Here is a 93,491-nt window from a genome sequence, read left to right on the forward strand (position 1 = left end):
CCGCGCGTGATGGGCATCGGCCCCGCGCCCGCCACCCAGAAGGTGCTGGCGCAGACCGGCATCACGCTGGAGCAGCTGGACGTGATCGAGCTGAACGAAGCCTTCGCCGCGCAGGGCCTGGCCGTGCTGCGCCTGCTGGGCCTCGCGGACGACGATGCGCGCGTGAACGCCTGGGGCGGCGCGATCGCCCTGGGCCACCCGCTGGGCGCCAGCGGCGCGCGCCTGGCCACGACGGCCGTGAACCGGCTGCACGCCACGGGCGGGCGCTACGCGCTGTGCACGATGTGCATCGGCGTGGGGCAGGGCATCGCGGTGATCCTGGAGCGCGTGTGAGCGGGGGCGCCATGACCGACGATCTGCTCCAGACCACCGCGGGACGTTTCCGCGTGCGTGTCGAAGGGCCCGCGGAAGCGCCGGCCCTGGTGTTTTCCAATTCGCTGGGCACCCCGCTGGAGATGTGGGATGCGCAGGCCGAACGGTTCGCGCGCACGCACCGCGTGGTGCGCTACGACACGCGCGGCCATGGCGGCAGCGTGGTGTCGCCGGGCCCGTACACGGCAGGCCGGCTCGGCGGCGACGTGGTCGCGCTGCTGGATGCCCTGGGCATCGACCGGGCGAGCTTCTGCGGCATCTCGATGGGCGGCCTCACGGGCCTCTGGCTGGGCGTGAACGCGCCGCAGCGCCTGGAGCGCCTGGTGGTGGCCAACAGCGCCGCGAAAATCGGCACGGCCGACGGCTGGGCCACCCGCGCCGCGCTGGTGCGCGAGAAGGGCGCTTCGGGCATGGCCGAACTCGCGGCCTCGGCGCCCGGCCGCTGGTTCACCGATGCCTTCGCCGCTGCGCAGCCCGAGGTGGTGCGGCGCGCCCAGGGCTGGCTCGCCGGTATCGCGCCGGAAGGCTATGCCGCCTGCTGCGAAGCACTGGCGCAGGCCGACCTGCGGGGCGCGATCGGCGCCATCACCGTGCCGACCCTGCTCATCGCGGGCCAGGCCGATCCGGTCACCACGGTGGCGGATGCGCAGGCGATGCAGGCCGCCATCGCGGGCGCGCGGCTGGCCGAGCTGCCGGCATCGCATCTCTCGAACATCGAGGCCCCGCAGGCCTTCGATGCCGCGCTCGCGGATTTCCTGCAGAGGAACTAGGACCGCATCCATGGAACAGCCACAGCCGTCCAACCCCCGCTGGAAGCACCGTCCGCCCGGCTCCACCTGGGGCGATTTCGGACCCGACGACCAGCGGGGCCGCCTGAACCTGCTCACGCCCGAGAAGGTGCGCCAGGGCGTGGCCGAGGTGCGCGAGGGCCTGGCCTTCGCGCTCAGCCTGCCGCTGGACTATCCGGGCGGCAGCGCGCTCAACCCGAACCGCCACCCGCCGGTGCTCCGCCCCACGCTGCGCAAGGGGCTGGTCAACTTCAACTGCCTGATGGCCGAGCTGGAGCCGGGCCGCACCGACGTGATGTCGGACGACCTGGCCATCCTCTACCTGCAGTATTCGACGCAGTGGGACAGCCTGGCGCACGCCGGCTCGATGTTCGATGCCAACGGCGACGGCCTGCCCGAAGCGCTCTACTACAACGGCTTCGCCGCCGGGCGGCACATCGTCGGCCCGCAGGACGTGGGCGACACCGGCGTTCCGGCCACGCCGGGCACGGCCGGCGCCAGCACGTCGGCCGCGCACGCCCTGGGCATCGAGAACATGGCCCGCACGGGCGTGCAGGGCCGCGGCGTGATGATCGACCTGCGCGCCCACCTGGGCGACGCGCGCACGCTGGTCGGCTACGACACGCTGATGCGCGTGCTGGACGCCGACGGCGTGGCGGTGGAGGCGGGCGACATCGTCTGCCTGCACACCGGCTTCGCCGACGTGGTGCTGGGCATGCGCCGCCACCCCGATCCGGCGGTGCTGCAGGGCGCCTGTGCGGTGCTGGACGGCCGCGACGAGAAGCTGCTGCAGTGGATCACCGACAGCCAGCTCGCCGCCATCGCTGCCGACAACTACGCCGTCGAGGGCCTGCCGGCGCGCCCCGGCCCCGCGTGCTGCGCGGCGCTGCCGCTGCACGAGCACTGCCTCTTCAAGCTGGGCGTGCACCTGGGCGAGCTGTGGCACCTCACGCCGCTGGCCGAATGGCTGCGCGCCCGTGGCCGCCACCGCTTCCTGCTGACGGCCCCGCCGCTGAACCTGCCCGGCGCCGTGGGATCGCCCGTGACGCCCGTCGCCACGGTCTGACGCCTGCCTGCCGCTCGCGGGGCCGCGGCCCCGCAGCGCGGTTCCCTTCCCCATGCATCCAGGCTGCCGCCGCAAGGCCGGCGGCCGCCATGTGCCGGCCCGCCGCGCACGGAAAGAACACACCATGCCTTTCATCATCGAAACCTTCGACAAGCCCGGCCACCAGCACGTGCGCCAGGCCACGCGCGCCGCGCACCTGGAATTCCTCGACCGCCACAAGGCCCTGCTGCTGGCCTGCGGCGCCAAGCTGGACGACGACGGCCGTGACCTGGGCGGCGGCCTCTACGTAGTGGCGCTGGATTCGCGCGAGGAGGCGCAGCGCTTCATCGAATCCGACCCGTTCCACGCCGCCGGCCTGTTCGAGCGCGTGGTGCTCACCCGATGGCGCAAGGCGTACGTCGACGGGCAGTGCCACCTGTGAGCCGGCCGCTGCCGCGCGGCACCCCTTATTCCCCTGAAGGATTTCCCATGACGACGACTTCCCCTGTCTCCTCCACGCGCGAGCGCGTCCTCATCACCGGCGGTGGCGCCGGCATCGGCGCGGCCACGGCCGAGCGCTGCCGCGCCGACGGCTACGAGCCGGTCGTCATCGACCGCGTGGTCGACCATGTGCCCGGCGGCATCCAGGCGGACCTGTCCAACCCCGCCGAGACCGCGAGCGCACTGCAGCAGGCGCTCGCCGGCGGCCCGATCACGCGGCTGGTCAACAACGTCGGCATCGTGGTGCCGGCCGAGGCGGCCGATCAGACGCTGGAGCAGTTCGACCTCGCCGTCGCGCTGAACCTGCGCTGCAGCCTGCAGTGCATGCAGGCGCTGCTGCCGGGCATGCAGGCGGCCGGCTTCGGGCGCATCGTGAACATGTCCTCGCGCGCCGCGCTGGGCAAGGAACTGCGCACCGCGTACTCGGCCACCAAGGCCGGCCTGATCGGCATGACGCGGGTGTGGGCGCTGGAGCTGGGGCGCCACGGCATCACGGCCAACGCGATCGGCCCCGGCCCCATCCGCACCGAGCTGTTCGACCGCGCCAACCCGCCCGGCGCGCCGCGCACGCAGGCCATCATCGACGCGGTGCCCGTGAAGCGCGTAGGCACGCCTCAGGATGTGGCGCATGCCGTTTCCTATCTGCTCGACGAGCGCAGCGGCTTCGTCACGGGGCAAGTGCTCTATGTCTGCGGCGGCATGACGGTGGGCGTGGCCGGGGTCTGACGGTCGCCATTTCCCGCTCTCTCTTTCTCAGAACTCACAACACCAAAGAGACAACTCCATGTCGAAAATCACTGCCTTCTTCACCGAGCTGATGCGGCGCTACCTGCCCGATCCGTTCGTCTTCGCGATCCTGCTCACGCTGCTCACCATGGCGCTCGCCTTCGGCGTGGAGAGCCGCCCGATCGATGCCGTGGTGCAGGACTGGGGCAAGGGCTTCTGGAGCCTGCTGGCGTTCACGACGCAGATGGCCGTCATCCTGGTGATGGGCTACGTGCTCGCGGCCGCGCCCATCGTGGACCGGTTCCTCGACCGCATCGCCGCGCGCGTGAGCACGCCGCGCCAGGCCATCATCGTCGCGACCATCGTGGGCGGCGTGGGCAGCTACCTGAACTGGGGCTTCGGCCTGGTGATCGGCGGCATCATGGCGCGCAAGCTGGCGCTGAAGGTGAAGGGCGTGCACTACCCGCTGATCATCGCGGCGGCCTACTCCGGCTTCACGATGTACAGCCTGGGCTTCTCGGCGACCATCCCGGTGCTCATCTCCACCAAGGGCCACGCCTTCGAGGGCACGATGGGCCTGATCCCGCTCACGCAGACGATCTTCTCCGCGCCCATCCTGCTCACCAGCCTGGCCGTGCTGATCGCGCTGCCGCTGCTCAATGCCGCCATGCACCCGAAGCAGGGCGAGAAGGTGGTCGAGCTGGACCCTGCCACCGTGGCCGATGCCAAGCCCGCCGCCAGCGCCGAAGGGCTGCTGGGCGACGAGAAGACGCTGGCCTGGCGCCTCAACAACAGCCGGATCTTGAGCCTGCTGATCGGCCTGTGCGGCATGGCGTACGTGGCCATGCATTTCATCAAGGGCGGCAACCTCGACCTGAACATGATCAACTTCTTCATCCTGTTCCTCGGGGTGCTGCTGCTGGGCACGCCGATGAAGTACGTGGAGAAGGTCAACGAAGGCGTGAAGACGATCGGCGGGATCATCCTGCAGTTCCCGTTCTACGCCGGGATCATGGCGATCATGCACGGCTCGGGGCTGGTGGAATCGATCGCTCATGTCTTCGTGAACATCTCCACCGCCGCCACGCTGCCGCTCTGGGGCCTCGTCAGTTCCTTCGTGATCAACTTCTTCGCGCCTTCGGGCGGCGGCCACTGGGTGCTGCAGGGCCCGTTCATGATCAACGCGGCCACCACGCTGGGGGCCTCGCAGGCGCAGACGGCCATGTCGGTGATGCTGGGCAACGGCTGGAACGACCTGGTGCAGCCGTTCTGGATCCTGCCGGCGCTGGCGCTGTCCAAGCTCAAGCTCAAGGACATCATGGGCTACACGGTGGTCTCCATGCTGCTCGTGGGCGCCATCTACGCCGTGACCATGCTGGTCTGGCCGCATCTCTGACCGCCCTTCGTTTTTCGCTTTCGCTTTCGCCTCTTCCCTTTTTCTCAAGGAGCAACCCATGCTGTTCATGGCCGAAATGACCGTCCGCATCCCGTCCACGCTGGCCCCCGAAGTGGCCGACGAGATCAAGCGCAAGGAGAAGGAATATTCGCAGCAGCTGCAGCGTGACGGCAAGTGGCGCCACCTCTGGCGCGTCGTCGGCGAATACGCCAACGTGAGCATCTTCGACGTGTCCGGCAACGACGAGCTGCACGCGATCCTGAGCGGGCTGCCGCTGTTCCCGTACATGGAGATCAAGGTGACGCCGCTGGCCAACCACCCGTCGTCCATCGTGCAGGAGTGAGCACCGCATCCCCATCCTTACAACGAAGAGATCCGAGGAAACAAACCATGACCATCGCCCACTCCACCTTCCGCCGCCGCCTGCTCGCCGCCGCGGCCGCCTGCGCCCTGCTGCCCGGCCTCGCCGCCGCCCAGGCGTTCCCGGGCAAGCCCATCACCATCATCGTGCCCTTCGCGGCCGGCGGCACCACCGACATCCTGGCGCGCATCATCGCCCAGGGCATGGGCGGCGAGCTGGGCCAGTCCGTGGTGGTGGACAACCGCGCCGGCGCGGGCGGCAACATCGGCGGCCAGGTGGCGGCGCGCGCGCCGGCCGACGGCTACACGCTCTTCATGGGAACGGTGGGCACCCACGCCATCAACGCAGCGCTCTACAGGAAGATGCCCTTCGATCCCGTGAAGGACTTCGCGCCCCTGACCCGCGTGGCCAACGTGCCCAACCTGCTGGTCGCCAACCCCGCGCAGCCCTTCAAGACGGTGCAGGAGCTGATCGCCTATGCCAAGGCCAACCCGGGCAAGATCAACTTCGGCTCCTCGGGCAGCGGCAGCTCCATCCACCTGTCGGGGGAGCTGTTCAAGAGCATGGCCAAGGTGGACATGCAGCACGTGCCCTACAAGGGCAGCGCACCGGCCGTGACCGACCTGCTGGGCAACCAGATCGCGATCATGTTCGACAACATGCCCTCGGCCATCCAGCACGTTCGCTCGGGCAAGCTGCGAGCCATCGCCGTCACCACCGCCAGGCGTTCGTCCGAGCTGCCCGACGTGCCGACGATCGCCGAAGCCGGCGTGCCCGGCTACGAGGCCACGTCGTGGTTCGGCATGTTCGCGCCGGCCGGCACGCCCGCGCCCGTGGTCGCGCAGCTCAACGCCGCCATCGTGAAGGTGCTCGCGCAGCCCGACATCCGGAAGAAACTGGCGGAGCAGGGCGCCGAGGCCGCCGGTGAAACGCCCGCGCAGTTCGCCGACTTCATCCAGAAGGAGAGCGTGAAGTGGGGCAAGGTGGTGAGGGAGTCCGGCGCCAGCGTGGATTGATGCGCTCTAGGGCTGCCAGACCGGCCGATAGGCCGGATCCAGGCGGCGGTCGAGGAAGTAGGCGGCGCTGATGAACGCGAGGTGGCTGAGGGCCTGGGGAAAGTTGCCGAGCGGCAGGCCGCGAACGTCGACTTCCTCGGCGAACAGCCCCAGATGGTTGGCGTAGGCCAGGCCCTTGGCCATGTGGACACGTGCCTCATCGAGGCGCCCGGCGCGGGCCAGGCACTCCGTGTACCAGAACGTGCAGGTGGTGAACGCGCCCTCGTCGCCGCCCAGGCCGTCATCGACGCGGTAGCGGTAGACCAGTCCGTCGTCGCACAGCTGCTCGCCGATGGCGTCCAGCGTCTGGAGCCAGACGGGGTCGGTCGAAGAGACGAAGCGCACGAGCGGCATCATCAGCAGTGCCGCGTCGAGTTCCGTGCCGCCGCGCTCCTGAACGAAGTAGCCATGCTCGGGGTGGCGGAAGTTCGTCCATATGTCGGCGACGATTTCGTCACGGGCCTGCGCCCAGGCGACCAGCGGGGCGGGAAGGGAGCGCTTCTTGGCCAGGCGGATGGCGCGGTCGAGCGCAACCCAGCACATCACCCTGGAATGCAGGAAGTGGCGCGGCGCCGAACGCATTTCCCAGATGCCTGCATCCGGTTCGTTCCAGTGCTTGATCACGTAGTCGACGATGGTGCAGACATGCTGCCAGCCCTGGTAATGGATGGGATCCCCGTACTTGTTGGAGAGGTAGGCGCTGTCGAGCAGTTCGCCGTAGATGTCGAGCTGGATCTGCTGCTGCGCCGCGTTGCCGATGCGCACGGGCCGGCTGTCCGCATAGCCTGCCAGATGCGGCAGTTCCTGCTCCTGCGCCGTGGCGGATCCATCGAGCGCATACATGATCCGCAGCGGATGGTCGCGCTCCGCCGCCACGACCCGTGCGCCCACCCAATGGTTGAAACGATTGGCCTCGTCGGTGAAGCCGAGCCGGAGGAAGGCGTACACGGTGAACGAGGCGTCGCGTATCCAGGTGGCGCGGTAGTCCCAGTTGCGTTCCCAGCCCTCGGCTTCCGGCAGGGAGAACGTCGCCGCTGCCGCGATGGAGCCATGGCGGGCCGAAGTCAGCAACTTGAGGGTGAGGGCCGAGCGCAGCACCTGTTCGCGCCACCGCCCCGTGTAGGTGGACAGGGCGTGCCAGGAACGCCATGCGTGCGTGGTGGCTTCGATCTGCGCCAGGATCGCTGCCTCGTCCGGACAGGGCATTCCGGAGGCGCCGAGGAAGAACCATGCACTCTCGCCCTTGGACAGGGTGAAGCGGGCGAGTGCACAGCCCTCCTTCGTTTCGAGCGCGGCGGACGAGAAAAAGTCGAGGGCCGTGTCGTGGCCGCCAAAGCGCACACCGCCTTCGATGGCTGCCACCTGCGGAATCTCGCGCGCGTAATCGAAGCGCGGCGCGCAACGCACCGTGAACGCCATCGTCCCGCTCGTGACCGTCAGCCGCCGGATGAGACCACGCGTGCCGTGGCCCGTGCGCTGGCGGGCTTCGGGTTGCGGCATCAGGTCGACCACCTCCGCGCTCCCGTTCTTGCCCATCCAGCGCGTCACCAGGACGTTGGTGTCCGGCACGTAGAGCTGGAGGTGGCGGGGCTCTGCCAGGTCGGGCTGGATCTCGAAGGCGCCGCCCCGGCCCGGATCGAGCAGATCCGCGAAGACGGTAGGACTGTCGAGCGTCGGCCAGCACAGGTAGTCGATCGTGCCGTCGCGTGCCACCAGGGCCACGGTCTCGAGATCGCCGACGATGCCGTGCTCCCCAATGGTCCGGAGCGCTTCAACCATCGAGCTCCGCCTTGGTATGAACAGTCATGCTGCTGCCGTTGGAAAGATTACGAGCCGTGCCGGGCAAACGCATCGCGGTGATCGCGAACGAAATCGTCGAAGCGGTGCGCAGGCTGGCCGGTGAGGCGCTCGATTTCGAAGGTGGGATCGATGTCGTGGTGGCCGGCCACCACGTCCGCGAACTGCACGACCAGGCCCTGGGCCATCCATGCGGAGTTCCCGGTCAGCCGCAGCATCGCACGGAACACGAACGTCGGCAGGTTCAGGTAGCGCACCTGGTGTCCGACCACGTGCGACAGCCGCTTGGCCGCCTCGGTCATGTCCAGCGTTTCCGGCCCGGTCAGGAAGTAGGTGGCGCCGGCGTGGCCCTCCTGGGTGAGAACGGCGGCAGCGACCCGGGCCACGTCACGGGTGTCGACCCAGGACACCGACCCGTCGCCCGTCACCTGGGGCAAGAAGCCCTTGGCGATCGGCTTCTTGAACCACAGGAAATTCTGCATGAAGGCCGTGGGTTTCAGGAGAGTCCAGCCCACACCGGAGGCGCGCAGGTGGTGGTCGATGAGCGCATGGTGGCGCGCCCAGGGAACCGGCGTGCGCACATTGCCGTCGGAGGCGGAAATCTTCACGATCCGGCCCACGCCGGCGCGCTTTGCGGCGTCGATGGCGCCCGTTTCCTGGGTGAATTGGTCGGGGTTGGGCGGTGTGATGAGGAACATCGTGTCGCACCCCTGCATCGCGGTGGCGAGCGTCTCGGGCCTGTCGAAGTCGCCGAGGACGGCATCCATGCCCCGTTGCCTGAATTTGTCCACCTGCTCCTGCCTGCGTGCCATGGCGCGAAACGGCGTTCCTGCGGCCTTCAGCAGCTTGCACACTTCACCGCCGATGCCGCCGGTGGCTCCACAAATCAGGATCATCTCGAAGGTTCCTTTTCAGTTGGAAAGCGTGTGCGGCGGCGGCGGGTCGAGGCGCTCGGAGATCACCTCCACCATCGTGTGGAGGGTGGCGATGGCGCTGCGGATCCGGGCCGCGCCGATCCGCTCGGCGATGGCCTGATCGATCGGCGCCACAGCGCGCTCGGCACGGTTCACGGCATTCAGGCCCGCGCGCGTCAGCACGACGAGCTTGGCGCGGCGGTGATGGGGATTGGGTTGGAATTCGACCAGGCCTTGCCCAGCCAGCAGATCGACGATGCGCTGCACCGCCTGGCGGGTCAGTCCCATGTTGCGGGCGATGGATGCGACGGCCAGGGGGGCCCCCGAATACCGCAAGGCGGCCAGTACCTGCCACCACGCGCTGGTCAGGCCCAGGTGGGCCACGAGTTCATTGCCTGCGTTCAGCAGGCGCCCGTTGGCCGCGAAGATCGCCAGCGCCAGTTCACGAACATCCATGTGGGGATCGGCCATGCGCTGCATATTTTCATTTTGACAATATGTTGTCAATAAAGGCGGGCAGGCGCCGATGTAGGCCGGTGCCGCGATCCACTGCGGGGGATCAGCAAGGTGGAGTCACCACCGAGAAGGCGATTTCGGCCGGCGCCCGGCGGCCGGCTGACGATGAAGGGGCCTGCCAGGCCGTGCAGGCGCCGCGGAGCGGTGTCCTGTCAGCCGGCGAGCGCGGATCGCACGACGTCCGGGGTGAACGGGGCCTGGTAGAAGCGCCGCCCCGTGGCGTCGAACAGGGCATTGGCCAGCGCGGCCGGGCCCGGCACCGAGGCGGATTCGCCAGCGCCCATGGGCGGCTCGTCCTGGCGCGGCATCAGCACCACCTCGATCGGCGGCACGTCGCGGAAGCCGATGATGGGGTAGCCGCCCCATTCGCGGCTGGCCACGCCGCGGTCATCGAAGGCGACGCGCTCCAGCAGGCTGCGGCTCAGGGTCTGGATGACGTTGCCGTGGATCTGGTGGCGCACGCCGTCGGGGTTGACCATCATGCCCGTGTCCTGGCCGACGACCACGCGCCGCACGGCGATGCGGCCGCTCGCCGGATCGACTTCGATGTCGACGACCCAGGCGGCCCAGGCCGCGCCGAAGCCGGGAAAGCGGCTGTGCACGTAGCGCGCATAGGCCACGCCGCGCCCGCGCAGCAGACCCTGGGCACCGGGCCGGCCCCGGCTGCCCGGCTGTCCGCGCTGCCAGCCGGCATGGCGGGCCGTGGCGTCGATCAGGTCGATGGCGCGCGGGTCGTCCAGGTGGCGGATGCGGTAGTCCACCGGATCGGCGCCGGCCGCCTGGGCCAGCTCGTCGATCATGCAGTCGTGGGCGAAGGAATTGGGCAAGGCCGACACGCCGCGCAGCCACGAGGAGCGCACCAGCGGCGCCATGTCGTGGCAGGCGATGCGGCGGCTCGCGTAGCGGTAGGGCGGCACGGCGGTGCGGTCGCCCATCTCCAGCGTGCGCGGCTGGCCCGGCACGCGGCCCGTGAGCAGCAGGGCCAGCAGGGGCGCGTCGTTGGAGGGATAGCGCACGGCGAAATCGCAGGCCAGCAGCTCGCCGCCCTGGCCGATGGCCGCGCGCACGTCCATCAGCTGGCCGGTGCCCTTGGGTTCCCACTGGTGCTCCTGCTCGCGCGTGAGCTGCACGCGCACCGGCGCGCCCACGGCCATGGAGAGCAGGGCCGCGTCGGCGCACACGTCGTCGGCGCAGTTGCGCCCATAGCAGCCCGCGGCCTCCAGGCGCACGATGTCGATGCGGTCTTCGCCCAGCTGCAGCAGCCGGTCCAGGTCGGTGCGCAGCATGTGCGGGTTCTGCGTGCCGGACCACACGGTGAGCCGGCCGCCCTGGAAGTCGGCGACCGCGCAGGAGGGGCCGATGGAGGCGTGCATCTGGTAGGGCCAGACGTAGCTGCGCTCCAGCACCGCGGCGGTGCCTGGGTCCGCGAAGGCGGCGTCCACGTCGCCCTCGTCCACCAGCGCGCGGCGCTGCGCGGGGTTCGCGCGGATCGCGCCGGCCACGTCGCGCAGATCGGGCGCGGGCGGCGCGGGCCGCCATTGCACGCGCAGCGCGCGCAGGGCGGCGATGGCCTGTTCTTCGCGGTCGGCCACCACGCCGACGAAGTCGCCCTCGGCGACCACCTGCACGTTGCCGGGCAGGTGGGCAACGGAGGCATGGTCCACGGCGACGAGGCAGTGGCCGATGAAATCGCCGCCGTCGCGGCCGGGGTGCGGCGGGCGCACGACGCGGCCATGGCGCATGCCGGGCACGCGCACGTCGTGCACGAAGCTCAGCTCGCCGGTGGCCTTGGCGGGAATGTCCACGCGCGCGGCGCCGCGGCCCACCAGCCGGTACTCGCTCGCGGGCTTGAGCTTCACCGGCTGCTCGGGCGGCGCCAGCGGCAGGTGCAGGCGCCGGCCCTGCAGGCCCTGCAATAGCTGCCCGTAGTGGAGCGTGCGCGCATCGCCGCCATCGGCGAAGCGCACGAGGCCGTCGCGTGCCTGCAGTTGTCCGGCATCCACGCGCCAGTGCGCGGCGGCGAGCGACAGCAACTGCCCGCGCGCCTGGGCGGCGGCACGGCGCAGCGGCACCGCGGAAATCTGGATGCTCGCGCTGGCGATGGTCGGCCCCTGGTTGGGCGATGCGGCCGTGTGGCCCAGCACCATCTCCAGCCGGTGCAGGGGCACTTCGAGTTCTTCCGCCACGATCTGCGCGAGCGCGGTGCGGATGCCCGTGCCCAGGTCCACGTGGCCGTTGAAGGCCAGGGCGCGCCAGCCCGCTTCCGGACCGGGGTCGGCCAGCACCGCCACGAAGATCTCGGGCGTGGCCTGCACGTAGTCGGTGCCAGAACCGGGCTGACCCGGCGCGGGCTTCGGAGGCGCCACGGGCTGGCGCACGACGAGCAGGGTGTCGGCGCGGTCCAGCAGCGGGGCGTGCAGGTCGTGGGGCTGGGGCAGGGTCATGGAGCGGCGTTCCTCACTGGCACGCGATCATGCATGCCCGGCACGGCGGAGAGTGTCAGCGCGCGAGCGCACCGGTGGCGGCCAGGGCCTGGTCGAGGGGCATCACGGCTGCGTACTTCTGCGCCATGTCGAACAGGTTGGCCTCGTGCGGGCCCAGGGCGCGGTCGCCGCAGCAGTCGGCCACCACCAGCGGGCGGAAGCCCGACTGCATGGCATCGACCACGCTGGCGCGCACGCAGCCGCTGGTCACGCAGCCGGCCACCAGCAGCGTCTGCACGCCGCGCTGGGCCAGCCACGGCGCGAGCATGGTGCCGAAGAAGGCCGAGGGCGTGCTCTTGCGCACCACGTATTCGCCGGGGGCGGGGGCCAGCTCGGGCACGATGGCGCTGGCCGGGCTGTCCTCCTTCAGCGTCAGCATGCCGGGCACCTTCAGGCAGAAGATGTTGCTGTCCGCGTCGTCGTCCGAGAACACGATGCGGCTGTGCGCCACGGGCCAGCCGCGCTCGCGCGCATGGGCGAGCAGGCCGCGCGTGCGGGCGATCGCCTCGGGAATGTTGCCGCCGCCGAACACGGCCGGGTCGGCGAAGCCGTTCACGAAGTCGATGATGAGCAGGCCGAAGGGCGCCTTGAGCGGCAGCGGCGTGCCGAAGCCCTGGCGGGCGTAGGCGGAGATGTCGCCCTGCACGCCCGCGGTGGGAATGTCCTGGGCGCCGGTGCTGGGGGTGGTGGCGGGATTCATCATGCGGTGTCCTTGCCTTGCGGCGATCTTCTGGCGGCGCGCGCCAGTCCTGGTTCGTCCTGCACCACGCCCTCGATCACCACGGGCGTGCCGTCCAGCGCCACCGTGCAGTGGCGCATCGGGATGTCGATGTGGCAGGCGGTGGTGCGGCTGCCGCCGGCCTCGTTGTTGGGGCCCATGGACCAGAGGAAGTTGCCCTCGAAGGCGCGGGCGTCCATGCCGATGTGGGTTTCCTTGTTGTAGTGCGCCAGCATCGACCAGTGGGCGCGCGGCTGCAGGCCCCAGCCCACGTGCGAGACGGCGTAGGCTTCCGGGTCTTCGTAGGAGGCCATGTACTCGCTCAGGATCTCGGCCTGCAGGCCGCCGCTGATGCGCGTGACGTACCCCCGCTCGATCGTGAGCTCGATCGGTTCGGTCACGTAGTCCTTCATGGGCAGCAGGATGTCGCCGCGGTCCAGCACCACGCGGCCGTAACTTCCACTTTCGTCGGGCCAGGTCAGCACGAAGCCGCTGGGCCAGTGGTCCCACCGGCCGGGCTCGTCCACGAAGCCGTATTCGCAGATGGCGGGGAACTCGCCCAGGGCGCAGCGCAGGTCGGTTCCGGCCGCGGAGGTGATGTGCATCTGCCGGGCCGCTTCGATGCGCTTCGATGCGGCCTGCACGCGCGCGCGGTCGGCCTCGTTGGGCACCAGGCGGCACAGCACCTCGGGCGGCTCCACGGCCAGCAGGATCTTGGTGCCGGTCTGCAGGATCTCGTGCTGCTCGGGCGAGAACAGCAGGGTCATGAGATCCAGCACCAGGTCGCTGGCCTTGAGCGCGGCGATGGCGGCGGGGTTGCCGGTCAAAGGCGTCGTGCCCAGGTAGGCCAGCGAGTCGCGGCTGAGCGATTTCTCGGCGTTGACGGGCGGCAGGTCCAGCCGGTTGACGCGCGCGCCCAGGTCGCTGGAGGCCGCGATCGCGCAGCGCAGCGTCTGCGGATGCGTGTCGGCGCCCGTGAGCACGGTGACTGTCTGGCCGGGCTCGAGCCGGGACAGCGTGAGCACCTGCTTCCAGGCGTGGATCAGATCGTTGTCGCTGACGGACATGCGGGGCTCCTTGGCGGTGTGGTGGCGGAGAGGGGTCGGCAGGCGGGCATTCAGTCCACCCGGGCCCCGAGGAAATCACCCAGGGCCGCATAGAACCCGGCCTCGTTGTCCCACGGGATCATGTGCCCGGCGCCGGGCACGCGCACGTGCTGCGTCTGGGGCGCGAGGCCCTGCCATTCGGCCACGTCCGCGTCGCGCACCACGTCGCCGCGCTCGGCGGTGACGAGCAGCAGCGGCTGCGCGATGCGGGGCAGGTCGGCATGGATGTCGTCGCGGCCGAAGTCCTCGAAGCTCTGCACGATGGCGGGCTCGTGGCAGGTGTGCAGCCACTGCGCGCGCAACTGTCTCTGCTCCTCCGTCCAGGTGGGGCAGAAGGCGCGCATGGCCTCGGCATCCATGCCCTGCGTGGCCTGGCGGATCGAATCCACGTACCAGGGCAGGGCGGCGGGGTAGGCGCGGCGGCCGGGGCCGGAAACGGGCGGATCGACGATGACCAGGCGCGTGAGCCCTGCCGGCTGGCCGCGGGCCGCGCGCACGGCGATGCGCCCGCCCATGGAGTGGCCGACCAGGGCCCAGCGCTGCAGCCCCAGGGCCTGCGCCAGCGCGGTCACGTCGGCGGCCTGGGCATCGAGGCCGTAATCCAGCCCGGGGCCGGACGACGACAGCCCGCGGCCCCGCACGTCCAGCACGTAGGTGTCGAACTGGCGGCCCAGGTGCTCGGCGACGAAGCCCCAGGTCACCGCGGGGCTGGTGATGCCGGGGATCAGGATGACGGCATCGCGCGCCGCGCGCTCGCCATCCGCGCCGCCGTAGCGCAGGTAGTGCTGGCGGATGCCGTTGGCATGGACGTGGCCGCCGTAGCGGAAGGTGCTGGCGTGGTCGCTCATGGATCGCTCCTCAGGCCTTGGCGGCCGTGTCGTACGGATAGGCGCCCGACAGCAGCGCGCCCGCGCCCGGCACCACCGGGTCCAGGCCCAGTTCCTTGAGGATGGCGTAGGTGGTGGCGATCGAGGCCGTGAGCACGGGCTTGCCCGTGGCCGCTTCCACCTGGGCCACCGCCGGCAGCGAGGGCATCTGCACGCAGGCCGACAGCACGATCACGTCGGCATCGGCGTAGTCCATGCCGGCGACGATGCCGGGCAGCTTCGCGGGATCGTGGCGGCCCACCTCGAGGTTGTCGGGAATTTCCAGCGCGCGCCAATCGACGATCTCGAAGCCCTCGGCGGCGATGTAGTCCATGACCAGCTGGGTGAGCGGAACCATGTAGGGCGCCACCAGGGCGATCTTCTTCGCACCCATCACCTTGAGCGCCTCGACCAGCGCGCCCGCGCTGGTGATCACCGGGGCCGTGGCGCCGTTGCTGGCCGTGCGTTCCGTCAGGCGCTGCTGCGATACGCGGTGGTAGCCCTTGCCCATCGCCATGATGGCCACGAGGCAGGCATAGCCCAGAACGTCGACCCGCGCGTCGCTCAGCTCCAGCGCGCAGCGGTCGCTCTCGGCATCCATGGCGGCGAGTTCTTCCTTCTGCACTTTCTTCATGCGCATGCGGCTGGAGTGGAAGGTGAAGCGGTCTTGCGGGCGCAGCGTGGAGTGGGCCTGCAGCATGGCCGGCACCTCGGTCTCCATCGTGGTGTTGGAGCTGGGGACGATCTGGCCGATGCGGTATGTCTGGGTCATGGCGTGCCTTGTTCGCGCAATGCGCGTTTGATAAAGATCAGATGGGTGTGTACGCTTCATTTTTGCAAAACCCGTGCCTTCTGGCAAACGCCAATTTCATCGGGGTTTGCACCTATGTTGTGCATGAAACGCACCAAAAAATGCAATGGCAGGCTTATCCTCGCGCACTGTGGTGCATTTGATGTGGCTCAAGCAATAGAGTGCATACACCTGAATTGGCTGGTTTTCTTGCATGGCATGGATAGTGCTTTTCACCCTGGCAAGAGCCTGCCGCAGCGACGGCCGCCCGTCCCGACCCACCCCATTCCCGCAAGGAGAGAAACCATGTCCCGATCCCCCCGTATCGCCGTCGTCGGCGCCGGCCTGGGCGGCGCCGCCGCCGCCAAGCTGCTGCTGCAGGAGGGCTTCGATGTCCGCGTCTACGAGCAGGCGCCCAGCTTCTCGCGCCTGGGGGCCGGCATCCACGTCGGGCCCAACGTGATGAAGATCCTGCGCCGCATCGGCATCGAGGATGCGCTCAACGCCCAGGGCTCGCACCCCGACTACTGGTACAGCCGCCACTGGCAGACCGGCGACGTGCTGGCGCAGATCCCGCTGGGCGACTACGCCGTCAAGGAATACGGCGCGAGCTACCTGACCGTGCACCGCGGCGATTTCCACGCGCTGCTGATCGACGCGCTGCCGGACAGCGTCATGGCCTACGGCAAGTTCCTGACGAAGGTCGAGGACCGTGGCGACGCCGTGGTCATGCACTTCGCCGACGGCACGACGGAAGAGGCCGACATCGTGATCGGCGCCGACGGCGTAAACTCCCGCATCCGCGAGGAACTGCTCGGCCCCGAGCTGCCGAAGTACGCCGGCTACCTGGCCCACCGCGCCGTGTTCCCCACGCCCGAGGTCAAGGCGGGCATGCTGCCCTTCGACGCCTGCGTGAAGTGGTGGAGCGACGATCGCCACATGATGACCTACTTCGTCACGGGCAAGCAGGACGAGCTCTACTACGTGACCGGCGTTCCCGTCGAGCAGTGGGACCTCAACGACCGCTGGCTGCCGAGCAGCAAGGACGAGATGCGCGAGGCCTTCTCGGGCTGGCACCCCACGGTGCAGGCGCTGATCGACGCGACGGTGGAGGTGACGAAGTGGTCGCTGCTGGAGCGCGATCCGCTGCCGCTCTGGAGCCGCGGCCGCCTGGTGCTGCTGGGCGATGCCTGCCACCCGATGAAGCCCCACATGGCGCAGGGCGCGGCGATGGCGATCGAGGACGGCGCCATGCTGGCGCGCTGCCTGAAGGAGGTTGGCGCGCACAACCACGAACTCGCCTTCGCGCTCTACGAGGCCAACCGCGCCGAGCGCGCGAGCAAGGTGCAGCGCATCTCGCACGACAACACCTGGCTGCGCACGAACGAGGACCCGTCGTGGTGCTTCGGCTACGACGTGTTCAATATCCCCCTGGTGGAACCGAAGGTCGCCGCCGCGGCCTGATACTCCCCTGCCGCCGCCGAAACGCATTCCATGGGAAATCCCCTCCAATCCAGCAGCCCGGCCCCCGGCCTCCGGCTGCGGGTCAATGGCCGCGCCTGCGACGTGCCCGCCGCGCCCGGCACGGCGCTGCTGCACGTGCTGCGCAACGACCTGGAGCTGAATGGGCCGAAGTACGGCTGCGGCCTGGGCGAGTGCGGTACCTGCACGGTGCTGATCGACGGCGTGGCCGCGCGCTCCTGTGTGATTCCCGTGCAGGCCGCGGCGGGCCGCGAGGTGACCACGCTCGAAGGGCTCGGTTCGCGCGCATGCCCGGGCCCCACCCAGCAGGCCTTCATCGACTGCCAGGCGGCCCAGTGCGGCTATTGCCTCAACGGCATGGTCATGACCGTCGAGGCCCTGCTGCGCCGCAATCCCCATCCCTCGGAGCAGGAGGTGCGCAGCGAGCTGCACCACAACCTCTGCCGCTGCGGCACGCACGTCGAGATCCTGCAGGCCGCGCTGCGCGCCGCGCGGTTGCGCGTGGGCGGCACGGGGGCGGATGGCGAACCGGCGGCACCGGAGGCGCGGCCATGAACCTGCCGGCCCGTTCCATGGCGGCGCCCGCGCTGGCCTCTGCATCCTCGGCCCCCGGCGTGCCCGCGGACCTGCTGCACGGCCTGGCCGTCCGCCCGCCGCGCATGGGCTGGGACGGATTGCGCTACCAGGGCGACGCACTGGCCGATGCCCGGCTGGACGCTGCGCGCGCCATGGCCGGCGTGGTGTCCGTGGTGCGCCAGGGCCACTTCCTGGGCGTGGTCGCCATGGCGCCGGTCCATGCGCAGCAGGCGGCCGTGGCCCTGGCGCCGGTCTGGCGCGGGATGGATGCCGGTGCCCGGTCCGATGCCGATGCTGGTGCTGGTGCTGGTGCTGGTGCTGGCGATCTGCGGCCCGATGCCCAGGCAGGCGATGCGTTCGTCTGGCATGCGCCCGGAGCCGATGCGCCTGCGGGCGTGCGCGCCATCGCCTGGTGCCTGGACGGCCACGCGAGCCTCTGGCTGCCCGCCTGCGCGCCCGAGGTGCAGGCCCTGATCGTCGGCGAAATCGCCGCGCTGCTGCAGTTGCCGGTGCAGGCCGTGCGCCTGTTCCTGATCGACGGGCCCGTGCCGCATGCGCTGGCGCTGATGGATGCGGCGGCCGATGCGGCGCTGCTGTCCCGGGCCGTGGGCCGGCCCGTGGGCGTGCCCTGCCGCATGGCCGCTGAAACCCGTGCGCTGGTGCTGCACCCCCTGCAGGAGCAGCCCGCTGCGCCCGGCGCTGCGCTGCGGCCGGTGGATGGCTCGGGAGACGGTGCTCCCCAGCCTCCTGCTGCGTCTTTTGGCTTTTCCTCGCCGCTGCCCTGGGCCGTGCGGCCCAGCTGCGCGCGCCTGCTCGGCCAGTCGGGCGCGGCGCGCGCGGCTGCCCTGCCCGGCGTGCGCGGCGCCGGCACCGTGCAGGCCGGGCCGCATGCCTCCGGTCTCGCGCAGGCCGGGGTGGACGACTTCAACGCCGCCCAGGTGTTCGCCAGCGAAAGCCTGTGGCACGAACGGGCCCTGGAGCAGGGCCACGATCCGCTCGACTGGCGCCTGCGGCACCTGCCCGAGGGTCCGGCGCGCGACCTGGCCACCCGCGTGGCGCAGAGCGCGCCGTGGCGCGGCGAGGCGCAGCACGCCGACGGGCGCCTGCACGGCCGGGGCTTCGCGACCGCCTGCGTGCAGAGCCTCGATCCCGAAGGCCGGGACTGCACGGTCTGGAGCGCCTGGGTCGCCGAGGTGGCCGTGCATCCGCGGACCGGCGAGATCGAGGTCACCCGCGTGGTCGCGGGCCACGACAGCCAGCACCTGCAGGCAGTGCAGGGCGCCAGCGTGCATGCGCAGACCGTGGAGCAGGACGCCCACTGGCTGGCCGGCGCGCGCCGCCTCCTGGGTGCGCCACCCGCCTTCGATGACTGGCGCAGTCCTGCAGGCGCTGCCGCCACCGATGCGCCGGCCGCAGGCGGTGCGCTCATGGCTTCTGCTCCGGGCGATGGCCCCCTCATCCGCCATGGCCAGCTGGGCCTGGACGGCGTGGCCACGCTGCCCGCCGCCGCCGCGATCGCCAACGCCATCCGCCACGCCACGGGGGTGCGGCTGCGCGAAGTGCCCTTCCAGACCGAGCCGCTGCGCCGCGCGCTGGCCGGCGAGGAGGGCCCGGATGTCCCGCGCACGCGCTCCCCGCTGCGGCGGGGCCTGGGCTGGCTCGCGGCCGGTGCCGCCGGCGTCGCGGGCCTGGCCGCCATGGCATGGCCGATGAAACCGGCGCTGCCGCTCACCGACGGGCCCGATGCATCGCTCTATTCCCCGCAGGCGATCGAGCGCGGCCGCCTGGTCGCTGCGGCCGGCGACTGCGTCGTCTGCCACACCGCGCCGGGCGGCGCCCCGAACGCGGGCGGCCTGGGCCTGGAGACGCCGTTCGGCACCATCTATTCGACCAACATCACGCCCGACACGGAGACCGGCATCGGCCGCTGGTCGTATGCGGCGTTCGAGCGTGCCATGCGCCAGGGCATCCACCAGGATGGCCGCCAGCTCTACCCGGCGTTTCCGTACACGGCCTTCGCCAAGCTCAGCGACGGCGATCTGCAGGCGCTCTACGGCTACCTGATGTCCCGGCCCGCCGTGCAGGCCCGGGCACCCGAGACGCAACTGGCCTTCCCCTACAGCCTGCGCCCGGCCATGGCCGGCTGGAACCTGCTGTTCCACGACGCCACGCCCTTCCAGGCCGACCCGGTCCGCAGCGCCGACTGGAACCGCGGCGCCTACCTGGTGCAGGGCGCGGGCCATTGCACCGCCTGCCATTCGCCGCGCAATGCGCTGGGCGCCGAAAAGGGCGGCATCCACTACCTGGGAGGCGGCGAGGCCGAGGGTTGGAGCGCACCCGCGCTCAACCGCCTGGCCGACGGCCCCCGGCCCTGGAGCCGCGAATCGCTCTACCAGTACCTGCGCACGGGCTTCTCCGCGCGCCACGGCGTGGCCGCCGGCCCCATGGCGCCCGTGATCCATGGCCTGGCCGAGCTGCCCGATGCCGACGTGCGCGCCATGGCGACCTACCTGATGGAGCTGCCCGGCCAGGCGCCGCAGGCCGCGCCGGCCCAAGTTCCCGCGCCCGCCCCGGCAGCGGACGCCACGGTGGCCACCGCGTCCACCGCGTCCACCGCGTCCACCGCGGTGCCGATGCCGGCCCCGGCGCGCACCCTGGACCGCCATGCCGACGGCGAGCGCATCTACCAGAACGCCTGCGCCGTCTGCCACGAGGCCGGCAGCGGTCCGACGCTGTTCGGCGCGAAGCCGCAGCTGGGCCTCAACACCAACCTGCACGCCGCCACGCCGGACAACCTGGTCCAGGTGATCCTGCACGGCATCCAGGAGCCGGCCGACGGCGCCCTGGGGTACATGCCGGGCTTCCGCGACAGCCTGAACGACCGGCAGATCGCCGACCTGCTGGGTTATCTGCGCGCCCGGTTCGCACCGGAGGAGAAGGCGTGGCCGCAGGAGACGGAAACGGTCCGCCGGCTGCGGGCCACGGCGCATGCGGGCGCGCCATGACCCGTTGGGCCGGTGACGGCCCGGCGGCAGCAAGCGGTGCCGCGAAGAACAAAAAGGGAAAGGCCGGGAGGAAGGTTTTTTGCGATCGGCCCCTTCGGGTGGCGCCGGAGGGCTCGATCGCGCCAGGGGTTTTCCAGCAGGGCGCGTGCCGGCACGGCGGCGCGCCCTGGCGGAAGGGGCACATCAACAGCTAGCGGTGACGACCACAGGAGTTCCCATGTCATCTTCATTCGTTTCGGTGGAAAAAGGCATCCAGACAGCGGGTGTCGGCCGGTTCCAGTACCGGCTCTTCGTGATCTTCGGCCTGGTCTGGCTGGCCGACGCCATGCAGGTGCTGTCCATCGGCTTCAGCGCGCCGTCCATCGCCAAGACCTTCGGCAAGACGGTGCCCGAGGCGCTGCAGACCGGCACCTTCTTCTTCATCGGCATGCTGATCGGCGCCTTCTTGTTCGGCCGCCTGGCCGACCGCATCGGGCGCCGCCCGGTGCTGATGATGGCTGTGGTGATCGATGCCTGCGCGGGCGTGGCCTCGGCCTTCGCGCCCGAGTTCGCCTGGCTGCTGGTGCTGCGCTTCATCACCGGCATCGGCGTGGGCGGCACGCTGCCCGTGGACTACACCATGATGGCCGAGTTCCTGCCCAGCGACCGCCGCGGCCGCTGGCTGGTGCTGCTGGAATCGTTCTGGGCCGTGGGCACCATCTTCCTGGCCATCCTGGCGCTGGTGGCCGTCTCCTGGGACAACGACGCCTGGCGCGTGATCTTCTTCGTGACCGGCATTCCGGCGCTGATCGGCGTGGTGCTGCGGTTCTACATCCCCGAGTCGCCGATGTTCCTGAACCGCAACGGCAAGTCCGACCAGGCGCGCCAGGTGCTGGAGCGCGTGGCCAAGGTCAACGGCAACACCGCGCCCATCCCGCCGCTGCAACCCGAAAAGCAGGAGCGCAAGTCGCTGTTCTCGCTGTTCTCGGCCGAACTGCGCCGCCGCAGCCTGGCGCTGTTCCTGGCCTGGGCGCTGATCTCCATCGCCTACTACGGCGTCTTCGTCTACCTGCCCGTCAAGCTGAGCAGCGAGGGCTTCGCCTTCATGCGCGGCCAGGTCTTCCTGGTGGTGCTGGCCCTGGTGCAGCTGCCCGGCTTCGCGCTCTCGGCCTACGGCGTGGAACGCTGGGGCCGCAAGCCCACGCTGATCGGCTTCCTGCTGCTGAGCGCCGTGGGCTGCATGCTCTACAGCCTCGGCTCGTCGCCGGTCGTGGTGATCGGCTCGACCCTCCTCATGAGCTTCTCGCTGCTGGGCACCTGGGGCGCGCTCTACGCCTTCACCCCCGAGGTCTATCCCACCGACCTGCGCGCCAGCGGCATGGGCATGGCGGGCGCCGTCGCGCGCTTCGGCGGCCTGTTCGCCCCGGCCATCATCGCTCCGATCATGGCGACGCATTTCACGCTGGCCCTGGCCGTGCTGTCCGCCATGCTGGTGGGTGGCGCGCTGTCGATCTGGGCGGTGGACGTGGAGTCGCGCAACCGCGCGCTCGACTGATCCGGGCCACGCCGCAGCGCTCCCTACAATCCCGGCATGCACGACAAGACCGCGACCGAGGGTGCCGACGAGGGGTATGTGTTCTCCGAACAGGTGGGGCATCTGCTGCGCCGCGTGTACCAGCGGCACACTGCGCTGTTCCAGCAGTACATCCCCGACTCGCAGCTGACGGCCGCCCAGTTCGTGGTGCTGTGCTCGCTGCACGACCAGGGCAGCAGTTCGCTGGCCGAGGTGGTGAAGGCCACCGTGATCGACCAGGCCACGATCCGCGGCGTGGTCGACCGGCTGAAGCAGCGCGGCCTGATCAGCGTGGACCATGACCGCGTGGACCGCCGCAAGGTGGTGATCGAGCTGACGGACGAAGGCCGCGACCTCGTGCGCACGATGCAGCCGTTCGCGCGCAGCATCACCCAGAGCACCTACGGCAAGCTCAACCCCGCGGAACGGCTGGCGCTGGATTTCCTGCTGCGCAAGATGTTGGAGAGCGGCGAGGACGAGTGAGGCCGGCAGGGCGGATCAGACCATCCGCCGGAGCGCGTTGTCGCGGCGCACCAAGGCGTGCCAGAGCGCGGCGGCGACGTGCAGGCCGATCACCCAGTAGAAGGCGGTGCCGAGCCATTCGTGCGCGGCTTCCAGGCTGCCGGCCAGTTCCTTGTCGACCCAGGCGGCAGGCCAGGGGATGGCGGCGGACGTGAACGGCAGGCCGATGCCGCGGCCACCCACGAGGCGGCAGGCCATGCCCAGCAGCGGCTGCACGACGAGAAACGCGTAGAGCAGCGCATGCCCCAGGTGCGCGCCAATGCGCAGGTGCGCCGACAGCGGCGGCTCCATCGGCGGATGCGGAGACCGCCAGCGTGCGACGAGCCGCGGCACCACAAGCAGCAGCACCAGCATGCCGAGCAGAAAGTGCGATTCGACCATCAGCAGCCGTGCGTCGCTGCCGCGCTCGAACGCCTGGCGCAGATTGATCGTGGCGTATGCGAGCGCGACGAGCAGGAACATCACCCAGTGCAGCGTGCGCAGGGTCGCCGAATACTTTGGGGCTGGCGTCATCAGGGCCTCTCCAGGGCGTTCCCGCCGGGCCGGTCCCGCGGGTGGCAGAGTGTGCCATGGCGCGGAATCCGCGGGAATGGCGGCACGGCGCGCGTGCGCTCAGACCTGCAGCACTTTTGCGGCGACACCCAGGATGCAGCCCGCAATCCCCGCCATGCCGAGCCGGCCTGCCCAGCGCCGGCTGCCGTGCGGCCACTGGTTCATGGCCAGTGTGAAGCCCCAGCCCATCACCATCCACGATGCCGGTACGAAGGCCGTAGCGCCGGCGGGCCCGAGCGTCGCTCCACTGGCCGCGCCCTGCAGTGCCAGCGTGAGCACCACGGCCGCCATGGCACGGCGCCGTGCCGCGGCGTTCGCGGCCCCGTCGCCCCAGGCGCGCGTGGGCACGGCATGCGCCCAGGCCCGCAGCCCTGCCAGCGCAGCGAGGACGGCGCAACCGGCCAGCCATGCGTTCATCCGGCATTCTCCGGCGCGTGGCCGTCGGGCTGGCGGCGTTGCCCTGCGGCGCACAGCGCATGCACGGCAGCCAGTGCGCACAGTGCCGCGGCCAGCCACCAGTGCGCCAGCCCGGCCCGCGCCGCGAGGCCGGCGTAGCACAGCGCCGCCAGCATCCACAGTGCCGCGCCGGTGCGCGGCAGCCAGGCGCGCACGGTGGCTGCCGGCACTGCGACGAGGCAGGCCAGCAGAAGCCCCAGCATGCCTGCGGGCCGCGCGGGGCCTGCCGCCGCCAGATGGGCGACGCGGAAGCACTCCAGCGCGAGCGCCCCCGCCAGCCAGAAGGGCCAGTGGGTCGCCACGGCGCGCAGGCGGCGCCGCCGCGAGCGTGCCCCCGGGTGCGGGTGGTTCGCGGATCGGGCGTGCGCCGTGGCCCGCACGGGCCGCGCGGCCTGCACCCGCCCGGGCCCGATGGCCATCGCCACACCCGCGCAGCTCAGGCCCAGCGCGAGCAGGCCGGCGAACACCGCGGGGCCCATCGGTGCACCGAGCGCCCAGCCCGTGGCCCCCGCGATCGCGAGCAGCAGCCCCGCCGCCGCGAGCGCCGTGCGCCACAGCCGGGCCGCGCCGCGCACCAGTGCGGCCAGCAGCGCCGAGGCCAGCAGCCACCCGCCGACCAGCGACCAGTCCGCCCAGGGCGGCCGGTGCGCGAGCGGCTCCAGGCCCGCGGGCGGCAGCAGGTGCAGCAGCAGCGCCGCCGCCAGGATGGCAGGCACGGTGGCATGCAGGGCGAGGTAGAACCGCAGCATCATGGAGAGGACAGGGTGGATGCGCGCTGGCGCCGGCCGTCCAGCCAGATCAGCGTGCCCGTGATCGACAGGAACGCGGGCGTGAGGCCCAGCAGGAAGTAGAGGCATTTCAGCGGCAGCCCGCCGAAATCGCCGAAGTGCAGCGGCTCCATGAGCGCGTTCACCATCGACCAGAACCCCGCGGTGCGCGGATCGTGCACCTGCCGGATGCGGCCACCGGCCCCCTCGAAATCCACGTGCGCGGTGCTGGCCAGGTGGCCCTGCAGGTCGCCGGTGAAGCGGACCTGTCCCTCCGGTGTGCCCCATTGCCGCAGCGACAGCGTGGTGGCCTCGAAGCCCGGCAGCGCCTGCCGGGCGGCGGCATGCAGCGCGTCCAGCGACGGCGCTGTCGGCGCTGCTGGAAACAGGGCCGCGCGGACCGGCGCCGGCGCCATGGCCGCGCGTGCCGGGGCAGGGCCGGTGGCGAGGTAGCGCCAGCCCTGCTCGAACAGCGGCGCCACCCCCAGCCAGGCACCCGTGCCCGCGATCAGGATATGGAAGCCCAGGCCCCAGATGCCCGCGGACTTGTGCAGGTCCGACGTCACCACGCGCAGGCTGCGGCCCCAGCGCTGGGTGAACAGCTCCGCGAGGATCTTGCGGTGGATGACGATGCCGGTCGCGATCAGCACCAGCATCGCCACACCGAGGAAGCCGACGATCCAGCGCGGCCCGAAGAACAGGAATACGTGCAGCATGCGCAGGGTCTGGCCCAGCTGGCTGTCCACCGGGCCCACCACCGCGCCGGTGTCGGCGCGCAGTGCCACCTTGGTGCGCTGGGCGCCCGGCGCGCCGGGCGTGCGCAGAAACGCGAAGTACGCCGGGCGGTCTGCGTCAGGCAGTTGGATCGTCTCGACCGTGGCCTCCGGGTAGCGGGTCCGCAGGTGCGAGAGCACCGTGTCGAGCGGTGCCGGCTGCGCCGCGCGCGGCAACTGCACAAGCGACGGATTGGCCCAGAGGTCGATCTCGTTCTTGAACACCACCACCGCGCCCGAGAAGCACACGACGAACAGCAGCAGGCCCGTGACGATGCCCGCCCACGAATGGAGCGTGAGCAGGCGTTGCAGCGTGCGCTGGCTGGTCATGGGCATGCGGGCTGGCCGCGCGGCGGGAGGTTGCCGCGCAGGGCGGGGGCGGTCGGCGTCAGAAGAAGTACGTCAGGCCCACGCTGAAGTTGCGCGGCAGCGAGGGCGAGACCACGTTGGCGTTGATCGCGCCGTCGTAGTACGCCCGGTCGAACACGTTCTTCACGCCGGCCGTGATGCGGTAGTTGGGCCCGGTGTAGCCGACGGACAGGTCCACCACCGTGTAGGCGGGCAGGGAGAACGGATAGGAGCCGACCTGCCGGGTCACGTGGCGGGCGCCCGCGCCCAGCGTGAGCTGCGGCATTTGCGGCAGCTGGTAGGTGGCCCATAGCGCGAATGTGCTGCGGGGCGTCAGGTTGAGCGGCTTGCCGACGATGGCCGCGTTGCTGTCGCGCGTGACCTCCGAGTCGGTGTAGGTGTAGGCGCCGGTGAGCTTCCAGTGGCGCTGCAGCTCGGCGCCCACTTCCAGCTCCAGCCCGCGCGCACGCTGCGCGCCGGTCTGCACCTGGAAGGTGGCGTTCACCGGGTCGGCGGTGGTGACGTTGCTGCGCTTCAGGTCGAAGAGGGCCAGCGAGCCGGTGACGCTGCGGTCGGGGGCTTCGTACTTCAGGCCGGTTTCCCACTGCTTGCCGGTTTCGGGAACGAACGGCGCGCCCGAGAAGCTGGTGCCCGGCACGGGCAGGAACGATTCGCCGTAGCTGGCATAGGCGGCCCAGCCGGGCACGAACTCGTACACCACGCCGGCGGACAGCGTGGTGGCGGAGTCCTTCTGCCGTGTCTTCTGCCGGGCGATGCGGTCGTCGATGGTGTTGGTGGACCAGTCGCGGCGCAGGCCGGCCAGGACGGTCCACTGCGGCGTGAGCTTGATCTGGTCCTGCGCATAGAGGCCGGCCACGGTGAGCCGCTCCGGCGCGTCGATCGTCAGCCCCGCGGGGCAGCGCGCCGCCACGCCGTACACCGGGTTGAACAGGTCCATCGGCGCGATGGTGCAGGTGCGGCGGCCCAGCCAGTTCTTGCCGGTGCGCGCGTCCAGCCCGGCCACCAGCTGGTGCTGCACGCCGAGGGCTGCGAACTTCGCCAGCACCGAGGTGTCGGTGGCCAGCATGTCGTCGTCCATGTACTGGCGCGTGGCGGTGCGGTTCTGCAGGCGCTGGTTCGATTGCAGCGTGGAATTGGCGACCAGGTTGCCGGTGCCGCCCTCGGTTTCGTAGCGCACGTTCTGGCGCAGCGTGAGTGCGGGCGAGAACCGGTGCTCCAGCGCATAGCCCAGCGACTTGGTCTCGATGTCGTAGCCGCCGAAGCCGGGGTCGCCCGTGTAGAGCGTGCGCCGCACCGGGCCGTTGCGGTTGGGCAGCACCGTGCCGTAGGGCGTGACGCCCTGCTGGCGCATCCACTGGCTCTGGTTGTAGGTGGCGAAGACCACCAGGTCGGTCTGCGGCCCCAGGTCCAGCGACAGGGAGGGTGCGATCCAGCGGTCGCGGCGGTAGATGAAATCGGTCGGGTCGTCGCTGTTGGCGACCTGCGCGTTGATGCGGAAGGCGGCCTTGCCGGATTCGTTCAGCGGCCGGTTCAGGTCCGCCTGCAGGGTGCGCTGGCCGAAGCTGCCCACCTCCACGCCCACCTCGGTGAGCGCCTCGCGCTTCGGCCGCTTGCTCACCGCGTTGACGATGCCGCCGGGCTGCACCTGGCCGTAGAGCACCGATGCCGCGCCCTTGAGCACCTCGAAGCGCTCGTAGCCGTAGGGGTTCAGGCGCGTCCACATGCCGGCGCTCTGCACCAGCCCGTCGATCAGCACGGATTCGGTGGAGCGGAAGCCCCGGATGTTGAGGTCGTCGACGCCGCGGCGCCCGAAGTTCACGGGGCTCACGCCCGCCACGGTCTGCAGCGCCTGCTGCAGGTTGGTGATCTGGCGTGACTCCATCTGCTCGCGCGTCACCACGCCGACCGACTGCGGCGTCTCCAGCCGGCGCATCGGCATCTTGCCGGCCGTCTGGGCTTCGGTCGGAGCGAAGCCCACGTCCTTCTCGGTGCTGGCGTTGATGCGCACTTCCTGCAGTTGCGCGGGGGACTGCGCGGTGCCGTCCGCGGCGGCGCCGGCCTGGGCGAACGCGGCCTGCGACAGGCACAGTGCCAGCGGGGGGAGGGCGCAGCGGCCCAGGCGGAATGCGGAAGAAGAGGAACGGGCGGCAAGGCCTGGCAAAGCCATGCCAGCGGCGCGCGGAAACGCTGCGCCGGGACGGAGGTGGATCATGGAACGGCAGAAAAGAGGATGCCGCACCGGCGCGGGAAGCATCCCGGGGTCCAGCGAAGCATCGGAGCTATGAATTCTTTTGAGAATAATTCGTATTTAAATTTATGTAAAGACGGTCGAGCACGGTTTTCCGCAGCCGGCGGGCTGGACCATGGAAATCCGTGGCTTCGGCGCCCACAGGCGCAGGGGCGTCAGCGGCCCTGTTCCTGCAGCAGCAGCGCCAGCGTGGAGACCGCATCCAGCAGGGGCCCGCGGTCGGGCGAACGCCATTGCGCCGGCAGGCCATCGACCAGAGCCGCGCTGCGCTCCAGGCCCGCCTGCCGCAGCTTCCGCGCCTGCGCATGCGCCCACGCGTCCATCCCGCCCGGCTGGTGGCGCAGCCCGCGGCGCAGGGCGTGGGCCAGCCATTCGCGCGTTGCGCCGATGAGGGCCTGCAGCGCGCCCCGCGTCTGCGCAGCCGTGCGCAAAGGCAGCGGCTGCGCGGCGGGCGCCTCGGTCTGCGGCACCACGGCGCGCTGGTCGGTCAGCAGGGCGAGCGGTTGCATCACCGCCTCGCCGTGGCGCAATGACACCGGGCCCGCGACGGCGCGCAGGGCGCCCCACTCCCCGGCGAGCGCACGCGCCAGCGCATCCACAGCGCCGGGGGCCGCCGCACGGTGCGGCAGGGCCAGGTGCAGCGCGGCCGCCGAGGCGCCGCATCCGTCACCCCCGGCGGGCGCCGCTTGCACGATGCGCGCATGCAGCACCTGCGCGGCCGCGTCCCATTCGCAGTCCTCCACCTGCATGCCGCCGCCGGCCAGCACGTGCAGCGATCCGCCCGCCCCCCCGGCGGCGCCCGTGGCCGCAAGACGCGGGCGCACGAAATCCGGCAAAGCGGTGCGCAGCCGGTCCACCAGCGATTCCACGCTGCTCTGGCGCAGGGGAGCGCCCAGCTCGTCCCACGCGGTGGGCGACAGCGGCATCACGCCGGTCTGGCGCGCGCCGGAGCCGATATCGATGGCGCCATTGGCGCGGCGCGTCGCGGTCTTGGTGATGACTTGGCCCGCCGCGATCTGCCGCAGCGGGAACCCCGCCACCCGGCGCGCTGAAAGCGCCTGCGCGGGCCCGCCTTCGCCGCGCGGCCAGTGGCGCTCCAGCACCGTCACGGTCTGCGTGTCCGGATCGGCGAACAGCACGCTGGCGCCTTCTGACGTGTCGTCGGCCCACAGCGCCGCCCCCAGCGACACGAGCTTGAGGTGGTCCAGCGCCACTTCGCCCTGTACGCCGATGCCCAGGATCTGGCTCGCATGCAGCGGCGGTCGGGCCGCATCCAGGGGCAGGTCGGCGGCCTCTTCGGCATGCACCGCGGCGCGGGGCCGGGCCCACAGTTCTGCCGCCACCTGCAGCGTGTGCGTGGGATCGTCGCGGCTGCTGCGCGCCTGTTGCGACTGCAGCAGCCGCCACAGCTCGGCCAGGCCGTCGTCCACCCAGCGCCAGCCCAGCGCCTGCGCCCGCACGCGCACCGCCGCGAAACGGGCCTCCAGCGCCATCGGGGGCTGCGAGGTGCCTTCGAGCCACAGCGCCAGCAGCAGGCCGTCCAGGGCCTCGCGCAGCGGCGCCGCCTCTGCGGAGCGCAGCCGGCCAGGGGGCGCCGCCGGCTCCGTGGCCGCCGGTCCCTTCCCGGTCCCCGTGCCCGTGCCCGTCTCCGCTTCCGCCGCGGTGCCATCGGCTTTCGGGGCCGCCGGCGAGGCCTGGCCGCGCGGCAGCACCTCCACCATGGTGTCGTCGCTCCCCGCCGCCAGTTCGCCCGCCGCCCGGAAGGCCCACACGGCGACCACGACGTGGGCGCAGCCGCTGCCCTGCCGGCAATCGCAGCGTGCGTGTGCCAGCGAGCTGCGCGAGAAAAAGCGCACGGTGCACATCGGCAACCGCGCCGCGGGCGGCACTGAAGGGCCGTGCCAGGGCTGCACCGCCACCACCGGCCGCGATGCCGCCAGGCGCGCGGCCTGCTCCATCACCGTGGGCGTGACGCTGGCCGCCACCGTCGCATCGTCGAAATGGGCGGGGCTCCAGGGGCCTACGGCGGCGGCAGCCACCGGAGCCACCGACGCGGCGACCGCGGCGCCGGCCTCGCCATCGGCATCGGCATCGGCATCGCCGGCTTCTGCTTCAGCGGTGGCGGTGGCGGTGGCTCCGGCTGCGGCCTCTGCGGCACGGGCCTGCTGCTGGTAGGCCAGCACCAGCATCACGCGGTGCCGGCACATGCCGCTGGCCGCGCAGGTGCAGGTGGCATCGCGCAGCGTGCGGCCGGGCGGCAGGCGCGTGCATGCGCCGTCGGCGAACTCCGCCACCACCGTGCCGTCGGCTTGCGTCGCCAGCCGGGGCAGCAGGCCCGCGGCCACGTCCTTCTGCGCGCGCTTCACGAAGCCCGCGTTGGCCAGGGCGGTGAGCGCCTCGGGCGTGAGTTCGAGCAGATCGGCCCGGTCCGCCGCGCCAGTCATGCCTGCACCTTCTCGGCCAGCCAGGCTGCGAGCTGCCCCGGCGTCATCGCGCCCACCTGCGCGCCCTCGCGCACGAGCCGCGCGGCCATCTCCCGGTCGTAGGCGGGTTCGGCCTGCGCATCGAGCGCGGCCAGGCCCAGCACCCTGGCGCCCGCACCGGTCAGGGCCTTCACGCGGCGCACCAGCTCGCCCGGGTCGCCGCCTTCGTAGAAATCGCTCACCAGCACGACGATCGTGCGCGCCGGGCTGGCCACCAGCGACTGCGCGTAACCGACGGCCTTGGCGATGTCGGTGCCGCCGCCCAGCTGCACCTTCATGAGCAGCTCCACCGGGTCGGACACATCGGCCGTGAGGTCCACCACCTGCGTGTCGAAGGCCACCAGCCGCGTGCGCATGCCCGGCAACTGCCACAGGCAGGCGGCCATCACCGCGCTGTGGATGACGGAGTCGACCATCGAGCCGCTCTGGTCGATGAGCAGGATGATGTCCCACGGCTCGGCATGCCGGCGCGTGCGGCTCACGAACACGGGCCGCTCCAGGTAGAGCCTGCCGCGTGCCGGGTCCCAGCGGCGCAGGTTGGCCGCGAGCGTCCGCTGGAAGTCGAAGTTGCGCGCCACCTTCAGGCGCGAGCGCCGGCGCCGGTCGCGGCTGCCGCCGAAGGCCTGCCGCACCTCGGTCGCGAGCTTTTCCATGATGCGACGCACGACCTCGGCGACCAGCCGGCGCGCGGCGGCGAGCACGTCGGGGTTCATCAGGTGCTTGGTGTGCAGCACCGCGCGCAGCAGCGATTCCGACGGCTCGATGCGTTCCAGCACGTCGAGGTTCGTGACGACCTCGTCGATGCCGTAGCGCTCCACCGCATCGCGCTCCAGGCGTTCGATCACTTCCTTGGGAAAGAGCGTGTGGATGGCGTTGATCCAGTCCGGCGTGCTCAGCGCCGAGGGGCCCAGGCCGGCGCTGCGCTCGCCGCGTTCGGCCCGGTCGCCATCGCGGCCGTAGAGCCATTCGAGGGCTGCGTCGGCCGCCTGCGCCGCCTCGCCGAGCGCACCGCAGGACGGCTCGGCCGGCTCGCCGAGCAGCAGGCGCCAGCGTTGCAGGGGATCGGGGATCGAGAGGGTCATGCGGAGGCTCCGGTACCGGCGTGGATGCCCCACGCCGCCAGCCGCGCGGCCGCGGCCGCTTCGGCGGCACGGGCGCGTGCGATGTCTTCGGCGGCGAAGCCGCCTGCCTGCGCGGCGGTGAGCGCGCGGCGCGACAGGTGCTGCGCGCCGTGCAATGCGAGCACCTGTCCGGCCAGATCACCGCGCTCGCGTGGCGGCAGCCAGGCGAAGGCCGCGCGCAGGGCGGGCAGCGCCTGCACGAAGTCGTTGTCGTCCAACGCGCGCACGCGGCGGTCCATGGCGGCGGCGAACGCCGGTTCGGTGGCCAGCACCTCGCGAGCGAGCGCCAGCAGACCGGCGAGCGCGTCGCCCAGGGTGGCTGCGGTCATGGCGCCGAGCAGGTCCATGGCGTCATGGACGCCATTGCCGGGATGCGCGCCGCCGTCGGCATCGCCACTGCCATCGCTCGCGCCAGCGTCGCCCACGCCTGGGACTGCAGCGGCACGCCCCGCGAGCGCCAGGACCGCGCCGAGCGCCGCCCCCCGGCTGATCGGCGCGGCCTGCGGATCGGCCGCCTTGCGCCGCCACACGGCCAGGGCGCGTGCGGGTTCCAGCGAGAGCGGCGCCGGGGCGCCGTCGTGCAGGTCCGCCAGCGTGTCCGCCACGATCCGGTGCAGGGCCCGGTGGCCGTTCAGGTGGTCTCCCACGTCGGCCGGAGCGACGGCTGCGGGAGCTTCCAGCAGCCACAGCGCGCGGTCGAAGCCCGCCTCCACCACCACGCGCAGCACGGGCGCATCGGCCATGCCGAGCATCTGTCCGTGCCGCAGCAGCGTGTGCAGCACGCCCAGGGCGGGCGCCAGGGCTTCGAAGCGCGGCTCCTGCGCGATGGCCGCGCCGATGTCCCGCAGGAGCCCCGTGCTCAGGGCCGCCAGGCCCGCCCAGGCCGCGCGCTGCAGGCCCTCCGCCAGCGGGGCGATGCGGCCCCGGGCCTGCCGAAGGTCGTCCTCCAGCCGCGCGCGGGCCGCGTCGGCCAGCGTCGCGCCCCAGGCACCGGCTTCGATCAGGGCGGCCTGCTGCTCCAGCGGCTCGCTCAGGGCCCAGGTTTCCGTGCGCTCCCCGGACATCGCCTGCGCCGGGCCGGCGGTGCGCACCACGCCCGGCAGCCGCAGCAGGGCCAGCCGGTGCAGGATGCGGCTGCGGGCACGGTCGCCGTCCTGCAGCAGATCGAGCCGGACGGTGCCGCGCAGCGCGAGGCCATGCGCCGCCAGTTCCGCGTGCAGTGCCGCCACCAGCGGCGGCTGCGGCGTGCCGGGTGCGAGGCGGCCCGCGGCGTCGCCGGCCAGCACGTCCATCGCCTGCACCAGCACCGGGTCGGTGCCGGCGCGCAGCGGCCCGCGGTAGGTCCAGGGCAGGGGAGCGTCCAGCGCATCCTTGACGAGCGCACCCGCGAGCGCGTCGAGCCAGTCCGAGCGCAGCGGGTTCCGGTGGCCGCGCAGCCGCGCGAGGCCCATCGCCCGCGCGTGCACGGCCATCAGGTCGGCGGTGGAGGCGGGCAGCCGGCGGTCGCGCAGCCGCTGTACCACGTGCCGCAGCGCCTCTCGCGCGGCGCCCCCGGGGCCGTGCTCCCAAAGCCACTGGTAGTACTGCGGCGAGGGCATGCCCGAGGCATAGCCCGCGAAGGCGTCGAGCCGGCGGAAGGTGTAGGGCACGAGGTAGGAGCCGAAGCGCAGCGGCGCGTCGGCCGCCGCGGCGTGCGGTGACGTGCCGCCGCCGTCCGCATCGGCATCGGCATCGGCATCGTGGGCACCGGGCAGCGGCACCGCGGGTTCGTCCGGCGGCAGCCCGCGCCAGAGCCGCGCGAGCGCGGGGGCGTGGTAGCCGCCGCAGACGACCACCACCGGCCCCGCCGCCTGCGCCATCGCCCAGGCGATCCACCGCGCCATCATGCGTTCGCGCGCCTGGTTGCCGAGCGAGCCGGCTTCGCCGTCGCCGCGCATGTGGCTGAAATACGTGGACAGGCGCAGGGCCAGGGAGTCTCCAGTGCCTTCCGTCTCCGCACCCGTGCCCGCATGCGAATCCGCCACCGCCGCTCCGCCGTCCTCGAAGAGATGGTCCCAGAGCGCGTCCCGGCCCTGCACCGCGAGCTTTTCCGCCAGCGCGCGCTCGTAGGCCTCGGCGCGGGCCTGGTGCCCGGCATCCGCTGCGTCGGCATAGCGGTTCTCCAGATGGGCGAAGGCCGGATGCCATGCGGGCAGGTCGATGAAGCGCAGCCGCGCCCCGGTCTCGCGGCCCACCTGCAGCGCCTGCCACTCGGGCGAGTGCTCGGCGAACGGTGTCCACGATCCGCGATGGGTGTCGCCGTGCGACAGGTAGCTGTAGATCGCCACCGGCAGCCGGTGGGGGAGGGCCAGCTCATCGAGCCGGCCGTTGAAATCCGCCGGCCCCTCGATCAGCACGAAGGCCGGCCGCAGCGCGCGGATGCGCTCGGCCACCAGCCGCGCGCAGGCGGGGCTGTGGTGGCGCACGCCGAGGATGACGGGATCGCCGCCCGGCACCGTGCCCTCCCTCACGGCAGCCGGTGGCGCGCTTCGTAGTACGCGCGCCAGTGCGCGCCCGTGCGCTGGGCCGCCTTCTGCTCGAAGTAGCGGCGCAGCTTGGCGCGGTCGTCGGCGTTGTCCTTGACCACCGTCCCGGCGATGCAGTCCACCAGATCGGCGGGCGAGCCCTCGCGCTGCTCCAGGAACCACGCGCGCACGCCCACGGCGTGGGCGACGTTCACGGCCTCCGCCGTGGACATGACCGCCGAGAGGCGGTCCATGGCCGCATCCGCGGGCGCGCCGCCATGGCCGTCGGCCGGTGCGCCGCGCAGGTCGCGGAAGGTGGACACCAGCAGCTCCACCACCGGCTGCGGCACGGCATGCGGGATGCCGCTCTGCGCCAGCAGCCGCGCGCTGGCGTCCTGCACCAGCGACAGCTCGCGGTCGAAGTCGAGGATGGGGAATACGGTCTCGAAGTCGAAACGGCGCTTGAGCGCCGCGCTCATCTCGTTCACGCCGCGGTCGCGCGTGTTGGCCGTGGCGATGATGTTGAAGCCCTCGCGCGCATAGAGCATGGCGTGCTCGCCCGCGAGCTCCGGCACCGCCATCACGCGGTCGGAGAGCATGCCCAGCAGGCAGTCCTGCACTTCCAGCGGCGCGCGCGTGATCTCCTCGAAGCGCACGATGCGCCCCTGCTGCATGCCCTGGTAGAGCGGTGCGGGTACGAGCGCACGCGGGCTGGGCCCTTCGTTGATCAGCAGCGCATAGTTCCAGCCGTACTTGATCTGGTCTTCGGTGATCGAGGCGCCGCCCTGGATGGTCAGCGTGGAGATGCCCGAGATCGCCGTGGCGAGCAGTTCCGACAGCAGCGACTTGGCCGTGCCGGGCTCGCCCACCAGCATCAGGCCGCGGCCGGTGGCCAGCGTCACCAGCATGCGTTCGATGCCCGCCACGGGCGCGACGATCTTGGGCGCGATGCCCAGCGCCGCGTCGCCGAGGATGAAGCTGCGCGCGGCCCGCAGGCCCATCGACCAGCCGGGCGGGCGCGGGTCGGTGTCCTGGGCGCGCAGGCGCTCCAGTTCGGCGGCGTGGAGGATCTCTGCGGGCGGGCGCTGCAGCGGAGCGCCGGCTGCGGCATCGCCGGAGGGTGCCGGTTTGCGGGAAGTGGCCATATGGAATCGGGGGTCGGAGAAGTGGGGGAGCGGCTGCGCACGGCGCCCATCAGGCGCGCAGTCCCTCCATGTCGCGGATCAGTTCGCTCGCGGAGATGGCGTCCAGCCGCCCGATCGCCTCGGGGTTCTGCATGTCGCCCCAGGCCGACGGCTTGCCGACCTGCACCTCGCCCAGCTCCTGTTCGGGGTATTCATCCACCATGCCGACGATGATCCCCGGGTCCAGGTGCAGCTCGATCACGCGGTCGGCGCCCAGCGGCTTCGTGAAGTACCAGATGCAGCCGGCGTCCTGCGCCTGGCCGCGGCGCCAGCCCTTGTTCACCAGGCCCAGCACGCGGCCCGTCGGCACCTTGGCCTTCACCCAGCGAGAGAGCTTGGTGCCCGCCTGCTCGGCCTCGGTCAGCGTATAGGTGTCGCGGCCGATCTGCGGGAAGGGCTGCAGCAGTTCGTAGTCGGCGAAGATCTGCCCGAAGGCGGCCGCATCCTCGGGCGTGATCTCCAGCGCATGCGGCACGCCGATGCGCACCTGCGCCCCCTCGGGAATGTCGAACGGATCGTCCTCGGCGGTGGTGGCGCTGCCGTCCTCTGCCACGCGGAAGCAGGCCGACAGCAGGCCGCCGTGGCTGCCGCCGTCCTCCACCGCGTACACGCCCCAGACCAGGCGCTGCACGATGTGGCGCACCAGCGGGTGGCCGGCCAGGAAGGTGCGGAACACCTCCGGCGTCCAGCGGCGGCGCGTGCACATGGCCACCTCCAGCCGCAGCAGTTGCTGGCTGGCGATGGTGCGCGCATCCTTCTTGAGCAGCTTGAAGCGCTCCACCGCTTCCTGCGAGAGCGCCGCATCGTCGGTCTTCTTCGGCTTGGGCAGGTCCGGCAGGCGTGCGCCGTCGCTGCCGTCCGCCGCGATCTCGCGCACGTAGGGTTTGAGGGTTTCGTCGAAGCCCACCTTGAAGGCGCGGGGCCCGAAATCCAGCCGCAGCGTGCCCTGCGCGTCCAGGCCCAGGTCGGGCGCGAGGCGGTCCTCCAGCTCCTCGGGCTGAGTCCGCGCGCCTCGGCGATCTCGGCGATCTTCTCCCGCGCCTTGTCCTGCAGGCCCTTGAACTTGACCTTCTGGGCGATGCCGTTGAGCAGCATCAGTGCGACATCGGTGCCGATCTGCGCGAGCACGTCCAGCCCGGTCACGGCGCGCGCATGCGCGGATTCGCCCGGCCATGCACGGATGAACGGAGTGAGCCGGCGGGCCGTGTCGTCGGTGCCGAGCAGCCCGAGGGCGGTCAGCGCCCAGCCTTCCTTCGAGGGGCCGCCCGCCTCCAGCCAGGCGCTGAACGCATCCCAGGCGAAGTCGGCCAGCGAATCGGGCGTGCAGGCCTCGCGCACCAGCGCGATGCCGGCATACACCTCTTCGCTGGTGGGGAAGGTGAGCATCTGCCCGAGCGCGTCCAGCGCGTCGTCCGGCAGGGCCTTGCCCTGGCCCGCGCCGCCCCGCAGCACCGGCCGCCGCCAGCCGCGCGGTTGCCAGAATTCCGGCAGCTTCGCGCGCTTGGTGGGGAAGCGGTCGAGCGGGCTTTCGTCGAGCACCGCGCGCAGCGCCTGCACCACGGTATCGTCGCCATAGCGCGCTGCCACGTCGAGCAGCAGCGTCTCATGGCCCTGGGAATACAGCAGGCGCAGTGCCGCACCCGCGCAGTCGCGCGCCTCGCCGGCCTTGCCCAATGCCGGCGCGATGAGCGCGCAGGCCGCATGTTCGGGGTATTGGAGCAGCCATGCGCGGCCCGCGGCCCGTGCGGTCTTGAGCTTCGCAAAGGCGCGCGCGGCCGTGGCGGCGATCTCCACCGCGCCGTAGTGCATCGCCCAGGACAGGTTCTCGGTCGGCTTCTGGCGCACCATCGCGGCCAGTGCCGGCAGCGCGGGCAGGCCCAGCGTGGCGATCGCGTACCCGATGTCCCCGCCTTCCGTCTCGCCGGCCACGGCATTCCAGAACGGCACGGCCATCTCGGGCGGCAACTGCGCCGCCGCGGTGGCATCGAAGCTGTACCAGTAGTAGCGCTCATGCTGGCGTTCGGCCACCGTGGAGCGCCAGGCCGCGATGAGCGTTTTCACGTCCCCCTCGCGGATGGCCCGCTCCGCGTCCCCGCGCAGGGGCGCGGGTCGCTGCTGCCGCTTGCGTTGGCCGAAGCCCAGCAGGTCCAGCAATTCGGCCACGTCCTGGGCGGCCCGGGCGTAGCGTGTCATCTGCCACGAGTTCAGGCGGCGGGCTTCCTCGCGTTCGCCGGGCGCCCACTGTTCCACGGGCGCCAGCGGCAACGGCTCCAGCGACAGCACCGCGGCCGTCTTGCGGACGGTCTTGGCGAGCCACGGCGGGCGGGCGAGCACGTCGGGCAGTTCGTCCGGCGCCGCCACCTCGGCAGGGCCCGCGAGCAGTGCCAGCCGCCGGTCGATGGCGGCCTGTGCGGCGGTGTCCAGCCAGGGCCGCAGCAGCGGCAGGCTGTCGCCGTGCGCACGCAGCAGGCGCGAGAGCATCGGCGTGAGCAGGCCGGCTTCCTTGCCGTCGGCCGCCACCAGCCGCGACAGCGCGGCGATGCCCGCGAGCGGCCAGCGGTCCACCGCCAGCGAGAGCCGGGCGAGTTCGCTCTTGGATTCGCTCGCGACCCGGGCCAGCGCCGACACGGCCTCGGGCGTGCCGATGGCGGCGAGCGCCTCGCCCGCGGCTTCGTTGCCGGCACCGCGCTCCAGCACCGCCACCGCGCCGCAGCCGCGCTCGCGCACGGCGGTGGCCACCATGCGCGTGTTGCCCCAGAAGCCTTGGGAATAGCCCACCCGCGTTTTGGCGGCGATGGCGAGCGCTGCGGAATCCGCGGCGGTGAGCAGCAGCCAGTGCAGGGTTTCGGGCGCATCTTTCTCGGCACCGAGCCGGTGCGCGAGCGCATCCGACAGAGCGGGCCGGTCCGGCAGCAGCAGCGCCAGCACCGGCTGGCGGCTGGGGTGCAGCGAGGGCAGGGCGGCCTCGATCCGGGCCGCGCAGTCCTCCCATTCGGCCTGCGGCGCGGCCGCGAGATAGGTGCGGAAGGATTCCTCGCCCTGGCCCAGCGGGCCGCGCCAGCCGTTGCTCATGGGGCGGGTCACGGTGCCCGAGAGTTGCAGCCGATGCTTGTCCGCTTTCCGGTCGTAGACGCTCGTGGCCTCGGTCCGCTGCGCTGCGATCAGGATGTCCACTGCGCCCGGCAGCCCGTACTGCGCGACGAGGTAGTCCGCGATCGCGGCGCCGCCGGCGTTCTCGCCCTGGTAGCCGGACATGGAGAGCGCCAGCGCCAGCAGCACCGTGTCGGCCTCCGCGTCGGCCGATGCATCGGCCTGGCCCAAGCGATCGATGGTGCGCTGCAGCGCCTCGCGCAGCGCGGCGTCGCTGCCTGGCAGGTCCAGCTGCATGTCCAGCGCGGTGCGCGCCCGCTGCCAGGCCTCCGCCAGAGGCAGGATCGGCCGCGGCTGCGGGAACCGGCGCGAGGCATAGGCTTCGCGAAGCATCTGCGGCGACAGCCGCACCGGGTCGCCTCCGGCCCGCCAGGGCGGCACCTGCGCCTCGCCACCGCCCTCTGCCGCCAGGGCAGTGGACAGCCGCGCCGGGGCGGATTCCTCCTGCGCCGCGCGGTCCGCGGCCTCGGCGATCAGCGCCCGCGCGAGGCCATGTGCCTCTTTCGATACCCGTGCCGGAGAGCCCCAGCCGTCCAGCAGGCCGTCGGATTTCAACTGCTCGAACGCCATGGCCGCGCCCTGGTCGCTCACCCCGTGCTGGCGCTTGATCACGGCCGCAGACAGCACGTCGTCCACCTTCAAGGTGCCTTCGGCGATCTGCGCCCAGGTGGCCGCCACTGCGCGCTCGCACTGCGCATCCAGGCCTTCGGACGGAGGCGGGGCCGGCACGGAAGCCGGGGCGGGCGCCTTCGCGGAGGCCGGCTTCGCAGGCACCGGCGTGGCGCCGATCGCCGCCCCCGGCGCCACGCCCACTTCCGCGTAGCCCTTGCCGGTCTTTTCGGTGACCAGCCTGGCCATCGCCGCCGTGGCCTTGGCGGCATCCGCGAACGGCTTGGTCTGGCTCTGGCCGGCGGTGCCGATGCGGCCCCACCGGACGTTCAAATCGGAGCCTGCCTGCTCCACTTCCCAGAATTTGCTGGAGTTTCCCTCGATCAGTTCGAAACGTCGCATGAAGTCGTGAATCCTTTCGGAAAATGCGCCTCAAGGGGCTGCGGTGCGGGACCGCGGGTAGGTATGGCGGCCCGTGCGGGCCGGGGCGGAGCGGAGAGGGAACGGTCAGCGGCTGCCCGGCGGCAGGCCGGCGCCTTCCGCCGGTGGCGCCGCGGGCTCGGCCGCAGCGGCGATTTCCTGCCGCTCCTTGGCCATCTGTTCCACCAGTTGCTGGCGGCCCTGCTTGGCCACGGCGATCATCTTGGCACGGTCCTTGTGGTGCGGGTACATCCGGTCGGCCAGCGCGATGTTGTGGTGGCGGAACCGGTTCGCGAGCGCCTCGGCCTCGGCAGCCGGCATGCCGATCACCTCCAGCACGGTGCGCGCGGTCTTCAGGCTCGATTCGAACACTTCGCGTTCCACCCGCTCCACGCCCAGGTCGCGCAGCGCGTTCCAGTGCGTCACGTCGCGCGCGCGGGCCACGATCTGCAGCTGCGGGAAATGCTTGCGCGCGGTCTTCACGATCTTGAGCGACTGCTCGGTGTCGTCCACCGCCACCACCAGCACGCGGGCCTGCGCCGCGCCGGCGATGCGCAGCAGGTCGAGCCGCGTGGCGTCGCCGTAGAACACGCGGTAGCCGAAGGTGTGCGCCACCTCGAGCATCTCGACGCTGTGATCGAGCACCGTGGCCGGCACGCCCTGCGCCAGCATCATGCGCGCCACGATCTGCCCGTAGCGGCCGAAGCCCGCGATGATCACCGGCGCCTCCTGCGGCTCGGAGATCTCCTCCACGTCCGGCGGCGGCTCGGTGCCCAGGCGCGCATGGCGCCGCAGCAGCACGCGGTCGAGCGCGGTGAGCAGCAGCGGGCTCAGCAGCATCGACAGCGCCACCGCGCCGATGAGCAGCGAGGACGTCTCGGCCGGAATGGCGCCCGCTCCGGCGGCCGTCTGGAACACCACGAAGGCGAACTCGCCGCCCTGCGCGAGCAGCAGCGTGAACACCGGCCGCTCCTGGTAGGCCATGCCCGTGGCGCGCGCGAGCGTGTAGATGACCGCGCCCTTGATGGCGAGGAAGCCGAACAGCAGCGCCAGCATGGTCCAGGGCGAACGCATCAGCGCGCCGAAATCGATGCTCATGCCCACGGCCATGAAGAACAGGCCCAGCAGCAGGCCCTTGAAGGGCTCCAGGTCGGTCTCCAGTTCGCGGCGATATTCGCTCTCGGCCAGCAGCACGCCGGCCAGGAAGGCGCCCAGCGCCATCGACAGGCCCACCGCCAGCATCAGCATCGCCGTGGCCACCACCAGCAGCAGCGCCGCGGCCGTGAAGATCTCCGGCGTGCGGCTGCGTGCGATCCAGCGCAGCAGCGGCCGCAGCAGCAGGCGCCCGCCCAGCACGATGCCGCCCACCACGCCGACGATCTTCGCCGCCTCCAGGGCGAGGCCGCTCGCGGTGTGCGGCTGGGCCGCCGCCGCGCTGCCTTCCGCGCCGGCCGCCAGCAGCGGCAGCAGCGCCAGGATCGGGATGGCCGCCACGTCCTGGAAGAGCAGGATCGAGAACGCCTTCTGCCCGCCGTCGGTGCGCATCAGGTTGCGCTCGGCCAGCACCTGCAGCGCGATCGCCGTGGACGACAGCGCCAGCCCGAGCGCGCCGACCAGCGCGATGCGCCAGGGCAGCCCGCAGGCCCAGGCCACGGCCCAGAGCAGGGCCGCGCATCCCAGCACCTGCGCGCTGCCGAGCCCGAAGATCGGCCGCCGCAGGCTCCAGAGGCGGCTCGGCTGCAGTTCCAGCCCGACCAGGAACAGCATCAGCACCACCCCGAATTCCGCGAAGTGCAGGATGTCCTGCACATTGCTCACGAGGCCCAGGCCCCACGGCCCGATGGCGATGCCGGCCGCGAGGTAGCCGATGATCGCGCCCAGCCCGAGCGCGCGTGCGATGGGCACCGCCAGGACGGCGGCGCTGAGGTAGAGGAATCCGTAAGTGAGCCAGGTGGGTGCGTGGGCCATGGACGCGGTGTCGGCAGCGATCGGTTCGGGAGGGATGGACGGCGCGCGGCGCAGGAGGGCGTGCGGACGGACCGCGGCAGCGGTCGCGTTGCGGCACGGGCGGCGCGCCGGGACATTGTGCAACGTTAACATCCCGTGCTGCCGCACCGGCCGCGAAGCCGGCGTCCCCCTCTTTCTGCAGCGCGTCCTTCCCATGGAATTCCACACCTGGCTCGCCTTTCTGGCGGCATCCTGCCTCATCGCCCTCTCGCCCGGCTCGGGCGCGGTGCTCTCCATGAGCCACGGCCTCGCCTACGGCGTGCGCCGCACCGGCGCCACCATCCTGGGACTGCAGCTCGGCCTGCTGCTCGTGCTGGTGATCGCCGGCGCGGGCGTGGGGTCGCTGCTGCTGGCCTCCGAAACCGCCTTCGGCGCCGTGAAGGTGCTGGGCGCGTGCTACCTGATCTACCTCGGCTTCACGCAGTGGCGCGCGGGCGGCGCCGCGTCCCTGCTGGACGGTGGCGAGGGCGTGCCCGCGGGTTCCTGGCGCAGGCGCTGCGCGACGGGCTTCCTCACCAACGCCACCAATCCCAAGGGCATCATCTTCATGGTGGCCGTGCTGCCGCAGTTCCTGACGGAGGCGCGCCCGCTCTGGACGCAGCTGCTCGCCATGGCCGCGACGACGGTGGCCGTGGACCTGACGGTGATGCACGGGTATGCGGCCGGCGCCAGCGCGCTGCGGCGCCTGCTGCGCAGCCCGCGCGCCGTGCGCAACCAGAACCGCGTCTTCGGCGGCCTGCTCATGGCGGTGGGCGCCGGGCTGTTCTTCGTCAAGCGCGGCGGCCAGCACGCCTGAGCCGGCGGCACCGGCCGGCTTGCGCGGTCACGGCGCAGCGCTACCATCGGCGTCCCGCAACGCACGCATTCCGCCATCGAGGAGAGTCGCACATGCCCATGATCGCAGTGGCAAACCCCAAGGGGGGAGTCGGCAAGTCCACGCTTGCCATGAACGTGGCCGGCTTTTTCGCGAGCCAGGGCCACACCGTCGCCCTGGGCGACCTGGACCCGCAGCAATCGTCCCGGCTCTGGCGCAGCCTGCGCCCGGCCACGGCCCGGCCCATCGCCGACTGGGAGACCCCCCAGGGCGCCGCGCTGCGTGCGCCGCGCGACGCCAGCCACGCGGTGCTCGACACCCCCGCCGGCCTGCACGGCGCGGCGCTCAAGGACATGCTCAAGCTCGCCGACAAGGTGCTCGTGCCGCTGCAGCCCAGCGTCTTCGACATCTTCGCCACGCGCAGCTTCCTCGACGAGCTGGCCGCGCACCGGCAGGCAGCCTCCACCCGCATCGGCATCGTCGGCATGCGCGTGGACGGCCGCACGATCGCGGCGGACAAGCTCCAGGAATTCGTGGAAGGGCTCGGCCTGCCCGTGCTCGGCATGCTGCGCGACACGCAGAACTACGTGCACCTCGCGGCGCAGGGCCTGTCGCTGTTCGACGTGGCGCCCGGCCGCGTGGCGCGCGACCTGGAGCAGTGGCGCCCCGTGTGCGACTGGCTGGCCGCCGACTGAACTCCGGCTCCCGTCGCTATCGCCCGGCCGGAGCGGGTCGTTGCCCTGTCGCCGGCCCGACATGCCGCCATGCGCCCGCCGCACTACAGTGCGGTGCATGAAGAAGACCTTCCATTCCTATTCGGAGCTGGCCGCCTGCGTCGGCAGCGAGGTGGCCGTCACCGAATGGATCCCCGTCACGCAGGAGCAGGTGAACCGCTTCGCCGAGGCCACGGGGGACCACCAGTGGATCCACGTCGATCCCGAACGCGCGGCGCAGGGTCCGTTCGGCGGCCCGATCGCCCACGGCTTCCTGACGCTCTCGCTGCTGCCGCGCTTCTTCGAGGCGGCCTTCGACATCGAGGGCGCGCGCATGGGCGTCAACTATGGCCTCAACCGCGTGCGCTTCATGTCGCCCGTGCCGGTCGGCAGCCGCCTGCGGGCCCGGCTCACGCTGCTGGCCTGCGAGCCGGCGGCGCCGGACGGCGTGCAGATGACCTGGCAGGCCACCATCGAGCGCGAAGGCGCCGACAAGCCGGTCTGCGTGGCCGAATCGCTCACGCGCAATTACGGCGCGCCGGCCTGATCCCCCGGCGGCAGGGATCTCAGTGGTCGCCGCTCACGATGGTGTGCGCGCGGGCCGCGGCGATCGCTTCGGCGCGCACCTGCTCGCGCGTGGCCACCTGGGTATTGCCGTCGGACTGGCCGGACAGCGCCAGGGGCGCGGGAACGTTGCTCCAGTCGCCGTCGCGCGGCAGCGTGCCGTTCTGGCGGGCGGCCACGAGGTCGGCGACCACGGCTTCGCGCGTCAGCGTGCTGGACGTGGCCTGGTTCACGGCCGGGTAGTGGATCCAGTCGGTCTGCGTGCCGGTGTCGGCCTGGGCCGAGAAGGCGCTCAGGGCGATGACGGCGGCGGCGAATGCGAGAGGCTTGCGGTTCATGGTGTGTTCCTTTCCTGTGAGTGGATGTCTTCACTGTACGCAGGGTTAACCCCGGGAAAAACCGTGCCGCCGGCAATGATTAATTCGTGAAACTGAAATAATCTCGGTCCGTCACGTCTCTTCGTTTCAGTGATGGACAGATTGCTCACCATGCGCGTGTTCCAGGCGGTGGCCGACGAAGGCGGCTTCGCGGCGGCCGCGCGGACGCTCGATCTCTCGCCCGCCGCGGTCACCCGGCTGGTGGCCGACCTGGAGGAGCACATCGGCACGCGGCTCCTGCAGCGCACCACCCGCAAGGTGTCGCTGACCGAAGCCGGCGAGGCGTACCTGCTGCGGGTGCGCAGCATCCTCGCCGACGTGGACGAGGCCTTCGCGGCCGCGCAGGCGCACACCTCCGACATCGCCGGGGTGCTGCGGCTGCTCGCGCCCCCGGCGCTCGCCGTCCACATCCTCGCGCCACTGGTGGCGGAGTTCCGGCGCCTGCACCCGCGCGTGGTGCTGGACATCCACGTCGACTCCGCGGTCGAGCCGGCCATCGGCGACTACGACGTGACGCTGCTGGGTGCCGACGAGCGCTACAACGCCAATGTCATCGCCCGGCCGATCGTCTCGCTCGACGGCATCCTCTGCGCCTCTCCCGAGTACCTGCGCGCGCACGGCATTCCGAAGGTGCCCGACGACCTCGCGCGGCACCAGTGCCTGCTGCGCCGCTTCGCGGACGCCCGGCCCCGGCTGCTGCGCCTGACCGACCCCACGGACGCCGCCCGGACGGTGGACGTGGCCGTGCAGCCCGTGTGCGTGGCCAACCACATCGACACGCTGCTGCGCGCCACGCTGGACGGCGCGGGCATCAGCGCGCAGCCGCTCGACCTCGCAGCGCCCCACCTGCGCGACGGCCGCTTGGTGCGGGTGCTGGCACCGTGGACGACGGGGCGCTACACGCTCTACGCGGCATTCCCCAGCCGCAAGTTCATGCCCGCCCGCACGCGCGCCTTCCTGGATTTCCTGGGGCGGAGCACCCGCTGGTCCATCGAGGAGGCCCTGCAGGTGCCGCCGGTCGCCTGATGCGGCCGAAGGCGGCTCCGCAGGCGGCGTCGGGCCTCACGCGGCCGGTGCCGGCACCGAAAAACCGTTCTGCCGCCACGCCTCGTACACCGTCACCGCCACCGCGTTCGACAGGTTCAGGCTGCGCTGCCCCGGAACCATCGGCAGGCGCAGCCGCTGCGCGGGCGCGAACGAGTCGCGCAGCTCGGGCGGCAGCCCGCGGCTTTCGGCGCCGAACACGAACCAGTCGCCGGGCGAGAACAGGGTTTCGTACACGGTGTGCACCCCGTGCGTCGTCATCGCGAAGATGCGCTCCGGGTCGGGCTGTGCATCGCGCAGGAAGGCCGTCCAGCCCGCATGCACCCGGACTTCGGCGTACTCGTGGTAATCGAGCCCGGCGCGCTTCATGAGCTTGTCCTCCATCGAAAAGCCGAGCGGCTCCACGAGGTGCAGGGTGCAGCCCGTGTTGGCGGCCAGGCGGATCGCATTGCCCGTGTTGGGCGGGATTTCGGGCTCGACGAGGACGATGTGGAACATGGAAGCTATTGTGGGGTGGCGTGCCGCGGCGCCGTGCGACGCCCTGGGCGGAGTTCGTTAAGAAACGTTACAAATGCCGAGTCGTCGGTTCTCCGGCAGCGGCGGCCGCCGCTACCTGGTCCGCGCCACGACCAGCGCCCCGACCTCGCCGGCACCTGCCTTGTGCAGCACGGCTGCCGCCGCATGCAGGGTGGCGCCGGTGGTCATCACGTCGTCCACCAGCACGATGCGTTTCCCCGCCAGCCGGCCGGCCCGCGCCGGGTCCACCGCGAACACGCCTTCCAGGTTGCGCAGGCGTCCGGCGCGCGAGAGCGTGCTCTGCGCCTCGGCATGCCGCAGGCGCAGCAGGGCGCGGGATTCCGTCTTGCCCGGCGCCAGCGCCCGGGCGAGCAGGGCCGACTGGTTGAACCCGCGCTCGCGCAGGCGGGCAGGGGCCAGGGGCACCGGCACGACCACGTCCGCCGCGTCCAGCAGCGGCTCCGCCCACGGCGTGCTGCGCAGCAGCAGGGCCAGGCTGTCCGCCCAGCCGGGATCGGCGCGGAACTTGAATCCGGTGAGCGCTTCCGCCCACGGGTAGCCGTAATCCACCGCGGCCACGCAGGCCGACAGCGGCGGCGGGCGCACGAGGCACTCGCCGCACCGCCGCACGCCCGCTGGAACGGGCAGGGCGCAGGTCGCGCAGCGGTGCCGGGGCTGCGCGAAGCGCTCCGCGCACCCATCGCACACGCGCCGCGCCGGCCACGACCGGCAGAAGGCGCACTGGCTGGGCACGGCACGGGCCGCGCCGGAGAGCCGGTCCGATATCCCTGAGAGCCACCGATTCCACATCGCCTCAATATACTGCCCGACCCGCTTCCCGCCGCTTCCTGTCCACCCCGATGTCCGCCCCCTCCGACCGCCAGCTTCCTCCCACGATCGACCCGGCTGCCGCCGCGCGCTGGCATGCGGGCGCGCCGGGCGCGTCTCCCTGGCTGCACGAGGAGGTCGCGCGCCGCATGGAAGACCGGCTGCAGTGGATCCGGCAGGCGCCCGCCGCCTGGGCGGACTGGGACCCGGTGCGCGGCGGCCTGCAGGGCCACGCGCTGGTGGCGGCGCGCTATCCCGGCGCCGCCGCGTGGATCGCCGAGACGGTGCCGCGGCACGTGCCCATGGCCCGCGAGGCGCTCGGCCAGCCGTGGTGGAACCCGCGGCGCTGGACGTCCGGGGCCGTGCAGTTCGGCGTGCCGCCCGACGGCGGCGTGCAGATGCTCTGGGCCAACATGGCCCTGCACCTCTCGGCCGACCCCCAGGCCCTGATCGCCCGGTGGCACCGCGCCCTGGCGGTGGACGGCTACCTGATGTTCTCGTGCCTGGGGCCCGACACCCTGCGCGAGCTGCACGCGCTGCATGCCGCGCTGGGCTGGCCGCCCGCGGGGCATGCAATGACGGACATGCACGACTGGGGCGACATGCTGGTCCAGCAGGGCTTCGCCGAGCCGGTGATGGACATGGAGCGCATCACCCTCACGTTCGCCACGCCCGCCCGGCTGCTGCAGGAGCTGCGCGAACTCGGACGCAACCTCCATCCGGCGCGCTTTCCGGCGCTGCGGGGGCGGCGCTGGCGCGAGCGGCTGGAGCAGGCGCTGGCCGACCGGCTCGCCAGCCCGGAGCACGGCGGCCAGCTCGCGCTGACGTTCGAGATCATCTACGGCCACGCCTTCAAGCCGGCGCCCCGGCTCAAGATGAGCGAGAGCAGCGCCGTGTCGCTGCAGGACATGCGCACCATGCTGCGCCAGGGCCGCGCCGGCGGGGCCGGGCCCGGCTGACGCGCCGCGGCCGGCGGGTTTTCCCCGGGCTGCCCGCACCCCGGCCCGCGGTGGGTGCAAGCTACAATTTGAGGGTTTCGGACACTGGCGGCCCGCGCGGCCGCTCCGGGTGCGGAACGCACGGCGCACGCCGTCCCGCCTGCCGCGTTCCCGAGCGCGCGGCGCCCGTGCGCGCCGCCTCCGCCCCCCGATGTCGCGGGGCCGCATCCTTCCTTCTCATGGTTTGTACGAAGCCGGGCCGCGGATGGCGCCTGCGCTCTTGCAATCGCGCCACGGGGACGGCATGCTGCGCAATGCAAGGCACGCTGCCCCTTCCGGCAGTGTGGTGAGACGAAGAGACAACCCGTGCAGCGCCGCCGGCATTGCACGTTCCGATTTCAATGGCACCGGGTTTCGCGGACCCCGTGGCGCCGCGCGGCAGGGCCGCCGCGCCCCGGCCCGGGCCCGCATGCGCCGGAGCGCCGCCCGACCCCACGCGGGCGCGCTTTCGGCAAAAGGTTTGATTGAGGCTGAGAAGTGAGAACTATGAAGAAAAGCATTTCCAACCTGCTGCCTTCGTTGCTGCTGCTGTGCGGTACCTGGGTGGGGGGCGCCGCGCAGGCCGTGCAGGACCTTCCCGGCGGCCCGGCCGTGCGACAGCTCAATCTCGCACCCCCGGTCACGCGCATCGCCGAGGAGCAGCACTTCCTGCACTGGATGATGCTGGTCATCTGCACGCTCATCTTCGTGGGCGTGTTCTCGGTGATGTTCTATTCCATCTGGAAGCACCGCAAGTCGCAGGGCGCCAAGCCCGCCAACTTCCACGAATCCGTCACGGTCGAGGTGATCTGGACCATCGTCCCCTTCATCATCGTGATCCTCATGGCCCTGCCGGCCACCAAGGTGCTCGTGGCCCAGAAGGACACCACCAACGCCGACCTCACCGTGAAGGTCACCGGCTACCAGTGGAAGTGGGGCTACGACTACATCAACGGCGAGGGCCAGGGCCTGGCCTACGTCTCCACGCTCGACAGCAGCCACCGCCAGCTCTCCGACAGCGGCAAGGTCGCCGACGCGCCGCCGGACTACCTCCTCAAGGTGGACAACCCCCTGGTGGTGCCGGTCGGCAAGAAGGTGCGCGTCATCACCACGGCCAACGACGTCATCCACTCGTTCATGGTGCCGGCGTTCGGCATCAAGCAGGACGCGATCCCCGGCTTCGTGCGCGACACCTGGTTCCGCGCCGACAAGGTGGGCGACTACTACGGGCAGTGCGCCGAGCTCTGCGGCAAGGAGCACGCCTACATGCCGATCCACGTGAAGGTGCTCTCGGCGGCCGACTACACCCAGTGGGTGGCCGGCGAGAAGAAGAAGGCGGCCGCCAAGGCCGATGACCCGAACAAGGTCTGGACGCTCACCGACATCGTCGCGCGCGGCGAGAAGGTGTATGCCGCCAACTGCGCGGCCTGCCACCAGGCCAACGGCAAGGGCGCGGGGCCCATCAAGCCCCTCGACGGCTCCGCCATCGTGAAGGACGAGGACCATGCCAAGCAGATCCAGATCGTGCTCAAGGGCGCGGCCGGCGGCGCCATGCCGTCGTGGGCGCAGCTGAGCGACACCGATCTCGCGGCCGTGGTGAGCTATACCAAGAACGCCTGGTCCAACAAGACCGGGCAGATCGTCCAGCCCGCGGAAATCGTGGCACAGCGGGGCAAGTGAGCGGCACGCCGCCCCCGCCCCACGCCCAGCAGAGCCGACAGCCAGAGCATTGAGGAACCCGACATGAGCGCAGTTCTCGACAACACCGGCCACACCGCCGGCCACGCGCACGACCACCACGACCATGCGCACCACGGCCCCACGGGCTGGCGCCGCTGGGTGTTCGCCACCAACCACAAGGACATCGGCACGCTGTACCTGCTGTTCTCGTTCACCATGCTGATGATCGGCGGCTTCCTGGCGCTGATGATCCGCGCCGAGCTGTTCCAGCCCGGCCTGCAGATCGTGAACCCCGAGCTGTTCAACCAGTTCACCACGATGCACGGCCTCATCATGGTGTTCGGCGCGATCATGCCGGCCTTCGTGGGCTTCGCGAACTGGATGATCCCGCTGCAGATCGGCGCGTCCGACATGGCCTTCGCGCGCATGAACAACTTCAGTTTCTGGCTGATGATCCCCGCGGCGATCATGCTGGTGACCTCGTTCTTCATGCCGGGCGGCGCGCCCGCCGCCGGCTGGACGCTCTACGCGCCGCTCACGCTGCAGATGGGCCCGTCGATGGATGCCGGCATCTTCGCCATGCACATCCTGGGCGCCTCGTCGATCATGGGCTCGATCAACATCATCGTGACCATCCTCAACATGCGCGCGCCGGGCATGACGCTCATGAAGATGCCCATGTTCGTCTGGACCTGGCTCATCACCGCCTACCTGCTGATCGCCGTGATGCCCGTGCTGGCCGGCGCCATCACCATGACGCTCACGGACCGCCACTTCGGCACCAGCTTCTTCAACCCGGCGGGCGGCGGCGACCCGGTCATGTACCAGCACATCTTCTGGTTCTTCGGCCACCCCGAGGTCTACATCATGATCCTGCCGGCCTTCGGCATCATCAGCCAGATCGTGCCGGCCTTCAGCCGCAAGAAGCTCTTCGGCTATGCCTCCATGGTGTATGCCACCTCGTCCATCGCCATCCTGTCGTTCATCGTGTGGGCCCACCACATGTTCACCACGGGCATGCCGGTCACGGGCCAGCTGTTCTTCATGTACGCCACGATGCTGATCTCGGTGCCCACGGCCGTGAAGATCTTCAACTGGATCGCCACCATGTGGCGCGGCTCCATGACCTTCGAGACGCCCATGCTGTTCGCGGTGGGCTTCATCTTCGTGTTCACCATGGGCGGCTTCACGGGCCTGATCCTCTCCATGGCGCCCATCGACATCCAGCTGCAGGACACCTACTACGTGGTGGCCCACTTCCACTACGTGCTGGTGGCCGGCTCGCTGTTCTCCATGTTCGCGGCCTACTACTACTGGGCTCCGAAATGGACCGGCGTGATGTACAGCGAGGCGCGCGGCCGCATCCACTTCTGGGGCTCGCTCATCACCTTCAACATCACCTTCTTCCCGATGCACTTCCTGGGCCTCGCCGGCATGCCGCGGCGCTATGCCGACTACCCCATGCAGTTCGCCGACTTCAACATGGTGGCGTCCATCGGGGCATTCGGCTTCGGCTTCATGCAGGTGTACTTCTTCCTGGCCGTCGTGCTGCCCGCGATGCGCGGCAAGGGCGAGCCGGCGCCGCAGCGTCCGTGGGAAGCCGCGGAAGGCCTGGAGTGGGAGGTGCCTTCGCCCGCGCCCTTCCACACCTACGAAACCCCGCCCAAGCTCGACGCATCCGCCACCCGCGTGATCGGCTGACGGCAGAGGCCGAGAAGGAGCACGCGATATGGCGACACCCGAGCAGAAGAAAGCCAACCTGCGGATGGCCATCATCCTGGCGAGCATCGCGGTGGCCTTCTTCATCGGCTTCATGGTCAAGATGACGTGGCTGCACTGACCTCCCCGCCATGAGCCGACGCCGAGAGAACTTCCGCATGGTGGGCAAGCTGGCCGTGATCTCGGCCGGCATGTTCGCGTTCGGCTACGTGCTCATCCCGATCTACAAGCACATCTGCGAGGTCACGGGCATCAACATCCTGTCGCTGTCGGAGCGGCAGGTGCCCGGCAACGGCGTGGCGGGCCGCGACGTGAAGCTGCCCGCGAACACGCAGGTGGACACCAGCCGCACCATCACGGTCGAGTTCGACGCCAACGCGCGCGGCCCGTGGGACTTCAAGCCCGCCCGCTCCTCGATCCAGGTGCATCCCGGCGAGCTGGCCACGGTGATGTACGAGTTCCAGAACGTGCAGAACCGCCGCATGGCCGCGCAGGCCATCCCGAGCTACGCGCCCCGGCAGGCGGCCGCGCACTTCAACAAGCTCGAGTGCTTCTGCTTCAGCCAGTACACGCTCGAGCCCGGCGAGAAGAAGGAGTGGCCGGTGGCCTTCGTGGTCGATCCGCGCCTGCCCAAGGACGTGACCACGATCACCCTGTCCTACACGTTCTTCGAAGTGGGCGGCAAGACCCCGGCGGCCCCGGCCACCGTGTCCGCCGCGCCGCGCGCCCCCGCGGAGGCCGGATCGTGACCGGCTCGCGCCACGACCCCGCCCGGGTGCCGACGCAGGCGCCGCGCGCCGGTTCGTGGTGGCGCACGGTGCGCGCCGTGGCGTGGTCGCTGCTGGGCATCCGCAAGGGGGCCGAGTACCAGCAGGACACCGAGCGCATCGGCCCGCTGCACATCATCGTGGTCGGGCTGGTGGCGATCGTGCTGATCGTGGGCGGCCTGATCGCCCTCGTGAACTGGGTGGTGTAGCCCCCCCCGCGACGCCAGCCCCCGAGACACCGCATACGACAAGAAGGAAAGACAGGAGCCAGCCATGAGTGCAACAACCCCCCAGGGCGCCACGCCGTACTACTACGTTCCCGCGGAATCCCGCCACCCGGTCATGGCGGCCGCGGGCCTCTTCTTCGTCATCCTCGGCGCCGGCCAGTGGATCAACGGCCACGAGTGGGGCAAGTACTCGCTGTTCTTCGGCCTCGCTTGGTGGCTCTTCGTGCTCTACCAGTGGTTCCGCGACGCGGCCCGCGAGAGCGAGGGGGGCCTCTACGGGCGCAAGATCGACCTCTCGTACCGCTGGAGCATGAGCTGGTTCATCTTCTCCGAAGTGATGTTCTTCGGGGCGTTCTTCACGGCGCTCTGGTGGGCGCGATCGCACTCCGTGCCCGCGCTGGGCAGCCTCGACAACGCGCTGCTCTGGCCCGACTTCAAGGCCGCGTGGCCCAGCATCTCCGCCGGCGCCACGGCCTCGCCGGCCGGCATCGTCGAGCCGTTCCAGACCGTCGGGCCCTTCTGGCTGCCCACCATCAACACGGCGCTGCTGCTCACCTCGGGCGTCACGCTCACCATCGCCCACCATGCGCTGCGCGAGAACCACCGCAGCCGGGCCGTGGGCTTCATGTGGATGACCGTCGTCCTCGGCTTCGTGTTCCTCTGCGTGCAGGGCTACGAATACTTCCACCTCTACACCGAGCTGAACCTCAAGCTCAGCTCCGGCGTCTTCGGCTCCACGTTCTTCATGCTGACGGGCTTCCACGGCTTCCACGTGTTCGTGGGCATGCTGATGCTGCTGTTCATCACGCTGCGCCTGCAGAAGGGGCACTTCACGGCCGAGCGCCACTTCGGCTTCGAGGGTGCCGCGTGGTACTGGCACTTCGTGGACGTCGTGTGGCTGGGCCTCTACGTGCTGGTGTACTGGCTCTAAGGCCGGGGCCCTGATCCAGCAGGGCCCGGCCGGCACGGCTGCGGGCCGCTTCCGGCGGGGCTCAGCGTCCCACCGGCAAACCCGTGGGCTGGATGTAGCCCAGCTTCCACGCGGCCAGCAGGCACAGGAAGAGCAGAATGGACAGCCCCACGCGCACGGCCAGCGCGCGGGCCATGTGCCGGCCGCGTTCGCGGTCGTCGTTCCGTCCGGTGCGCATCATGAAGAAGAGCGCCGACGCCAGGCTCGCCAGAATGGCCAGGAAGGCCAGCACCACGACGTATTTCATGCAGCCCATTATCCGCAAGCGCACCGACGAAGCCAGGGGTTTCCGTGCCGACGGGCGCTTCTGGTGCATCACCGTGGCCGCCGTCGCCGCCATGGCCGCCACCGCGGCGCTCGGCCGCTGGCAGCTCGACCGCGCCGCGCAGAAGGAAGCCTGGCAGGCCACGGTGGACGCGCGGCAGGCGCAGCCGCCCCTGGACGGAACGGCATTGGCGGCGCTGCCCGCGGTGGCGCAGGCAGGTAGCGCGGGAGCGGCGCAGGGCGCGCCGCCGTCCGTGCCCGCTGCCGCCGAAGCCCTCGTCCATCGCGCCGTGGTGCTGCGCGGGCGCTGGCTGCCCCGCTACACGGTGTTCCTCGACAACCGGCAGATGCAGGGCCGGCCCGGCTTCTTCGTCCTCACGCCGCTGCAGCTGGAGCCCCCGGCGGCGCAGGGCACGGTGGTGCTCGTGCAGCGCGGCTGGGTGCCGCGCGACTTCCAGGACCGCACCCGGCTGCCCGAGGTGCCGGCCCCCGCCGGAACGGTGGAGGTGCGCGGCCGCATCGCCGCTCCGCCGTCGCGGCTGTACGAGCCCGGGGGCGGCTCCGCGGGCGCCCCCGGCACCTCGGCCGGCGAGGGGTCTTCCCGCATCCGGCAGAATCTCGATATGGTGGCCTACCGCGCCGAAACGGGGCTGGCAGGGCTCGCCCCGCTCACGGTGCTGGAAACCGGCGGCCCCGCAGGCGGGCTGCTGCGCGACTGGCCGGCCGTCGATGCGGGTGTCGCCAAGCACCATGGCTACGCCTTCCAGTGGTTCGGCCTCTGCGCCCTCGTGGCAGTCCTCTATGTCTGGTTCCAACTCGTCCGACGCTTCTTTCGCCCAGGCCGCCAGCCGGCCCCTCCCGCATGACGGCCCCGATGCGGCCCATCCGCTGGAGCTGAGCGTGCACAGCCTGCCCGGCACCGGGGAGGCGGTGGCCGCGCTCGAGACGCGAGCGCGCCAGGGCCGCTGGAAGATGCTGGGCGTGCTGCTGATCTGCGCCGCGCCCGTGGTCGCCTCGTACGTCACGTATTACTTCGTGCGCCCGGACGCCCGGCGCAGCTACGGCGAACTCATCGATCCCCAGCGCCCGGTTCCCGATGCCGTGGCCGCCCGCGCGGCCGACGGCACGCCGGCAGGCACGCTCGGCGACCTGAAGGGCCAGTGGCTGCTCGTCAGCGTGGCGCCCGGCGCCTGCGACGAACTCTGCCGCAGCCAGCTCTATCTGCAGCGCCAGTTGCGCGAGAGCCTGGGCAAGGAAAAGGACCGCCTGGACCGCGTCTGGCTCGTGACCGACGACGCCGCGCTCCCGGCGGACATCACCCCCGGCCTGGCCGGGGCCGTGGTGCGCCGGGTGGATGCCCGGGCCGTGGCGGGCTGGCTCGCCCCGTCGCCCGGACACACGCTGCAGGAACATTTCTTCCTGGTCGATCCGATGGGCCACTGGATGATGCGCTTCCCCGCGCGCATGGACGCCGCCGGCGCGGGCCGGGCCAAGCGCGACCTGGACCGCCTCATGCGCGCATCGTCGTCGTGGGACCAGCCCGGACGTCCGGAGGCCATCAGGCCATGACGCCCGCCCAGCCGCTCTACGATTTCGCTCCGCTGGCCGAGCTGATGCTGCTCGGCACGGCGGTCGCGCTCGGCCCGCTCGCGTGGGTGGCGTGGCGCAACCGGCACGGCAGCCCCGTGCGCCGGTGGCAGGCGCTCGCCATCCTCACGCTGTTCCTCACCTTCGATCTGGTGCTGTTCGGCGCCTTCACCCGGCTCACCGATTCGGGGCTCGGCTGCCCCGACTGGCCGGGTTGCTACGGCAGTGCCAGCCCGGTCGGCGCGCGTGCCGAGATCTCGGCGGCGCAGGAGGCCATGCCCACGGGCCCCGTCACCCACGGCAAGGCCTGGGTGGAGATGGTGCACCGCTACCTCGCGTCCGGCGTGGGCGTGCTCATCATCGCGCTCACCGTGGGGGCCTGGTGGCAGCACCGCCGGTCGCGCGCCGCGCGGGCAGGCGAGGGGCAGGACCGCCAGCGCATCGCGGTCAGCCCCTGGTGGCCCACCGCCACGCTGGTCTGGGTCTGCCTGCAGGGCGCCTTCGGCGCCTGGACCGTGACCATGAAACTGTTTCCCGCCATCGTCACGCTGCACCTGATCGGCGGCATCGTGCTGCTGGCGCTGCTCTGCGTGCAGGCCGTGCGGCAGACGCAGGGCTCGAACGGCACGCCGCCGGAGCCGCTGCCCCGTGCCCTGCGCGGTCTGCTCGTGCTCACGGCGGTGCTGGTCGGCCTGCAGATCGTACTCGGCGGGTGGGTGAGCACTAACTATGCCGTGCTGGCGTGCACGACTTTTCCGGCCTGCCAGGGCAGCTGGTGGCCCGACATGGCGTTCGCCGAAGGCTTCCAGGTGTGGCGTCCGCTCGGCATGCTGCAGGACGGCAGCCACATCAGCTTCGCCGGCCTCACCGCCATCCATTACGTCCACCGCCTGGCGGCCTACCTCGTGCTGGCGGCGCTGGCGCTGCTGGTCTGGCGCCTGCGCCGTGCCGGCGCGCTGCGCCCGCAGGCCCGCTGGCTGGCGGGCCTGGCGCTGCTGCAGTTCGCCACCGGCCTGTCCAACGTGGTGCTCGACTGGCCGCTGGTGGCCGCCGTGCTGCACACGGGCGGCGCCGCGGCGCTGGTCGTGGTGCTGACCTGGGCCCTCACCGCGAGCCGCGCGGCGGGCGCCAGGGACAAAATGTCCATCCCCCGCGCGGTTGAAACCGCCCCGGGCGCCCCGAGAATTTCTTCCACATGAGTGCCGCTTCCGCTTCCACCGCATCCCCCGCGGTGCCGTCCCGCTTCTCGCAGTTCTACGCGCTGACCAAGCCGCGCGTGGTCCAGCTCATCGTTTTCTGCGCCTTCATCGGGATGGTGCTCGCGGTGCCGGGCCTGCCGAGCGGCGCGCAGTGGCTGCACATGGCGGTCGCCTGCCTCGGGATCTGGCTGGTCGCCGGGGCCGCCGCGGCCTTCAACTGCCTCGTCGAGCAGCACATCGACGCGAAAATGAAGCGCACCGCCTGGCGCCCCACGGCCAAGGGCGAGCTCTCGAACGCGCAGACGCTGTCCTTCTCGGTCCTGCTGTGCCTCGCCGGCTCGCTCGTGCTGTTCTTCGGGGTGAACGCGCTCACCATGTGGCTCACCTTCGCCACCTTCGTGGGCTACGCGATCATCTACACGGTGGTGCTCAAGCCGCGCACACCCCAGAACATCGTGATCGGCGGCGCCTCGGGCGCCATGCCGCCGGTGCTCGGCTGGGCCGCGATGACGGGCGACGTCGGCCCCGAGCCGCTGATCCTCTTCCTCATCATCTTCCTCTGGACGCCTCCGCATTTCTGGGCGCTCGCGCTCTACCGCGTCGAGGACTACCGCAGGTCCGGCCTGCCGATGCTGCCCGTCACGCACGGCAACGAGTTCACCCGGCTGCAGGTGCTGCTCTACACCTTCATCCTGTTCGCGGGTTGCCTGATGCCGTTCGTCTACGGCATGAGCTCCTGGATCTACCTGGCCGCGGCGGTGGTGCTCTGCGCCGGCTTCTGCGCCTATGCGTTCCGCCTCTGGCGCAACTATTCCGATGCGCTCGCGCGCAAGACCTTCCGCTTCTCCCTCATCCACCTCAGCCTGCTGTTCGCCGCGCTGCTGGTGGACCATTACGTGCTCTGAACCGCCATGCCCCTGAACAAACGCACCCTCCTTCGCAGCGCAGCGGCCTGCGCCCTGTTCGCCGGCGCGGCGGGCCTGCTCGCGGGCTGCTCCAAGGAGAAGGCCCCGGCCTTCCAGGGCGTGGACGTGACCGGCGCGGAATACGCGCGCGATCTGCCGCTGCCCGACCACAACGGCCAGCCGCGCCACCTGAAGGACTTCGCCGGCAAGGTGGTGGTCGTGTTCTTCGGCTACACCCAGTGTCCGGACGTCTGCCCGACCTCCATGGCCGAGCTGGCCGAGGTGAAACGCTCGCTGGGCGCGGACGGCGACCGGCTGCAGGGCCTGTTCGTCACGGTGGACCCGGAGCGCGACACGCCCGAGGTGCTGAAGGCCTACATGACCAACTTCGATCCGAGCTTCCTCGCGCTGCGGGGCACGCCCGAGCAGCTCGCGGCCGTGGCCAAGGACTTCAAGATCTACTACAAGAAGGTGCCGGGCCAGACGCCCACGAGCTACACCATGGACCACTCGGCCGGCAGCTACCTCTACGATCCGGCCGGCCGCCTGCGCGTCTACCACCGCTACGGCAGCGGCGCCCAGGCCCTGGCCTCCGACGTGAAGGCCCTGCTGCAGACCCCGGCGTCCTGAGTTCCCGCGCCGCCCCTGCGGCCTGGCCGGGGTGACCGGGCCGGGCGCGTGGGCAGAACCTGCCATCAGGCCCGCGCCGCCTGCGGCACCGGCGCGGCGGCGGCGCGCACCGGCCGCCGCACGGCAGCGGCCACCAGGTCGAGTTCCCGCACGGCCGGTACACGGCGCGATGCGGCGGCCGAAGGTGCAGCGGGCGAACGATCAGCGGGCGAACGATCAGCGGGCGCTGCGGTACGGGAGGCCACCGTCCGCGGCATCTCCCCGGCATGCGCCGGCGCCCCTTCCAGCAGCGCCACCAGCGGCCCGCGCACGATGGCGCAGTGCCAGCGGTCGTGGCGCACCACCGCGCCGTGCTGGGCCAGCTGCGCCAGGGAACGCGCGACGGTTTCCCGGGTAGTGGCCAGCAGCGAGGCCAGCACGGTGTGCGTGGGGAGCCGCACCAGGGTGCTGCGCTGCAGTTGTGCGAGCTGCAGCAATGCGCTCGCGAGCTGGGCCGGCACGCCGCGCAGCCGCAGCAGCCCCGACCAATCCGCGAGGCGCGTGCGCGCCAGCGCCTCCTCCCGCAGCAGCGAGAGCAGGAATTCCGGTCCCGCGCCTCCTGCGCGCAGCAGCGCCGTGGCCGGCACGTGGCACATGCGGCCCTCCAGCACGGCCACCCAGGTCAGGTCTTCGGGCGTGCCCGCCACGGCCCCGGTGCCCAGGGCCTGGCCGCAGCCCGCCATGGCCACGGGCCGGGGCGTGCCGTCCACCCCGGTGCGCTGCAGCAGGGCCGTGCCCACCTTGAGCACGGCTACGGACTGCGCGGTGTCTCCCTGGCGCTGCAGCACGTCGCCCTTGCGGAAGCGGCGCTCTTCCACCAGCGCGGCCCACGGCGCACGCCCCGCGTCGCTCTGGCGGCCGATCAGGCACTGGAGACGGCTGCTGCACTCGTGGCAGGGCTTGCGGTCCGGTTCGGAGGAGGGCATGGGTGTCGGGCCGATCGATGGAAGAACGCGCGCGTCGAAAAGCAGGAAGGCGTGTGCGCGCCGTCAGGCGTATGCCACGTCGCCGTGCCGGCCTTCGACCAGCGCGCCGGCCGACAGCGACATCATGAGCAGCGCGATCCGCTCGTGCAGGATGACCGTGCGGTGGTTGCCGCTCTCCACCATGTGCCGGCGCAGCGCCTCGCGCACCGACGGCTGGCCCGTCACGTCGATCACGATGTCGGCCGAGGCGCCGCAGCGTTCCAGCAACTCCGGATAGTCGTCGGTCACGGGCACGCCGTGGCTGCGCGCCAGCGCGATGCCGGGCAGGGAAAGATCCAGGTCCGCCACGCCGAGCACCTGCACGAAGGGCGCCTCCAGCAGTTGCCGCAGCAGCGGCGTGCCCGTCTGGCCGGCACCGACGACGATGATGCGGAATGGGGTCATGGCAGGGATCTCCCGGAGTACAACGATGCCGGGAGTCTGACGGCGGGCCGCCTCCCCGGGCATGATCTACATCAATCCCCCTGGCCGCGCCGCCCGCCCGGGCGTGCCACGCCGTGCCCGTTATTCGATCCGGATGCTCTGGGCGCGGACCACGCGCTCCATCTGGGCCGTGTCCGCGTCGATGCGGCGCGCCAGGCCTTCGGCCGAAGTCCCCGCGACCTGCCAGCCCTGCTGGAAGAGCGGCTCCCGCACGTCGGGCCGGCGGGCGATCTCGGCGATCAGCGCGGACAGCCGCGCACGCACCGCCGCGGGCATGGAGGCGGGCGCCGCGAACGCGTTCCAGATCTCGAGGTGGAAATCCGTCACGCCGGCCTCGGCCAGGCTCGGCACGCCCGGCGCGAGCGGGCTGCGGCCGGCGGAGGTCACGCCCAGCAGCTGCAGCTTGCCGGTCTTCTGCTGGGCCTGTGCCAGCGCCGGCGGCAGCAGCGCCATCTGCAGCTGGCCGCCGAGCATGCCCATCGCCACCTGCGGGTAGCCGGGGTAGGGCACGTGCACGGGCGCGATCCCGGTGCGGGCCTTGAGCAGTTCCGTGCCCACGTGCCCGACGGTTCCCACGCCGGGGGTGCCGTAGCTCCAGCGGTCTCCGGCCTGCCGCGCCGCCTGCAGGAACGTGCGCGCATCGGTATGGGCGGGAACGCCCGCCTGGACGGCCGGCACCGTGAGCACCAGCGGCGATACGCCCACCAGGCTGAGCGGGGCGAGATCCCTGCGCGGATCGAAGGGCAGCGCCGGGTTGATCAGCTTGGCGATCGTCAGGTTGACGTTGATGAACAGCCCGATCGTGTGTCCGTCCGTGGCCTTGGCCACGGCATCCGCGCCGATGTTGCCGCTGGCGCCCACCTTGTTCTCCACGATCACCGGCTGCCCCAGCGCCCGCGCGAGCGGCTCGGTGAACGTGCGCGCCGTCAGGTCGGGCGAGGAGCCCGGAGGGAAGCCGACGATGATGCGCAGCGGCCGGGCGGGCCAGCCGGGCGTGCCCGCCGCGCCTGCCGCCGGCTGCGCGCCGGCCCAGCCGCTGCACAGCAGCGCAGCGCCTGCAGCCAGCGCGTTGCGGCGGGAAAGCGGAAGGGACGGGGCGGGATGGCGTGTCATGGCAGGGGGCACAGCGTGTGGGAACGAAAAAAAGGGCGCGCCACCTGCGGAGGTGGCGCGCCCGGATTATGGCCCGCACCTGCGGGAACTCCCGCAGGCCGGCGGCGGCTCAGGCGTACTCGGCCAGCGCCTTCTTCATCTTCTTCATCGCGGCCACTTCGATCTGGCGGATGCGCTCGGCGCTCACGCCGTACACCGCGGCCAGCTCATGCAGCGTCATGCCGCCCGAGCCGTCGTCGTTCACCTTCAGCCAGCGCTCTTCCACGATGCGGCGGCTGCGGTCGTCCAGGGTGGCGAGCGCGCTGGCGATGCCGTCGGTGGCCAGCACGTCGCGCTGGCGCGATTCGATCATCGCCGTCGGCTCGTGCGCGCCGTCCGCGAGGTAGGCGATCGGGCCATAGGCCTGCTCGCCGTCGTCGGACGGAGCCGGGTCCAGCATCACGTCGCCGCCGGAGAGGCGCGTTTCCATCTCGATGACTTCCTCGCGCTTGACGTTCAGGTGGCGGGCGACCACGTCGATCTCCTGCTCGGAGAGCGTGTCGCGGTGCGTGGCCGCATCGGTCGCCGCGGCATCGGCCTTGAAGCCCTGCTTCATCGACCGCAGATTGAAGAACAGCTTGCGCTGGCTCTTGGTGGTCGCCACCTTCACCATGCGCCAGTTCTTCAGGATGTATTCGTGGATCTCGGCCTTGATCCAGTGCATGGCGTAGCTCACCAGGCGCACGTTCTGGTCGGGATCGAAGCGCTTCACGGCCTTCATGAGGCCGACGTTGCCTTCCTGGATGAGGTCGCCGTGGGGCAGGCCGTAACCCAGGTACTGGCGGGCGATCGACACCACGAGCCGCAGGTGCGACATCACCATCCGGCCCGCGGCTTCCACGTCGTTGTGCTCCTTCAGCCGGCGGGCGTAGGTGCGCTCCTCGTCGGCCGTCAGCATCGGCAGGCGGTTCACGGCCGAGATGTACGCATCCAGGTTGCCCAGCGGGGGGATCAGCGCCCAGGCGTTGGCAGGGGCGGGGGCAAGCGCGGTGGCGGCGGTTCCAGACTGAATCGTCATTCCAGAAATCCTTTCTTCCAAGCTTTCACTTTAGCAGTCTCTTCGACTGAGTGCTAAAGCCAAAGTTCCTCACCCTGCGTAGGACGGGGGCTGCCCGCCGTGCAAGGGTGTGTTCAGGGGGTTCGATGCAGCCAGCATCGATCAGAAAAGCCCTCTCCACGGGTCGAAGCCGGGGAGCAAATCGGTGGGGCAAATCCCTAAAGGCGCTTAAACGGCTCCCTCCGGGAGCTTCGCGATCACCTTGATCTCGAACTGGAACCCGTACAGCCACGTCACGCCGACGCCGGTCAGCGTCGGGTGCGGCGCGTCGCCCCAGTACTCGCCCACCACCGCCCAGGCCGTCTCGAAGTGCTTCTCCGGGTTCACCATGAACACCGTCACGTCGATCACGTCGTCGAAGGTGCAGCCTGCGGCCTGCAGGATGGCGTTCAGGTTCTCGAACGCCAGCCGCACCTTGGCCTGGTAGTCGGGCTCGGGGGATCCGTCGGGACGGCTGCCGACCTGGCCGGAGACGAACAGGAAGCCGTTCGAGCGGATGGCGGGGGAGTAGCGGTTCTTCTCGTAGAGCGCCTGGCGCCCGGGCGGAAAGACGACGTCGCGCGGGGAGGTGGTGGGTGGCGGCATAGGGGGGTGTCCTTCTGGCGGGGCTGCATGCCCGTGGGGGTATCGATGCCAGGAATTTATCGATGTGCCCGCCGCAGATAAACAGGCCGGCGTGGGCATCACTGTTTGCAAAATCCAAACAATCGCGGGGGCGACCGGGTCCGTTGTCACCGCGGCAGAGTTTCGGCATTCGCCGACAGCCTCCCGCTGCCCGGCGGCGGCACCATGGCGCATGCCTGCCTCGCCGCCCGCCCGCTCCGCTGCCTCCGCCAGCCCACATCCCCGTCCATCCGTGAACCCGCCTCCGCCGGCCGCATCCGCGCCTTCCAGCGATTCGACCCGTGCCCCGACCCGCGACCTCACGCAAGGCCCCATTGGCCGCACCCTGCTGGTCTTCGCGCTGCCCATCCTCGCGGGCAACGTGCTGCAGTCGCTGAACGGCTCGGTCAACGCCGTGTGGGTGGGCCGCTACCTGGGGGAGGCGGCGCTCACCGCGACGGCCAATGCCAACAACATCCTGTTCCTCCTGATCGGCGCGGTGTTCGGCGTGGGCATGGCGGCCACGATTCTGGTGGCGCAGGCCATGGGCGCGCGCAACCTGCCGCAGGCGCGCCGCGTGATCGGCACCAGCGCCACCTTCTTCGGCGGTACGGCCGTGCTGATCGCCGCGGCCGGCCCGCCGCTGTCGCGCGAGATCCTGGGCTGGATGGGCACGCCCGCCGCCGCCCTGCCGCTGGCCGAGGCCTATCTGCGCACGCTGTTCCTGGCGGTTCCGCTGCTCTACCTGTTCGCCTTCATCTCGGCCGTGCTGCGCGGCGCGGGCGATACCCGCACGCCGTTTCTCTTCCTGCTCCTGGTGGTAGTGCTGGACACGGCCCTGAACCCGCTGCTCATCTTCGGCTGGGGCCCCGTGCCGCGCATGGGCATCTCCGGCTCGGCCATGGCGACGCTGGTGGCCAACGCGATCAGCTTCGTTGCGCTGCTGGCCTGGCTGCGCTGGCGCCGGCACCCGCTCTGGATCGGCCGGGCCGACTGGCGGCTCTTCAAACCCGACGGCACCATCCTGCGCGCGCTGGTCGTCAAGGGGCTGCCGATGGGGGCGCAGATGGTGATGATCTCCACCGCCATGCTGATGCTGATGGGCCTGGTCAACGCGCAGGGCGTGGTCACCGCGTCGGCCTACGGCGCGGCGCTGCAGCTCTGGACCTACGTGCAGATGCCCGCTATGGCGATCGGCGCGGCCTGCTCGTCGATGGCGGCGCAGAACGTGGGCGCCGGCCGCTGGGAGCGGGTGGACGGCGTGGCCCGCAGCGGCACGCTGTTCAATTTCGTGCTGACCGGCGCGATCATCGTGCCGCTGGTGGTGCTGGACCGCACGGCGCTGTCGCTCTTCCTGCCGGCGGGCAGCGCATCGCTGGAGGCGGCGCGCCACCTCAACCACATCGCCGTGGGGTCGTTCCTGTTCTTCGGCGTGACCTTCGTGCTTTCGGGCGTGGTGCGCTCCACCGGCGCGGTGGTGCCTCCGCTCATCATCCTGGGCCTGGCGCTCTGGGGCATCCGCCTGCCGATCGCCTACGGCCTGCAGCCCTGGCTGGGCACGGATGCGATCTGGTGGAGTTTTCCGGCGAGCGCGCTCTGCGCCATGCTGATGTCGATGGCCTACTACCACTGGGGCGGGTGGCGCCGGGCGCGCATGCTGGCGCCGGCCGAGCCCGTGGTGGCGACCCCGGCCGAGGTGGGGGGGCTTCCGCCTTCGCCCGTCTGCGCACAGGCGGAGGCCGCGCCCGGATCACCTGGCCGGCAGCCCTGGCCGCCCGGTGCGGCACGACGGCCGGCCTGAGGGACGGCCGAGCGTTCCGGGCGGCGGAGGCCGGGTAACCCGGCTGCGCGCGGCACGACGGATCCAGGACGATGCGGGCAGAAGCTCGGCGGCATCGCCCGGCCGGTGCCCGCACGGGAGCCCATGGGACCTGGCCGGTTGGCCGGTTGCGGAGCGCCTCAGCGCACCTCGCCACCAGCCGGCGTCATGCCGCCAGGGCCGCCACGGGACGCGAGAATCCCACGGCCGTGTGGCTGCTGGCGCCGGCACCACCGATGGCGACGCGGCCATCGCCCAGGTTGAACGTGGACACGCCCCGCACCAGGTCCTCGGCCTGCTTGTTCAGGCTGCCGGCGGCCGCCGCCATTTCCTCCACCAGTGCCGCGTTCTGCTGCGTGGCCTGGTCCATCTGCGTCACGGCTTCGCCCACCTGGCCCACGCCGGTGGCCTGCTCCACGCTGGCGGCGCTGATCTCGCCCATGATGTCCGTCACGCGGTGGATGGCGCCGACGATCTCGGCCATGGTCGTGCCGGCCTGGTCCACCAGCGCATTGCCGGCGGTCACGCGTTCCACGCTGGCGCCGATGAGCGTCTTGATCTCCTTGGCGGCGTCGGCAGAGCGGCCCGCGAGGCTGCGCACCTCGCTCGCCACCACGGCGAAGCCGCGGCCCTGCTCGCCGGCGCGGGCGGCTTCGACGGCCGCGTTCAGGGCCAGGATGTTGGTCTGGAACGCGATGCTGTCGATGACCTGGATGATGTCCGAGATCTGCCGCGACGACTCGTTGATGCCGCGCATCGTCTCCACCACCTGGCTCACCACCTGGCCGCCCTGCGTCGCCACCACGGCGGCATTCTTCGCCAGCTGGTTGGCCTGGCGCGCGCTGTCGGCATTCTGCTGCACGGTCGAGCCCAGCTGTTCCATGGAGGCTGCCGTCTGCTCCAGGGCGCTGGCCTGGCGCTCGGTGCGGCCGCTGAGGTCCTGGTTGCCCTGCGAGATCTCCGCGCTGGCCGTGGCCACGGCTTCCGCGTTGTGGCGGACGCTGCCCACGGTCGTGCGCAGGTGCTCGCGCGTGGCTTCCAGTGCCTGCAGCATCTGCGCCAGTTCGTCGCGTCCGGACGCGGCCACCGGGTGGCTCAGATCGCCCCGGGCCATGCGGTGCGCCGCATCCGAGCACAGCCGGGCGCGACGTGCCAGGTTGTTCGCCATCAGCACCGCCACCACCGCGCTGAGGGCCACCATGGCGATCAGCCCGATCAAGAGTTGCAGGCGCCCGTCGCGGTACGTTTCGGTGGCCCGGTCCGCGGCCAGCTCGCTGCCCTTGTTGTTGATGGCGACCAGGTCTTCCAGCGCCTTGTTCGCCGCGCGGTAGGCGACACCGGCCGGACCGACGAAGATCCCCCGCACCGCGTCGATGTTGTTATCACGCGCGAAATTCAACTGCTGCGGAAGCGTGGAGGTGTACTCGGCCACCTGGGTGCGCAGATCCTGGTAGATCTTGGCCTCCTCGGCGCTGGTGAACAGGGGGGCTGCCGCCTTCACCGACGCGTTCAGCGCGTCGCGGGCATTTTCCACGGTCGTGATGGCCTGCGGCATGGGCGCGTTAGGACCGGTGAGGATCAGCCCCAGGCGGGCGATGCGAAGCGCGGAGAGGTCGCGGCTGATGGAGCCCGCCGCTGCCACGCTGGGAAGCGCCTTCCGGGAAATCTCGGCCGTCCGGTCGTTCATGCTGGACAGGTTCGCAATGCCCAGCAGGCTGACGACGCAGGCGATGACCAGCACCAGGCCGAAGCCGATCGTCAGTTTGGCGCGGATCGTCCAATTGTCCAAGTTCATAGCGTTCTTTCGGGGGAAGCAGGAAGCTGCCTGCGCTCTGCTGGAAATGCCATTTCCGGAAGAGGCGCGGCATGTTTGTTAAGAAAATTCACTCAATGTAATCATATGTAATGATAAAGACGATGCTGTAGGCCGACTGCCCGTCCTGGCTGCCCATGAAGGTTTTTCCGGGAATGCTTGCCAATCGCCTCCGACCGTGGCTGATCCGGAATGCGGAACGCCCGCCACCGGCAGGGCCGGGAGCGGGCGTTCGGAAAGTACGCTGCAGTGGAGCGTTGGCGCGGCAGCGCGCCGCGCACCGGGAACGCTCAGGCCATCGCCTGCATCTCTTCCATCAGTTCGTTCTTGCGGGCCTGCAGGGCATCGCGCATGGCCACCAGGTCGAGCTTGCGCGCGGCGCGGGCCTTGGTGAAGATCTCGTTGCGCTCTTCCTTGACGTGGTGGTCGATGTACTCGCCCAGCACCGTCACCTTGGCATCGAACTTGTCGTCGGTCGGGTCGGCGCCTTGGATCTGTGCGATCAGGTCCTTGGCGCTCGCGTGCTCGACTTCCGCCTCGTCGAGCAGGTCGGTTTCGCGCAGTGCTTCGCGCAGTGCGGGGTAGAAAATCTCTTCCTCGATCTGGGCGTGCACGGTCAGCTCCAGGCAGATCTGGTCCGCGAGTTCGCGCTTCTTGGCAATCGACGTCTTGGACTTGGAGCCGGCGAGCTCCTCGTATTCCTTGAACATCTTCTTGACTTTGCGGTGGTCTGCATCGAGGAGGCTGCATGCGTCGGCAGGGGTGCGTGCGGTCGTGGGCATGGCGTTTTCCTTGGAGTGGGTGGGGTGGTCCCATTGTCTTTCTGCCATTCCGGCGGGCCGTAGGAAAGACGCCTGCGTCTCCGTATCTCACGAGCGATACGGCCCATGCGAAAGGCTCCTGTCGGGCCGTGCCGCGCGGGTGCTTCCGGCGGGTCCGTGTGGAATATTGGCGCCGTGCCGGAACCGCTCCACCGAGGCATGGTTGATTATCCACAGCGATGCTTTGCCATGCCGGGGGGCGCTGCGATGCGGGGATGCGCTGCGCGACGAATGGAGGCGGTTGCGCCGGCAGAAAGTAGGGGGTGGATTTTGAGTGATGGATATTCGTCGCTTTTGAATCATGGCTGTTTTATCTTGCCGATGTCTTCACCTGGTACCCGGGGAAATACAGCGCATTCCTTTCACCGCGCAACGGGGTCTGCGGCGGTAGCGTCGCGAGCGACGGGCGACCGTCCGATGCACGGCGCGCCATGCGCAGCCCACAGCGTGGCAGCCAGCGGCGTCAGGATGGCGGTGACCACCACGGAGGCGGCGACGAAGGCGGTGGCGGCCTGCGCCACGGGCGCGAACTGGGGCGCGGCCTGGGCCACGAGGTGCGGGGTGCCCACGGCTGCGCCGGCGGTGCTGGAGGCGGCGACCCCCGCCGTGCCCCGGCCGCCGCCGATGGCGATGTCCGCGACGACCAGTGCCGTGCCGGACACCGCCATGACGATCAGCGCCAGCAGGATTCCGGGAAGCCCGGTCTGCAGCACCACGTGCAGATCGATCGTGTTGCCGAGCGAGAAGGCGAAGAACGGGATCAGGACACGGATGGCCCGGGAAAAGAAGTCCCGCAGTTCCGGATCCAGGTTGCCGAGCGCGAACCCGGCCGCGAAGGGCAGGACGACGCCGGCCAGCAGCCGGGGCTCGAAGGCCGCGAGGCCGGTCGAACCCAGGATCAGCATGGTGACCAGCGGCCCGGACTCCAGGCCGATCAGCACCGACACGCCTGCTTCCTCCCGGGTGCCGTACTCCTCCATGATGGACGCGTAGAGGCCCCCGTTGGTCATGTCCATGGCGGCCACCACGGCCAGCACGGAAAGGCCCGCGAAGAAGCCGGTCTGTATGCCCCCGGGGGGAATCCATTGCGACAGCAGCCACGCGGCGAGCCAGGCGACGCCGATCTTGGTGCCGACGAGCGCGCCCGACTTGCGCAGCAGGGTGCCGGTCGCCCTCAGGTGGATGGAAGCCCCGAGGCAGAACATCCAGACGGCCAGGATGGGCACCACGCCCGTGACCAGTCCGTTGGTGAACGACCCGAAGTACTTGCCGGTGCCCGGCCAGAAGGTGTGCAGCGTGGAGCCCAGGAGCAGCGGCACGAGCATCATGCCGCCCGGAATTTTCTCGATGGTGGATTTGATTTTCATGGCGATGGGCGTTGAGGAATCGGCGCTGCCGACCGGGCCTGGTTTTTGGACGGGCGGACGGGAATGCCGCTGGTGGCCGTGGCGGCAGGAGCGGTGGCATTGCGCAATCGGACGGCCGAGATTAATGGGTGCGGGTTTCGTTGTGGTGCCCGAAACCTGCTGAAGAAATTAATGGATTGGATAAATTTTTGCCGTGCGCGGTCTGTCCTTTTTGGTTTTTACTTTCGGGCTGTCCATTACCGAGGAGTTTTCGATGCATCGTCTGAAGGGGAAATCCGTCCTGGTGACCGCAGCCGGGCAGGGCATCGGCAGGGCGAGCGCCCTGGCAATGGCGCGCGAGGGCGCCACCGTGTGGGCCACGGACGTGGATGGGCAGGCGCTGGAGTCGCTGTCGGCCGAGGCCGGCCGCGAGGGCCTGGCGCTGGAGACGGGGCACCTCGACGTGCTGGACGGTGCCGCGGTTCAGGCCTTTGCCGGCCGCACGGGCCGGGTGGACGTACTGTTCAACTGCGCGGGCTACGTCCACCACGGCGACATCCTGGCCTGCGAAGAGCGCGACTGGGATGCCAGCTTCGACCTCAATGCCAAGGCGATGTACCGCACCATCCGGGCCTGGCTGCCGGCCATGCTCTCCGGCGGCGGGGGCTCCATCATCAACATGGCCTCGGCGGCGTCGAGCGTGAAAGGCGTGCCGCAGCGGTTCGCCTACGGCGCCTCCAAAGCCGCGGTCATCGGCCTCACGAAGGCGGTCGCGGCGGACTGCGTGCAGCAGGGCATCCGCTGCAACGCCATCTGTCCCGGCACGGTGGAATCACCCTCGCTGCAGGGGCGCATCCGTGCGCAGGCGCAGCGGTCGGGTTGCGACGAATCCACCGTCCGGGCCGCGTTCGTCGCCCGCCAGCCGATCGGGCGCGTGGGGCGTGCCGAAGAGGTGGCCGCGCTCGTCGTCTACCTCGCGAGCGATGAATCCACCTTCACCACCGGCGCCATCCACATGATCGACGGCGGCTGGTCCGCCTGACGGCGGATCGCCGAGAATTGCCTGCGATTCCCGTTCGTCCGGCGGCCCCCCGCCGGCGTCCTTTTCTGGAGAGAGAGAAACCTTATGAAGTTGGTTCGTTACGGCCAGGCCGGCCACGAGAAGCCCGGGCTGGTCGATGCCCAGGGGCGGGTCCGCGATCTGTCCGGGCACGTCGCCGACGTGGACGGTGACCTGCTGTCGTCGCCGGAGCAGTGGGCCCGGCTGTCCGCGCTCGATGCGTCCGGCCTGCCGCTCGTGGAGGCGCCGCTGCGCCTGGGCCCGCCGGTGGCGCGCGTGGGGAAGATCGTCTGCGTGGGGCTCAACTATGCCGACCATGCCGCAGAGACGGGGGCTGCGATTCCGGCCGAGCCCATCCTGTTCCTGAAGCCCAGTTCTTCCATCGTCGGGCCGGACGATACCGTGGTCATTCCGCGCGGTTCGGTCAAGACGGACTGGGAAGTGGAACTCGGCGTGGTGATCGGCCGCAAGGCGTCCTACGTCACGGAGGCCGAGGCGATGGGCCATGTGGCGGGCTACACCGTGGTCAACGACGTGTCCGAGCGGGAGTACCAACTCGAGCGCGGTGGCCAGTGGGACAAGGGCAAGGGCTGCGACACCTTCTCGCCCATCGGCCCCTGGCTGGTGTCGAAAGACGAGGTGCCCGATCCGCAGAACCTCGGACTCTGGCTGGAAGTGAACGGCAGGCGCTACCAGGACGGCAGCACGCGCACCATGATCTTCCCGGTCGCCAGGCTCGTGAGCTACATCAGCGAGTTCATGTCACTGCTGCCGGGCGACATCATCACCACCGGCACGCCGCCCGGCGTGGGCCTGGGCCAGAAGCCGCCCGTGTACCTGAAGCCGGGCGACACCATGCGGCTGGGCATCGAAGGCCTCGGCGAGCAGACGCAATCGACGCGCGCCTGGTCGCGCTGAGAGCGGCCCACCCACCCTTGCGGCGCCGTTGCCGCACCGCTCAGGCCAGCAGGGCCTGGGCGAACTCACGCGCACTGAAGGTTTCGAGGTCTTCGAGCTTCTCGCCGACGCCGATGAAGTAGACGGGAATCGGGCGCTCCTGCGCGATCGCGGCCAGCACGCCGCCCTTGGCGGTGCCGTCCAGCTTGGTGACGATCAGGCCCGTGAGCTGCAGCGCATCGTCGAAGGCGCGCACCTGCGCGAGGGCGTTCTGCCCGGTGTTGCCGTCGATCACCAGCAGCACCTCGTGCGGCGCCGTGCCGTCGGCCTTGGTGATCACGCGCTTGATCTTCTGCAGCTCCTGCATGAGGTGCAGCTGCGTGGGCAGGCGGCCGGCCGTGTCCACCAGCACCACGTCCTTGCCGCGGGCCTTTCCGGCGCTCACGGCGTCGAAGCTCACGGCGGCGGGGTCCCCCCCGTCCTGGCTCACGATTTCCACCGTGTTGCGGTCGGCCCACACGCCGAGCTGCTCGCGCGCGGCGGCCCGGAAGGTATCGGCGGCGGCGAGCAGCACCGCGGCGCCCTCGGTGGCGAGGTGCTTGGTGAGCTTGCCGATGGACGTGGTCTTGCCCGCGCCGTTCACGCCCGCCACCATGATCACCGTGGGCGTGTGGCGTCCGATCTCCAGCGGCTTCTCGAGCGGCCGCAGCAGATCGGCCAGCGCGTCGGCCAGCAGTGCCTTCACGGCGGCCGGCTCGGTGGCCTTGGATTCCTTCACGCGGCGCCGCAGATCGTCCAGCAGGTGCTGCGTGGCCTTCACGCCGGTATCGGCCATGAGCAGCGCTTCTTCCAGCTCTTCGTAGAGCGCCTCGCTGATCTGGGTGCCGGTGAAGACGGTGGCGATGCTGGTGCCCGTCTTGCGCAGTCCGTTCTTGAGGCGGTCCAGCCAGCCCGAACGCTCGGGAAGGGCCCCGGGCATTGCCGCAGGCGCCGTGGTGGCCACAGCCATCGGGGCGGGCGCCTGCGCAAGGGTCGGAGCGGGTGCGGGTGCTGAAGGGGATGCCCCGATGGGGGCGGGCGCGGATGGCTCCGCTGCTACGCCGGGCCCCTGTCCGGGCGTCGTCGTGGGGGCGGCAGGGCGCAGCGGCACCGAAGGCTCTGCGACCCCTGGCGCAGGCGCGGGTGCCTTGCCGAATGGATTGCGCAGCCATCCGAAGGCCGAAGGCTGCGCCGCAGGCTCGCCTGCAGGCAGATCGGCAGTGGAGGGGGGCGGCACCGTGGCGGGCATGGTGGTCGCCGCGGCGTCCGCAGGTGCCGTGGGCAGGGGAGGGAGCGCCGGGACCTCGGGGGTGGGCGGCGTGGCGGGTTTCTTCTTGAAAAAACTGAACATTGGCGGGTTCTTAGAATCGCATCCATTCTATGAAACGCGCATTCACCCTCCTGGCCCTGCTGGCCTGCGTGCATGCCGGGGCGCAAACCCCCGCTGCCGCCAACGCTCCCGCACCCACCTCCGCGGAGGGATCGCAGCCCGGCACGCCGGCGCCCGCCGTCCGCCAGTACACGCTGGGCAACGGCATGCAGTTGTTCGTGCAGCCCGACCGGCGCGCGCCCACGGCGGTGCACATGGTCTGGGTGCGCGTGGGCGCGATGGACGAGGTGGACGGCACCTCCGGCGTGGCGCACGCGCTGGAGCACATGATGTTCAAGGGCACGAAGACCGTGCCGCCGGGGCAGTTCTCGCGCCGGGTGGCCGCGCTGGGCGGGCAGGAGAACGCGTTCACGAGCCGCGACTACACCGGCTACTACCAGCAGATTCCCGCTGCGCGCCTCGCCGAGGTGATGCGTCTCGAATCCGACCGCTTCGCCCATAACGCCTGGCCGGATGCCGAGTTCACCAAGGAGATCGAGGTCATCAAGGAAGAGCGGCGCATGCGCACGGACGACCAGCCGCGCGCCGCCCTGATGGAGCAGCTGAATGCCGCCGTCTTCACCGCCTCCCCCTACCGCCGTCCGATCGTCGGCTGGATGAGCGATCTGGATTCCATGACGCCCGAGGACGTGCGCGCCTTCCACCGCCAGTGGTACGTGCCCGCGAACGCGGCCATCGTGGTGGCCGGCGACGTGGATCCGGAGGCCGTGCGCAAGCTCGCCGAGGCGACCTACGGCCGCATCCCCGCGCGCGCCGTGCCGGCGCGCAAGCCGCGCACCGAACCCGCGCAGCGCGGCCTGCGCCGCATCGACTTCAAGGCGCCCGCCGAGCAGTCCTTCGTCGCCCTGGCGTTCCGCGCGCCGGGCCTGCAGCGCCTGGAGAACCTCGAGGAAACCGACCGCGACGCACTGGCGCTGATGGTGCTGTCCGGCGTGCTGAGCGGCTACGACGGCGCACGTCTGGAACGCGCGCTCAGCCAGGGCGCCGACCGCGTGGCGGACGGCGCGGACAGCGGTGCCTCGGTCATGGGCCGGGGCCCGAGCCTGTTCCTGCTCACCGGCGTTCCCGCGGCCGGCAAGACCGCGCAGCAGGTCGAGGCCGCGCTGCGCGCCGAGGTGGCGCGGGTGGCGCGCGAGGGCGTGGGCGAGGCGGAACTCGCGCGCGTGAAGACGCAGTGGGCCGCCTCCACCATCTATGCCCGCGATTCGCTGCAGGCGCAGGCGTCCGATCTGGGCAGCAACTGGGTGCAGGGCCTGCCGCCCGACGCCGACGCGCGCCTGCTCGCGCTGCTGCGCGGCGTGACGCCGGCCGAAGTGCAGTCGGTGGCGGCGCGCTATTTCGGCGATGACCAGCTCACCGTGGCCACGCTCGTGCCCCAGCCCGTGGCGCCCGGCACCCGCCGCCCCGCCGCTCCCGCGAGCTCCGACGGCCGCATGCACTGAGGCGCCGCCCGCCCGGAAAGACCACCCCATGACGATGAACCCCGCCTTCCGAAAAACCGCGTCGCGCGCCGCGCTCGCCGCTGCCGCATGGCTGCTGGCCGCGCAGTCCGCCTGGGCGCTCCTTCCCATCCAGCACTGGACCGAACCCAGCGGCGCCCGCGTCTGGCTGGTCGAGAGCCCCGGCATCCCGATGGTCGACGTGCAGGTCGATTTCGATGCCGGTTCCCGGCGCGATCCCGCACCGCAGGCCGGCCTCGCGAGCGCCGTCGCCGCGATGTCCTCCAAGGGCGTGCGCGCGGATGGCGCCGGTCCGGCGATGGACGAGAACGCGCTGGGCGAGGCCTGGGCCGACCTGGGCGGCAGCCTGCAGGCGTCGGCCGAGCGCGATGGTTTCAGCTATGCGCTGCGATCGCTCACCGACCCGGCCCTGCTGGACCGCGCCGCCGGCCTGGCCGCGCGGCAGATCGCCGAGCCTGCTTTTCCTGAACCGGTGTGGCAGCGCGAACGCGCACGCTGGAGCGCGGCCCTGAAGGAAGCGGAGACCCGCCCCGGCACGGTCGCCTCCCGGGCGTTCGGCCAGGCCGTCTACGGTGCGCATCCGTACGGCCAGCGCGCCACGCCGGACACGCTCGCCCGCATCGAGGTGGCCGATCTGCAGCAGTTCCACGACCGCTACGTGCAGGCCTGCCGGGCGCGCGTCAGCATCGTCGCCGCCATCGACCGCGCGCGTGCCCAGGCCCTGGCGCGGACGCTGCTCGCCCGCCTGCCCGCGGCGGATGCGGCGGCCTGCGCGCCGCTGCCGGCCGTGGCTGCGGTGCAGCCGCTGGCCCAGGCACAGGAAGTGCGGATTCCCTTCGCCTCGGCGCAGGCCCACGTGCTGATCGGCCAGCCCAGCTTTCCCCGCAAGGACCCGGATTTCCTCGCCATGCTCGTGGGCAACCACATCCTGGGCGGTGGCGGCTTCACTTCGCGGCTGACCGAAGAGGTGCGCGAGAAGCGCGGCCTGAGCTACAGCGTTTCCAGCCAGTTCTCTCCGGGGCTGGATGCCGGCCCGTTCGTGATCGCCCTGCAGACCCGTCCTGACCAGGCGCAGCAGGCCGTGCAGGTCTCGCGCGACGTGCTGGCCCGCTTCGTGGCCGAGGGCCCGACCGCAGCCGAGCTGCGCGCCGCCAAGGACAACCTCATCGGCGGCTTCGCGCTGCGCATCGACAGCAACCGCAAGCTCCTGGGCAACGTGGTGAACATCGCGTGGAACGACCTGCCGCTCGACTACCTGGAGCACTGGACCGACCGCGTGGAGGCGCTGACGGCCGCCGACATCCGCGCCGCGATGGCGCGCAAGCTGCAGCCCGACCGCATGGTGACGGTGGTGGTGGGCGGAGGTGCGCCATGAGCCCGGCACCGCGCAAGGCGGGTGCGCCCGCCCGGACCGGTTCCAGTTCCGGTTCCGCTGCCGGCAAGGCATCCACGCCGGGGGCTGGCGCGCGAAAGCCCGCCCACCACGGCGCCGGGGAGGTCCGCATCATCGGCGGGCTCTGGAAGCGCACGCGCCTGCCCGTGCCCTCCCGGCCCGGCCTGCGGCCGACGCCGGACCGCGTGCGCGAGACGCTCTTCAACTGGCTCGGCCAGAACCTGTCCGGCTGGCGCTGCATCGACGCCTTCGCCGGCACCGGCGCGCTGGGCCTGGAAGCCGCTTCGCGCGGCGCGGCCGACGTGCTGCTGGTGGAGAACGATGCCGGGCTGGCCGATCAGCTGCGCCAGGTGTGCACGAAGCTCGGCGCGTCGGCGGTGCGCGTTCAGCGCGGCGACGGCACGTCGGTGCTGCGCCAGCAGCCCGCCGGTTCGGCGCACCTGGTGCTGCTCGATCCGCCGTTCGACGGGCAGCTGTTCGAGCCCGCGCTCGCCGCGGCCGCGCCCGCGCTGGCCGCGGATGGCTTCATCTACCTGGAGGCGCCCCAGGCCTGGGACGAGGCCGCGTTGGCGCCGCACGGGCTGGTCCTGCACCGGCACCTCAAGGCCGGCGCCGTGCACGCGCACCTGCTGCGCAGGGCCTGAAGGCGCTGCCGTCCCGGCCGGCCCGCCGGCTGCAATAATCCCTGGCGCCCACTTCCGTCCGCCTTCGTCCAGGAGACCCGTCCCCCATGGCCCAGAACGTCCTCGCCATCTATCCCGGCACCTTCGATCCCATCACGCTGGGGCACGAGGACGTGGTGCGCCGCGCCACGCAACTGTTCGGGAGCGTGATCGTGGCGGTGGCCGCCGGCCACCACAAGAAGACGCTGTTCAGCCTGGAAGAGCGCATCGAGATGGTCCGCGAGGCCGTGCGTCCCTACCGCCAAGTGCAGGTGGAGAGCTTTTCGGGCCTGCTGCGCGACTTCGTGGTGGCACGCGGCGGCAAGGCCATGGTGCGCGGGCTGCGCGCGGTGACCGATTTCGACTACGAGTTCCAGCTCGCCGGCATGAACCGCAGCCTGATGCCGGAGGTCGAGACCGTCTTCCTCACGCCGAGCGACAAATTCCAGTTCATCAGCAGCACCTTCGTGCGCGAAATCGCGGTGCTGGGCGGCGAGGTGGACAAGTTCGTGTCCCCCTCGGTCTGCGAGCGCCTCTCCGCCAAGGTGCGGGCGATGCAGCCGGCCGCCTGACGCGGGGCGTCTGACGGCCTCGCACCACCACCCGGCGCCCGCCGCGCGGTTGCGGCGTCAGGTCATGTGCACCAGATCGTGCACGAAGCGCAGCTTGGCCAGCGCGCCGACGGACAGCGCGAACGGGTAGGCGTCCTGCTGCCCGAGGCTGCGGTTGAGGCTGTTGAGCAGCAGGGTGAGAGGCACCCACTCCTGCACCATCGCGTCGAAATCGGGCTGCAGCGTGGCGAACGGGTTGCCCACGCGGTAGCTTTGCCAGCCGGCCGCATGGGGGATTTCCAGACCGGTGCGGTAGCTGGATGCCGTCTCCAGCAGATCGACCATGTGCAGGTAGTGGGCCCAGGTTTCGGCCCAGTCTTCCCAGGGGTGCGCCGTGGCGTAGGCGCTGACGTGGCTCTCGCGCCAGGTACCCAGGTGCGGGCTGCTCGCGTAGTAGGTCTGCAGGGCCGCGGCGTAGTCCTGGCGTTCGTCGCCGAAGATGGTCCGGAATTCGTCCAGGCGGCCCGAGTTCAGCAGCAGGTGGTCCCAGTAGAAGTGCCCGGACTCGTGCCGGAGGTGGCCGAGCAGGGTGCGGTAGGGTTCGTGCAGCGCCAGGCGCCGGCGTGCGCGTTCGTCGTCGTCGGCCTCGGCCACGTTGAGCGTGATGGTGCCGCCCGCATGTCCCGTCATCACCGGCTGCCCGGGCTGGTCCGCCAGGAATTCGAAGACCGGGTTCGCGCCGTCCGGCGCGGGCTGGAGACCCAGCCGGGCGAGGGTGTAGTAGAGCTGCCGCTTGGCATGCTCGATCTGTTTCCAGCGCCGCAGGTTCGCGGGCTCGGAGAGGTCCGGAAGGATGCGCGTCTGGCGGCACGACGGGCACAGCTGCTGCGGGTCGTCCGCCAGCACCGCGAAGTTGCAGGTGCCGTGGGCGACGCGGTTGTGGCAGAGACGGTAGAGGGGCGACGCGCTCCCGTGGCGGTGCGACGCCACGCGCTGCCAGAGATCGCCATCGGCCTGCAGTCCGGGCACGGCGGGCACGAGCGCTGCCATGGTGAGTTCGTCGGGCAGGAGCGCGAGCTTCGTGCCGCAGTGCAGGCACTGGACGCTGTCGAAGAACACGAGATGACCGCACTGGTCGCAATTGAACACTTGCATGGCGGCGGAGCATAGACCCTGTTCATGTCTTCCGACGCACCGGCCGGGCGATGGCTGCCGGCCTGGCGCCGTCTCCGTGCCATGCGCACGGACCGCGCGGGCGCGGAATAAGACGTGCCAAGAAAAAACAGGCTCCGATGGGAGCCTGTGGAGGGTGCAACCGGCAAGGCCCCAGGGCCCGGCCGGCTGCTGCGCGTTCGATCAGGGACGCACGACGATGCTGTTGCGCACTTCGCGCACGTGCTTCGCACTGCGTGCGAGGGCTTCCGCGCGGTCCTTCTCGGCTTGCGACTTGGCGAAGCCCGACAGCTGCACCGTGCCGTTCAGCGTTTCCACGCTGATGGACGTGGCGGACACGGACTTGTCCTCGGCCATCTTGGCCTTCACGGCGGTCGTGATGCCGGCGTCGTCCACGTAGGAGCCCACGGACTGCTGGTCACGTGCCACGGAGCATCCGGTGGACACGATGGTGGCGCCGGCGAGGGCTGCGAAAGCGAGGGCACGAGCGTACTTCATGGTTGTTTCCTTGGTTTGGTTGAGAACACGGGTGCGGGGACATCCTCCGGTCCGCTGGCCTGTTGCACCCCTCTGGCCGGCGAACCGTTTACCGGGATCGGCTCCGCCGCTCAGCGGTGCAGCCAGTCCTTGAGTTCATCGGCATGCTCTTCCTCGTCGGCGAGGATGCCTTCGAGCATGCGGCGGGTGGTCGGGTCCTTGTCGCCGATCAGCGAGATCATCTGGCGGTACGCCTCGACGGCGATGCGCTCGGCCACGAGGTTGGCGCGCACCATGGCCTTCAGCTCCGACGATTCGTCGTACTGGGCGTGGCTGCGGTCCTCCAGCGTGCGCGGACGGAAGTCCGGCTCGCCGCCGAGCTGCACGATGCGCTGGGCGATCAGGTCCGCGTGGGCGGCTTCCTCATTGGCGTGCACCAGGAACTCCGCGGCGATGGCGGGCGACTCCAGGCCGTCGGCCGTGAAGTAGTGGCGCTTGTAGCGCAGCACGCACACGAGTTCGGTCGCCAGCGCGTCGTTCAGGAGCTTGACGATCGCATCGCGGTGCGGGCCGTACGCCGGCGTCACGGCGCCGTCGTCGAGGTCCTGCGTGGCTGCGTACTGCAGCGCCTTTTCGTCGAGGGCGAGCGTTTCGCCTGCAGTTGCCGTTGTCGTGGAATTCGGGGTGTTCATGGGGGCGCCCGTGGTGTTGTTCGTTGTGTGGATGTCCCGGCGGGACCGGCGGGTGGCGGTGTCACCGCCGGGCCCGCGCCGGTCCTGCCGTCAAAGTCAGGTCATACGCCGGATCGGGCCGGTGGTTCAATAGTCGCGGCCACGGGGGCGGCGGGCCAGCATGCACAGCGTGGCCACGAAGGCGCCGGCGGCGGCTGCGATGGCGAGCGACTTGCCAGGCTGCTCCGCCACGTAGCGGGCGGTGGCGTCGGCAGCCTGGTTCAGCTGGCGGCGTGCGCGGTCGCTGGTGTCGGCGCAGTAGGCGATGCCGCGGGAAGCCAGGTCCTGGGCGCGGGCAGCCAGGTCGTCGATCAGCGGATCGACGTCGTCCTTCAGCTCGCGGACCTTGCGCTCGGCCTTGTCCAGGGTCCTGTTGGCGGCGTTGCGCGTGGTGTTCACGGCGTCCTTGGCGGTATCGAGCACGTCGTCGGCCACGTCGTGTGCGGTGTCGGTGGCCTTGTTTGCAGTGTCGGCGGCCTTGTCGGCGATTTTTTGCGATTCCATTTTTTTGGTTCCTTACCGGTGGGATTGGCGAGCGGTGCTGCGGGGATCAGCCGCGCTTGAGCAGGCTCAGCACGAAGGTGACGACGGCCATGATCACGAACACGAAGAACAGGATCTTGGCGATGCCCACTGCGCCTGCCGCGATTCCGCCGAAACCGAAAAGCGCGGCGATCAGGGCGATCACCAGAAAAACGACTGCGTAGTGCAACATATCCTTCTCCTCTTGGACCGGCGGACCGGCGGGTGGTTGGTCGGTGGCGCTGTCGCGTTGGCGCCTGGGGTCCACTGTAGGTTTGCCCGCATGCGGCAGGTGCCGGTCCCCGGCGCGCAGCGCTGTAGGACGCAGCCGTCAGCGCGCGCACCTGCACCACCGCGCAGGGCGCTGGGGCTCGGCGCAACGCAGTGCGAGGCAAGAACGGAGGGGAGAAGGGCGCGCCGGGTGGCCGCCGAGGAGCACGTGCGGCGGGCGCCGGGCTGGAGAGCCGGCGCCGCGCGCCGGGATGCTCAATGCACGACGGGCAGCACCGCGGACACGAGGGTGCCCTCTTTCGGCTCCGACGTGACGGTCAGCCGGCCGCCGGCGGCCTCCACGCGGTGCCGCATCCCCATGAGCCCGTGGGCCGAGCTGTGCACCTTGCTGGTGTCGAAGCCTTCGCCGTCGTCGCGGATCTGCACGGTGACGTGCGTGGGGTAGTTGTGCACCGCCACCAGCACCTTGGAGGCATTGGCGTACTTGCCGATGTTGGTGAGCGACTCCTGCACCATGCGGTACACGGTGAGCTGCACCGACTCGGGCAGGTCCACCGCCTCGAGGTTGAGGTCCACCTCCACGTTGCTGCGCTGCTCGAACTCGCGCGCCAGGATCTCCAGCGATGCGGTGAGGCCGAGGTTGAACAGCGACGACGGCCGCAGGTCCTCGATGATGCGCCGCTTGAGGGCGATGCCGCTGTTGAGGGTTTCGGTCAGGTGCTTGAGGCGTTCGGCGATCTCGGGGGCCTGCGCGTCCACCTTCGACTTCAGCCGCGCCACATCCAGCTTGGCCGCCGTGAGCAGCGCGCCGAGTTCGTCGTGCAGCTCGCGCGCCAGGTGGCCGCGCTCGTCCTCCCGCACCTGCTGCAGGTGGTTCGCCAGTTCGGTGAGCGATGCCGTGCGTTCGCGCACCAGGCCTTCGAGCCGGTCGCGCTCGCGTTGCAGCGAGGCCTGCTCGCGCTCCTGCGCCGTCTGCAGCGCGCTCGCCTGGCGCAGGTACATGTAGAAGGCCAGCAGGCCGATGACGACCACCGTGGCGATGCCGATGCGCGAGAGCGTGAGCGAGTGCAGGATCTCGTCGGTGTGGTGCGTGGACTGGTCGATGCTGCGCTGCGTGAGCCGGCCGGAGAGGGTGCGGATCGCATCCATGTTCTCCTTGCCCACGTCGGTGGAGAGCACGAATTTCCAGGCATCGTCGTTGTTCTGCCGGCGCAGCCGCAGGCTCAGGTCCAGCTCGGACATCTTGCGCGCGATCTGCCGCGAGAGCTGGGTGAAGTCCTCCTGGTCTTCGGGGGATGCCCGGTAGATGCCGCGCAGCTCCTCGAGGTTGGCGTTGATCGTGGCCGCGGCCTTCTGGTAGGGCTGCAGGTAGCGCTCGTCGCCCGTCAGCAGGTAGCCCCGCAGGCCGGTTTCCGCATCGAGCATGTTCTCCATCATGCGGCTGAGGGCCGAGCGCGTGGCATACGTGCTCGACAGTGACTGCACAGCTTCATTGGAGCGTGCGTAGCCCGCCTCGTTGATGCCAACCAGCGCAGCGGCTGCCAACAGTGCCAACGGCAGGCTGACGGCCATCTTGCGAAAATTGGACCAGCGCATATGTATGTTTCTCCGAAAGACTAGCGGGCGAAATCTGGATAATGTCACCGGCCGGCAGCAATCGCCGCAGGCACGCTCCCGCAACGGTGGAATGGCCACCTGACCAACGATGGGCAGCCTTGCTGCCTCTTGAAAGAACTATCAATGATCAAGATCGGCATTGTGGATGACCATGCGATTGTCCGCTCGGGATTGCGACAATTTCTGTCAGAACATGTAGACCTTCGCGTCGTGGGCGAAGCGTCCAACGGCCGCGAGGCCATCGACCTCGTGCGCAACCACGAGATCGACGTGCTGCTGATGGACCTGTCCATGCCCGGCCAAAGTGGACTCGACGCCCTGGCCATGCTCCGCGCGAAGGCGCCGGACATGGGCATCCTCATCCTGAGCGGCTACCCCGAGGAGCACTACGCCATCAACCTCATCCGCCAGGGTGCGAGCGGCTACCTCAACAAGGAATGCGACCCCAAGGAGATCGTGGAGGCGATCCGCACCATCTCGCTGGGCCGCCGCTATCTCACGCCCGCCGTGGCCGATCTGCTCGCGCAGCAGCTCAACCGCAAGGACGACGCGCCGCCGCACGAACAGCTCTCCGAACGCGAGTTCCAGGTGTTCCTGAAGCTGGCCAAGGGCGAGACCGCGGGCGACATCGCCAAGTCGCTGTCCCTCAGCGTGAAGACCGTGAGCACGTACCGCACGCGGCTCATGGAGAAGATGGCGCTGTCGTCCAACAGCGACCTGACCTACTACGCGCTGAAGAACAAGCTGATCGATTGATCTGCCCCCGGGGTGCCCGCGGCGCCCCGCGCTTCCATCGCGCCCTTGCGCAAGCCGCCCTGGTGGCCGCCGGGCGCGAGGAAAAAGACCCCGGACGGGAAACCGTCCGGGGTCTTTGCATTGGGGTCCGCAGGGTGGAGCGGAATGCTGGGCGCGAAGCCTTCGCTCCAGGGCGGGCTTCGCGCGGAAACGATTGCGCGGCTCAGGCGCTGCTGGCCGATTTGCGCAGCGTGCCGTGCTCGACGCAATACTCGACGAGCGCGTCGATCTCGTTGGATTTGTCGAAGACGGCATCGACGCCGAGCTGGGCGCAGCGCATGCGCACGTCCGGCGTGGCGTAGTTGCTGAGGACCACCATCTTCTGGCGCGGGCCGCGCGTGCGGCAGGCCGCGAGGACGCCGAGCCCGCTGCCCTGGCGCAGGAACAGATCGACGATGGCGAGATCCCACTGCTCAGGGTGGCTGGCGAGCCACTCCTTGCCTTCGTCTTCCGTCTCGGCGACGCCCACGGCTTCGACTTCCGCCAGCTCCTCCAACGTGCCGATCAGGTTCTCCCGGATCGTGGCGTTGTCTTCAACAATATAGGTGCGCAGTTTCACTGTGGAGCCTGGTCCGTATCAGGGGCCGGATGGGGGGATTGATCACGGCTCTACTTTATAGAGAGAGAGCCGGCATTCTGCCAGCAGCAGGGTGTTACCCCGGTAGGATTTCTCCTACCGCTGTCGGGTGGCCGGGGTGGCCGTTCCTGCAGACCGGGCATGCAGGGTCCCGGTGCGCGCGCATCGCCGTCCACTCCATCGAGAGTCCATCCAGCATCAGCAGCCGGCCCGCGAGCGAACGGCCCACGCCGGCCAGCAGCTTGAGCGCCTCGGCCGCCTGCATCGCGCCGATGATGCCCACCATCGGCGAGAACACGCCCATCGTGGAGCACCGTACCTCCTCGAAATCGGCATCGGGCGGGAACAGGCAGGCATAGCAGGGCGCATCGGGCACCGCGGGCTGCACCACGGTGATCTGCCCGTCGAAGCGGATCGCGGCGCCCGCCACCAGCGGCACGCCGTGGCGCACGCAGGCGGCGTTCACGGCCTGGCGCGTGGCGTAGTTGTCGCTGCAGTCGAGCACCACGTCGGCCGTGGGCACGTGCGCATCCAGCCAGGCGGCGTCGGCGCGCAGCGGCAGCGCATCGACGCGCACCTGGGGGTTCACCGCGTGCAGGGCCTCGGCGGCCGAGGCCACTTTCGGCTGGCCGATGCGCGCCGTGGTGTGGGCGATCTGCCGCTGCAGGTTCGTGAGGTCCACGGTGTCGGCATCGACCAGCGTGATCCGGCCGACGCCTGCCGATGCGAGGAAAAGGGCGGCCGGCGAGCCGAGACCGCCCGCGCCGATGAGGAGGGCATGCGCCGCCAGCAGCCGTTCCTGGCCCTCGATGCCGATCTCGTCGAGCAGGATGTGGCGGGAATAGCGCAGGAGCTGGTCGTCGTTCATGGAGGGAAGTGTGCCGGGGCGATGATGCGGCGATCGGGCGCGGGGCCGGTGCCGCGGAAGACAGCAAAAAGCCGGGCTCCCTGCGGAGCCCGGCCTGTGGATGAGCGCCTGCGGGCAGGCCGGAGATCAGTTGTCCTTCTTCTCTTCCTTGCGCTCGGTCTGCGTCTTGCTCGCGACCACGGGCTGGCCCTTGAGCTGGTTCAGCGCCTGGGTGAGCTGGAAGTCCTTCTCGGTGCCGAACTCCGGCATCTTGTTGCGCTCGGAGGCGGGCTTCTTCGCCTCTTCCTCCAGGCGCTTGCGGGCTTCCTCGCGGGCCTTCTCGCGGGCGGCGTCCTTCTGCTCCTCGCCCTGGCCGCTGGTCAGGTGCTTCTCGAGGTCGGCCTCGCGCATGCGCAGCGCGGCGTACGGATCGCCGTCGGCGCTGTCGTCCACCATGACGTCGGGGACGATGCCCTTGGCCTGGATGGATTTGCCGCTCGGGGTGTAGTAGCGGGCGGTGGTGAGCTTGATGCCGGTGTCCGGGCCGAGCGGGCGCACGGTCTGCACCGAGCCCTTGCCGAAGGTCTGGCTGCCCAGGATGGTGGCGCGCTTGTGGTCCTGCAGCGCACCGGCCACGATCTCGCTCGCGGAGGCCGAGCCTTCGTTGACGAGCACCACGAGCGGCACGCTCTTCAGCGCCGCCGGCAGCCGCTTGAGCGGATCGCCGCTGCCACGGCGCTGGTAGAACTCGGGCGAGGCCTTGTACTCGGCCTTGCTCTCCGGGAGCTGGCCGTTGGTGGACACGACAGTCACGTTCTCGGGCAGGAACGCGGCGGAGATGGCCACGGCCGCGTCGAGCAGGCCGCCCGGATCGTTGCGCAGGTCGAGCACCATGCCCTTGATGTTCGGGTCCTGGCGGTAGATCTCCTCGACCTTGCGCACGAAGTCGTCCACCGTGCGCTCCTGGAACTGCGACAGGCGCACCCAGGCGTAGCCCGGCTCGACGACCTTGCCCTTCACCGACTGCGTCTTGATCTCCTCGCGGGTGATCGTGACCGGGAAGGTGCGGCTCTCGTCCTTGCGGAACACGGTGAGCGTCACCTGGGTGTTGGGCTCGCCGCGCATCTTCTTCACGGCTTCGTTGAGGGCCAGGCCCTTGACCGCCGTGTCGTCGATCTTGGTGATGAGGTCGTTGGTCTTGAGCCCGGCGCGGAAGGCGGGGGAGCCCTCGATCGGCGAGACGATCTTGATCAGCCCGTCTTCCTGCGTGATCTCGATGCCCACGCCCACGAAGCGGCCCGTGGTGCCTTCGCGGAATTCCTTGAAGGACTTCTTGTCGAAGTACTGGGAGTGGGGGTCGAGGCTCGACACCATGCCCGAGATGGCATCGGTGATGAGCTTCTTGTCGTCCACCGGCTCGACGTAGTCGGTCTTGATGAGGCCGAAGACCGCCGAGAGCTGCTGGATCTCTTCGAGGGGAAGCGGAGTCATGGCTCCGCGCGCGACGGTCTGCAGGGACACCGTGGTCAGGGCGCCGGCGAACACGCCGATCGACACCCATCCTGCTATCTTGAGTTTCTGGCCCATTCGGAAAACACCTTTGCCGGGTTCAAGGTTCAATATACACCCCCTTGGAAAGCACGGGCGGCGCGCAGTTCCGCGTCCTGCCGTGCTTTTGGGGGTTTTCTCGGGTTTTCCGCAGTGACGCGGGCCTGCCCGGGACTCAGGCCTTGCCCTGGGATGCCACGGCTGCCGCCGCCTTGGCCGCCGCCTCGGCATCGCCCAGGTAGTAGTGGCGCAGCGGCTTCAGGTCGTCGTCCAGCTCGTAGACCAGGGGGATGCCGTTGGGGATGTTCAGGCCGACGATGTCGTCGTCCGAGATGCCGTCCAGGTACTTGACCAGGGCGCGGATCGAGTTGCCGTGCGCCGCGACCACCACGCGCTGGCCCGAACGGATGGCGGGCGCGATGCGCTCGTTCCAGTAGGGCAGGACGCGGGCGACGGTGTCCTTCAGGCATTCGGTGAGCGGGATCTGCTCGGCGTCCAGGCCCGCATAGCGGACGTCGCCGCGCTCGCTGCGCGGGTCGGTGGCTTCGAGCGCGGGCGGCGGCGTGTCGTAGCTGCGCCGCCAGACGAGCACCTGCGCATCGCCGTACTGCTTGGCCATGTCGGCCTTGTTGAGGCCCTGCAGGGCGCCGTAGTGGCGCTCGTTGAGGCGCCAGCTGTGCTCCACGGGCAGCCAGGTGCGGTCCATCTCGTCGAGCACGTGCCAGAGGGTGCGCGTGGCGCGCTTGAGCACGCTGGTGAAGGCCAGGTCGAACCCGTAGCCCTCGGCCTTCAGGAGGCGGCCGGCGTTCTTGGCCTGTTCGATGCCGGTGGGCGTGAGGTCCACGTCGGTCCAGCCGGTGAAGCGGTTTTCGAGGTTCCAGGTGGATTCGCCGTGGCGGATCAGGACGAGTTTGTGCATGGTTGCAGGGGAAGTGGGAAGCTGTGGAATCGGGCGGGTCAAACGCCGCATTCTAAAATTGCGGGGTTTGCTTTCCCCAAGGACTCCCGTGAATTTCTTCATCGACAACTGGTATCTCGTCCTCGTCGCACTGGTTTCGGGCGCGATGCTGCTCCTGCCCATCTTCCGCGAAGCCGCGGGCGGCTCGCTCACCGCGGCACGCGCGGTGCAACTCATCAACCGCGAGAAGGCCGTGGTGGTCGACGTGTCGGAGCCCGACGAGTTCGCGGCCGGCCATGTCGGCGGTGCGAAGAACGTGCCCCTGGGCCAGCTGGAAGAGCGCCTGCCGCAGGTCGTCAAGAACAAGACCGTGCCGCTGGTGCTGGTGTGCGCCAAGGGCGCCCGGGCGCAGCGCGCGGTGGCCGTGGCCAAGAAGCTCGGCTATGAGAAGGCCGAGGCGCTCGCGGGCGGGCTCAAGGCCTGGCGCGAGGCCGGCATGCCGGTTGAAAAGGCCTGAAGCGGCACCACGTGCCACTGCATATCCCACGCAAGCAATCTTCCAGGAAGGCCGCGCCATGCAAACCGTCAAGATGTACACCACCGCCGTCTGCCCCTACTGCATCCGGGCCAAGCAGATCCTGAAGGCCAAAGGGGTGGACGCGATCGAGGAGATCCGCGTCGATCTCGACCCCGCGGCCCGTTCGCACATGATGGAGATCACGGGGCGCCGCACGGTGCCGCAGATCTTCATCGGCGACACGCACGTCGGCGGCCACGACGACCTCGTCGCGCTCGACGGGCGCGGCGGCCTGATGCCGCTGCTCGGCGCCTGAGAATCGGCGCCGGCCGGCGCTGCATAATGCGGCCCCGAGTGCTGCCCGCTGCGGGACCGCGACGTCCCCGGCGGGCTTTGTCCTACTCGGCCCTCTTCCCCGTTTCCGAATCGAAAGAACGACCCTCATGTCCGAAGAAAATCCCGTGTTCCAGATCCAGCGCGTGTATCTGAAGGATCTGTCCCTGGAGCAGCCGAACTCGCCCCAGATCCTGCTGGAGCAGGAGCAGCCCAACGTGGACATCCAGCTGGGCGTCGAGGCCGCTCCGGTCGCCGACGGCATTTTCGAAGTGGCCGTGACGGCCACCGTGCAGACCAAGATCAAGGACAAGACGGTGTTCCTGGTGGAGGCCAAGCAGGCCGGCATCTTCGAGATCCGCAACATCCCCGAGGACCAGATGGGCCCGATCATGGGCATCGCCTGCCCGCAGATCGTGTACCCCTACCTGCGCGGCAACATCGCCGACGTGGTGACGCGCGCCGGTTTCCCGCCCGTGCACCTGGCGGAGATCAACTTCCAGGCCATGTACGAGCAGCAGCAGGCCCAGGTGGCCTCCGCCGCTCCGACGCCCGGCGTCACGCAGTGATGCACGCCTGCGCCGCCGCGTGGCGGCGCACCCGGGAAGCCCGCTGGCGGCTTCCCGCGCGGGGCCGCCGCCGGCGCGGTCCCGCCCGATTCCCACATCCATGAAGATCATCGTGTTCGGTGCGGGCGCCTGGGGCACCGCCATGGCGCTCAGCGCGGCGGCGCATCCGGCCCGGCATGCCGTGACCCTCTGGGCGCGCGACGGGCAGCAGGCGGCCGCGATGCAGGCGGACCGCGGGAACCCGCGCTATCTGCCCGGCATCGCGTTTCCGCCGGGCCTGCAGGTGGCCGGCGGCGACAGCCTGCAGGCGCTGGCGGATGCCGCGGCCGATCTCGCCATCATCGCCACGCCCATGTCGGGCCTGCGGGGCATGCTGGAGCGGCTGCGCGGCAGCGCCGTTCCGGTCGCTTGGCTCTGCAAAGGCTTCGAGGCGGCGTCCCCGGGCGGTGATGCGCAGGGCCTGATGGCGCACGAGGTCTGTACCCGCGTGGCGCCGGAGCTGCGTTCGGGTGCCTTGAGCGGCCCGAGTTTCGCGCTGGAAGCTGCGCAGGGCCGGCCGACCGCGCTGGTCGCCGCGAGCCGCGATGCGGGTCTGCGCGACATGCTCGTCGAGGCCTTCCACGGGCCCACGCTGCGCGTCTACGCCAATGAAGACATCGTGGGCGTGGAAGTGGGCGGGGCGGTGAAGAACGTGCTGGCGATCGCCACGGGGCTGTGCGACGGCCTGGGGCTGGGCATGAACGCCCGCGCGGCCCTGATCACGCGCGGCCTGGCCGAGATGACCCGCCTGGGGGTGGCGCTGGGTGCGCGGGCGGAGACCTTCATGGGCCTCTCGGGCCTGGGCGATCTGGTGCTCACCGCCACGGGGGATCTGTCGCGCAATCGCCGCGTGGGCCTCGCGCTCGCGCAGGGATCGAGCGCTCAGCAGGCGGTGGAGTCCCTCGGTCACGTGGCCGAGGGCGTGTACAGCGCGCGCACCGTCGTGCAGCGCGCACGCCAGGCAGGGGTGGACATGCCGATCGCCGAAGAGGTGGTGTCGCTGCTGGACGGTGCCACCACGGCCACCGAAGCGGTGGCCCGGCTGATGGGGCGCGGCCCGGCGATGGAAGTGCCGGGTGGCTGAACCCCAGACGCGGCAAGGGCGCCCGGAGGCGCCCTGACATGGCCGGGGCCATAGGGTGCTTACAGCACGCCGAAGAGCATCAGCAGCAGGACGAGGGACAGAGGAACGCCGAGGAGCCAGAGGATGATGGGCATGGTCTTCTCCTAAAAAAGAGGTGGGTTGCAGATGGGTCTACCTTAAGGCCCATGCCCTGCGTGGATTGTGCGCGGGCGGCACCTGCCGGCGTAGGTGGGCGCCTTCCGCCCGCGCCGGACGTGCCCCGCCGGGATGCTGCATCCCAGGCGCCTGCGGCCTTTCTGGCGCGGCCGTGCGCCAGGCCGCGTTCCGCACGCCGCGCTAGAACTCCAGGTTGTCGATGAGCCGCGTCGATCCGATGCGTGCGGCGCCCAGCGCGACCAGCGTCCCCGCCCGGGAATCGCTGGCCGGCTGCAGGTCGCTGCGCTGCCGCACCACGAGGTAGTCGGGCTGCCAGCCCTGGGCACGCAGCGCCTCGCAGGCCGCCTGCTCGAGCGCGGGCCAGTCGGCCAGGGGCCGCGACAGCGCCGCGTCGGCCAGCGCCCGCAGCGCGCGCGGCAGCTCCGCCGCCTGAGACCGCTCGCCGCTCGCGAGATAGCCGTTGCGCGAGCTGAGGGCCAGGCCGTCGTCCGCGCGGCAGGTGTCGCCGGCTACCACGTCGATGGGCAGCGCGAACTGCTCGACCATGCGGTGGATCACCATCAGCTGCTGGTAGTCCTTCTTGCCGAACACCGCGGTGCCGCCGCCCGTCGTGCCGAACACGGCGGAGAACAGCTTCATCACCACGGTGCACACGCCGGTGAAGAAGCCGGGGCGGAATTCGCCCTCCAGCAGGTCGGCCAGGCGTGGATCGGGATGCACCTTGAAGGTCTGCGGCTCGGGGTAGAGATCCGCCTCGCGCGGCGCGAACAGGATGTCGCAGCCGGCGGCTTCGAGGCGTGCGCGGTCGGCGTCCCAGGTGCGGGGGTAGCTGTCGAAATCCTCGTGCGGCAGGAACTGCAGCCGGTTCACGAAGATGCTGGCGACGGTCGGGCCGCCGCATTCGCGGGCCCGCCGCACGAGCGAGAGATGCCCGTCGTGCAGGTTGCCCATGGTGGGAACGAAGGCGGGGCGGCCGCGGCCGGCGAGCGCGGCGCGCAGCTCCGCGATGGAATGGACGATGAGCATGGACGAAGTGCGGAGAAGGGACGGAGTCGGCGTTCTGGAAGGCGGGTGCTACCAGGCGTGGCGCGCGTCGTCGGGGAATCGGCCCGCCTTGACGGCGTGCACGTAGGCTTCGATGGCGCCGCGCACGCTGCCGGTGTCCTGCATGAAGTCGTGCACGAAGCGCGGCATGCGGCCGAGGTTCATGCCCAGCATGTCGTGGAGCACCAGCACCTGGCCGGCCGTGCCGCTGCCCGCGCCGATGCCGATGGTGTGGCAGCGGGGCAGCGCTTCGGTGAGCTCGCGTGCGAGGACGGCAGGCACCATCTCGAGCACCAGCATGGAGGCGCCGGCATCCTGCAGCTCGCGGGCCTGCAGCCGCAGCTGGCGTGCGGCGTCGTCGTCGCGGCCCTGCACGCGGTAGCCGCCCAGCGCATGCACCGTCTGCGGCGTGAGCCCGAGGTGGGCGCACACGGGGATGCCGCGCTCCACGAGGAACTGCACCGTGGGTGCCGTCCATCCGCCGCCTTCGAGCTTCACCATGTGGGCGCCTGCCTGCATCAGCGTGCAGGCGCTGCGCAGGGCCTGCTCGCGGCCCTCGGCATAGCTGCCGTAGGGCAGGTCGGCGATGAGCCAGGCGGTGCCCTGCACGCGGTGCAGGCCGCGGGCCACGCTGGCCGTGTGGTAGGCCATGGTGTCGAGCGTCACGCCGACGGTGCTGGGCAGGCCCTGGCAGACCATGCCGAGCGAATCGCCCACGAGGATGCATTCCACGCCCGCTGCGTCGGCCACGGCCGCGAAGGTGGCGTCGTAGGCGGTGATCATGGCGATCTTCTCGCCGGCTTCGCGCATCTGCGCCAGGCGCGGCAGGCTCACGGGCCGGCGCTGCGGCAGGGGCGATGCGGGCGGCAGGGTGCCGTAGGGCGTGGCGGTGGAAGAGGCCGGCGGCGATGTCGTGGTCATGGAGTCCTCGGGTCGCGAATGAGCCGCGAGTCTATGCGAGCGCGGGCCGGGCGGGGCGGCCCCGCCAGCACTCGCCATGCGGGCATTCGCGGGCGCATGCAGGGTATCCCATGGCTGAGCTGCCACCGCGGCCCTGGTTGCCGGTATGCTCGCGGCCCATGACGAATCCGTTCCAGCCACCCGCCGGCGTGTCCGGCGATGCCGATCTGCAGACCGTGGTGCGGGCCGACGTGGCCCGGGCCCTCGAGGAAGACGTGGGCGCGGGCGACCTGACGGCCGCCCTGATCGATCCCGCCCGGCGCGTGCGCGCGCGCATCCTGGCCCGGGAGCCGGCGGTGATCTGCGGCGCCCCGTGGGCCGAGGCGGCGCTGCGTACGCTCGACCCGGGCGTGCAGCTCATCTGGCACGTGCAGGAGGGCGAGCGCTGCGCTGCCGACCAGGTCGTGCTGGAGATCGAAGGCCAGGCACGCGCGCTGCTGAGCGCCGAGCGCACGGCGCTCAACTTCCTGCAACTGCTGTCCGCCGTGGCCACCAAGACCCGGCACTACGTGGACGCGGTGGCGGGCGCGCGCGCGCAGATCGTGGACACGCGCAAGACGCTGCCCGGCCTGCGCCTGGCGCAGAAGTACGCCGTGCGCATGGGGGGCGGCACGAACCACCGCATCGGGCTGCACGACGCGGTGCTCATCAAGGAAAACCACATCGCCGCCGCGGGCGGCGTCACGGCGGTGCTGCGCGCGGCCGCCGCCGTGGCCGCCCGGGCGCAGTTCGTCGAGATCGAATGCGAGACGCTGGAGCAGCTGGCCGAGGCGCTGGATGCCGGCGCCCGCATGGTGCTGCTGGACAACATGCCGCTGCCGATGCTGCACGATGCCGTGCGCCTGAACGCCGCGCACCCGGCGGGGCCGGCGATTCTCGAAATCTCCGGCGGCGTGACGCTGGAGGGCCTGCGCGCGCTGGCCGAGACGGGCGTGGACCGCATTTCCATCGGCACCCTGACCAAGGACGTGAAGGCGGTCGATTTCTCGATGCGCCTCCAGGACCTCTCCTGAGCGGCCCGGGCCGCGCCTTTTTCCGCCAAGACCACGGGGCCGCTTCACACCGGCCCGACCCACCATGACGACCGACAACGCCCTCGCCATCCAGCCCGTGGAATACGAACAGCCCGTCGCCGAGGGCAGCGGCGTGTGCTCCACACGCCATGCCTGGGCCCGCGTGCCGCCCGAGCCCGCGCCGGCCGAGCGCGCCGCGCTGAAGGACCGCATCCGCGGGCTGCTGAAGGAGCGCAACGCCGTGATGGTGTCGCACTACTACGTGCACCCGGATCTGCAGGACCTGGCCGAGGAGACGGGCGGCCTCGTGAGCGATTCGCTGGAGATGGCGCGCTTCGGGCGCGACCACGCGGCGCAGACGCTGGTGGTCTCCGGCGTGCGCTTCATGGGCGAGACGGCCAAGATCCTCTCGCCCGAGAAGACCGTGCTCATGCCGGACCTGGATGCCACCTGCTCGCTCGACCTGGGCTGCCCGGTGGATGCCTTCGGCGCCTTCTGCGACCAGCATCCCGACCGCACCGTGGTGGTGTATGCCAACACCAGCGCAGCGGTGAAGGCGCGCGCCGACTGGCTGGTGACCTCGAGTTGCGCGCTGGAGATCGTCTCCGCCCTCAAGGCGGCGGGCCACAAAATCCTCTGGGCGCCGGACCGGCACCTGGGCAGCTACATCCAGCGCGAGACCGGCGCGGACATGCTGTTCTGGAACGGCGCCTGCATCGTGCACGACGAGTTCAAGGCGCACGAGCTGGAAGCGCTGAAGCGCGAGCATCCGCAGGCGAAGGTGCTGGTGCACCCCGAGAGCCCCGCCGAGGTGGTGGCGCTGGCCGATGCGGTGGGCTCCACCAGTGCCATCCTGAAGGCCGCGCGCGAGATGGATGCGCGCGAATTCATCGTGGCCACCGACAACGGGATGATGCACAAGCTGCGCGCCCTCAACCCGGGCAAGGTGTTCCACGAGGCGCCCACGGCCGGCAACAGCGCCACCTGCAAGAGCTGCGCGCACTGCCCGTGGATGGCCATGAACGGCCTGGCCGACGTGGCGCGGGTGCTGGAAACCGGCGCCAATGCGGTGCACGTGGACCCGGCGCTGATCCCGCGCGCACGCGAGCCGATCGACCGCATGCTGGCCTTCACCGCGGCGCTGAAGGGCGGCCAGCCGGCCGGCGCGCTGGTGCCCCGCATCGGCGCGGCATGAGATGACATGACGGCCTGCCGCATCGATTTCGCCACTCCGCTGGAGCGCGGTGCGCCGCGGCTGCGCCGGGCCTTCGCGCAGCCGGAGGCGGTGCTCGTGGCCCACGCGCCGGGCGAGGTGCGGGGCGTGCTCGATGCGGTGGAGGCCGCCGCCCGGCGGGGCGCGTGGTGCGTGGGCTACCTGCGCTACGAGGCGGCAGCGGCATTCGATGCAGCGCTCGTCACGCATGCCGCCGACGGGCCGCTGGCGTGGTTCGCGGTGTATGGCGCCCCGCTGACGGCCGGCGATGGCGACGCGCATGCAGAGAGCGCTGCCGGCACCGCGCCGCAGCAGGCATCCGCCACGGCGGAGGGCTGGGCCGGGCTGGACCGCCCCGCCTTCGATGCCGCGTTCGGCCGCATCCAGCAGGCGATCCGCGACGGCGAGCTCTACCAGGTGAATTTCACGGCACCGCTGCGGGGGCGCCTCGAAGGCTCCCCGGCGGCCTTCTTCGATGCCCTGCGGCGCGCCCAGCCGGGCGGGTATGCCGCGTACATCGATGCGGGCAGCGAGCAGGTGCTGTCGGTGTCGCCCGAGCTGTTCTTCGATTGGCGCTCCGGGCCCGGGGGCGGCGACATCCTCGCGCGGCCCATGAAGGGCACGGCGCCGCGCGGCGCCACGCCGGAAGCGGACGCCGCCCATGCGGAGCACCTGCGCACGGCGCCCAAGGAGCGGGCCGAGAACGTGATGATCGTGGACCTGCTGCGCAACGACCTGTCGCGCATCGCCGAGCCGCACAGCGTGCGCGTGCCGGCGCTTTTCCGCACGCAGGCGCTGCCCACCGTGTGGCAGATGACCTCCGACGTCACGGCGCGCACGCGGCCCGGCACCGGCCTGGCCGACGTGTTCGCGGCGCTGTTCCCGTGCGGTTCGGTCACCGGCGCGCCGAAGGTGCAGGCCATGCGGACGATCCGGGAACTCGAAAGCGGACCGCGCTGCGTGTACTGCGGCGCGGTCGGCGTGGTGCGGCCCGGCGGGCCGGTGGGCGCGGGAGGCATCGCGGCCACGTTCAACGTACCGATCCGCACCGTGGTGCTGCGCGGGACCGAGGCGGTCTGCGGCATCGGCAGCGGGATCACCTCCGACGCGCAGGCGGATGCCGAATGGCGCGAGTGGCGCCACAAGCGGGCCTTCGTGGAGCGCGCGAGCCGGCCTTTCGAAGTGCTGGAGACGCTGGCGCTGGAGGGCGGGCACTTCCGCCACGCAGAGGACCACCTCGCGCGCATGGCCGGCACCGCCGCGCATTTCGGTTTCGCCTGGAACGGCGCGCGCGCGCGGGCCTGCCTGGACGGGCTGGCCGCGGCGCATCCGCAGGGGCGCTGGCGCACCCGCCTGCTGCTGGATGCCGCGGGTACGCCGCGCGCCGAGGCCTTTCCGTGTCCCGAGGTGGCGGTGCCGGTGCGCCTGCGCCTGGCCGATCGCCCGTTCGAGGCGGCGCACGGTGAATTCGTGCGCCACAAGACCACGCGGCGGGAGCACTACGCGGCATTCGCGCCCACCCGGCCGGGCGTGTTCGACACGGTGCTGTGGAACGAGGCCGGCGAGATCACCGAGGGCACGTTCGGCAACGTCGCGGCGCTGCTGGACGGCCGCTGGATCACGCCGCCGGTCACCTGCGGCCTGCTGCCCGGCGTGGGCCGCGCGGTGGCGCTGCGGGAAGGGCGGATCGCCGAGGGCATCCTCCGGCGCGAGGACGTGCCGCGCGTGCAGGGCTGGGCCTTCCTCAACAGCCTGCGCGGCTGGCTGCCGGCGGAGCTGGATACCGGCGCCTGACCGGCGCGGTCCTGCCGTCCGCCCGCGCCGGCGGACTTCGTTCGCGTGCGCGATGCTTCGCACGCAGGTGGTGGCCTTGGCGCGCCGGCACTACCTTTGCGCCATGGACCAGCGGCCGCGCGACAAGCAGGCCGTCGCCGCCGGACCATCTGCAGCCGGCAGGCAGCACGGTGGGTGCCGCACGGGGGCACCCATGCCGGGCACCGGTCCTCCCTGAACAACGACAAGGATTCTCCATGCCATCGCCTTTCGCGCTCGCGGCCCCCGACAAAGGAGCCGACCGCTTCAGTCCCTCCCCGACCGACCCGCTGGATGTCCTCCGCGACGCCGTCCGTGCGCTCGGGCTGGGCAGCGAGGAGGCCGACCGCGCCGCCGAGGATGGCGGCTGCGCGATCGACGACCTGCTCATCACGGTGGCCCCGATGCCGCAGCCCCCGTCGCCCGCCACGGCGGCGCAACCGGCCGGCCTGCCGGTGATGCTCACGGTGGTCATGCCGCAGCGCTTCGCCGAGATGGCACCCCAGGATGCTTCCGCATTGCTCGCGAATGCCCCGGGTCTGCTGGCGGGCTTCGATGCGGCGATCGGCTGCCTTCCGGAAGGAGAAGCCACGCTGCACCGCCGCATCGCGCTGCCGGACGACGACACCGGCGGGCAGGCGCTGGCCCGCGAAATGGTGGCCTCGGCGCGCCTGGCCAGCCTGGTGTTCGCGACCGGCGTGGCGGGAGACTGAGCATGGCCACGTCCATTTCCTGCTCCCAGCCCGCACGCACGGCGGGCGCTCCCCGCGGCCCGGAGGACCGGACGCCGGACGCCGTCGCCCGCACGACGTCCGACGCCCTCGATTCA

At 70.8% G+C, this 93,491-nt stretch carries 89 protein-coding genes and 1 pseudogene (1 of these 90 only partly in view); 45 read left to right on the forward strand and 45 right to left on the reverse strand.

What is annotated here, in order from left to right; translation table 11 throughout:
* The 8 genes from pcaF to Q9R47_RS11620 all read left to right on the forward strand — a co-directional run.
* Positions 1-333, forward strand: partial view of a 3-oxoadipyl-CoA thiolase gene (pcaF, locus tag Q9R47_RS11585; RefSeq protein ID WP_311233346.1) — the final stretch only. 879 nt of this gene lie to the left of the window's left edge; the window shows 333 of its 1,212 coding nt (coding positions 880-1,212); its start codon lies beyond the left edge, outside the window; the stop codon is at positions 331-333.
* 11 nt (positions 334-344) lie between these two features.
* Positions 345-1,142 (forward strand): 3-oxoadipate enol-lactonase, encoded by a 798-nt coding sequence (gene pcaD / locus Q9R47_RS11590; RefSeq protein ID WP_311233347.1) that lies wholly within the window; start codon positions 345-347, stop codon positions 1,140-1,142.
* A 10-nt stretch (positions 1,143-1,152) separates the two neighbouring features.
* Entirely contained in the window at positions 1,153-2,226 is a 1,074-nt protein-coding gene (locus tag Q9R47_RS11595) for a cyclase family protein (protein ID WP_311233348.1), read from the forward strand.
* 124 nt (positions 2,227-2,350) lie between these two features.
* A complete protein-coding gene (locus Q9R47_RS11600) occupies positions 2,351-2,647 on the forward strand; it encodes a YciI family protein (protein WP_011796971.1) in 297 nt (98 codons plus the stop codon).
* A 47-nt stretch (positions 2,648-2,694) separates the two neighbouring features.
* Positions 2,695-3,432: an SDR family oxidoreductase gene (locus Q9R47_RS11605; protein ID WP_311233349.1), complete on the forward strand. Its 738-nt coding sequence runs from the start codon at positions 2,695-2,697 to the stop codon at positions 3,430-3,432.
* Between the two features lie 58 nt (positions 3,433-3,490).
* On the forward strand, positions 3,491-4,828 hold the full coding sequence (locus tag Q9R47_RS11610) for a TIGR00366 family protein (protein ID WP_311233350.1): 1,338 nt from the start codon (positions 3,491-3,493) through the stop codon (positions 4,826-4,828).
* Positions 4,829-4,886: 58 nt separating this feature from the next.
* Positions 4,887-5,171 carry a muconolactone Delta-isomerase gene (gene catC / locus Q9R47_RS11615; RefSeq protein ID WP_013596204.1) on the forward strand — a complete coding sequence of 95 codons (285 nt, stop codon included), beginning with the start codon at positions 4,887-4,889 and terminating at the stop codon, positions 5,169-5,171.
* A 47-nt stretch (positions 5,172-5,218) separates the two neighbouring features.
* Entirely contained in the window at positions 5,219-6,205 is a 987-nt protein-coding gene (locus Q9R47_RS11620) for a tripartite tricarboxylate transporter substrate binding protein (RefSeq protein ID WP_311233351.1), read from the forward strand.
* Between the two features lie 6 nt (positions 6,206-6,211).
* On the opposite strand, the gene Q9R47_RS11625 is transcribed toward Q9R47_RS11620, so the two are convergent.
* From Q9R47_RS11625 to Q9R47_RS11660, 8 genes are all read right to left on the reverse strand, one after another.
* Positions 6,212-8,023: a glycoside hydrolase family 15 protein gene (locus Q9R47_RS11625; protein WP_311233352.1), complete on the reverse strand. Its 1,812-nt coding sequence runs from the start codon at positions 8,021-8,023 to the stop codon at positions 6,212-6,214.
* Positions 8,024-8,070: 47 nt separating this feature from the next.
* Complete coding sequence (locus Q9R47_RS11630; protein WP_311233353.1) at positions 8,071-8,937, reverse strand: SDR family oxidoreductase; 867 nt, start codon at positions 8,935-8,937, stop codon at positions 8,071-8,073.
* Positions 8,938-8,952: 15 nt separating this feature from the next.
* Entirely contained in the window at positions 8,953-9,426 is a 474-nt protein-coding gene (locus Q9R47_RS11635) for a MarR family transcriptional regulator (protein ID WP_311233354.1), read from the reverse strand.
* Positions 9,427-9,623: 197 nt separating this feature from the next.
* Positions 9,624-11,915, reverse strand: coding sequence for a molybdopterin cofactor-binding domain-containing protein (locus tag Q9R47_RS11640; protein ID WP_311233355.1), 2,292 nt, complete (start codon positions 11,913-11,915; stop codon positions 9,624-9,626).
* Between the two features lie 55 nt (positions 11,916-11,970).
* Entirely contained in the window at positions 11,971-12,654 is a 684-nt protein-coding gene (locus tag Q9R47_RS11645; protein ID WP_311233431.1) for an N-carbamoylsarcosine amidohydrolase, read from the reverse strand.
* The gene (locus tag Q9R47_RS11650) at positions 12,654-13,739 is read right to left on the reverse strand and encodes a 2,5-dihydroxypyridine 5,6-dioxygenase (RefSeq protein WP_311233356.1); all 1,086 of its coding nucleotides are present in this window, start codon (positions 13,737-13,739) and stop codon (positions 12,654-12,656) included. The genes Q9R47_RS11645 and Q9R47_RS11650 overlap by 1 nt, the downstream gene beginning before the upstream one ends.
* A 50-nt stretch (positions 13,740-13,789) precedes the next feature.
* Positions 13,790-14,626 (reverse strand): alpha/beta hydrolase, encoded by an 837-nt coding sequence (locus Q9R47_RS11655; protein ID WP_311233357.1) that lies wholly within the window; start codon positions 14,624-14,626, stop codon positions 13,790-13,792.
* A 10-nt stretch (positions 14,627-14,636) separates the two neighbouring features.
* The gene (locus Q9R47_RS11660; protein WP_017439066.1) at positions 14,637-15,416 is read right to left on the reverse strand and encodes an Asp/Glu racemase; all 780 of its coding nucleotides are present in this window, start codon (positions 15,414-15,416) and stop codon (positions 14,637-14,639) included.
* 324 nt (positions 15,417-15,740) lie between these two features.
* Here Q9R47_RS11660 and Q9R47_RS11665 point away from each other — a divergent pair, with 324 nt between their 5' ends.
* From Q9R47_RS11665 to Q9R47_RS11685, 5 genes are all read left to right on the forward strand, one after another.
* Complete coding sequence (locus Q9R47_RS11665; RefSeq protein ID WP_311233358.1) at positions 15,741-16,898, forward strand: FAD-dependent monooxygenase; 1,158 nt, start codon at positions 15,741-15,743, stop codon at positions 16,896-16,898.
* A gap of 30 nt (positions 16,899-16,928) precedes the next feature.
* Complete coding sequence (locus tag Q9R47_RS11670; RefSeq protein ID WP_311233359.1) at positions 16,929-17,471, forward strand: 2Fe-2S iron-sulfur cluster-binding protein; 543 nt, start codon at positions 16,929-16,931, stop codon at positions 17,469-17,471.
* A complete protein-coding gene (locus Q9R47_RS11675; RefSeq protein WP_311233360.1) occupies positions 17,468-20,497 on the forward strand; it encodes a c-type cytochrome in 3,030 nt (1,009 codons plus the stop codon). Before Q9R47_RS11670 ends, Q9R47_RS11675 begins: the two co-directional genes overlap by 4 nt.
* A 217-nt stretch (positions 20,498-20,714) precedes the next feature.
* Complete coding sequence (locus Q9R47_RS11680) at positions 20,715-22,031, forward strand: MFS transporter (RefSeq protein WP_311233361.1); 1,317 nt, start codon at positions 20,715-20,717, stop codon at positions 22,029-22,031.
* A 36-nt stretch (positions 22,032-22,067) separates the two neighbouring features.
* Entirely contained in the window at positions 22,068-22,532 is a 465-nt protein-coding gene (locus Q9R47_RS11685) for a MarR family transcriptional regulator (RefSeq protein WP_311233362.1), read from the forward strand.
* 15 nt (positions 22,533-22,547) lie between these two features.
* Here Q9R47_RS11685 and Q9R47_RS11690 read toward each other — a convergent pair whose 3' ends face one another.
* The 12 genes and pseudogenes from Q9R47_RS11690 to kefC all read right to left on the reverse strand — a co-directional run bounded on the left by Q9R47_RS11690 (position 22,548) and on the right by kefC (position 41,175).
* Positions 22,548-23,084 carry a cytochrome b gene (locus tag Q9R47_RS11690; RefSeq protein WP_311233363.1) on the reverse strand — a complete coding sequence of 179 codons (537 nt, stop codon included), beginning with the start codon at positions 23,082-23,084 and terminating at the stop codon, positions 22,548-22,550.
* Between the two features lie 99 nt (positions 23,085-23,183).
* Positions 23,184-23,540 carry a hypothetical protein gene (locus Q9R47_RS11695; protein ID WP_311233364.1) on the reverse strand — a complete coding sequence of 119 codons (357 nt, stop codon included), beginning with the start codon at positions 23,538-23,540 and terminating at the stop codon, positions 23,184-23,186.
* On the reverse strand, positions 23,537-24,331 hold the full coding sequence (locus Q9R47_RS11700; protein ID WP_311233365.1) for a hypothetical protein: 795 nt from the start codon (positions 24,329-24,331) through the stop codon (positions 23,537-23,539). The genes Q9R47_RS11695 and Q9R47_RS11700 overlap by 4 nt, the downstream gene beginning before the upstream one ends.
* A complete protein-coding gene (locus Q9R47_RS11705; RefSeq protein WP_404977130.1) occupies positions 24,328-25,455 on the reverse strand; it encodes a PepSY-associated TM helix domain-containing protein in 1,128 nt (375 codons plus the stop codon). The genes Q9R47_RS11700 and Q9R47_RS11705 overlap by 4 nt, the downstream gene beginning before the upstream one ends.
* Positions 25,456-25,507: 52 nt before the next feature.
* Positions 25,508-27,655 (reverse strand): TonB-dependent siderophore receptor, encoded by a 2,148-nt coding sequence (locus Q9R47_RS11710; protein WP_311233366.1) that lies wholly within the window; start codon positions 27,653-27,655, stop codon positions 25,508-25,510.
* A gap of 236 nt (positions 27,656-27,891) precedes the next feature.
* On the reverse strand, positions 27,892-30,180 hold the full coding sequence (locus Q9R47_RS11715; RefSeq protein WP_311233367.1) for an SWIM zinc finger family protein: 2,289 nt from the start codon (positions 30,178-30,180) through the stop codon (positions 27,892-27,894).
* Positions 30,177-31,301, reverse strand: a complete 1,125-nt coding sequence (locus Q9R47_RS11720) for a VWA domain-containing protein (RefSeq protein ID WP_311233368.1) — start codon at positions 31,299-31,301, stop codon at positions 30,177-30,179. The genes Q9R47_RS11715 and Q9R47_RS11720 overlap by 4 nt, the downstream gene beginning before the upstream one ends.
* Positions 31,298-33,850 (reverse strand): DUF5682 family protein, encoded by a 2,553-nt coding sequence (locus Q9R47_RS11725; RefSeq protein ID WP_311233369.1) that lies wholly within the window; start codon positions 33,848-33,850, stop codon positions 31,298-31,300. Before Q9R47_RS11725 ends, Q9R47_RS11720 begins: the two co-directional genes overlap by 4 nt.
* Positions 33,847-34,989 (reverse strand): AAA family ATPase, encoded by a 1,143-nt coding sequence (locus Q9R47_RS11730; RefSeq protein ID WP_311233370.1) that lies wholly within the window; start codon positions 34,987-34,989, stop codon positions 33,847-33,849. Before Q9R47_RS11730 ends, Q9R47_RS11725 begins: the two co-directional genes overlap by 4 nt.
* 49 nt (positions 34,990-35,038) lie before the next feature.
* The gene (locus Q9R47_RS11735; RefSeq protein WP_311233433.1) at positions 35,039-36,202 is read right to left on the reverse strand and encodes a DUF4132 domain-containing protein; all 1,164 of its coding nucleotides are present in this window, start codon (positions 36,200-36,202) and stop codon (positions 35,039-35,041) included.
* Positions 36,203-39,048: 2,846 nt separating this feature from the next.
* Positions 39,049-39,189, reverse strand: a pseudogene (locus Q9R47_RS11740) (WGR domain-containing protein); the annotation flags it as partial.
* A 105-nt stretch (positions 39,190-39,294) separates the two neighbouring features.
* On the reverse strand, positions 39,295-41,175 hold the full coding sequence (gene kefC / locus Q9R47_RS11745) for a glutathione-regulated potassium-efflux system protein KefC (RefSeq protein WP_311233371.1): 1,881 nt from the start codon (positions 41,173-41,175) through the stop codon (positions 39,295-39,297).
* 193 nt (positions 41,176-41,368) lie between these two features.
* On the opposite strand from kefC, the gene Q9R47_RS11750 reads away from it, so the two are divergent.
* The 3 genes from Q9R47_RS11750 to Q9R47_RS11760 all read left to right on the forward strand — a co-directional run bounded on the left by Q9R47_RS11750 (position 41,369) and on the right by Q9R47_RS11760 (position 43,288).
* On the forward strand, positions 41,369-42,010 hold the full coding sequence (locus Q9R47_RS11750; protein ID WP_311233372.1) for a LysE family transporter: 642 nt from the start codon (positions 41,369-41,371) through the stop codon (positions 42,008-42,010).
* Between the two features lie 92 nt (positions 42,011-42,102).
* Complete coding sequence (locus Q9R47_RS11755) at positions 42,103-42,723, forward strand: ParA family protein (RefSeq protein WP_311233373.1); 621 nt, start codon at positions 42,103-42,105, stop codon at positions 42,721-42,723.
* A 97-nt stretch (positions 42,724-42,820) separates the two neighbouring features.
* Positions 42,821-43,288: a MaoC family dehydratase gene (locus Q9R47_RS11760; protein WP_311233374.1), complete on the forward strand. Its 468-nt coding sequence runs from the start codon at positions 42,821-42,823 to the stop codon at positions 43,286-43,288.
* 19 nt (positions 43,289-43,307) lie between these two features.
* On the opposite strand, the gene Q9R47_RS11765 is transcribed toward Q9R47_RS11760, so the two are convergent.
* Positions 43,308-43,643, reverse strand: a complete 336-nt coding sequence (locus Q9R47_RS11765) for a DUF4148 domain-containing protein (protein ID WP_311233375.1) — start codon at positions 43,641-43,643, stop codon at positions 43,308-43,310.
* 132 nt (positions 43,644-43,775) lie between these two features.
* On the opposite strand from Q9R47_RS11765, the gene Q9R47_RS11770 reads away from it, so the two are divergent.
* A complete protein-coding gene (locus Q9R47_RS11770) occupies positions 43,776-44,708 on the forward strand; it encodes a LysR family transcriptional regulator (protein ID WP_311233376.1) in 933 nt (310 codons plus the stop codon).
* A gap of 36 nt (positions 44,709-44,744) precedes the next feature.
* On the opposite strand, the gene Q9R47_RS11775 is transcribed toward Q9R47_RS11770, so the two are convergent.
* Positions 44,745-45,224, reverse strand: coding sequence for a tRNA (cytidine(34)-2'-O)-methyltransferase (locus Q9R47_RS11775; RefSeq protein WP_311233377.1), 480 nt, complete (start codon positions 45,222-45,224; stop codon positions 44,745-44,747).
* Between the two features lie 111 nt (positions 45,225-45,335).
* Complete coding sequence (locus Q9R47_RS11780) at positions 45,336-46,052, reverse strand: ComF family protein (protein WP_311233378.1); 717 nt, start codon at positions 46,050-46,052, stop codon at positions 45,336-45,338.
* Between the two features lie 50 nt (positions 46,053-46,102).
* On the opposite strand from Q9R47_RS11780, the gene Q9R47_RS11785 reads away from it, so the two are divergent.
* The 7 genes from Q9R47_RS11785 (at position 46,103) to Q9R47_RS11815 (ending at position 52,371) form a co-directional block, all read left to right on the forward strand.
* Entirely contained in the window at positions 46,103-47,029 is a 927-nt protein-coding gene (locus Q9R47_RS11785; protein ID WP_311233379.1) for a biotin synthase, read from the forward strand.
* 525 nt (positions 47,030-47,554) lie between these two features.
* Positions 47,555-48,727 carry a cytochrome c oxidase subunit II gene (coxB, locus tag Q9R47_RS11790; protein ID WP_311233380.1) on the forward strand — a complete coding sequence of 391 codons (1,173 nt, stop codon included), beginning with the start codon at positions 47,555-47,557 and terminating at the stop codon, positions 48,725-48,727.
* Between the two features lie 63 nt (positions 48,728-48,790).
* Positions 48,791-50,428 (forward strand): cytochrome c oxidase subunit I, encoded by a 1,638-nt coding sequence (gene ctaD, locus Q9R47_RS11795; RefSeq protein ID WP_311233381.1) that lies wholly within the window; start codon positions 48,791-48,793, stop codon positions 50,426-50,428.
* A 28-nt stretch (positions 50,429-50,456) separates the two neighbouring features.
* The gene (locus Q9R47_RS11800; protein ID WP_217284567.1) at positions 50,457-50,567 is read left to right on the forward strand and encodes a cytochrome oxidase small assembly protein; all 111 of its coding nucleotides are present in this window, start codon (positions 50,457-50,459) and stop codon (positions 50,565-50,567) included.
* A 10-nt stretch (positions 50,568-50,577) separates the two neighbouring features.
* The gene (locus Q9R47_RS11805; protein WP_311233382.1) at positions 50,578-51,195 is read left to right on the forward strand and encodes a cytochrome c oxidase assembly protein; all 618 of its coding nucleotides are present in this window, start codon (positions 50,578-50,580) and stop codon (positions 51,193-51,195) included.
* A complete protein-coding gene (locus Q9R47_RS11810; RefSeq protein ID WP_311233383.1) occupies positions 51,192-51,422 on the forward strand; it encodes a DUF2970 domain-containing protein in 231 nt (76 codons plus the stop codon). The genes Q9R47_RS11805 and Q9R47_RS11810 overlap by 4 nt, the downstream gene beginning before the upstream one ends.
* A gap of 64 nt (positions 51,423-51,486) precedes the next feature.
* Positions 51,487-52,371 carry a cytochrome c oxidase subunit 3 gene (locus Q9R47_RS11815; protein WP_311233384.1) on the forward strand — a complete coding sequence of 295 codons (885 nt, stop codon included), beginning with the start codon at positions 51,487-51,489 and terminating at the stop codon, positions 52,369-52,371.
* Between the two features lie 61 nt (positions 52,372-52,432).
* On the opposite strand, the gene Q9R47_RS11820 is transcribed toward Q9R47_RS11815, so the two are convergent.
* Positions 52,433-52,657: a twin transmembrane helix small protein gene (locus tag Q9R47_RS11820; protein ID WP_311233385.1), complete on the reverse strand. Its 225-nt coding sequence runs from the start codon at positions 52,655-52,657 to the stop codon at positions 52,433-52,435.
* Between Q9R47_RS11820 and Q9R47_RS11825 the strand changes: the two genes are divergently transcribed.
* From Q9R47_RS11825 to Q9R47_RS11845, 5 genes are read left to right on the forward strand one after another with little or no spacing between them, the layout of a single operon-like run.
* On the forward strand, positions 52,656-53,540 hold the full coding sequence (locus Q9R47_RS11825) for an SURF1 family protein (protein WP_311233386.1): 885 nt from the start codon (positions 52,656-52,658) through the stop codon (positions 53,538-53,540). The two genes, Q9R47_RS11820 and Q9R47_RS11825, sit on opposite strands and share 2 nt — an antisense overlap.
* Positions 53,476-54,243, forward strand: a complete 768-nt coding sequence (locus Q9R47_RS11830) for a hypothetical protein (protein WP_311233387.1) — start codon at positions 53,476-53,478, stop codon at positions 54,241-54,243. The genes Q9R47_RS11825 and Q9R47_RS11830 overlap by 65 nt, the downstream gene beginning before the upstream one ends.
* Positions 54,240-55,460 carry a COX15/CtaA family protein gene (locus tag Q9R47_RS11835; RefSeq protein ID WP_311233388.1) on the forward strand — a complete coding sequence of 407 codons (1,221 nt, stop codon included), beginning with the start codon at positions 54,240-54,242 and terminating at the stop codon, positions 55,458-55,460. The genes Q9R47_RS11830 and Q9R47_RS11835 overlap by 4 nt, the downstream gene beginning before the upstream one ends.
* Positions 55,457-56,365 (forward strand): heme o synthase, encoded by a 909-nt coding sequence (gene cyoE / locus Q9R47_RS11840; RefSeq protein WP_311233389.1) that lies wholly within the window; start codon positions 55,457-55,459, stop codon positions 56,363-56,365. The genes Q9R47_RS11835 and cyoE overlap by 4 nt, the downstream gene beginning before the upstream one ends.
* 6 nt (positions 56,366-56,371) lie before the next feature.
* Complete coding sequence (locus Q9R47_RS11845) at positions 56,372-56,995, forward strand: SCO family protein (RefSeq protein WP_311233390.1); 624 nt, start codon at positions 56,372-56,374, stop codon at positions 56,993-56,995.
* Positions 56,996-57,060: 65 nt separating this feature from the next.
* Here the strand turns inward: Q9R47_RS11845 and Q9R47_RS11850 are convergent, their stop codons facing one another.
* From Q9R47_RS11850 to Q9R47_RS11870, 5 genes are all read right to left on the reverse strand, one after another.
* Positions 57,061-57,960 carry a Crp/Fnr family transcriptional regulator gene (locus Q9R47_RS11850; protein ID WP_311233391.1) on the reverse strand — a complete coding sequence of 300 codons (900 nt, stop codon included), beginning with the start codon at positions 57,958-57,960 and terminating at the stop codon, positions 57,061-57,063.
* Between the two features lie 63 nt (positions 57,961-58,023).
* Positions 58,024-58,404 (reverse strand): oxidoreductase, encoded by a 381-nt coding sequence (locus tag Q9R47_RS11855; RefSeq protein ID WP_311233392.1) that lies wholly within the window; start codon positions 58,402-58,404, stop codon positions 58,024-58,026.
* Between the two features lie 120 nt (positions 58,405-58,524).
* Positions 58,525-59,556, reverse strand: a complete 1,032-nt coding sequence (locus tag Q9R47_RS11860) for a tripartite tricarboxylate transporter substrate binding protein (protein ID WP_311233393.1) — start codon at positions 59,554-59,556, stop codon at positions 58,525-58,527.
* A gap of 109 nt (positions 59,557-59,665) precedes the next feature.
* Entirely contained in the window at positions 59,666-60,613 is a 948-nt protein-coding gene (rpoH, locus tag Q9R47_RS11865; protein ID WP_311233394.1) for an RNA polymerase sigma factor RpoH, read from the reverse strand.
* Positions 60,614-60,820: 207 nt separating this feature from the next.
* Positions 60,821-61,237: a RidA family protein gene (locus Q9R47_RS11870; protein WP_311233395.1), complete on the reverse strand. Its 417-nt coding sequence runs from the start codon at positions 61,235-61,237 to the stop codon at positions 60,821-60,823.
* Between the two features lie 211 nt (positions 61,238-61,448).
* Here Q9R47_RS11870 and Q9R47_RS11875 point away from each other — a divergent pair, with 211 nt between their 5' ends.
* Positions 61,449-63,056 (forward strand): MATE family efflux transporter, encoded by a 1,608-nt coding sequence (locus Q9R47_RS11875; RefSeq protein ID WP_311233396.1) that lies wholly within the window; start codon positions 61,449-61,451, stop codon positions 63,054-63,056.
* 184 nt (positions 63,057-63,240) lie between these two features.
* Here Q9R47_RS11875 and Q9R47_RS11880 read toward each other — a convergent pair whose 3' ends face one another.
* The 3 genes from Q9R47_RS11880 to kdgT form a co-directional block, all read right to left on the reverse strand.
* Positions 63,241-64,869 (reverse strand): methyl-accepting chemotaxis protein, encoded by a 1,629-nt coding sequence (locus tag Q9R47_RS11880; protein WP_311233397.1) that lies wholly within the window; start codon positions 64,867-64,869, stop codon positions 63,241-63,243.
* Positions 64,870-65,177: 308 nt separating this feature from the next.
* A complete protein-coding gene (locus Q9R47_RS11885; RefSeq protein WP_311233398.1) occupies positions 65,178-65,669 on the reverse strand; it encodes a hemerythrin domain-containing protein in 492 nt (163 codons plus the stop codon).
* Between the two features lie 401 nt (positions 65,670-66,070).
* Positions 66,071-67,075 (reverse strand): 2-keto-3-deoxygluconate transporter, encoded by a 1,005-nt coding sequence (gene kdgT, locus Q9R47_RS11890; RefSeq protein WP_311233399.1) that lies wholly within the window; start codon positions 67,073-67,075, stop codon positions 66,071-66,073.
* A gap of 253 nt (positions 67,076-67,328) precedes the next feature.
* Between kdgT and Q9R47_RS11895 the strand changes: the two genes are divergently transcribed.
* Both Q9R47_RS11895 and Q9R47_RS11900 read left to right on the forward strand, forming a co-directional pair.
* Positions 67,329-68,096 carry an SDR family oxidoreductase gene (locus Q9R47_RS11895; RefSeq protein WP_311233400.1) on the forward strand — a complete coding sequence of 256 codons (768 nt, stop codon included), beginning with the start codon at positions 67,329-67,331 and terminating at the stop codon, positions 68,094-68,096.
* 84 nt (positions 68,097-68,180) lie between these two features.
* Entirely contained in the window at positions 68,181-69,032 is an 852-nt protein-coding gene (locus Q9R47_RS11900; RefSeq protein ID WP_311233401.1) for a fumarylacetoacetate hydrolase family protein, read from the forward strand.
* Positions 69,033-69,072: 40 nt separating this feature from the next.
* On the opposite strand, the gene ftsY is transcribed toward Q9R47_RS11900, so the two are convergent.
* Complete coding sequence (gene ftsY / locus Q9R47_RS11905; protein WP_311233402.1) at positions 69,073-70,401, reverse strand: signal recognition particle-docking protein FtsY; 1,329 nt, start codon at positions 70,399-70,401, stop codon at positions 69,073-69,075.
* 29 nt (positions 70,402-70,430) lie between these two features.
* Here ftsY and Q9R47_RS11910 point away from each other — a divergent pair, with 29 nt between their 5' ends.
* The 4 genes from Q9R47_RS11910 (at position 70,431) to coaD (ending at position 74,527) form a co-directional block, all read left to right on the forward strand.
* On the forward strand, positions 70,431-71,882 hold the full coding sequence (locus tag Q9R47_RS11910) for a pitrilysin family protein (protein ID WP_311233403.1): 1,452 nt from the start codon (positions 70,431-70,433) through the stop codon (positions 71,880-71,882).
* Between the two features lie 34 nt (positions 71,883-71,916).
* Positions 71,917-73,275, forward strand: coding sequence for a M16 family metallopeptidase (locus tag Q9R47_RS11915; protein WP_404977135.1), 1,359 nt, complete (start codon positions 71,917-71,919; stop codon positions 73,273-73,275).
* Positions 73,272-73,937 (forward strand): 16S rRNA (guanine(966)-N(2))-methyltransferase RsmD, encoded by a 666-nt coding sequence (rsmD, locus tag Q9R47_RS11920; RefSeq protein WP_311233405.1) that lies wholly within the window; start codon positions 73,272-73,274, stop codon positions 73,935-73,937. Before Q9R47_RS11915 ends, rsmD begins: the two co-directional genes overlap by 4 nt.
* A gap of 86 nt (positions 73,938-74,023) precedes the next feature.
* Complete coding sequence (coaD, locus tag Q9R47_RS11925; protein ID WP_311233406.1) at positions 74,024-74,527, forward strand: pantetheine-phosphate adenylyltransferase; 504 nt, start codon at positions 74,024-74,026, stop codon at positions 74,525-74,527.
* A 57-nt stretch (positions 74,528-74,584) separates the two neighbouring features.
* On the opposite strand, the gene Q9R47_RS11930 is transcribed toward coaD, so the two are convergent.
* The 6 genes from Q9R47_RS11930 to Q9R47_RS11955 all read right to left on the reverse strand — a co-directional run bounded on the left by Q9R47_RS11930 (position 74,585) and on the right by Q9R47_RS11955 (position 79,236).
* Positions 74,585-75,661, reverse strand: coding sequence for a putative zinc-binding peptidase (locus Q9R47_RS11930; protein WP_311233407.1), 1,077 nt, complete (start codon positions 75,659-75,661; stop codon positions 74,585-74,587).
* Positions 75,662-75,862: 201 nt separating this feature from the next.
* Positions 75,863-76,177: a BON domain-containing protein gene (locus Q9R47_RS11935; RefSeq protein WP_311233408.1), complete on the reverse strand. Its 315-nt coding sequence runs from the start codon at positions 76,175-76,177 to the stop codon at positions 75,863-75,865.
* 110 nt (positions 76,178-76,287) lie between these two features.
* Positions 76,288-76,848 (reverse strand): ferritin-like domain-containing protein, encoded by a 561-nt coding sequence (locus tag Q9R47_RS11940; protein WP_311233409.1) that lies wholly within the window; start codon positions 76,846-76,848, stop codon positions 76,288-76,290.
* 126 nt (positions 76,849-76,974) lie between these two features.
* Complete coding sequence (locus tag Q9R47_RS11945; RefSeq protein ID WP_311233410.1) at positions 76,975-77,391, reverse strand: hypothetical protein; 417 nt, start codon at positions 77,389-77,391, stop codon at positions 76,975-76,977.
* 46 nt (positions 77,392-77,437) lie between these two features.
* Positions 77,438-77,602, reverse strand: coding sequence for a DUF1328 domain-containing protein (locus Q9R47_RS11950; RefSeq protein WP_011796896.1), 165 nt, complete (start codon positions 77,600-77,602; stop codon positions 77,438-77,440).
* Positions 77,603-77,895: 293 nt separating this feature from the next.
* On the reverse strand, positions 77,896-79,236 hold the full coding sequence (locus Q9R47_RS11955; protein ID WP_311233411.1) for a CHASE3 domain-containing protein: 1,341 nt from the start codon (positions 79,234-79,236) through the stop codon (positions 77,896-77,898).
* Between the two features lie 144 nt (positions 79,237-79,380).
* Here Q9R47_RS11955 and Q9R47_RS11960 point away from each other — a divergent pair, with 144 nt between their 5' ends.
* Positions 79,381-80,013 (forward strand): response regulator transcription factor, encoded by a 633-nt coding sequence (locus tag Q9R47_RS11960; RefSeq protein ID WP_013596140.1) that lies wholly within the window; start codon positions 79,381-79,383, stop codon positions 80,011-80,013.
* Between the two features lie 202 nt (positions 80,014-80,215).
* Here the strand turns inward: Q9R47_RS11960 and Q9R47_RS11965 are convergent, their stop codons facing one another.
* The 4 genes from Q9R47_RS11965 to gpmA all read right to left on the reverse strand — a co-directional run bounded on the left by Q9R47_RS11965 (position 80,216) and on the right by gpmA (position 83,943).
* Positions 80,216-80,611: a response regulator gene (locus tag Q9R47_RS11965; RefSeq protein ID WP_311233412.1), complete on the reverse strand. Its 396-nt coding sequence runs from the start codon at positions 80,609-80,611 to the stop codon at positions 80,216-80,218.
* A gap of 94 nt (positions 80,612-80,705) precedes the next feature.
* The gene (locus tag Q9R47_RS11970; RefSeq protein ID WP_311233413.1) at positions 80,706-81,497 is read right to left on the reverse strand and encodes a molybdopterin-synthase adenylyltransferase MoeB; all 792 of its coding nucleotides are present in this window, start codon (positions 81,495-81,497) and stop codon (positions 80,706-80,708) included.
* Between the two features lie 126 nt (positions 81,498-81,623).
* Entirely contained in the window at positions 81,624-83,063 is a 1,440-nt protein-coding gene (locus tag Q9R47_RS11975; protein ID WP_311233414.1) for a S41 family peptidase, read from the reverse strand.
* A 136-nt stretch (positions 83,064-83,199) separates the two neighbouring features.
* Positions 83,200-83,943 carry a 2,3-diphosphoglycerate-dependent phosphoglycerate mutase gene (gene gpmA / locus Q9R47_RS11980; protein WP_311233415.1) on the reverse strand — a complete coding sequence of 248 codons (744 nt, stop codon included), beginning with the start codon at positions 83,941-83,943 and terminating at the stop codon, positions 83,200-83,202.
* A gap of 88 nt (positions 83,944-84,031) precedes the next feature.
* Between gpmA and Q9R47_RS11985 the strand changes: the two genes are divergently transcribed.
* From Q9R47_RS11985 to Q9R47_RS12000, 4 genes are all read left to right on the forward strand, one after another.
* Positions 84,032-84,439 carry a rhodanese-like domain-containing protein gene (locus Q9R47_RS11985; RefSeq protein WP_311233416.1) on the forward strand — a complete coding sequence of 136 codons (408 nt, stop codon included), beginning with the start codon at positions 84,032-84,034 and terminating at the stop codon, positions 84,437-84,439.
* Positions 84,440-84,497: 58 nt separating this feature from the next.
* A complete protein-coding gene (grxC, locus tag Q9R47_RS11990) occupies positions 84,498-84,755 on the forward strand; it encodes a glutaredoxin 3 (RefSeq protein WP_311233417.1) in 258 nt (85 codons plus the stop codon).
* A 127-nt stretch (positions 84,756-84,882) separates the two neighbouring features.
* The gene (secB, locus tag Q9R47_RS11995; protein WP_311233418.1) at positions 84,883-85,341 is read left to right on the forward strand and encodes a protein-export chaperone SecB; all 459 of its coding nucleotides are present in this window, start codon (positions 84,883-84,885) and stop codon (positions 85,339-85,341) included.
* Positions 85,342-85,441: 100 nt separating this feature from the next.
* Positions 85,442-86,464 (forward strand): NAD(P)H-dependent glycerol-3-phosphate dehydrogenase, encoded by a 1,023-nt coding sequence (locus Q9R47_RS12000; RefSeq protein ID WP_311233419.1) that lies wholly within the window; start codon positions 85,442-85,444, stop codon positions 86,462-86,464.
* A 336-nt stretch (positions 86,465-86,800) separates the two neighbouring features.
* Here Q9R47_RS12000 and panC read toward each other — a convergent pair whose 3' ends face one another.
* Together panC and panB are read right to left on the reverse strand one after the other, a co-directional pair.
* Positions 86,801-87,646, reverse strand: a complete 846-nt coding sequence (panC, locus tag Q9R47_RS12005; RefSeq protein WP_311233420.1) for a pantoate--beta-alanine ligase — start codon at positions 87,644-87,646, stop codon at positions 86,801-86,803.
* 48 nt (positions 87,647-87,694) lie between these two features.
* A complete protein-coding gene (panB, locus tag Q9R47_RS12010) occupies positions 87,695-88,585 on the reverse strand; it encodes a 3-methyl-2-oxobutanoate hydroxymethyltransferase (RefSeq protein ID WP_311233421.1) in 891 nt (296 codons plus the stop codon).
* A gap of 158 nt (positions 88,586-88,743) precedes the next feature.
* Between panB and nadC the strand changes: the two genes are divergently transcribed.
* The 4 genes from nadC to Q9R47_RS12030 all read left to right on the forward strand — a co-directional run bounded on the left by nadC (position 88,744) and on the right by Q9R47_RS12030 (position 93,375).
* Positions 88,744-89,637, forward strand: coding sequence for a carboxylating nicotinate-nucleotide diphosphorylase (nadC, locus tag Q9R47_RS12015; protein WP_311233422.1), 894 nt, complete (start codon positions 88,744-88,746; stop codon positions 89,635-89,637).
* Positions 89,638-89,701: 64 nt separating this feature from the next.
* Positions 89,702-90,832: a quinolinate synthase NadA gene (gene nadA / locus Q9R47_RS12020; RefSeq protein WP_311233423.1), complete on the forward strand. Its 1,131-nt coding sequence runs from the start codon at positions 89,702-89,704 to the stop codon at positions 90,830-90,832.
* 6 nt (positions 90,833-90,838) lie between these two features.
* Positions 90,839-92,644: an aminodeoxychorismate synthase component I gene (pabB, locus tag Q9R47_RS12025; RefSeq protein WP_311233424.1), complete on the forward strand. Its 1,806-nt coding sequence runs from the start codon at positions 90,839-90,841 to the stop codon at positions 92,642-92,644.
* A 236-nt stretch (positions 92,645-92,880) separates the two neighbouring features.
* A complete protein-coding gene (locus tag Q9R47_RS12030) occupies positions 92,881-93,375 on the forward strand; it encodes a hypothetical protein (protein WP_311233425.1) in 495 nt (164 codons plus the stop codon).
* The last annotated feature ends 116 nt before the right edge of the window (positions 93,376-93,491 follow it).

This window comes from Acidovorax sp. PRC11 (assembly GCF_031844105.1).
In the GTDB taxonomy this organism is placed as follows: domain Bacteria; phylum Pseudomonadota; class Gammaproteobacteria; order Burkholderiales; family Burkholderiaceae_C; genus Paracidovorax.

Coding starts and splice junctions, on each gene's coding strand:
- Q9R47_RS11800 (WP_217284567.1), top strand. CDS start 50,457: ATGGCGACACCCGAGCAGAAGAAAGCCAACCTGCGGATGGCCATCATC.
- Q9R47_RS11875 (WP_311233396.1), top strand. CDS start 61,449: ATGCCTGCCTCGCCGCCCGCCCGCTCCGCTGCCTCCGCCAGCCCACAT.
- Q9R47_RS11770 (WP_311233376.1), top strand. CDS start 43,776: ATGGACAGATTGCTCACCATGCGCGTGTTCCAGGCGGTGGCCGACGAA.
- Q9R47_RS11825 (WP_311233386.1), top strand. CDS start 52,656: ATGCAGCCCATTATCCGCAAGCGCACCGACGAAGCCAGGGGTTTCCGT.
- Q9R47_RS11765 (WP_311233375.1), bottom strand. CDS start 43,643: ATGAACCGCAAGCCTCTCGCATTCGCCGCCGCCGTCATCGCCCTGAGC.
- Q9R47_RS11750 (WP_311233372.1), top strand. CDS start 41,369: ATGGAATTCCACACCTGGCTCGCCTTTCTGGCGGCATCCTGCCTCATC.
- Q9R47_RS11945 (WP_311233410.1), bottom strand. CDS start 77,391: ATGGAATCGCAAAAAATCGCCGACAAGGCCGCCGACACTGCAAACAAG.
- Q9R47_RS11675 (WP_311233360.1), top strand. CDS start 17,468: ATGAACCTGCCGGCCCGTTCCATGGCGGCGCCCGCGCTGGCCTCTGCA.
- Q9R47_RS11870 (WP_311233395.1), bottom strand. CDS start 61,237: ATGCCGCCACCCACCACCTCCCCGCGCGACGTCGTCTTTCCGCCCGGG.
- Q9R47_RS11845 (WP_311233390.1), top strand. CDS start 56,372: ATGCCCCTGAACAAACGCACCCTCCTTCGCAGCGCAGCGGCCTGCGCC.
- Q9R47_RS11930 (WP_311233407.1), bottom strand. CDS start 75,661: ATGCAAGTGTTCAATTGCGACCAGTGCGGTCATCTCGTGTTCTTCGAC.
- Q9R47_RS11605 (WP_311233349.1), top strand. CDS start 2,695: ATGACGACGACTTCCCCTGTCTCCTCCACGCGCGAGCGCGTCCTCATC.
- panB (WP_311233421.1), bottom strand. CDS start 88,585: ATGACCACGACATCGCCGCCGGCCTCTTCCACCGCCACGCCCTACGGC.
- Q9R47_RS11720 (WP_311233368.1), bottom strand. CDS start 31,301: ATGACCCTCTCGATCCCCGATCCCCTGCAACGCTGGCGCCTGCTGCTC.
- Q9R47_RS11595 (WP_311233348.1), top strand. CDS start 1,153: ATGGAACAGCCACAGCCGTCCAACCCCCGCTGGAAGCACCGTCCGCCC.
- Q9R47_RS11685 (WP_311233362.1), top strand. CDS start 22,068: ATGCACGACAAGACCGCGACCGAGGGTGCCGACGAGGGGTATGTGTTC.
- Q9R47_RS11650 (WP_311233356.1), bottom strand. CDS start 13,739: ATGTCCGTCAGCGACAACGATCTGATCCACGCCTGGAAGCAGGTGCTC.
- Q9R47_RS11695 (WP_311233364.1), bottom strand. CDS start 23,540: ATGAACGCATGGCTGGCCGGTTGCGCCGTCCTCGCTGCGCTGGCAGGG.
- Q9R47_RS11625 (WP_311233352.1), bottom strand. CDS start 8,023: ATGGTTGAAGCGCTCCGGACCATTGGGGAGCACGGCATCGTCGGCGAT.
- Q9R47_RS11705 (WP_404977130.1), bottom strand. CDS start 25,455: ATGCCCATGACCAGCCAGCGCACGCTGCAACGCCTGCTCACGCTCCAT.
- Q9R47_RS11690 (WP_311233363.1), bottom strand. CDS start 23,084: ATGACGCCAGCCCCAAAGTATTCGGCGACCCTGCGCACGCTGCACTGG.
- Q9R47_RS11835 (WP_311233388.1), top strand. CDS start 54,240: ATGACGCCCGCCCAGCCGCTCTACGATTTCGCTCCGCTGGCCGAGCTG.
- Q9R47_RS11885 (WP_311233398.1), bottom strand. CDS start 65,669: ATGCCCACGACCGCACGCACCCCTGCCGACGCATGCAGCCTCCTCGAT.
- Q9R47_RS11815 (WP_311233384.1), top strand. CDS start 51,487: ATGAGTGCAACAACCCCCCAGGGCGCCACGCCGTACTACTACGTTCCC.
- panC (WP_311233420.1), bottom strand. CDS start 87,646: ATGCTCATCGTCCATTCCATCGCGGAGCTGCGCGCCGCGCTCGCCGGC.
- ctaD (WP_311233381.1), top strand. CDS start 48,791: ATGAGCGCAGTTCTCGACAACACCGGCCACACCGCCGGCCACGCGCAC.
- Q9R47_RS11645 (WP_311233431.1), bottom strand. CDS start 12,654: ATGAATCCCGCCACCACCCCCAGCACCGGCGCCCAGGACATTCCCACC.
- Q9R47_RS11860 (WP_311233393.1), bottom strand. CDS start 59,556: ATGACACGCCATCCCGCCCCGTCCCTTCCGCTTTCCCGCCGCAACGCG.
- ftsY (WP_311233402.1), bottom strand. CDS start 70,401: ATGTTCAGTTTTTTCAAGAAGAAACCCGCCACGCCGCCCACCCCCGAG.
- rsmD (WP_311233405.1), top strand. CDS start 73,272: ATGAGCCCGGCACCGCGCAAGGCGGGTGCGCCCGCCCGGACCGGTTCC.
- catC (WP_013596204.1), top strand. CDS start 4,887: ATGCTGTTCATGGCCGAAATGACCGTCCGCATCCCGTCCACGCTGGCC.
- cyoE (WP_311233389.1), top strand. CDS start 55,457: ATGAGTGCCGCTTCCGCTTCCACCGCATCCCCCGCGGTGCCGTCCCGC.
- Q9R47_RS11630 (WP_311233353.1), bottom strand. CDS start 8,937: ATGATCCTGATTTGTGGAGCCACCGGCGGCATCGGCGGTGAAGTGTGC.
- kdgT (WP_311233399.1), bottom strand. CDS start 67,075: ATGAAAATCAAATCCACCATCGAGAAAATTCCGGGCGGCATGATGCTC.
- Q9R47_RS11715 (WP_311233367.1), bottom strand. CDS start 30,180: ATGACTGGCGCGGCGGACCGGGCCGATCTGCTCGAACTCACGCCCGAG.
- Q9R47_RS11880 (WP_311233397.1), bottom strand. CDS start 64,869: ATGAACTTGGACAATTGGACGATCCGCGCCAAACTGACGATCGGCTTC.
- Q9R47_RS11635 (WP_311233354.1), bottom strand. CDS start 9,426: ATGGCCGATCCCCACATGGATGTTCGTGAACTGGCGCTGGCGATCTTC.
- Q9R47_RS12030 (WP_311233425.1), top strand. CDS start 92,881: ATGCCATCGCCTTTCGCGCTCGCGGCCCCCGACAAAGGAGCCGACCGC.
- pabB (WP_311233424.1), top strand. CDS start 90,839: ATGACGGCCTGCCGCATCGATTTCGCCACTCCGCTGGAGCGCGGTGCG.
- Q9R47_RS11680 (WP_311233361.1), top strand. CDS start 20,715: ATGTCATCTTCATTCGTTTCGGTGGAAAAAGGCATCCAGACAGCGGGT.
- Q9R47_RS11915 (WP_404977135.1), top strand. CDS start 71,917: ATGAACCCCGCCTTCCGAAAAACCGCGTCGCGCGCCGCGCTCGCCGCT.
- Q9R47_RS11970 (WP_311233413.1), bottom strand. CDS start 81,497: ATGAACGACGACCAGCTCCTGCGCTATTCCCGCCACATCCTGCTCGAC.
- Q9R47_RS11805 (WP_311233382.1), top strand. CDS start 50,578: ATGAGCCGACGCCGAGAGAACTTCCGCATGGTGGGCAAGCTGGCCGTG.
- Q9R47_RS11730 (WP_311233370.1), bottom strand. CDS start 34,989: ATGGCCACTTCCCGCAAACCGGCACCCTCCGGCGATGCCGCAGCCGGC.
- rpoH (WP_311233394.1), bottom strand. CDS start 60,613: ATGACGATTCAGTCTGGAACCGCCGCCACCGCGCTTGCCCCCGCCCCT.
- nadA (WP_311233423.1), top strand. CDS start 89,702: ATGACGACCGACAACGCCCTCGCCATCCAGCCCGTGGAATACGAACAG.
- Q9R47_RS11960 (WP_013596140.1), top strand. CDS start 79,381: ATGATCAAGATCGGCATTGTGGATGACCATGCGATTGTCCGCTCGGGA.
- Q9R47_RS11665 (WP_311233358.1), top strand. CDS start 15,741: ATGTCCCGATCCCCCCGTATCGCCGTCGTCGGCGCCGGCCTGGGCGGC.
- Q9R47_RS11760 (WP_311233374.1), top strand. CDS start 42,821: ATGAAGAAGACCTTCCATTCCTATTCGGAGCTGGCCGCCTGCGTCGGC.
- Q9R47_RS11935 (WP_311233408.1), bottom strand. CDS start 76,177: ATGAAGTACGCTCGTGCCCTCGCTTTCGCAGCCCTCGCCGGCGCCACC.
- Q9R47_RS11670 (WP_311233359.1), top strand. CDS start 16,929: ATGGGAAATCCCCTCCAATCCAGCAGCCCGGCCCCCGGCCTCCGGCTG.
- Q9R47_RS11775 (WP_311233377.1), bottom strand. CDS start 45,224: ATGTTCCACATCGTCCTCGTCGAGCCCGAAATCCCGCCCAACACGGGC.
- Q9R47_RS11955 (WP_311233411.1), bottom strand. CDS start 79,236: ATGCGCTGGTCCAATTTTCGCAAGATGGCCGTCAGCCTGCCGTTGGCA.
- Q9R47_RS11655 (WP_311233357.1), bottom strand. CDS start 14,626: ATGAGCGACCACGCCAGCACCTTCCGCTACGGCGGCCACGTCCATGCC.
- kefC (WP_311233371.1), bottom strand. CDS start 41,175: ATGGCCCACGCACCCACCTGGCTCACTTACGGATTCCTCTACCTCAGC.
- Q9R47_RS11785 (WP_311233379.1), top strand. CDS start 46,103: ATGTCCGCCCCCTCCGACCGCCAGCTTCCTCCCACGATCGACCCGGCT.
- secB (WP_311233418.1), top strand. CDS start 84,883: ATGTCCGAAGAAAATCCCGTGTTCCAGATCCAGCGCGTGTATCTGAAG.
- Q9R47_RS11850 (WP_311233391.1), bottom strand. CDS start 57,960: ATGCCCTCCTCCGAACCGGACCGCAAGCCCTGCCACGAGTGCAGCAGC.
- Q9R47_RS11640 (WP_311233355.1), bottom strand. CDS start 11,915: ATGACCCTGCCCCAGCCCCACGACCTGCACGCCCCGCTGCTGGACCGC.
- Q9R47_RS11975 (WP_311233414.1), bottom strand. CDS start 83,063: ATGGGCCAGAAACTCAAGATAGCAGGATGGGTGTCGATCGGCGTGTTC.
- coaD (WP_311233406.1), top strand. CDS start 74,024: ATGGCCCAGAACGTCCTCGCCATCTATCCCGGCACCTTCGATCCCATC.
- Q9R47_RS11700 (WP_311233365.1), bottom strand. CDS start 24,331: ATGATGCTGCGGTTCTACCTCGCCCTGCATGCCACCGTGCCTGCCATC.
- Q9R47_RS11855 (WP_311233392.1), bottom strand. CDS start 58,404: ATGACCCCATTCCGCATCATCGTCGTCGGTGCCGGCCAGACGGGCACG.
- Q9R47_RS11735 (WP_311233433.1), bottom strand. CDS start 36,202: ATGGCCGGGCGAATCCGCGCATGCGCGCGCCGTGACCGGGCTGGACGT.
- pcaD (WP_311233347.1), top strand. CDS start 345: ATGACCGACGATCTGCTCCAGACCACCGCGGGACGTTTCCGCGTGCGT.
- gpmA (WP_311233415.1), bottom strand. CDS start 83,943: ATGCACAAACTCGTCCTGATCCGCCACGGCGAATCCACCTGGAACCTC.
- Q9R47_RS11820 (WP_311233385.1), bottom strand. CDS start 52,657: ATGAAATACGTCGTGGTGCTGGCCTTCCTGGCCATTCTGGCGAGCCTG.
- Q9R47_RS11895 (WP_311233400.1), top strand. CDS start 67,329: ATGCATCGTCTGAAGGGGAAATCCGTCCTGGTGACCGCAGCCGGGCAG.
- Q9R47_RS11610 (WP_311233350.1), top strand. CDS start 3,491: ATGTCGAAAATCACTGCCTTCTTCACCGAGCTGATGCGGCGCTACCTG.
- Q9R47_RS11660 (WP_017439066.1), bottom strand. CDS start 15,416: ATGACCCAGACATACCGCATCGGCCAGATCGTCCCCAGCTCCAACACC.
- Q9R47_RS11755 (WP_311233373.1), top strand. CDS start 42,103: ATGCCCATGATCGCAGTGGCAAACCCCAAGGGGGGAGTCGGCAAGTCC.
- grxC (WP_311233417.1), top strand. CDS start 84,498: ATGCAAACCGTCAAGATGTACACCACCGCCGTCTGCCCCTACTGCATC.
- Q9R47_RS11620 (WP_311233351.1), top strand. CDS start 5,219: ATGACCATCGCCCACTCCACCTTCCGCCGCCGCCTGCTCGCCGCCGCG.
- Q9R47_RS11830 (WP_311233387.1), top strand. CDS start 53,476: ATGTCTGGTTCCAACTCGTCCGACGCTTCTTTCGCCCAGGCCGCCAGC.
- Q9R47_RS11600 (WP_011796971.1), top strand. CDS start 2,351: ATGCCTTTCATCATCGAAACCTTCGACAAGCCCGGCCACCAGCACGTG.
- coxB (WP_311233380.1), top strand. CDS start 47,555: ATGAAGAAAAGCATTTCCAACCTGCTGCCTTCGTTGCTGCTGCTGTGC.
- Q9R47_RS12000 (WP_311233419.1), top strand. CDS start 85,442: ATGAAGATCATCGTGTTCGGTGCGGGCGCCTGGGGCACCGCCATGGCG.
- Q9R47_RS11780 (WP_311233378.1), bottom strand. CDS start 46,052: ATGTGGAATCGGTGGCTCTCAGGGATATCGGACCGGCTCTCCGGCGCG.
- Q9R47_RS11910 (WP_311233403.1), top strand. CDS start 70,431: ATGAAACGCGCATTCACCCTCCTGGCCCTGCTGGCCTGCGTGCATGCC.
- nadC (WP_311233422.1), top strand. CDS start 88,744: ATGACGAATCCGTTCCAGCCACCCGCCGGCGTGTCCGGCGATGCCGAT.
- Q9R47_RS11940 (WP_311233409.1), bottom strand. CDS start 76,848: ATGAACACCCCGAATTCCACGACAACGGCAACTGCAGGCGAAACGCTC.
- Q9R47_RS11950 (WP_011796896.1), bottom strand. CDS start 77,602: ATGTTGCACTACGCAGTCGTTTTTCTGGTGATCGCCCTGATCGCCGCG.
- Q9R47_RS11710 (WP_311233366.1), bottom strand. CDS start 27,655: ATGGCTTTGCCAGGCCTTGCCGCCCGTTCCTCTTCTTCCGCATTCCGC.
- Q9R47_RS11900 (WP_311233401.1), top strand. CDS start 68,181: ATGAAGTTGGTTCGTTACGGCCAGGCCGGCCACGAGAAGCCCGGGCTG.